The 110,443-nt window shown below is 68.9% G+C and carries 121 protein-coding genes, 3 tRNA genes, 2 pseudogenes and 1 riboswitch (2 of these 127 only partly in view); of the genes and pseudogenes, 59 read left to right on the top strand and 67 right to left on the bottom strand.

Annotated elements, in window-relative coordinates:
* The 6 genes from EV651_RS05700 to EV651_RS05680 form a co-directional block, all read right to left on the bottom strand.
* Positions 1–316, bottom strand: partial view of a ThiF family adenylyltransferase gene (locus tag EV651_RS05700; RefSeq protein WP_166658508.1) — the 5' portion only. 1,079 nt of this gene lie to the left of the window's left edge; only the first 316 of its 1,395 coding nucleotides appear in the window; the start codon lies at positions 314–316; its stop codon lies beyond the left edge, outside the window.
* Positions 317–411: 95 nt separating this feature from the next.
* The gene (locus tag EV651_RS05695) at positions 412–867 is read right to left on the bottom strand and encodes an E2/UBC family protein (RefSeq protein ID WP_133782735.1); all 456 of its coding nucleotides are present in this window, start codon (positions 865–867) and stop codon (positions 412–414) included.
* Between the two features lies 1 nt (position 868).
* The gene (locus EV651_RS05690) at positions 869–1,096 is read right to left on the bottom strand and encodes a hypothetical protein (protein ID WP_133782733.1); all 228 of its coding nucleotides are present in this window, start codon (positions 1,094–1,096) and stop codon (positions 869–871) included.
* 120 nt (positions 1,097–1,216) lie between these two features.
* Positions 1,217–1,378 carry a hypothetical protein gene (locus EV651_RS41195; RefSeq protein ID WP_166658507.1) on the bottom strand — a complete coding sequence of 54 codons (162 nt, stop codon included), beginning with the start codon at positions 1,376–1,378 and terminating at the stop codon, positions 1,217–1,219.
* An 81-nt stretch (positions 1,379–1,459) separates the two neighbouring features.
* Positions 1,460–2,317: a hypothetical protein gene (locus EV651_RS05685; protein WP_133782731.1), complete on the bottom strand. Its 858-nt coding sequence runs from the start codon at positions 2,315–2,317 to the stop codon at positions 1,460–1,462.
* A gap of 232 nt (positions 2,318–2,549) precedes the next feature.
* Positions 2,550–3,431, bottom strand: coding sequence for an SDR family oxidoreductase (locus EV651_RS05680; protein ID WP_133782729.1), 882 nt, complete (start codon positions 3,429–3,431; stop codon positions 2,550–2,552).
* Positions 3,432–3,516: 85 nt separating this feature from the next.
* Here EV651_RS05680 and EV651_RS05675 point away from each other — a divergent pair, with 85 nt between their 5' ends.
* A complete protein-coding gene (locus EV651_RS05675) occupies positions 3,517–4,089 on the top strand; it encodes a TetR/AcrR family transcriptional regulator (protein ID WP_133782728.1) in 573 nt (190 codons plus the stop codon).
* Between the two features lie 50 nt (positions 4,090–4,139).
* Entirely contained in the window at positions 4,140–4,937 is a 798-nt protein-coding gene (locus EV651_RS05670) for an endonuclease/exonuclease/phosphatase family protein (protein ID WP_202870172.1), read from the top strand.
* A gap of 200 nt (positions 4,938–5,137) precedes the next feature.
* Here the strand turns inward: EV651_RS05670 and EV651_RS05665 are convergent.
* The 8 genes from EV651_RS05665 to EV651_RS05625 all read right to left on the bottom strand — a co-directional run bounded on the left by EV651_RS05665 (position 5,138) and on the right by EV651_RS05625 (position 11,128).
* Positions 5,138–5,210, bottom strand: a tRNA-Ala gene (locus tag EV651_RS05665).
* A 73-nt stretch (positions 5,211–5,283) separates the two neighbouring features.
* Entirely contained in the window at positions 5,284–6,084 is an 801-nt protein-coding gene (locus tag EV651_RS05660) for a hypothetical protein (protein WP_133782724.1), read from the bottom strand.
* A gap of 97 nt (positions 6,085–6,181) precedes the next feature.
* Positions 6,182–6,799, bottom strand: a complete 618-nt coding sequence (locus tag EV651_RS05655) for a GNAT family N-acetyltransferase (RefSeq protein WP_133782722.1) — start codon at positions 6,797–6,799, stop codon at positions 6,182–6,184.
* A complete protein-coding gene (locus EV651_RS05650; RefSeq protein WP_133782720.1) occupies positions 6,799–7,287 on the bottom strand; it encodes a molybdenum cofactor biosynthesis protein B in 489 nt (162 codons plus the stop codon). Before EV651_RS05650 ends, EV651_RS05655 begins: the two co-directional genes overlap by 1 nt.
* The gene (moaC, locus tag EV651_RS05645) at positions 7,284–7,802 is read right to left on the bottom strand and encodes a cyclic pyranopterin monophosphate synthase MoaC (RefSeq protein ID WP_133782718.1); all 519 of its coding nucleotides are present in this window, start codon (positions 7,800–7,802) and stop codon (positions 7,284–7,286) included. The genes EV651_RS05650 and moaC overlap by 4 nt, the downstream gene beginning before the upstream one ends.
* Before the next feature lie 166 nt (positions 7,803–7,968).
* Positions 7,969–9,189, bottom strand: coding sequence for a gephyrin-like molybdotransferase Glp (gene glp, locus EV651_RS05635; RefSeq protein WP_133782716.1), 1,221 nt, complete (start codon positions 9,187–9,189; stop codon positions 7,969–7,971).
* A 77-nt stretch (positions 9,190–9,266) separates the two neighbouring features.
* Positions 9,267–9,740 (bottom strand): GNAT family N-acetyltransferase, encoded by a 474-nt coding sequence (locus EV651_RS05630; protein WP_133782714.1) that lies wholly within the window; start codon positions 9,738–9,740, stop codon positions 9,267–9,269.
* 2 nt (positions 9,741–9,742) lie between these two features.
* Positions 9,743–11,128 (bottom strand): UTP--glucose-1-phosphate uridylyltransferase, encoded by a 1,386-nt coding sequence (locus EV651_RS05625; RefSeq protein WP_166658506.1) that lies wholly within the window; start codon positions 11,126–11,128, stop codon positions 9,743–9,745.
* A gap of 135 nt (positions 11,129–11,263) precedes the next feature.
* On the opposite strand from EV651_RS05625, the gene EV651_RS05620 reads away from it, so the two are divergent.
* The gene (locus tag EV651_RS05620; protein ID WP_133782712.1) at positions 11,264–11,824 is read left to right on the top strand and encodes a 5-formyltetrahydrofolate cyclo-ligase; all 561 of its coding nucleotides are present in this window, start codon (positions 11,264–11,266) and stop codon (positions 11,822–11,824) included.
* The gene (locus EV651_RS05615) at positions 11,817–12,722 is read left to right on the top strand and encodes a phosphotransferase (RefSeq protein WP_133782710.1); all 906 of its coding nucleotides are present in this window, start codon (positions 11,817–11,819) and stop codon (positions 12,720–12,722) included. Before EV651_RS05620 ends, EV651_RS05615 begins: the two co-directional genes overlap by 8 nt.
* Here EV651_RS05615 and EV651_RS05610 read toward each other — a convergent pair.
* The gene (locus tag EV651_RS05610) at positions 12,719–15,286 is read right to left on the bottom strand and encodes a penicillin acylase family protein (protein WP_133782708.1); all 2,568 of its coding nucleotides are present in this window, start codon (positions 15,284–15,286) and stop codon (positions 12,719–12,721) included. The two genes, EV651_RS05615 and EV651_RS05610, sit on opposite strands and share 4 nt — an antisense overlap.
* 187 nt (positions 15,287–15,473) lie before the next feature.
* Here EV651_RS05610 and EV651_RS43200 point away from each other — a divergent pair, with 187 nt between their 5' ends.
* The 3 genes from EV651_RS43200 to mscL all read left to right on the top strand — a co-directional run bounded on the left by EV651_RS43200 (position 15,474) and on the right by mscL (position 17,018).
* Entirely contained in the window at positions 15,474–15,833 is a 360-nt protein-coding gene (locus EV651_RS43200) for an FmdB family zinc ribbon protein (protein ID WP_133782706.1), read from the top strand.
* A 59-nt stretch (positions 15,834–15,892) separates the two neighbouring features.
* The gene (locus EV651_RS05600) at positions 15,893–16,510 is read left to right on the top strand and encodes an SAF domain-containing protein (RefSeq protein WP_238156682.1); all 618 of its coding nucleotides are present in this window, start codon (positions 15,893–15,895) and stop codon (positions 16,508–16,510) included.
* 118 nt (positions 16,511–16,628) lie between these two features.
* Positions 16,629–17,018, top strand: a complete 390-nt coding sequence (mscL, locus tag EV651_RS05595; RefSeq protein WP_133782704.1) for a large conductance mechanosensitive channel protein MscL — start codon at positions 16,629–16,631, stop codon at positions 17,016–17,018.
* Between the two features lie 102 nt (positions 17,019–17,120).
* On the opposite strand, the gene EV651_RS05590 is transcribed toward mscL, so the two are convergent.
* Both EV651_RS05590 and EV651_RS41190 read right to left on the bottom strand, forming a co-directional pair.
* Positions 17,121–17,771 (bottom strand): hypothetical protein, encoded by a 651-nt coding sequence (locus EV651_RS05590; RefSeq protein ID WP_202870171.1) that lies wholly within the window; start codon positions 17,769–17,771, stop codon positions 17,121–17,123.
* Positions 17,768–17,908 carry a hypothetical protein gene (locus EV651_RS41190; RefSeq protein ID WP_166658505.1) on the bottom strand — a complete coding sequence of 47 codons (141 nt, stop codon included), beginning with the start codon at positions 17,906–17,908 and terminating at the stop codon, positions 17,768–17,770. The genes EV651_RS05590 and EV651_RS41190 overlap by 4 nt, the downstream gene beginning before the upstream one ends.
* A gap of 212 nt (positions 17,909–18,120) precedes the next feature.
* Here EV651_RS41190 and EV651_RS05585 point away from each other — a divergent pair, with 212 nt between their 5' ends.
* The 4 genes from EV651_RS05585 to EV651_RS05570 all read left to right on the top strand — a co-directional run bounded on the left by EV651_RS05585 (position 18,121) and on the right by EV651_RS05570 (position 21,452).
* Positions 18,121–18,723: a hypothetical protein gene (locus EV651_RS05585; protein WP_238156681.1), complete on the top strand. Its 603-nt coding sequence runs from the start codon at positions 18,121–18,123 to the stop codon at positions 18,721–18,723.
* A 231-nt stretch (positions 18,724–18,954) separates the two neighbouring features.
* Positions 18,955–19,467, top strand: a complete 513-nt coding sequence (locus EV651_RS05580) for a SigE family RNA polymerase sigma factor (RefSeq protein ID WP_133782702.1) — start codon at positions 18,955–18,957, stop codon at positions 19,465–19,467.
* Positions 19,464–20,069, top strand: a complete 606-nt coding sequence (locus EV651_RS05575; RefSeq protein ID WP_133782700.1) for an META domain-containing protein — start codon at positions 19,464–19,466, stop codon at positions 20,067–20,069. Before EV651_RS05580 ends, EV651_RS05575 begins: the two co-directional genes overlap by 4 nt.
* A 93-nt stretch (positions 20,070–20,162) precedes the next feature.
* Positions 20,163–21,452 (top strand): S1 family peptidase, encoded by a 1,290-nt coding sequence (locus EV651_RS05570; protein ID WP_238156680.1) that lies wholly within the window; start codon positions 20,163–20,165, stop codon positions 21,450–21,452.
* Between the two features lie 5 nt (positions 21,453–21,457).
* On the opposite strand, the gene EV651_RS05565 is transcribed toward EV651_RS05570, so the two are convergent.
* Positions 21,458–22,303, bottom strand: a complete 846-nt coding sequence (locus tag EV651_RS05565) for an SDR family oxidoreductase (protein ID WP_133782698.1) — start codon at positions 22,301–22,303, stop codon at positions 21,458–21,460.
* Positions 22,300–22,725 (bottom strand): nuclear transport factor 2 family protein, encoded by a 426-nt coding sequence (locus EV651_RS05560; RefSeq protein WP_133782696.1) that lies wholly within the window; start codon positions 22,723–22,725, stop codon positions 22,300–22,302. Before EV651_RS05560 ends, EV651_RS05565 begins: the two co-directional genes overlap by 4 nt.
* A gap of 55 nt (positions 22,726–22,780) precedes the next feature.
* Between EV651_RS05560 and EV651_RS05555 the strand changes: the two genes are divergently transcribed.
* The 8 genes from EV651_RS05555 to EV651_RS05520 all read left to right on the top strand — a co-directional run bounded on the left by EV651_RS05555 (position 22,781) and on the right by EV651_RS05520 (position 31,911).
* Positions 22,781–23,434, top strand: a complete 654-nt coding sequence (locus tag EV651_RS05555; RefSeq protein ID WP_133782694.1) for a TetR/AcrR family transcriptional regulator — start codon at positions 22,781–22,783, stop codon at positions 23,432–23,434.
* A gap of 14 nt (positions 23,435–23,448) precedes the next feature.
* Positions 23,449–23,524, top strand: a tRNA-Arg gene (locus tag EV651_RS05550).
* 502 nt (positions 23,525–24,026) lie between these two features.
* Positions 24,027–25,208, top strand: a complete 1,182-nt coding sequence (locus EV651_RS05545; RefSeq protein WP_202870170.1) for an epoxide hydrolase family protein — start codon at positions 24,027–24,029, stop codon at positions 25,206–25,208.
* Positions 25,209–25,422: 214 nt separating this feature from the next.
* A complete protein-coding gene (locus EV651_RS05540) occupies positions 25,423–26,718 on the top strand; it encodes an epoxide hydrolase family protein (protein WP_133782690.1) in 1,296 nt (431 codons plus the stop codon).
* A 95-nt stretch (positions 26,719–26,813) separates the two neighbouring features.
* Positions 26,814–27,581, top strand: a complete 768-nt coding sequence (locus EV651_RS05535) for an SDR family oxidoreductase (protein WP_133782688.1) — start codon at positions 26,814–26,816, stop codon at positions 27,579–27,581.
* A gap of 235 nt (positions 27,582–27,816) precedes the next feature.
* Complete coding sequence (locus EV651_RS05530; protein ID WP_133782686.1) at positions 27,817–28,659, top strand: enoyl-CoA hydratase/isomerase family protein; 843 nt, start codon at positions 27,817–27,819, stop codon at positions 28,657–28,659.
* 377 nt (positions 28,660–29,036) lie between these two features.
* Positions 29,037–31,766, top strand: a complete 2,730-nt coding sequence (locus tag EV651_RS05525; RefSeq protein ID WP_133782684.1) for an AAA family ATPase — start codon at positions 29,037–29,039, stop codon at positions 31,764–31,766.
* Between the two features lie 72 nt (positions 31,767–31,838).
* Positions 31,839–31,911: transfer RNA gene (locus EV651_RS05520), tRNA-Arg, on the top strand.
* A 378-nt stretch (positions 31,912–32,289) separates the two neighbouring features.
* Here the strand turns inward: EV651_RS05520 and EV651_RS05515 are convergent.
* From EV651_RS05515 to EV651_RS05505, 3 genes are read right to left on the bottom strand one after another with little or no spacing between them, the layout of a single operon-like run.
* Complete coding sequence (locus EV651_RS05515) at positions 32,290–32,691, bottom strand: hypothetical protein (RefSeq protein ID WP_133782682.1); 402 nt, start codon at positions 32,689–32,691, stop codon at positions 32,290–32,292.
* 57 nt (positions 32,692–32,748) lie between these two features.
* Positions 32,749–33,189, bottom strand: a complete 441-nt coding sequence (locus EV651_RS05510; protein ID WP_133782679.1) for a hypothetical protein — start codon at positions 33,187–33,189, stop codon at positions 32,749–32,751.
* Positions 33,186–33,782 carry an RNA polymerase sigma factor gene (locus EV651_RS05505; RefSeq protein WP_202870169.1) on the bottom strand — a complete coding sequence of 199 codons (597 nt, stop codon included), beginning with the start codon at positions 33,780–33,782 and terminating at the stop codon, positions 33,186–33,188. Before EV651_RS05505 ends, EV651_RS05510 begins: the two co-directional genes overlap by 4 nt.
* A 125-nt stretch (positions 33,783–33,907) precedes the next feature.
* On the opposite strand from EV651_RS05505, the gene EV651_RS05500 reads away from it, so the two are divergent.
* The 9 genes from EV651_RS05500 to smpB all read left to right on the top strand — a co-directional run bounded on the left by EV651_RS05500 (position 33,908) and on the right by smpB (position 38,125).
* Positions 33,908–34,396: an Asp23/Gls24 family envelope stress response protein gene (locus tag EV651_RS05500; RefSeq protein WP_133782677.1), complete on the top strand. Its 489-nt coding sequence runs from the start codon at positions 33,908–33,910 to the stop codon at positions 34,394–34,396.
* Complete coding sequence (locus EV651_RS05495) at positions 34,393–34,773, top strand: Asp23/Gls24 family envelope stress response protein (RefSeq protein WP_202870168.1); 381 nt, start codon at positions 34,393–34,395, stop codon at positions 34,771–34,773. Before EV651_RS05500 ends, EV651_RS05495 begins: the two co-directional genes overlap by 4 nt.
* On the top strand, positions 34,770–34,952 hold the full coding sequence (locus EV651_RS05490; protein ID WP_133782675.1) for a hypothetical protein: 183 nt from the start codon (positions 34,770–34,772) through the stop codon (positions 34,950–34,952). The genes EV651_RS05495 and EV651_RS05490 overlap by 4 nt, the downstream gene beginning before the upstream one ends.
* A gap of 13 nt (positions 34,953–34,965) precedes the next feature.
* Positions 34,966–35,406: an Asp23/Gls24 family envelope stress response protein gene (locus EV651_RS05485; RefSeq protein ID WP_133782673.1), complete on the top strand. Its 441-nt coding sequence runs from the start codon at positions 34,966–34,968 to the stop codon at positions 35,404–35,406.
* Entirely contained in the window at positions 35,403–35,930 is a 528-nt protein-coding gene (locus EV651_RS05480; protein ID WP_133782671.1) for a DUF6286 domain-containing protein, read from the top strand. The genes EV651_RS05485 and EV651_RS05480 overlap by 4 nt, the downstream gene beginning before the upstream one ends.
* Before the next feature lies 1 nt (position 35,931).
* A complete protein-coding gene (locus EV651_RS05475; RefSeq protein ID WP_133782669.1) occupies positions 35,932–36,501 on the top strand; it encodes a hypothetical protein in 570 nt (189 codons plus the stop codon).
* A gap of 178 nt (positions 36,502–36,679) precedes the next feature.
* A complete protein-coding gene (locus EV651_RS05470) occupies positions 36,680–37,111 on the top strand; it encodes a hypothetical protein (RefSeq protein ID WP_133782667.1) in 432 nt (143 codons plus the stop codon).
* Positions 37,104–37,622 (top strand): hypothetical protein, encoded by a 519-nt coding sequence (locus EV651_RS05465; protein ID WP_133782665.1) that lies wholly within the window; start codon positions 37,104–37,106, stop codon positions 37,620–37,622. Before EV651_RS05470 ends, EV651_RS05465 begins: the two co-directional genes overlap by 8 nt.
* Positions 37,623–37,645: 23 nt before the next feature.
* A complete protein-coding gene (smpB, locus tag EV651_RS05460) occupies positions 37,646–38,125 on the top strand; it encodes an SsrA-binding protein SmpB (RefSeq protein ID WP_133782662.1) in 480 nt (159 codons plus the stop codon).
* Positions 38,126–38,286: 161 nt separating this feature from the next.
* Here the strand turns inward: smpB and EV651_RS05455 are convergent, their stop codons facing one another.
* Complete coding sequence (locus EV651_RS05455) at positions 38,287–38,850, bottom strand: ATP-binding protein (protein WP_133782660.1); 564 nt, start codon at positions 38,848–38,850, stop codon at positions 38,287–38,289.
* Positions 38,851–38,990: 140 nt separating this feature from the next.
* On the opposite strand from EV651_RS05455, the gene EV651_RS05450 reads away from it, so the two are divergent.
* The 5 genes from EV651_RS05450 (at position 38,991) to EV651_RS05430 (ending at position 42,223) form a co-directional block, all read left to right on the top strand.
* Positions 38,991–39,215: a hypothetical protein gene (locus tag EV651_RS05450; RefSeq protein WP_133782658.1), complete on the top strand. Its 225-nt coding sequence runs from the start codon at positions 38,991–38,993 to the stop codon at positions 39,213–39,215.
* 53 nt (positions 39,216–39,268) lie between these two features.
* The gene (locus tag EV651_RS05445) at positions 39,269–40,177 is read left to right on the top strand and encodes an NAD-dependent epimerase/dehydratase family protein (RefSeq protein WP_133782656.1); all 909 of its coding nucleotides are present in this window, start codon (positions 39,269–39,271) and stop codon (positions 40,175–40,177) included.
* Positions 40,167–40,886: a DUF2993 domain-containing protein gene (locus EV651_RS05440; protein WP_133782654.1), complete on the top strand. Its 720-nt coding sequence runs from the start codon at positions 40,167–40,169 to the stop codon at positions 40,884–40,886. Before EV651_RS05445 ends, EV651_RS05440 begins: the two co-directional genes overlap by 11 nt.
* 75 nt (positions 40,887–40,961) lie before the next feature.
* Positions 40,962–41,657 (top strand): PadR family transcriptional regulator, encoded by a 696-nt coding sequence (locus tag EV651_RS05435; RefSeq protein WP_133782652.1) that lies wholly within the window; start codon positions 40,962–40,964, stop codon positions 41,655–41,657.
* The gene (locus EV651_RS05430) at positions 41,654–42,223 is read left to right on the top strand and encodes a DUF1707 domain-containing protein (RefSeq protein ID WP_133782650.1); all 570 of its coding nucleotides are present in this window, start codon (positions 41,654–41,656) and stop codon (positions 42,221–42,223) included. Before EV651_RS05435 ends, EV651_RS05430 begins: the two co-directional genes overlap by 4 nt.
* Position 42,224: 1 nt before the next feature.
* On the opposite strand, the gene EV651_RS05425 is transcribed toward EV651_RS05430, so the two are convergent.
* Entirely contained in the window at positions 42,225–42,608 is a 384-nt protein-coding gene (locus EV651_RS05425; protein ID WP_133782648.1) for a VOC family protein, read from the bottom strand.
* A gap of 38 nt (positions 42,609–42,646) precedes the next feature.
* On the opposite strand from EV651_RS05425, the gene EV651_RS05420 reads away from it, so the two are divergent.
* Together EV651_RS05420 and EV651_RS05415 are read left to right on the top strand one after the other, a co-directional pair.
* Positions 42,647–43,006, top strand: a complete 360-nt coding sequence (locus tag EV651_RS05420; RefSeq protein WP_133782646.1) for a hypothetical protein — start codon at positions 42,647–42,649, stop codon at positions 43,004–43,006.
* A 12-nt stretch (positions 43,007–43,018) separates the two neighbouring features.
* Positions 43,019–43,846 carry a PhzF family phenazine biosynthesis protein gene (locus tag EV651_RS05415; protein ID WP_133782644.1) on the top strand — a complete coding sequence of 276 codons (828 nt, stop codon included), beginning with the start codon at positions 43,019–43,021 and terminating at the stop codon, positions 43,844–43,846.
* On the opposite strand, the gene EV651_RS05410 is transcribed toward EV651_RS05415, so the two are convergent.
* Positions 43,830–44,888: a biotin/lipoate A/B protein ligase family protein gene (locus tag EV651_RS05410; RefSeq protein WP_370352106.1), complete on the bottom strand. Its 1,059-nt coding sequence runs from the start codon at positions 44,886–44,888 to the stop codon at positions 43,830–43,832. The genes EV651_RS05415 and EV651_RS05410 overlap by 17 nt on opposite strands.
* A 46-nt stretch (positions 44,889–44,934) precedes the next feature.
* On the opposite strand from EV651_RS05410, the gene EV651_RS05405 reads away from it, so the two are divergent.
* The gene (locus tag EV651_RS05405; RefSeq protein ID WP_133782642.1) at positions 44,935–45,567 is read left to right on the top strand and encodes a hemerythrin domain-containing protein; all 633 of its coding nucleotides are present in this window, start codon (positions 44,935–44,937) and stop codon (positions 45,565–45,567) included.
* On the opposite strand, the gene EV651_RS05400 is transcribed toward EV651_RS05405, so the two are convergent.
* Together EV651_RS05400 and EV651_RS05395 are read right to left on the bottom strand one after the other, a co-directional pair.
* On the bottom strand, positions 45,568–46,149 hold the full coding sequence (locus EV651_RS05400) for an adenylate kinase (RefSeq protein WP_255512148.1): 582 nt from the start codon (positions 46,147–46,149) through the stop codon (positions 45,568–45,570).
* Positions 46,150–46,271: 122 nt separating this feature from the next.
* Positions 46,272–46,649, bottom strand: coding sequence for a YciI family protein (locus EV651_RS05395; protein WP_133782640.1), 378 nt, complete (start codon positions 46,647–46,649; stop codon positions 46,272–46,274).
* Between the two features lie 177 nt (positions 46,650–46,826).
* Here EV651_RS05395 and EV651_RS05390 point away from each other — a divergent pair, with 177 nt between their 5' ends.
* The gene (locus EV651_RS05390) at positions 46,827–47,582 is read left to right on the top strand and encodes an SDR family oxidoreductase (RefSeq protein WP_133782638.1); all 756 of its coding nucleotides are present in this window, start codon (positions 46,827–46,829) and stop codon (positions 47,580–47,582) included.
* Here the strand turns inward: EV651_RS05390 and EV651_RS05385 are convergent.
* Positions 47,546–48,427 (bottom strand): DUF3800 domain-containing protein, encoded by an 882-nt coding sequence (locus EV651_RS05385; protein WP_133782636.1) that lies wholly within the window; start codon positions 48,425–48,427, stop codon positions 47,546–47,548. The genes EV651_RS05390 and EV651_RS05385 overlap by 37 nt on opposite strands.
* Positions 48,428–48,687: 260 nt before the next feature.
* On the opposite strand from EV651_RS05385, the gene EV651_RS05380 reads away from it, so the two are divergent.
* The gene (locus EV651_RS05380; protein ID WP_133782634.1) at positions 48,688–49,230 is read left to right on the top strand and encodes a dihydrofolate reductase family protein; all 543 of its coding nucleotides are present in this window, start codon (positions 48,688–48,690) and stop codon (positions 49,228–49,230) included.
* A gap of 213 nt (positions 49,231–49,443) precedes the next feature.
* Here EV651_RS05380 and EV651_RS05375 read toward each other — a convergent pair whose 3' ends face one another.
* The 3 genes from EV651_RS05375 to EV651_RS05365 form a co-directional block, all read right to left on the bottom strand.
* A complete protein-coding gene (locus EV651_RS05375) occupies positions 49,444–49,737 on the bottom strand; it encodes a YciI family protein (RefSeq protein WP_133782632.1) in 294 nt (97 codons plus the stop codon).
* Positions 49,738–49,820: 83 nt separating this feature from the next.
* On the bottom strand, positions 49,821–50,582 hold the full coding sequence (locus EV651_RS42205) for a class I SAM-dependent methyltransferase (protein WP_133782630.1): 762 nt from the start codon (positions 50,580–50,582) through the stop codon (positions 49,821–49,823).
* On the bottom strand, positions 50,579–51,511 hold the full coding sequence (locus EV651_RS05365) for an SDR family oxidoreductase (RefSeq protein WP_133782629.1): 933 nt from the start codon (positions 51,509–51,511) through the stop codon (positions 50,579–50,581). The genes EV651_RS42205 and EV651_RS05365 overlap by 4 nt, the downstream gene beginning before the upstream one ends.
* A 98-nt stretch (positions 51,512–51,609) precedes the next feature.
* On the opposite strand from EV651_RS05365, the gene EV651_RS05360 reads away from it, so the two are divergent.
* On the top strand, positions 51,610–52,281 hold the full coding sequence (locus EV651_RS05360) for a TetR/AcrR family transcriptional regulator (RefSeq protein ID WP_133782627.1): 672 nt from the start codon (positions 51,610–51,612) through the stop codon (positions 52,279–52,281).
* Here the strand turns inward: EV651_RS05360 and EV651_RS05355 are convergent.
* Together EV651_RS05355 and EV651_RS05350 are read right to left on the bottom strand one after the other, a co-directional pair.
* Entirely contained in the window at positions 52,269–53,120 is an 852-nt protein-coding gene (locus tag EV651_RS05355) for an HAD family acid phosphatase (protein WP_133782625.1), read from the bottom strand. The two genes, EV651_RS05360 and EV651_RS05355, sit on opposite strands and share 13 nt — an antisense overlap.
* A 104-nt stretch (positions 53,121–53,224) precedes the next feature.
* A complete protein-coding gene (locus EV651_RS05350) occupies positions 53,225–53,695 on the bottom strand; it encodes a GNAT family N-acetyltransferase (RefSeq protein ID WP_133782623.1) in 471 nt (156 codons plus the stop codon).
* 74 nt (positions 53,696–53,769) lie between these two features.
* Here EV651_RS05350 and EV651_RS05345 point away from each other — a divergent pair, with 74 nt between their 5' ends.
* Positions 53,770–54,699 carry a hypothetical protein gene (locus EV651_RS05345; protein ID WP_133782621.1) on the top strand — a complete coding sequence of 310 codons (930 nt, stop codon included), beginning with the start codon at positions 53,770–53,772 and terminating at the stop codon, positions 54,697–54,699.
* Here EV651_RS05345 and metH read toward each other — a convergent pair.
* From metH to EV651_RS05330, 3 genes are all read right to left on the bottom strand, one after another.
* A complete protein-coding gene (gene metH, locus EV651_RS05340) occupies positions 54,584–58,186 on the bottom strand; it encodes a methionine synthase (RefSeq protein ID WP_133782619.1) in 3,603 nt (1,200 codons plus the stop codon). The two genes, EV651_RS05345 and metH, sit on opposite strands and share 116 nt — an antisense overlap.
* A gap of 22 nt (positions 58,187–58,208) precedes the next feature.
* Positions 58,209–58,285, bottom strand: a riboswitch (S-adenosyl-L-homocysteine riboswitch).
* Positions 58,286–58,354: 69 nt separating this feature from the next.
* Positions 58,355–58,888 (bottom strand): TetR family transcriptional regulator, encoded by a 534-nt coding sequence (locus EV651_RS05335; RefSeq protein ID WP_133782617.1) that lies wholly within the window; start codon positions 58,886–58,888, stop codon positions 58,355–58,357.
* Positions 58,885–60,294 (bottom strand): MFS transporter, encoded by a 1,410-nt coding sequence (locus EV651_RS05330; RefSeq protein WP_133782615.1) that lies wholly within the window; start codon positions 60,292–60,294, stop codon positions 58,885–58,887. The genes EV651_RS05335 and EV651_RS05330 overlap by 4 nt, the downstream gene beginning before the upstream one ends.
* 135 nt (positions 60,295–60,429) lie before the next feature.
* Here EV651_RS05330 and EV651_RS42905 point away from each other — a divergent pair.
* From EV651_RS42905 to EV651_RS05315, 3 genes and pseudogenes are all read left to right on the top strand, one after another.
* A pseudogene (locus tag EV651_RS42905) lies at positions 60,430–60,531 on the top strand (NAD(P)H-binding protein); the annotation flags it as partial.
* Positions 60,532–60,855: 324 nt separating this feature from the next.
* Positions 60,856–61,755: an NAD(P)-dependent oxidoreductase gene (locus EV651_RS05320; RefSeq protein WP_238156715.1), complete on the top strand. Its 900-nt coding sequence runs from the start codon at positions 60,856–60,858 to the stop codon at positions 61,753–61,755.
* A 148-nt stretch (positions 61,756–61,903) separates the two neighbouring features.
* Positions 61,904–62,110, top strand: a complete 207-nt coding sequence (locus tag EV651_RS05315) for a hypothetical protein (RefSeq protein ID WP_133782613.1) — start codon at positions 61,904–61,906, stop codon at positions 62,108–62,110.
* A 375-nt stretch (positions 62,111–62,485) separates the two neighbouring features.
* Here the strand turns inward: EV651_RS05315 and EV651_RS05310 are convergent, their stop codons facing one another.
* Entirely contained in the window at positions 62,486–64,327 is a 1,842-nt protein-coding gene (locus tag EV651_RS05310; protein WP_133782611.1) for a trypsin-like peptidase domain-containing protein, read from the bottom strand.
* Between the two features lie 83 nt (positions 64,328–64,410).
* The gene (locus EV651_RS05305) at positions 64,411–64,968 is read right to left on the bottom strand and encodes a TetR family transcriptional regulator (RefSeq protein WP_133782610.1); all 558 of its coding nucleotides are present in this window, start codon (positions 64,966–64,968) and stop codon (positions 64,411–64,413) included.
* A gap of 96 nt (positions 64,969–65,064) precedes the next feature.
* Here EV651_RS05305 and EV651_RS05300 point away from each other — a divergent pair, with 96 nt between their 5' ends.
* Positions 65,065–65,895 (top strand): oxidoreductase, encoded by an 831-nt coding sequence (locus EV651_RS05300; RefSeq protein ID WP_133782609.1) that lies wholly within the window; start codon positions 65,065–65,067, stop codon positions 65,893–65,895.
* A 529-nt stretch (positions 65,896–66,424) separates the two neighbouring features.
* On the opposite strand, the gene EV651_RS05295 is transcribed toward EV651_RS05300, so the two are convergent.
* Complete coding sequence (locus tag EV651_RS05295; RefSeq protein ID WP_370352099.1) at positions 66,425–67,588, bottom strand: epoxide hydrolase family protein; 1,164 nt, start codon at positions 67,586–67,588, stop codon at positions 66,425–66,427.
* Positions 67,589–67,630: 42 nt separating this feature from the next.
* Here EV651_RS05295 and EV651_RS05290 point away from each other — a divergent pair, with 42 nt between their 5' ends.
* Positions 67,631–68,575 carry a YafY family protein gene (locus tag EV651_RS05290; protein ID WP_133782608.1) on the top strand — a complete coding sequence of 315 codons (945 nt, stop codon included), beginning with the start codon at positions 67,631–67,633 and terminating at the stop codon, positions 68,573–68,575.
* A gap of 16 nt (positions 68,576–68,591) precedes the next feature.
* Complete coding sequence (locus tag EV651_RS05285; RefSeq protein WP_133782607.1) at positions 68,592–69,401, top strand: alpha/beta fold hydrolase; 810 nt, start codon at positions 68,592–68,594, stop codon at positions 69,399–69,401.
* Positions 69,402–69,502: 101 nt separating this feature from the next.
* On the opposite strand, the gene EV651_RS05280 is transcribed toward EV651_RS05285, so the two are convergent.
* Genes EV651_RS05280 through EV651_RS05270 form a run of 3 tightly spaced genes read right to left on the bottom strand, consistent with a single transcriptional unit; the run spans position 69,503 to position 74,359 of the window.
* A complete protein-coding gene (locus EV651_RS05280; protein ID WP_202870166.1) occupies positions 69,503–70,411 on the bottom strand; it encodes a ribonuclease Z in 909 nt (302 codons plus the stop codon).
* On the bottom strand, positions 70,404–71,372 hold the full coding sequence (locus EV651_RS05275) for a threonine/serine dehydratase (RefSeq protein ID WP_133782605.1): 969 nt from the start codon (positions 71,370–71,372) through the stop codon (positions 70,404–70,406). The genes EV651_RS05280 and EV651_RS05275 overlap by 8 nt, the downstream gene beginning before the upstream one ends.
* Positions 71,372–74,359, bottom strand: a complete 2,988-nt coding sequence (locus tag EV651_RS05270; RefSeq protein WP_166658522.1) for a glycine--tRNA ligase — start codon at positions 74,357–74,359, stop codon at positions 71,372–71,374. The genes EV651_RS05275 and EV651_RS05270 overlap by 1 nt, the downstream gene beginning before the upstream one ends.
* A gap of 271 nt (positions 74,360–74,630) precedes the next feature.
* Here EV651_RS05270 and EV651_RS05265 point away from each other — a divergent pair, with 271 nt between their 5' ends.
* A complete protein-coding gene (locus tag EV651_RS05265) occupies positions 74,631–75,632 on the top strand; it encodes a methyltransferase (protein ID WP_133782601.1) in 1,002 nt (333 codons plus the stop codon).
* Positions 75,587–76,903 (top strand): RNA polymerase sigma factor, encoded by a 1,317-nt coding sequence (locus EV651_RS05260; protein WP_133782599.1) that lies wholly within the window; start codon positions 75,587–75,589, stop codon positions 76,901–76,903. Before EV651_RS05265 ends, EV651_RS05260 begins: the two co-directional genes overlap by 46 nt.
* A 1-nt stretch (position 76,904) precedes the next feature.
* Here EV651_RS05260 and EV651_RS42195 read toward each other — a convergent pair whose 3' ends face one another.
* Positions 76,905–77,129: a helix-turn-helix transcriptional regulator gene (locus EV651_RS42195; RefSeq protein WP_133782597.1), complete on the bottom strand. Its 225-nt coding sequence runs from the start codon at positions 77,127–77,129 to the stop codon at positions 76,905–76,907.
* Between EV651_RS42195 and EV651_RS05250 the strand changes: the two are divergent.
* Positions 77,061–77,959, top strand: a pseudogene (locus EV651_RS05250) (carboxylesterase family protein). The gene EV651_RS42195 and the pseudogene EV651_RS05250 overlap by 69 nt on opposite strands.
* 4 nt (positions 77,960–77,963) lie before the next feature.
* On the opposite strand, the gene EV651_RS05245 reads toward EV651_RS05250, so the two are convergent.
* Positions 77,964–78,302, bottom strand: a complete 339-nt coding sequence (locus EV651_RS05245; protein ID WP_133782593.1) for a DUF3618 domain-containing protein — start codon at positions 78,300–78,302, stop codon at positions 77,964–77,966.
* Positions 78,299–78,754 carry a phage holin family protein gene (locus EV651_RS05240; RefSeq protein WP_133782591.1) on the bottom strand — a complete coding sequence of 152 codons (456 nt, stop codon included), beginning with the start codon at positions 78,752–78,754 and terminating at the stop codon, positions 78,299–78,301. Before EV651_RS05240 ends, EV651_RS05245 begins: the two co-directional genes overlap by 4 nt.
* Before the next feature lie 152 nt (positions 78,755–78,906).
* Here EV651_RS05240 and EV651_RS05235 point away from each other — a divergent pair, with 152 nt between their 5' ends.
* The gene (locus EV651_RS05235) at positions 78,907–79,689 is read left to right on the top strand and encodes an alpha/beta fold hydrolase (protein WP_133782589.1); all 783 of its coding nucleotides are present in this window, start codon (positions 78,907–78,909) and stop codon (positions 79,687–79,689) included.
* Between the two features lie 96 nt (positions 79,690–79,785).
* Here the strand turns inward: EV651_RS05235 and EV651_RS05230 are convergent, their stop codons facing one another.
* The 6 genes from EV651_RS05230 to EV651_RS05205 form a co-directional block, all read right to left on the bottom strand.
* Positions 79,786–80,412, bottom strand: coding sequence for a superoxide dismutase (locus EV651_RS05230; RefSeq protein WP_133782587.1), 627 nt, complete (start codon positions 80,410–80,412; stop codon positions 79,786–79,788).
* A 215-nt stretch (positions 80,413–80,627) separates the two neighbouring features.
* Positions 80,628–81,437, bottom strand: a complete 810-nt coding sequence (locus EV651_RS05225) for an alpha/beta fold hydrolase (RefSeq protein WP_133782585.1) — start codon at positions 81,435–81,437, stop codon at positions 80,628–80,630.
* 53 nt (positions 81,438–81,490) lie between these two features.
* Positions 81,491–82,096: a dihydrofolate reductase family protein gene (locus tag EV651_RS05220; protein WP_133782583.1), complete on the bottom strand. Its 606-nt coding sequence runs from the start codon at positions 82,094–82,096 to the stop codon at positions 81,491–81,493.
* 7 nt (positions 82,097–82,103) lie between these two features.
* Positions 82,104–82,481, bottom strand: a complete 378-nt coding sequence (locus tag EV651_RS05215) for a YciI family protein (RefSeq protein WP_133782581.1) — start codon at positions 82,479–82,481, stop codon at positions 82,104–82,106.
* Positions 82,482–82,611: 130 nt separating this feature from the next.
* Positions 82,612–84,081, bottom strand: coding sequence for an LCP family protein (locus tag EV651_RS05210; RefSeq protein ID WP_238156678.1), 1,470 nt, complete (start codon positions 84,079–84,081; stop codon positions 82,612–82,614).
* Positions 84,082–84,216: 135 nt separating this feature from the next.
* The gene (locus EV651_RS05205; RefSeq protein WP_133782579.1) at positions 84,217–84,891 is read right to left on the bottom strand and encodes an SDR family NAD(P)-dependent oxidoreductase; all 675 of its coding nucleotides are present in this window, start codon (positions 84,889–84,891) and stop codon (positions 84,217–84,219) included.
* 123 nt (positions 84,892–85,014) lie between these two features.
* Between EV651_RS05205 and EV651_RS05200 the strand changes: the two genes are divergently transcribed.
* The gene (locus EV651_RS05200) at positions 85,015–85,974 is read left to right on the top strand and encodes an NAD-dependent epimerase/dehydratase family protein (RefSeq protein WP_133782577.1); all 960 of its coding nucleotides are present in this window, start codon (positions 85,015–85,017) and stop codon (positions 85,972–85,974) included.
* Positions 85,975–86,052: 78 nt separating this feature from the next.
* On the opposite strand, the gene EV651_RS05195 is transcribed toward EV651_RS05200, so the two are convergent.
* On the bottom strand, positions 86,053–86,928 hold the full coding sequence (locus EV651_RS05195) for a hypothetical protein (RefSeq protein WP_238156677.1): 876 nt from the start codon (positions 86,926–86,928) through the stop codon (positions 86,053–86,055).
* Positions 86,929–87,114: 186 nt separating this feature from the next.
* Positions 87,115–88,020 carry a GntR family transcriptional regulator gene (locus EV651_RS05190; RefSeq protein WP_133782575.1) on the bottom strand — a complete coding sequence of 302 codons (906 nt, stop codon included), beginning with the start codon at positions 88,018–88,020 and terminating at the stop codon, positions 87,115–87,117.
* Positions 88,021–88,113: 93 nt separating this feature from the next.
* On the opposite strand from EV651_RS05190, the gene EV651_RS05185 reads away from it, so the two are divergent.
* Both EV651_RS05185 and EV651_RS05180 read left to right on the top strand, forming a co-directional pair.
* On the top strand, positions 88,114–88,704 hold the full coding sequence (locus EV651_RS05185; RefSeq protein ID WP_133782573.1) for an HhH-GPD-type base excision DNA repair protein: 591 nt from the start codon (positions 88,114–88,116) through the stop codon (positions 88,702–88,704).
* Between the two features lie 135 nt (positions 88,705–88,839).
* Positions 88,840–89,430 carry a TIGR03086 family metal-binding protein gene (locus EV651_RS05180; protein WP_133782571.1) on the top strand — a complete coding sequence of 197 codons (591 nt, stop codon included), beginning with the start codon at positions 88,840–88,842 and terminating at the stop codon, positions 89,428–89,430.
* On the opposite strand, the gene EV651_RS05175 is transcribed toward EV651_RS05180, so the two are convergent.
* From EV651_RS05175 to EV651_RS05165, 3 genes are all read right to left on the bottom strand, one after another.
* A complete protein-coding gene (locus EV651_RS05175; RefSeq protein ID WP_133782569.1) occupies positions 89,380–90,612 on the bottom strand; it encodes an FAD-dependent monooxygenase in 1,233 nt (410 codons plus the stop codon). The two genes, EV651_RS05180 and EV651_RS05175, sit on opposite strands and share 51 nt — an antisense overlap.
* A 203-nt stretch (positions 90,613–90,815) precedes the next feature.
* Complete coding sequence (locus EV651_RS05170) at positions 90,816–92,828, bottom strand: NADPH-dependent 2,4-dienoyl-CoA reductase (RefSeq protein WP_133782567.1); 2,013 nt, start codon at positions 92,826–92,828, stop codon at positions 90,816–90,818.
* Positions 92,825–93,367, bottom strand: a complete 543-nt coding sequence (locus EV651_RS05165; RefSeq protein ID WP_133782565.1) for a PadR family transcriptional regulator — start codon at positions 93,365–93,367, stop codon at positions 92,825–92,827. Before EV651_RS05165 ends, EV651_RS05170 begins: the two co-directional genes overlap by 4 nt.
* Positions 93,368–93,492: 125 nt before the next feature.
* On the opposite strand from EV651_RS05165, the gene EV651_RS05160 reads away from it, so the two are divergent.
* Entirely contained in the window at positions 93,493–93,972 is a 480-nt protein-coding gene (locus EV651_RS05160; protein ID WP_238156676.1) for a cation:proton antiporter regulatory subunit, read from the top strand.
* A 1-nt stretch (position 93,973) separates the two neighbouring features.
* Positions 93,974–95,200 (top strand): cation:proton antiporter, encoded by a 1,227-nt coding sequence (locus tag EV651_RS05155; protein WP_133782563.1) that lies wholly within the window; start codon positions 93,974–93,976, stop codon positions 95,198–95,200.
* Between the two features lie 69 nt (positions 95,201–95,269).
* Here the strand turns inward: EV651_RS05155 and EV651_RS05150 are convergent, their stop codons facing one another.
* Genes EV651_RS05150 through EV651_RS05135 form a run of 4 tightly spaced genes read right to left on the bottom strand, consistent with a single transcriptional unit; the run spans position 95,270 to position 98,372 of the window.
* Positions 95,270–95,857, bottom strand: coding sequence for a YdeI family protein (locus tag EV651_RS05150; RefSeq protein ID WP_202870165.1), 588 nt, complete (start codon positions 95,855–95,857; stop codon positions 95,270–95,272).
* Positions 95,854–96,345, bottom strand: a complete 492-nt coding sequence (locus EV651_RS05145) for a methylated-DNA--[protein]-cysteine S-methyltransferase (RefSeq protein ID WP_133782562.1) — start codon at positions 96,343–96,345, stop codon at positions 95,854–95,856. The genes EV651_RS05150 and EV651_RS05145 overlap by 4 nt, the downstream gene beginning before the upstream one ends.
* Entirely contained in the window at positions 96,342–96,896 is a 555-nt protein-coding gene (locus EV651_RS05140) for a GNAT family N-acetyltransferase (protein ID WP_133782560.1), read from the bottom strand. The genes EV651_RS05145 and EV651_RS05140 overlap by 4 nt, the downstream gene beginning before the upstream one ends.
* A 3-nt stretch (positions 96,897–96,899) precedes the next feature.
* On the bottom strand, positions 96,900–98,372 hold the full coding sequence (locus tag EV651_RS05135; protein ID WP_133782558.1) for an AlkA N-terminal domain-containing protein: 1,473 nt from the start codon (positions 98,370–98,372) through the stop codon (positions 96,900–96,902).
* A 279-nt stretch (positions 98,373–98,651) separates the two neighbouring features.
* On the opposite strand from EV651_RS05135, the gene EV651_RS05130 reads away from it, so the two are divergent.
* The 4 genes from EV651_RS05130 to EV651_RS05110 all read left to right on the top strand — a co-directional run bounded on the left by EV651_RS05130 (position 98,652) and on the right by EV651_RS05110 (position 104,753).
* Positions 98,652–99,392, top strand: coding sequence for an SDR family NAD(P)-dependent oxidoreductase (locus EV651_RS05130; protein ID WP_133782556.1), 741 nt, complete (start codon positions 98,652–98,654; stop codon positions 99,390–99,392).
* 768 nt (positions 99,393–100,160) lie between these two features.
* Entirely contained in the window at positions 100,161–100,943 is a 783-nt protein-coding gene (locus tag EV651_RS05120) for an LLM class flavin-dependent oxidoreductase (RefSeq protein ID WP_133782554.1), read from the top strand.
* Positions 100,944–101,019: 76 nt separating this feature from the next.
* The gene (locus EV651_RS05115; RefSeq protein ID WP_133782552.1) at positions 101,020–102,024 is read left to right on the top strand and encodes a LacI family DNA-binding transcriptional regulator; all 1,005 of its coding nucleotides are present in this window, start codon (positions 101,020–101,022) and stop codon (positions 102,022–102,024) included.
* 44 nt (positions 102,025–102,068) lie between these two features.
* Positions 102,069–104,753, top strand: coding sequence for a glycogen debranching protein (locus EV651_RS05110; protein ID WP_238156675.1), 2,685 nt, complete (start codon positions 102,069–102,071; stop codon positions 104,751–104,753).
* A gap of 410 nt (positions 104,754–105,163) precedes the next feature.
* Here the strand turns inward: EV651_RS05110 and EV651_RS05105 are convergent, their stop codons facing one another.
* The 7 genes from EV651_RS05105 to EV651_RS05075 all read right to left on the bottom strand — a co-directional run.
* The gene (locus EV651_RS05105) at positions 105,164–105,931 is read right to left on the bottom strand and encodes a hypothetical protein (RefSeq protein ID WP_133782550.1); all 768 of its coding nucleotides are present in this window, start codon (positions 105,929–105,931) and stop codon (positions 105,164–105,166) included.
* Between the two features lie 76 nt (positions 105,932–106,007).
* Positions 106,008–106,904, bottom strand: a complete 897-nt coding sequence (locus tag EV651_RS05100) for an ATP-binding cassette domain-containing protein (RefSeq protein WP_133782548.1) — start codon at positions 106,902–106,904, stop codon at positions 106,008–106,010.
* Complete coding sequence (locus EV651_RS05095; protein ID WP_133782546.1) at positions 106,904–107,263, bottom strand: GntR family transcriptional regulator; 360 nt, start codon at positions 107,261–107,263, stop codon at positions 106,904–106,906. The genes EV651_RS05100 and EV651_RS05095 overlap by 1 nt, the downstream gene beginning before the upstream one ends.
* A gap of 225 nt (positions 107,264–107,488) precedes the next feature.
* On the bottom strand, positions 107,489–108,376 hold the full coding sequence (locus EV651_RS05090) for a GPP34 family phosphoprotein (RefSeq protein ID WP_133782544.1): 888 nt from the start codon (positions 108,374–108,376) through the stop codon (positions 107,489–107,491).
* Entirely contained in the window at positions 108,369–108,578 is a 210-nt protein-coding gene (locus EV651_RS05085; RefSeq protein WP_133782542.1) for a hypothetical protein, read from the bottom strand. The genes EV651_RS05090 and EV651_RS05085 overlap by 8 nt, the downstream gene beginning before the upstream one ends.
* 7 nt (positions 108,579–108,585) lie before the next feature.
* Positions 108,586–109,485, bottom strand: coding sequence for an SPFH domain-containing protein (locus EV651_RS05080; protein ID WP_133782540.1), 900 nt, complete (start codon positions 109,483–109,485; stop codon positions 108,586–108,588).
* Positions 109,486–109,760: 275 nt separating this feature from the next.
* Positions 109,761–110,443: the 3' portion of an aminotransferase class IV gene (locus EV651_RS05075; protein ID WP_133782538.1), read on the bottom strand. The gene runs 16 nt beyond the window's last position; only the last 683 of its 699 coding nucleotides appear in the window; its start codon lies off the right edge, out of view; it ends in the stop codon at positions 109,761–109,763.

Here is a 110,443-nt window from a genome sequence, read left to right as displayed (position 1 = left end):
CGACAACCATCGTCGCGTGGTGGAAGGGCGCGGGCAGCATCGCGGCCAACTGCGGCATCTTCACCCGGTCGTTGCCCCAGTCGATACCACTGAACGTGGTCCGATTGCTCCGGTCGAACGGATGCGAGTGAACCTCGATCAGGCTCCAGCCCTCCTGGCGGCATCGGGTCAGCATGGCCGCCACGAAACCGCCGGTCGGGCCGATCCCGCCGGCGGACTGATAGCTCAGATCGTCGGGGCCGGCGACCACCAGCTCGCGGCCGACGAGCTTGACCATCGGTCCCGTGATGCTGTGCGAGGCGAGGATAAAAGCCATCTGTTCGTCCTCCCGGATGGAGGAGGCCGTCAGATTCGCGAATAGGTGCTGCAGGAGGCCATCCCACACGCGCGCACTCAACACCAGCTCCATGGTCACTGCCTCAACCGCTTGTGGTCATGGAAGGCGGCGAGAATCAGGTTCGCGTAGCTCAGCAGCGTATGCCCACGGCCCAGCGAGAACGCATCGGCGGGCCGCCACCCATCGATGTGAATGCAGAAATGCCCCCAGCCCTTGTCCGCGTACTCGCCGTTGCCCTGTGGACCTGCCTCGAAGAAGTGACCGATGGGACGGCCGTCGTCGGTACGCAGGTCGTGGTCGACCCAAAACCATTGCGGCGCGACCGACGGATAGCCCGGCGTGGCGGACGGAACGTCGATCAAGATGTCGACCGTACTCTTATTCCAGCCCCGCGGCAGCGTGAACTTCTCGATGTAGAGCCAGGTGCCGTCCTGGCGATCGAAGCGGGTCGGACCGAACCGCTGGGCGATCAGGGTTGCTTCGGCCTGCAGCCGCGAGACCCGGGCGGCCGTGTCGTGATCCCTCGCCACCTCAGCGCTCCAGGCCGGAGACGCCGTAGTGGAAGCTCGGCGTCACCGAGAAGCTCTCCGCGTCCTTCGGCAGCAGCTCATGATCGGCCACCTGGACGACCTCGCCGCTCGCCTTGTTGGCCATCACCCAGTCGCCGGCATCGGCGTTCACGTACTGCTTCAGGTGGGTTGCCGTCGGCTTGTCCTCGTTCATCTGCACCATTTGCCCGTTGACCATGTACTGGCCCATCGCCCGCCTCCTACCGCAAAGAGCATGCTCGACAGACCGCCTTCCCGGGATCGGGAAGGCGGCAATACCAGAGATCGCCGCTGCCGACGTCGGCAGCGGCGAGCGTTCGGCTACGATCCGCTAGCGCCGGTCAGCGTATTTCTCGAAGACCTTCTCGCGGTTGTTGCACTTGTCTGCGCGGTTCTGGCACACGTAGTAGACCCACCGTCCTTGCGGCTGGTCGTCCTCACGCTCGGCGTACATGTAGTAGCCGCAGACCCGGCACTTCATACCCTGAGCCACTGCGTCCCCCTCAAGGCTTTGACCTTTCCTGCACGGCACGTTTCCCCCCGAGCCACACCAAGCATCGAGCGGCGGTAACGCTCAGTCAACGGCCTTAGGGAGCGACCTGAGTCTCTCTACGCCTGGTGCCGGGCCGACGCCGGCGTTCAGGGCTTCTCGCGACGTCAGTCCGCTGCTTTCGCTGGTATCGATGACGCCGAGCGTGAATGCGACCACGGCGTCTGCGAACAGACTGGCATCGTCCGAGCTGCATGCTTCCATCTGTTCGTCCTGTACACGGGAGCGCAGCAGGAACCCGTCCAGCATCGACTGGATCGTCAGCCCATACCGCTCGATGGTCCAGCCGGGACGCATCCGGACACCGAAGGCTGCGAACAGTTTCGCGTAGCCCTCGTACCACGGCGCCAACGCCCTCAGCATGTCCTCGACGATCGCGGCCTTGAGTTTCGGATGCTGCTCCAATAGGGGCCCGATATGCAGCAGAAGGAACGACCGCGGGTACGACAGCAGACTCGCAAGCATCGCGTCGCAGAACTGCGCGATTGCTTGAGCGACATTCTCGGCCTCCGTCAGACTCGCCATGTCGGCGAGCTGCAACGCCGGATTGGCGTTCGGCGCGTCCCGGTACAGCATCGTGTGAATCACCGCGTCATTGACGAAGTCCTCCTTGGACTCCCACCGATTGTCGAACGACTTCCGGCTCACTCCCGGCTGCCCACCGTCCCGCGCGAGGCGAACGACATCTTCCTTCCGCAGCCACTCCAAGGTCGCCGGGAAGTCAATCGAACTCAACCGCCGCGGTCGCTCATCGGGCGATGTCACAAACATCGCATCGATCAGCTGAGCCGCAGCATCAAGGAACTGCTTGGCACTGGCATCATCAGTTACGGCTTTAGGTCGTGGCACTACGAATCCCCCTCCGCAGACTTCACGATCCACTACACCGCCCTCACCCCGCACTGTCCATCATCCGAAGGATGACTCCCACCCTCACGACGCCGCGTGCTGCGAAGACCCAACTTGGCGCCGCCCTGCACGAGACCGCGGATACCACCGAACTCCCAGCCCGCCTGGCTGCCGCTCAGTACCGACCAGGCCTTCGATCTCCGGAGCGGCGGCCTGGGCGATCTGTGGCACAGCACCCCGTTGCCGCAAGCAACGAGGTGGCTCATCACGCCTCGATGTTCTCCAGGTCCTCGAGGAGGCTTGGGTGTTGGGGGTGCCAGTTGAGGGTCTGGCGGGTGTGGGCGCTGGAGGAGGGCTGGTCGGTGACGAAGATCGGGCCGAGCGGGCCGTACGTCGCCTCGGGGACAGACTCGACCGGTAGGCCGAGGCGCCGGCCGATGACCGTTGCGATGTCGCGTACGGCGTCACCCTCGTCGTCGACCGCATGCCAGGCGGTCCCGGCCGGCGCGTTCTCGAGGACCAACCGGAAGAGAACGGCGGCGTCGAGTGCGTGTACGGCGGGCCAGCGCTGCGTGCCGTCACCGGGATACCCGGAGACACCGGTCTGGCGCGCGATCTGTGTGAGCAAGCCGGCGAATCCGCCGTCGCCCTGATTGTGGACAGTGCGCGGCATGCGGACAGCCGCACTCCGGACACCGCGCGACGCCAGCGCCAGCGTCGCCATGACGGAGCGGCCGCGACCACCGACCGGTCCGTCGAGGGGCAGCGGGTCAGCTTCCGTAGACGGTCTGCCGGGCACCCACGGCGTACCCGACACCGTGACGAGCGGACGGTCGCTGCCGACCAGCTCATCCCCCAAGGTCTGCAGTGCGGCGCTCTCCTCGGCGACCCCCGCCGCCAATGCCTTCGGGCTGCTGAAGTCGTTGCTGAAGGCAAGATGAATCACACCGTCGGACTTGGCCGCGGCGGTACGCAGCACGTCCAGGTCGGCAAGCCCGCCACGAACCGTTTCCGCGCCGGCAGCTTTCAGCGTCGCTTCGGAAGAGTCGGAACGCGCGAGGCCGAGGACCGTGTGGCCGTTGTCGAGCAACTCGCGGACGACGGCCGATCCGATCAGCCCGGTACCGCCGGTGATGAAAACCTGCATGAGACGCTCCTCGATGTCATGGGACCTTTGTCTCGTCACCGTAGCACTCGACGGGACAAAGGTCCCATCACCTAGAATGGGTCTCATGGCTCGATGGCAACCCGGTGCGCGTGATCGGTTGGTCCTGGCCGCGGTCGATCTGTTCGCCGACCAGGGGTACGACGCCACGACCGTCGCCCAGATCGCCGAACGCGCCGGTGTCACCAAGAGCACGTTCTTCCGCCACTTCCCCGACAAGCGAGAACTCCTGGTAGCCGGCCAGGAAACCCTCGGCCGCCTCCTGGTCGAAGGCATCACCACAGCCCCCGATTCCGCCACCCCACTGGAAGCAGTAGCAGCCGGCCTGGAACGCGCTTCGAACGAGATGGGCCCCCTGAACCGGGAGCTGGCCCCCCGCCTCAAAGCAGCCATAGCCGTCAGCACAGAACTCCAGGAACGCGACGCCCTGAAAACCGTGGGCCTGGCCAAGGCCATGACAGACGCCCTGAAATCAAGAGGCGTCCCAGACCCCCTGGCCCACCTAGCAGCCGAGCTAGGAGTCCTAGCCTTCAAACAGGGCTACGCCACCTGGACAGCCCTAGAACAAGACGAAGCAGGCCTGGCCCCCCACGTCCTCAAAGCCCTAGAAGCCCTCCGCACAGCAACAACCTCCCTCTGACCAACCCAACCGGAGCGCAGCCAGCCCAGCTGGGTACGATGTGGCGCACCATGACCAGGCGTCTGACCGTCGCGACCCTGAACGTGCGTGGGCTTCCGCTGAAAGGCTCCAGCATCGCCGAGCGGTTCGCCGCGATCGCGGCTGAGCTCGACATCGGCGACATCGATCTTGTCTGCCTGCAAGAGGTGTTCGGCTACCACCACCTCGCACACCTCCGGAAACGGATGCCGTCCTTCCCGCACATCGCCTATCGGCCATCGCTGATCGGCCCGGCGGGCGGTCTGGTCACGTTGTCACGGCTGCGACTGGCCGGCGCGACCTATGCCCGCCTTCCGTGGTCGTCGCGTCACTCAGGAATGCCCGTTCGCTCGCGGCTCAATGCCCGCCACAGCGGGATGCTCTCCGTTCGACTTGCCGACCGCGGGGTCCGCGTGCTCAACATCCACCCGACGGCCAACACCGACGGCGACTGGTCTGAGCAGAATCGGTTCCATGAAATGCAGCGCGATCAGTTCAGTGCTCTAGCGCAGGCGGTCACGGCCGAGAACTCGCCGGCGGTCGTGTGCGGAGATTTCAACGTCAGCCAGGCGAGCACGCTGCACCGCGAACTCCAGCAGCGGTCCGGCCTGCGCGACGCGTTCGACGGCCGGTGCCCACCGACCTTCCACCCCGAGTACCTTGCACCAGGCAACAAACCACACTGCATCGACTTCATCCTCGTCGCTGAGACGATCGGCGTGGACGAAACCGACCTTCTGTTCACCGACAGGCGCGTCCTCCCCAGCGGTCCGACCTACCTCTCAGACCACATCGGCCTACTGGCCCGCCTCCAGCTCCCCGACCGCTGACGAGTCGCGGGCGCCGAGTGAAGTGGAGGCCACCCTCGCCTGACCGCCCAACCTGACCACAGGAGCCGAGCGGAGCGAAGGCGCAGGGGGTGCGGGTGGCGGAGCTCCCGCCGGCGGCGAGCGGAGCGCAGCCGCGCAACACGACGAAGGCGAGGCGGTCAGCGCAGGTTCTGCGCGACACACCTCGCCTATCGGCTTCGTGGAGCTGAGGGGATTCGAACCCCTGGCCTCTTCGTTGCGAACGAAGCGCGCTACCAACTGCGCCACAGCCCCAAAGCTGGTCGCCGGGTTTCCCTGGCGACCGCGAAACTCTAACACGTAGAGGCCCGCAGACTAAAACCGGATATCAGTCGCCGACGGCCCGCTTCACCTCGACCTCTTCGGCCGGCTGGGGGGCCGGCGCTTCGGCTGCCGCGGGCTTCTCGGACGGGTCCGTCGTACGGGCGCTGGAGAAGACTTCGTCGTCGGTGAGGGAGATGGTCCGGACCGTCCGGTCGGGTGCCTTCTCCTTCATGACGTACGTCGGAAGCGTGACCGGCACCGGGTCCCACAGGCCCTCGGCGGCCGGCTTCTCCTCCCTCGTCGAAGCAGCGGCGGGCGTCGGTGCGGGCTCGGCGGGGAGCTTGACCTCGATGGTCATCTCCTCGTCGGGCGACGGCGCGGGCTTGCCGGCCGGGCCTCGGTCGTGGCGAGCTTGCGCGCGGGCACGACGTTCGGCGGCGGCCTGCATCCGCGCGCGGGCCTGCCGGCGCAGCTGCACCCGGGTGAGTACGACGAAGCCGGCGATCAGCGTGCCGGGGATCGCCACCGTCCACCACGGCAGCATCCCGAGACCGGCGAGCGCCACGACGGACAGCAGTGAAAGGGTCAGGATCGACAGCACCCGCCGACGGCGCATGGCGGCCACCCGGCGGGCTCGGTTGGGAACGTAGCGCTTCGGTGGCGACGAGTCGTCAGTGGCAGTGGTTGCGGCCGGACGTACGACGTACCGGGTCCGCGACGGGTCGCGGGACAGCACGCGCGCCTCGTCGGACGACGGCACGACCGGACGGCGCCGCGCCTCTTCGCCCCGCTTCAGCCACATCGGGACGAGGTAGGCGGCCCACGCGGCGACGATCGCCACATAGATCAGCCCTGTCGTCCCCATGCGACGACGCTAAGGTGCGGATAGGGCCAGATGGGGAACGTGGCACGGTGTGTCGCAAGAAGACTCGTGTGACTGATGTGAATAGCACGCAGCGTAGTCAGGGCAATCGCGCTACGAGACCGGGTCCGACCTCTTCGACGTTGAGCGCGAAGATGCGGTGATCGCGCCAGTCGCCGTCGATGTGCAGGAACCGCGGCCGCTCGCCTTCGAACCGGAAGCCGAGCTTCTCGACGACGCGCAGACTCGCCTTGTTCTCCGGGCGGATCGCCACTTCGATCCTGTGCAGGCCAAGGGTGAACCAGCAGTGGTCGGCAGCCATCGCGACGGCGGTGGGGACGATGCCGCGACCGGCGTACTGCTCGTCGACCCAGTAGCCGAGGTTCGCCCAGCGCGCTGATCCGTAGGTGATTCCGGACACGGTGAGCTGTCCGACCAGCGGCCATTTCGATCGTGCGCCGGCACCCGCCGCACCGCCGTACGTGATGACGAACGGCAGCATCCGTCCGTACCGCGCTTGCCGGTTCCAGTCGCGCGCCATCGCGCGGAACGTTCGCGCGCCGTCGTCCGCGCCCGGGGGCTGGGTCGCGTCCCAGGGCCGCAGCCAACTGACGTTCCGCTGGCGCGCAGCGGCCCACTCGCTTCCGTCGCCGGCCCGCAGTGGCCGCAAGCCGACCTGCCCGTGCTTGAGCTCCACAGGCCACTGCACGACTGCCATCAGTCGACGTCCGTCCGCACGTGGTCCCCACCGTGCACTTGCTCGACCGCATGGCGCAGCAGCGGCTCCAGTACGGCGAGACCGTCCTTCACACCGCCCCGCGAACCAGGCAGGTTGACGATGACCGTCGTACCCGCGACGCCTGCGAGCCCACGTGACAGCGCAGCCGTCGGTACGCCGTTCGCCACGCCATACGCCCGGATGGCTTCAGCGATTCCCGGTATGACCTTCGACAGCACGGCAGCCGTCTGCTCGGGTGTCTCGTCGGTCGGCGAGATCCCGGTGCCACCTGTCGTCAGCACTACGTCGTACGACGCCTCGACCGCCGCCCGCAGCGCCTCACCCACCGGGGCACCGTCCGGGACCACTTGAGGTCCTGAGACGTCAAAGCCCCAGTCGGCAAGCCGCGATGCGATCAGCGGACCTGTGGTGTCCGTGTAGACCCCAGCGGCCGCCCGGTTGGAGACGCTGACGACGAGAGCCTTCACGGCCGCTCCCAGTGCCCGGTCTTGCCGCCTTCTTTCAGCTCCACCCGTACGTCGGTCAGCACCGCAGCCGGATCCAGCGCTTTCACCATGTCGATCACGGCGAGGCCGGCGACGGCGACGGCGGTCAACGCCTCCATCTCGACGCCGGTCCGGTCGGTGGTCTTCACCTGAGCCCGGATCAGTACGGCGTCGTCCGCGACCTCCAGGTCGACCTTGGCCCCGGTGATCGCGATGGGATGGCACAGCGGGACCAGGTCCGGCGTCCGCTTCGCGCCCATGATCCCGGCGATCCGGGCGACGCCGAGCGCGTCCCCCTTCGGCACGCCGTCACCACGCAGCGCCGCAACGACCTCGGCCGAGACAAGAACCTTGCCGCTGGCAACAGCTCGCCGGACCGTGGTGTCCTTCGCGGACACGTCCACCATCCGCGCGGCCCCGGTCTCGTCGACGTGCGTCAGCCCGCCCGGTCCCGGCGTACCGGAGCCGGTGGTCGTCGCGCCCGGGTCCTGCGTCATCCGGTCTCCTTGTCAGGGGGTGTCTGATGGTTCCACGCCGTCGCGAGGAGGTGCTCGGTGCGGTGCATCGGCGTGCGGGGGCGAAGGTCTCGATGCGGAGCATCGTGGCCTTTGCTCCCGTGCGGCGAGGTGCCGTGCCGAGTGCCCCGCAGTAGGCGTGGAACCATCAGACATCCCCTAACAGCATCAGCTCGACGTGATCGCCGGCGCGGACCGAGGTGACGTCCTCGGGCACCACGATCAGTGCGTTCGCGCGGCTCAACCCGCCGAGCAGGTGCGAGCCGTGCCCGCCGACTGTACTGGCCATCCAGCCCTCGTCGCCGGAGGTGGCCGCAGCGCGGACGAACTGCCGCTTCCCCGCGGGCGAGCTGAACCCGTCCAGCGTCACGCCGGGAACCAGCGCCCGCCGGTACGGCATCTGCCCCATCATCTTGCGCAGCGCCGGCCGGACGAACACCTCGAACGAGATGTACGCCGAGACCGGGTTGCCGGGCAGCGTGAAGATCGGCACCTCGTCCTCACCGATCACGCCGAACCCCTGCGGCTTTCCCGGCTGCATCGCGACCTGCGGGAAGTCCACCGTGCCGAGCTTGGAGAGCTCCTCCTTCACGATGTCGTACGCGCCCATGCTGACGCCGCCGGTGGTGATGACCAGGTCGGCCCGCACCAACTGGTCGGACAGCGTGTCCATGATCCGCTTCGGGTCGTCGTCGACGATGCCGACGCGGTACACCACCGCCCCGGCGTCCCGCGCGCACGCCGCCAGGGTGTAGCTGTTCGAGTCGTAGATCTGCCCGTCGCCGAGCCGACTCCCCGGCTCCCGCAGCTCGGCCCCGGTCGAGACCACCACGACCCGTGGTCGCGGACGCGCCTTCACCCGGGCCCGCCCGACAGCGGCGAGTACGGCGATCTGTCGTGGACCGAGGACGGTGTCACGGTCGAGCACCTGCGCCCCGGCCGTCACGTCCTCGCCCGCGCGCCGTACCGAGGCACCGAGCGACGGCTGCTGCGTGATCCGCACGTTGACGGTCCCGCCGTCGGTCCACTCGACCGGCACGACACTGTCCGCCCCACGCGGCATCGGCGCACCGGTCATGATCCGCACACAGGTCCCAGGGGTCACCACGATCGGCTCGCTGCGGCCGGCCCGGAACTCCCCGACCACCGGCAGCCTGATCGGGTTCTCGTCCGAGGCCCCGGCCAGGTCACCCGCCTGAACGGCGTACCCGTCCATGGCGGAGTTGTCGAACCCGGGCAGGCTCACCCCCGAGACGATGTCCTCGCAGAGCACCAACCCGACCGCGTCCATCAAGGGCTGGTCGAACGCCGGCAGGGCCGCCACCCGTCCGAGTACGACCTCTAGATGCTCATCCACACTCCGTCTCACGAGCTCGACCCTAATCCACGGCTCGCACGTTTCGACGCCAAGTTCCGGACGGGTGCGCGAAGAAGTCCGGTTGGGGTCTAGGTGGGGTCCGATTCCGGGTGGTTGCCCCAGACCATGCGGACGTCCGGGGCGTGTTCCTCGTTCGCCGAGCCGTCGGTACGGCGTACCGCGCGGAAGTCGTGCCGCAGGTAGAAGGCCTGCGCGCGGGTGTTGGTCTGGAACGTCCACAACGCCAGACCGCCGGGGCGAAGATCCTTGGCGAGGTCGACGAGGGCGGAGCCGATGCCCTGGCCGGCCGCCTCCGGGGCGACGTACAACTGGTCGAGGTCGTCGCCGTCGAGGGTGAGGACCGCGACGATCCGGCCGTCGTCGAGGGCGACCCAGGTCTGCGCGTCAGGGAGCAGCACGTCGGCGAACCACGTGGCGACCTGCTCCGCGGTATGGATCGCCGGCGGCAGCTGGGAGTCCTCGGTGTGCCGTGAGCGCCACCAGACCGCAGCGGCCTCGTCGGTGTCGTAGGGCTCCAGCGGCCGGACGAGCAGGTCGCCCACGCTCAACGCAGTTCGGTCCCGTCCGGGATCACCCGGCGCTCACCGTCCGGCGCGGTCACCTCGACGTCGCCGATCACCACCACATCCTTGCCGAAGGCAACATCGCCGCGCACCGCCAGCCTGTCGGCCCGGACCAGGGACGGCGCCCCGGCCGGGAACCGGGCGTCGAAGTCGGCGAGGATCTTGAAGTACTCCGGGTCCAGATCGACGTACGGCTCGTCGCCCTCGTGGGTCGTGGTCAGGTCGCCGGTCTCGTCGAGGTCGTACACGTCCGAGCGCAGCACCAGCAGGTCGTTCGTCGTCTTCACCGGCTTGAACCGGCTGCGGTCCACGATCACCGCCTGCGACCCGTCGAAGGTCTCGATCGCGGTCCCCATCCCGGTCTCCAACTGGATCACCTTCGGCGAGGACGGGTCGGCCGGGTCGACGGTCTTGCGGTTCACGAGGATCGGCAGCCCGAGGATCCCGTCGTGCCCGTCCATCAGCTCGGCGAGCCGGTCCAGGTCGATCCACAGGTTGTTCGTGTTGAAGGTCCGGTGCCGGGTGACGTCCTGGAAGTACTGCGTGTCCTCGTCGGCCACCTGCGCACTGTCCCGCAGGATCAGCCGGCCGTCGGACTTCCGCACCGCGACGTGCCCGCCCTTGCGGTCGGACCGCGTCCGCCGGCAGACCTCCATCCCGAACGGTACGTCGTGCTCGGCCATCCAGGCCGCGATCCGCGGGTCCGCGGTGGCGCCGAGGTTGTCCGCGTTCGAGATGAACGCGTGCCGGAAACCGTGCTCCCGCAGCGCGTCGAGGGTGCCCGAGGCAACCAACGCGGTGAACAGGTCGCCGTGCCCGGGCGGGCACCAGGCGAGCTCCGGGTCCGGCTCCCACTCCGCCGGCGTCAGGTCGTCGGCGAGCAGCTTCGGCTCCATGTTCTGCAGGAAGTCGAGCGGCAGGCCGTCCACCGCGAGCCCGTCGTACTCGCTGAGGATCTGCAGCGACTCGGACTTGGTGCGGAACGAGTTCATCAGCACCAGCGGCAGCGGTACGTCGTACGCGCGCCGGGTGCTCAGGATCTGGCGGGCGATGATGTCCAGGAAGCTCAGCCCGTCCTTCACCGGCAGCGCGGACTTCGGGCCGGTGACGCCCATCGACGTACCGAGGCCGCCGTTGAGCTTGATGACCACGGTCTCGGCCAGCGCGGCGCGGAGCGCGTCCGGGTCGGTGTCCAGGTGGTCCAGGTGTGGCAGGTCGCCCACCGGCTCGATGTCGTCCTCGCGGATCTTTCCTTGCTGTCCGGACTCGAGCAGCCGGTAGTAGTGCGTGAAGACACGTATCGCGACGTCGGCAGCACCGGCGGCGCGCATCTTCTCCTGCGCTTGTCTGAGACCCACCTCACTCATGCACCAACCCTAGGGGACGGCAGCCAATCCCTGTGTTGCGCGCGTCACGCTCCCGGTCTCCCTCCGTGGTTCCTGGTGGGAGCGAGCGCCGCGCAGCCCCGCCAGGAGCCGCGGAGGGAGACCTAGGATCAGAACGTGTTTCAGACCAAGGCGGCGGCGCGGCAGTATTTCCTGGAGGCGCGCCGGCTGCGGACGCACGCGGCGGGGCTGCTGGCGAGCGCCCAACAGGCGCTGCCCGAGGTGCACCGCGTCGCTCTCTACGTGTCCATGGGACCTGAGCCGCAGACCGGTGCGCTGATCGACTGGCTGCTCGCTACACACCGTGAGGTGCTGTTGCCGATCCTGTACGCCGACAACGACCTGGGCTGGGGTGTCGCACCCGGCGCAGCCGACCTGGTGCCCGGCCGGCTCGGCCTGTCCGAGCCGCCGACCGACCTGGGCTCCGACGCGATCGCTACCGCCGATCTGGTCATCTGCCCGGCCGTAGCGGTTACCCATGACGGCGTGCGCCTCGGCCGCGGCGGCGGCTCGTACGACCGCGCTCTCGCCCGCGTGCGCCCTGGTACGCCGGTCTGGGCCGCCGTCTACGACACAGAGATCGTCGATGCCCTGCCGAACGACCCCCACGACCAGCCGGTCGACGCAGCGCTGACGCCAAACCGCTTGATCCCACTGCGAGGATCAGGGGATGACTGAGACCGCGGTCCAAGCCGCAGCCACAGCCGCACGCACCCTCGGCCTCACGGTCACCGACCCGACTGTCCTCTACGAGGCGTTCTCGACGGTCGTGCACCTGCTGCCGTCCCCGGTGGTCGCACGGGTACCGATGAACCTCCCAGCCGGCCTACAGGAACCAGAGCCCGCCGTACGACGCCAGCAGCGCGAACTGGACGTGGTGGCCTGGCTGGCGGAACAGGGACTCCCCGTGGTGCCGCCAAGCCCACTGGTACCACTGGAGCCGAAGGAGCAGGACGGACTGTCCATGACGTTCTGGACGTACGTCGAGGTGGACAAGGCAGCTGAACCGGACTACGTCGGGGCAACCGCCCGCGTAGCCGAGCTTCACGCCCTACTCGCGAAGTACCCAGGAGAGCTCCCCTGGATGACTCCTCTGCGCCTGATCGGCCCGGGCCTGGCAGCGGCCGAGGCAGTGCCGGGTTTACTCGAGCAGGAGGACGTGGACCGGGCAAGAGCTGAGTGGAAGGTGCTGGAGCCGATCCTGACCAGCAGGGCCGGGTTCGAGGCGGTCTTCCCGTCCGCGACCGTGCAGCCGCTGCACGGCGACGCACCGTCGTGGAACCTGATCACTACTGTCGACGGCCCGCTGTGGGCCGACTTCGAGGACGTGACAATCGGCCCGCTCGAGTGGGACCTCGCGGGCTTCGGCCCCGACCTGTGTCAGGCGTACGACGAGGGCGCACGCTCCCGCGGTCTCCCGACGCTGGACCCGCAGGTCCAGCAGGTGATGGACCTCGCACGAGCACTGCAGGTCCTGGTCTGCACTCCCCTGGTCCCGGCCTTCCCAGCCCTGGCCGACGGCATCCGCATGTTCGCCACCCAGTGGCGAGCCATGCCGTTCGCAGGTGGCCTTTAGCTGTCCGGCTTGGTGAAGGTCAGGGAGTGTTTGCGGGTCGCCTCCACGGCGCCCTTGGTGTAGGCCCACTGGAGGGTTTCACCCTTGACCCACAGGTCGGTCTGGTCGGTGTAGTTCGACGAGAACGCGTGGCCGGACACACCGGTCAGGTTGACCCAGCGGGACTTGTCGAAGTCCGACAGGTCCACGACCATCCGCATCGACGGGGTCGCGGTCACGTCGTACCCCTCGGCGGCGTCCCAGCCGGTGGCGTCGACGATCGACGTACCGCCGCCCAGCTCGTACGGGCCGCGGTTGAAGATCTTCTCGACCGCTCCGATCCCGGACTTGCCCAGCGTCTGGTTGGTCAGCGTCAGCTTGTGCAGCCGGCCCCACTGCCAGTTGGACGGCTCCCGCGCCATCTTCTGGGTGATCTCGGTCCGGGCGTTGATCAGGGCCTCGCGGAGGATGTCGTCACGGCTCTCCCGCTGCGGCGTCCCGATGTTGTCCCACCAGCCGCTGTTCTGCTGCCCGATGAGCGTGTGGATCACCTCGAACCAGCGCGAGCCGCCGTCAGGCCAGGTGTCTTCGGGGAGCTGGTCGTGGAAGGTCAGTGCGAGCAGGTTGCGCCAGACCACGTTGAAGTACGCCGCGGCCGCCGAGTCCGGCGGTTGGGTGAAGTCCCAGTTCCGCAGGACGTCCTGACCCTGCTTGTCGAACGCGTCGTCGATGCTGATCCGGAGCAGGTACGGCACCAGCATCTCCGCGGCCTTGCTCTTGGTGTCCAGCTGGATCGACGCCATCGCGTTCGCGTCCAGCTTCCCGGCCGCCTTGATCCGGTCGAGGATCTGCTGCGAGCGGTAGCCGTAGTCCCAGGAGTTGGTCAGGTAGTACGTGTACGTGTTCGGTACGACGGCCTGGTTCGCGGTGACGATGATGCCGTCCGCCGGGTCGAACTCGCTCGGCAACGCGTCGAAGGGGACGTACCCCTTCCAGGCGTACTTCGGATCCCAGCCCGGGACCGGCCAGTCGCCGCGGCCGGTGGTGCGGATCGGGATCAGTCCGGGCGCCTGGTAGCCGATGTGGCCGTCGGTGTCGGCGTACACGAGGTTCTGTGAGGGCACCTGGAACTGCTGCGCGGCGGCGCGGAACTGGGCCCAGTTCTGCGCGGTGTTGATCGCGAACAGCGCGTCCGCGGTCCGGCCCGGGTTCAGCGCAGTCCACTGCAGCGCGACGCCGTACGCCGTCGGGTACTTCGCCTGCGCCGCAGCCGACTCGCCTACCTTGCGTTCGTTCTCGCGGACGTCCGAGATGAGCGGACCGTGCCGGGTCTCGCGGACGGTGATCTTCACCGGCTCGTCCTGGCCGGCCACCTTGAACGTCTCCTCGCGGGTGGCCATGGCTCGCCACTTGTTGTTGTAGAGGACGTTGTTACCCTCGATCCGCTCCAGGTAGAGGTCCTGGACGTCCGGGTCGAGGTTGGTGAAGCCCCAGGAGATCGCGTTGTTGTGGCCGATCACCACACCGGGCAGGCCGGAGAAGCTGAAGCCGGAGACGTCGAACGGGCACGTCTTGCCGACGTTGTTGCAGTGCAGGCCGACCTGCGTCCAGACCCCCGGCATGGTCGCGCCGAGATGCGGGTCGTTGGCCAGCAGCGGCTTACCGGTGGTGGTGTGGTCACCGGAGACCACCCAGGAGTTCGACCCGACGCCGTCCCCCTGGCCGAGCAGCTCGGGCAGTCCCTTGGCGACCTTCTGCACCGAGTCGAGCGACTTGAGCAGGTCCTGGGTGAGCATGCTCCGCCGTACCTCGTTGCTGACCGGAGCCGTGGTGAACTTGCCGTCCCTGCCGATCGACCCGCCGGACAGGATCGGCTGGTTCCGGTCGTACGGGTACTGCGGGTAGAGGCTCTCGACGTTGCGCGCCGGCATCGCGGCCAGCAGCTTCGTCCGGGTGACTTCCTCGTCCAGGTTGCCGCCCAGGTCCCACGCCATCGCCTTCAGCCAGGACAACGAGTCGGCCGCGGTCCACGGCTCCGGCGTGTAGTTCTTGGGCCCGCCCGGCTGGAGGGACAGGACGGCGTACTCCAGGCTGAGGGCGGAGCCGCTGCGCTTCGACGTTTCGTCGGAGCCGTTGTGCTTGATCAGATACGCGTTGACGCCGCGGGCGTAGTCGTCGAGGTACTGCCGGGTGGTCGGGCTGAGCAGCGGCAGCTCCTTCTCCGCCACCCGCCGCCAGCCGAGTGTCCGGACGAACTTGTCGGTCTCGAGCGCGGTCTTGCCGAACAGCTCGCTCAACCGGCCGGACGTGACGTGCCTGCGGAAGTCCATTTCGAAGAACCGGTCCTGCGCGTGCACGTACCCCTGCGCCGCGAACAGGTCGGCCGGGGTGTCGGCGTAGATCTGCGGGATTCCGTTGGCGTCCCGGACCACGCTGACCTCGGCGTCCAGGCCGTCCAGGTCGATGGTTCCGTCGTACGTCGGGAACGAGTGGCGGACGACGAAGACGACGGTACCGGCGATCACCAGGAGGACCGTGGCGAGGGCGATTCCGCTGATGACGACGACTCGAAGCAGGCGTGGCACGGACCAACCGTAGAGAATCCCCCCGCCCACCCCAAATGGGGTCCCTCACAACTTTGCGTGGCTCTGCGTCGGCTGGACAGGGACCCGGAGTTGAGGTACGTGAGACCGGGTTTGGAATACTTCGGTCCGCTGGCGCATTATTAGCAGTCGGGTAGTAGGAGTGCCAGCGGCTTGAAGGGAACCGACAGTGCCGACGTACCAGTACCAGTGCACCGACTGCGGTGAAGCGCTCGAGGTGCGCCAGAGCTTCACGGACGATGCTTTGACCGTGTGCCCGAACTGCCAGGGCAGCCTGCGCAAGGTCTTCAACGCCGTGGGCGTCGTGTTCAAGGGTTCCGGCTTCTACCGGACCGACAGCCGGTCGTCCGGCAAGAGCACGGTGCCGGCGAAGGCCGAGTCGTCCGGATCGTCCTCGTCGGGGTCCGCCTCCTCGGGGTCGTCGTCCAACGGTTCCTCCGGTTCGTCGTCCTCGGGTTCGTCGTCCTCGGGTTCGTCGGGTTCGTCTTCGGGCTCGAGCAGCTCGACCTCGGGCACCAGCGCGGCCTGACCGCGCGCCCTGTGGATAACTGAAGGGCGGCTGCCGGCGAAACTCGTATCTTCTCCGGCATGAAAATCCCTTCCCTGCTTCGTGACCTGCTGCGTGCCGCCCGGTGGCACCGTCGGCTCCTCGCCGGCGTCGCCGCCGCGGCCGCCGTGTACTTCGGACTTCTCGCTCTCTCCCCCGCACCGCCACCGACGGTCGCGGTGCTGGCCGCTGCGCGCGACCTCACCGGGGGCGTGGCCCCGACGCGTGACGATCTGCGGACCGTCGACCTGCCACCCGGCTCCGTGCCGGCCGGTGCACTCAGACCCGGCAGTGAACTGACGACCCGCGTGTTGAGCGGACCCGTCAGAGCCGGCGAACCGCTCACCGACGCCAGATTCCTCGCCCCACCCGCCGTGACGCCCGGCTCAGTCGCCTACCCGTTCCGCGTCGACGACGCGGACATCACCTCGCTCCTCCGAGTCGGCGACCGCATCAATCTGTACGCCGCCGACAGCACGACCGCCGGCTCCGCGAGCCAGCTCGCCCGCGCCGTGCCTGTGGTCGCCCTGCCGACGCCGCGATCGGCCACCTCCGGCGCGCTGATCGTGGTGGCGACCACACCGGAGGTCGCCACCCGACTGGCCCAGGCCAGTTCGAACTCACGGATCACCGTGGCACTGACGCCGGACACGAGCTGATCACTCTTCGGGATTGTGCCGGCACGATGTGTCCGTGTTCCGGCGCGCTCGCTCGCCCTGACAGGGGTGCAGCCCTAGGTTGTCCGGGTACAACCACCCGCTTCGTGGAGGGCACCACATGCTCAAGGGCTTCAAGGAATTCGTGATGCGCGGCAACGTCGTCGACCTCGCGGTCGCCGTCGTCATCGGCGCCGCGTTCACCAAGATCGTCGGCGCGCTCGTCGACGGTCTGATCAACCCGCTGATCGCCGCGATCTTCGGCAAGACGGACCTCACCGGTGTCTGGAACTTCGACATCAACGGCGCTCAGTTCTCGATCGGCCTGATCCTGGACGCGGCACTCGGCTTCCTGTTCGTCGCCGCGGCCGTCTACTTCTTCATCGTGCTGCCGCTGAACAAGCTGGCCGAGCGCCGCAAGCGCGGGCAGGAGCCGGAGCCGGACCCGCTGACCACCGAACAGGAACTGCTGACCGAGATCCGCGACCTGCTGCGCAGCCGCCAGTCGTGAGCCTCAGCAGGTGGGCGTACAACCTCAGCCCTGAGCTCGCCAACGCCCGCCTGCTCACCGGCAGAACGCATCCAGCAGTGTGGAACCGGGCGTCCCATCCCCTCAGTTGACGAACGCCACGATCATTCGCAGCAGCTGATCCAGGTACGGCGGGTCGTTGCTCATGCGGAAGGCGGGTGTCGGCGGTTCGGGACACCCGGCCAGCTCACGACTCCCCCGGATCGACCGCAGCAAGGCGGCAACCGTCTTCCGCTGATGCCAAAGGTTCTCCGGTACCGAGGGCAGCACCGCCACCCGAATTCGCGACAGCGAGGGCACCTGTTCGTCCGTCACACCGCGCAGGATGCCGCCTGCGAGCAGTTCGTCCGCGACCTCCGGCGGGCACCCGCGATTCACCATCCCGGCATGAGCGCGCTCGTTCGCGGCGGCGTCGTCGCCGGTCGCGGGCCACGCCAGAAGGAGGCGGTCGACCAGCTCCGGAAACCTCAACGCCAGCAGGACCGCAACCGCACATCCATTGGAGGCTCCAACGATTCTTACCGGTCCGGAACGTTTCGCCAGCTGTTCACCCAGCGCCGCGACCTCGACGTCCCACGCTTTGGCTCGCTGTGGCCGGTCGGGCGCCAGCACTGCCATTCCCTGCGGCGCGAGTGCCGCGGACAGGCCGTCGGTGATTCCCGTCGTACCCCAGAACGCTTCGGCGTCCATGGCGTCCCAGAGACCGCCGTGGACGAGGAACAGCGAGGCGGTCATCCGTGGTGCGGGGGGACCTCGTTCAGGATCCGCTCGTCGTCGTCGCTGCTGAAGTCGTTGTCGCCCCAGGTCCGCGGGTCGTCGTCCCGCGTCTGCTCCGGCAGCAGCGGCTCGTCGTCTTCGTACGGGCTCGTCATACCTTCAGGTTACCGAGTCACTGCGGCCCTCCGGGAATGCTGCGCGGTGACCTGGGGTAGGTGACCAGTGCGTGCACGTTACAGCTGCGCCACGGTTGGGGCTCGATCCCACGGCGTGACCGGAAAGACGCGCCGCCGTGATGTTGCGGCACGCGCGGCGTGACCCCGTTCCACCATGATGGTGGACCTTGCCAACCCGGAAGGACCGAGTCGTGAGTGCACAACGGACACGGGGCCTGATCGGTGCGACGCTTGTCGTGGCTGTGCTCGGAGTTGCCGCCGCCTGCGGCACCGAGGACGCCTCGTCCCCGCCCGCCGCCCAGCCCACCCAAACGGTGACCATGCCGTCGCCCACCCCGTCAGCCAGTCCCAGCGGTACGCCGAGCACGGACTGCCCCGAGACGATCACGGCCGTCCGTGCCGCGACCGACAAAGCGGTGTGGGGCCAGGGCGCGGCCACCTCGAAGTTCAACCCGGTCAGTGTGACGATCTGCCAGTACGACGCACAGGCGACCGGACAGGACTACGCAACGATCACCACCAAGCGCATGGGCAAGCAGGCGACCGACCTGTTCGCCCTGGTCAACGCGGCGAAGCCTGTCGCGAAGAAGCCGAGCATGTGCACCAAGGAGCTCGGCCCCACGTACGTGCTGCGGTTCACCGACAACGACCGCGGTGTCCTGTCGTTCACCGCTGAAGCCTTCGGCTGCCGCCGCCTGGTGGCGACCTCGCTGGAAGGCCAGGGCAAGCCCGGCGCGCTGCCGGCGCCGCGCCAGGTGACCGCCGAGCTGACGAAGTCGCTCGGCCTGCGCTGACCCCGCGCCGGACGCGCACCCCGAAGCCGTCCGAAGTGGGGTCTACCCGCGCCTGCCTTGCGGGTCCCTTTCGAGGTCGACCCGCGTGGCAGGTTGCGGCAACCGCCGCGTCCGCTGCTCAGCGATGGCGGTGGAGCAGAGATCGAACTGTGTGGGAACGGTTGCAGCACGTGGGCGGCTCGATGCGTCTAATAGGTGTGAGGAGTTGTACGCCCAGCCAGGGAGTGGCGAGTGGAGTTCGAGGAGTACGTGTCCGCCCGCGGACAGGAACTGGTGCGGCTCGGGTTCACGGTCTCCGGCGACTACCAGCGGGCGGAGGACCTGGCGCAGATCGCGCTGATGCAGGCGTTCCGCTCCTGGCGGAAGGTACGCAACGCGGACGATCCGCATCACTACGTCCGGCGGATCCTCGTGAACGAGTACTTGTCGATGACGCGCCGGCGCTCGTTCACCGAGGCGCCGACGGCCGACCTCGACCCGCAGCGCACCGTGCCGGACCACGCGACGCATGTCGCCAACTCCGACGACTTGTGGCGCGCGCTGGCGACGCTGTCCGCCCGGGAACGGGTCGTTCTGGTCCTGCGCTACTACCAGGACCTCGACGACCAGACGATCGCCGACATGCTCGGCATCAAACCGTCCTCCGTGCGCGCAACCGCGAGCCGAGCGCTGGCGTCGCTCCGACGGCGGCCGGCCTATTCAGGGGCCAGCGAGTCCAATCGTCTTGATGAGAGGTTGTCGTGAGCAACACCGATCTCGAGGATGATCTGCGAGGTACCTTCGAACGGGCCGCGGCCTCGGTGCCGCAGGCCGTGGACCTGACCGAGCGCGCCACCACGGGCGCCCGTCGCGCACAGCGACGTACCTGGGTCGTTTCCGGCGCTGCCGCCGTCGCGGTGGCTGCGATCGCGGTCGCCGGATTCGGGCTGGCCGGGTCCCGGAACCAGCCGACGCAACCGCCGGTCGCTACCGGGCAGGCGCCGGCCTCGGCGAGTGCGACACCACAGGTGGTCTCGGCCCAGACCGTGGCCGGCACCTGGCGACCCGTGCAGATGGTCGGCGCCAAGACGCTCCAGGCCGCCCGCCCGGACGACCCGGTGCTGGTGTTCAAGGCGGATGGGACATGGACGGGCTCGGACGGCTGCAACGGACTGCACGGAACGTACAGCATCGGTCAGCGTGGCGCGTTCAGCGCGACGTCCGGTCCGCAGCACCTGGTCGGCTGCGAGAACGTGCCGCACACCGGCGTACTGCATGCCGCCAAGCGGATCGCGATCAACGCCGACACCCTGCAGTTCTTCGGCGCCGACGGGCGTCAACTTGCCAGTTACGCTCGCGCACGGTAGTCGAATTTGTTCGCGGACCGTGATCGGGTCTTGACGGAACGGAGTCCTTGACCGGACCATCTAGTGGTTTGGTCCACCGATCTGGGGAGCTTCGTGCGACTCTCTGTCACCGTCCCGCTGGTCACACTCGGCTCCACCTCACTCTTCGCAGTCGCCGTCACCGCACCCTCCTCGGGCGCGGTGACGGGTGCCGCGGCATGCTCCCACGCGCAACCGAGTGTGAGCTCGGCCGAGGCGACGCGACTGGCGCAACCCACGTCCGCGTCCGATGCGCGACCGCTCGGTGAGTCGCTCGGAGAAGGCATCTCCGCCGCAGTCCGGTCCCTCGAGCCGCTGGACGCGACCGGCCGCCCGACCTCCGGTCTGCCGTACGGGCTGAGCCAGGGCGTCATCGGCGTGGTCGGCTCGGCCATGACCGGCTACAAGGTGGTCGTGGACTCGGCGAAGCTGGATGCGAAGAAGTACGAGTCCGCGATGGCGCGCAACCTGCCCGCGGCGGGGAAGCCGTTGGTGAAGGTGGAGCCCAGCTGTCGTTCGGCCCAGTCGATCGCCGACGCCTGGAACGCAGTCGGCGACCGTTCGTGGTCCTCCGACGCGTCGCGTACGACGTACGCCGCTGACCTCGACCCGGTGACTGAGAACGTCGTCGTCGAGTACGACCAGGCAACGACCTCCACCGCTTCGCTGGCGGGCCTCCGCGACCTGCCCGGCGTACAGCTCGTCGCCGGCTCGCTTGCACGCACGTCCCGGCTGAGCGACACCCCGAAGGGCGGCCACTGGGGCGGTGCGCGGATCATGTCCGCGCTCAAGAACTGCTCCGCCGGCTTCTCCGTCGTACGGCGCTCCAACGGCCAGCGCGGCTCCGTCACCGCAGGGCATTGCGGCGGCCCGGGCACGGTCTGGAAGTCAGGCACCAACTACTACGGCACCACCACAGTGCGCACGAACTACCCGGACTACGACCAGTCCCTGGTCACCGGCAGCGCGTACGGCGCCAAGATCTGGACCGACGGTCCCGGCGACACCGTCAACACGCGCACCGTCACCGACGGCGGCGACCCCGGCGTCGGCACCGTGATCTGCCAGTCCGGCAGCTTCAGTACGTCGCTCTGCAGTCTCACGGTCCGTTCGACGTCGGCGAAGTACTGCGACGCGGACGGCTGCACGACGTACGTCATCCGTGCCACCCGCGGCGGCCTGGTCGCGATCGTCGGCGGCGACTCCGGCGGTCCTGTCTACTCCCGCCGCGGCACCAACTCCGCCACCATCCGCGGCATCGCCTTCGCCGGCGCCGGCTGCGCCGCCTCACGCTGCACCACCCTGTACGCCGAGCGGTACAACTCCATCGCCGGCCACCTCGGCGTCACCGCCCTGACCGGCTGATTCCCTCAGTGCGTGGCCTGATCGGCGAGCACCTCGTGCACGGTCCGCGTGGGTAGGCACTCACTGGGGCCCGCGGTCGCCGTGAGGTCGTACGTGTCCAGCATCACGCCCAACGTCGCCTGCCGCGCGAAGGCGGGAGCCACAGGTACGGCGAGGTAGCGCATCAGCCGCAGTACGCCGAGCGGAATCCGTTTGATCGCGGTCGCGCCCTGCGCGCGAGCCAACTCGTCGAGGGTGACGTTCTCCGGGCCTGCCACGTCGAGCATCCGGCCGATCGCCGACGGTTCGACCAGGCAGTAGTCGATGACGGCCGCGACGTCGGCCACCGACACGACGTTGATCGGGTTCTCTCCGCTGCCGAGCACGACGGCCGGTCCGCCTTTGTCGACCTTGCCGCGCACGACCTCGAGCCACAACTCGAGGAAGGACGTGGGCCGCAGGATCGTCCAGTCCAGGTCCGTGGCGCGCAGGTGCTGCTCTGCTGCGTACTTCGCCCGGAACAACGAGGACAGGTGTCCGGGTGCCGCGTCTTTGATCGACACCAGCACATAGCGCCGGATGCCCGCCTGCCGTGCAGCGTCAATCGTCGCGATGCACGCCTCCCGATCGACCGCCTCCGGCCCGGCACCCCGTCTGCCCAGCAGGCCGTGGACGCACCACACGACCGTGTCGCATCCTTCGAGTGCCGCAGCGACAGCCTGACGTGAGCGTACGTCGCCAACGATTTCCTCGTGATCGACCGGCGTGGAACTCGGGCTGCGCGTCAGTACCCGGACCTGCTGACCACGACCGACGAGCCGGCGCACCAGGACCGAGCCGAGCCGACCGGTGCCTCCGGCAACGAGAATCATGACGACTCACTGTGCGAATGCAGCGCCGAGGCAATTGCGGCATTGACGTCGGCGCCACTGGTATCAAGCGGCTCGAGGTAGAACCTGGCCGCTGTCGCGCGGCCGCTCTCGACCGTGAACACAACGACACCGCGCATGTGGTGCTCCGCGCCGTCGCGACGGGTGCCGTCCATCTTCCACTCGGTCCACACCGTGTCGCCCGCCACGGCGAGTGCCATGACCTCGGTAGCGATGTCCGGGACGCCCGCGAAGAGCGACGCCCAGTTGCGGCGTACCTGATCGTTGCCCGTGAAGCCGCGCGCGGGATGCGCCGGCGTCTCGTTGACGTAGTCCGGTGCGAACAGCTCCGTCAGCTTTTCCAAGTCGTGGCCGTTGACCGCCTCGACGAGTTCGGCAACAAACCTCTCTGCGATGGTTTCCATCGCCCGCCCCCTTTGATTACACTACTTAGTATTCAATACAGGACTATGGAACCGAATGCGACGACACGTCAAGACCTCGCGTAGCTACGATTCGTCGGCCCGTCGCCGGCAGGCCGAGGCCAACCGCCAGGCGGTCCTGAAGGCCGCCCACCAACTGTTCATCGAGCACGGGTACGCCGACACCACAGTGCCCGCGATCGCCCGAGCGGCCGGTGTCTCCACCGAGACTGTGTACAAGGCCTTCGGGCCCAAGCCCGCGCTCGTACGCGCCCTCTGGGAACGCGGCCTCGCCGGCCGCGGCCCGGCGCCGGCGCCCGACCGCAGCGACCGGCTCAGTGCGACCGCACCGGATCCCAGGACCCTGCTCGACGGCTGGGCGAACTTCCTGATGGAACTCACCCCAGAGGGGTCGCCGATCGTGCTGCTGATCAGGGACGCGGCCGCTCACGACCCGGACATGCGGGCGCTACTGACCGAGGTGGAACAGCAACGCCGCGACCGGATGCACCACAACGCGGAACGTCTGGCGACCCGAGGCTGGCTGAAGGCCGGCCTGGACGTCGACCGAGCCGCCGACATCCTCTGGACCTATTCGTCGGCCGAGCTCTACGAGCTCCTCGTCCTCAAGTCCGGCTGGCCGCTATTGGCGTACGGCGAGTTCATCTCCACCGCCCTCGCTGCCGCCTTGCTCGACCACGACCTCCGCTAAGCTGTCCCGCGTGCGCCCCCGTAGCTCAGGGGATAGAGCGTCGGTTTCCTAAACCGTGCGTCGCAGGTTCGAATCCTGCCGGGGGCACCACTCTGAGGCGACTGCCCACATAAGAGGCGAGCGGCGTGCGCATCGGGCCACCCTGGCGTCATGCGATTGCGGCAGCATCGGCGCTTGTGTAGGCCTTCGCTGGTCACTCTGCACGGCCCTCGACCGACGACAACAGGCTCCTGGAACGTCCCTGTGCGGCTCGCGCCCGTGAGAAACCCTGGCCCAGGGGCAGCCACTCGCGTGTACAAGATCGGCGTACAACAACGCTTGCCAAGGTCACAACCGGGCGCTTCTCCAGCTCGGCCACCGCATGGGGACAGCGATGACACCCGGGGGTCCGGGGGATGAACCCCCAGCGTATCGACCAGGGTCTTTCACGGGCGCGAGTCCGCACGAGACGTTGCCATGCTGGTGTGCGTCCAGGGAGCTGGGTTCGGTGGTAGGTCGTTGGTAGGGATCTCGCTGTCGCCCGGACCTGGATGTCTCTGTACCGGATTCCGATTGAGAGGCGGCGCGTGACATGACCACGCTCCAACAGCCAGTGAGCCATGCGATCCGACCGTTCACCGTCCGTTTCCGCGACGCGGCGCTCGACGACCTGCGCCGCCGCTTGACGGCGACGCGCTGGCCGACCCGCGAGCTCGTCGGCGATCGCTCGCAGGGGGTGCAACTGGCCGCGATGCGGGCGCTGGGCCAGTACTGGGAGAAGGACTACGACCTACGGCGAGTCCAGTCCCGGCTGAACGCGCTGCCCCAGTTCACCACCGAGATCGACGGCGTGAACATCCACTTCGTCCACGTCAAGTCCAAGCATCCGGACGCGCTGCCGCTGATCATGACGCACGGCTGGCCAGGATCGGTCATCGAGATGCTCGACACCGTCGGCCCTCTGACCGACCCGACCGCGCACGGCGGCACCCCCGCGGACGCATTCCATCTCGTGCTGCCGTCACTGCCCGGGTACGGCTTCTCGGCCGAGCCGGCCGAGGTCGGATGGGACCTCGTGCGCACCGCCCGGGCCTGGGCGGAGCTGATGCGCGGGCTCGGCTACGACCGCTACGTGGCGCAGGGAGGTGACGTCGGCGCCGGGGTCACCGACGCGATCGGACGGCTGGGACCGCAGGGGCTGGCCGGTATCCACACCAACCTGCTGGTGCCGGCGCTCAACGACCCCGCCTCGCTGCCGGACGACACCGAGGAGGAACGCGCCGCGCTCGCCGCGATCAAGGTCTTTCAGACCAGCGGGAACGGTTACTTCGTGGAGATGGCCACCCGCCCGGAGACGATCGGGTACGCGCTGCTGGACTCGCCGGCCGCTCTCGCCGCCTGGATGATCGACCACGACACCGACGCCTACGACAAGATCGCCGGCGCGTTCGTCGACGGCAAGCCCTCGGGCAACCTCACCCGGGACCACATCCTCGACAACGTCACCGCCTACTGGCTGACCGGCACCGGAGCATCCACGGCCCGGTCGTACTGGGAGGCGTACGGGCCGGACGCGCCTGCCGCCGGCCGCCCACCACTTCCGGATCCACGGGTGCCGGTCGGATTCAGCACGTTCCCCGGCGAGATCTGGCGGACACCGCGCAGCTGGGCCGAGAAGTCCTACCCCACGCTCAACTACTTCGGGGTAGCGGAACGGGGCGGCCACTTCGCCGCCTGGGAAGAGCCGGAACTGTTCGCGGCGCAGGTGCGGGCCGCGTTCCGTCCACTGCGATAGCCGCCGGCCACGAGTCTCGGACGCCACCGACACCCCGTGGGTATCGCGCAGTCAAATGCAGTGGCGTGATGTGCACCGTTCGTACGTCCTCGCCGACCGCGACATCGTCGCGCCCCTGTGGAAGCCCCTGCGCCTGCTCATGCTCGTGCGAGCCGGGGCCGTGTCGCGGATCGCAGGCGGACATCGAAGTATTCGAACCTGGAGGTGGAGAACTATGACTTCGTCCGCGTCTCAACCCACTCGACGCCAAGTACTCCAGGGCGGCCTCGCGGCCGGCCTCACCGTCGCCGCGTACGCCGCGCTCGGCCAGGCGCCGGCGATCGCGGCACCGTCCACCGGCCCGACCGGGATTCGCCCGTTCCGGGTCGCGATTCGGCGTGGACAGGTGGCCGAAATGCGCCGTCGCATCGCCGCGACCCGCTGGCCGTCTCGCGAGCTCGTCGCCGACCGTTCGCAAGGCGTGCAGCTGGCGACTGCTCAAGCCCTCGCCCGGTTCTGGGCGACCGGCTACGACTGGCAGCGGTTCGAGGCGAAACTCAACGCGCTGCCACAGTTCAAGACGGAGATCGACGGCGTCGACGTGCACTTCGTCCACGTACGCTCGCGGCATCGCAACGCACTGCCCCTCATCATGACCCACGGCTGGCCCGGCTCGATCGTCGAACTGCTCGAGACTGTCGGCCCACTCACGAATCCGACCGCGTACGGCGGCACCGCGGCGGACGCCTTTCACCTCGTGCTGCCGTCGATCCCCGGCTACGGCTTCTCCGGCAAACCGACCGAACTCGGCTGGGACGCCATCCGGACGGCGCACGCCTGGACGGAACTCATGCGCCGCCTTGGCTACACCCGCTACGTCGCCCAGGGCGGCGACGTCGGCGCCGCCGTCACCGACAACATCGGACGCCTGGCACCCGCGGGACTGCTCGGCATCCACCTGAACTTGCTGGTCCCGGCGTTGGCTGGCACCGACAACCTGCCGACGAACACCGACGAGGAGAAGGCCGCGCTCGCCGCACTCCAAGTCTTTTCGACGAGCGGCAAGGGCTACCTGGTCGAGCAGTCCACGCGTCCGCAGACGATTGGCTACGCGCTGCTGGATTCCCCTGTCGCCCTGGCGGCGTGGATGCTCGACCACGACACCGACAGCTACCTCAAGATCTCCCGTGCCTTCCTCGGCGGCCCGCCGTCGGGCAACCTCACGCGACAGCACGTCCTGGACAACGTGTCGCTCTACTGGCTGACTGGCACCGGCGAGTCGGCCGCCCGCGTGTACTGGGAAAGAGCGCAGACCGCCGCCGCGGGCCAGACCCCTGCTCCGATGACCGTCCCGGTCGCGTTCAGCGCCTTCCCGGGCGAAATCTTCCAGGCGCCGCGTACCTGGGCCGAGACCAGCTATCCGACCCTCAGCTACTACAACAAACCCGTGCGGGGCGGACACTTCGCCGCCTGGGAGGAGCCCGAATTGTTCACTCAGGAAATTCGTGCGGCCTTCCGATCATTTCACTGACCCGAGAACTGGCACGCGGACTACCTGCTGCGGGAGCAGGCCGGCACCCAACGGCCGTCGTGAACCGTCGTCCTCGACCCGAAAAGGATGAGCCCATGCCTGACAAATCGTTGTGCGGGGCCGTCGCGCTCGTCACCGGCGCCAGCAGCGGGATCGGCGCCGCGACCGCGCGCAGACTCGCTGCGGAAGGCGCCGTGGTGGCCATGGTCGCCGGGCCACGGGACCGGCTGGATCGGGTCGCGGACGACATCTCGGGAATGGGCGGTCACGGGGTTGCGGTGGCGGCAGATGTCACCGACCCGGGCGACGCGGAACGGGCGGTCCAGGACACGCTCGATCGGTTCGGGCGGCTGGACGTCCTTGTCAACAACGCGGGAATCATGCTGCTTGGCACGGCGCTGCACACCACGATCGAGGAGTGGGACCGGATGGTCTCCCTCAATGTGTCGGCCCTGTTGCATGTCACGCACGCCGCCATCCCGTACCTGATCGACGCGGCGTCGACCGCACCGCGGCAGGTCGCGGACATCGTGAACGTGAGTTCGACGGCCGGGCGGTTCGCCCGACCCGGCTGCAGCGTTTACAACTTCACCAAGTTCGGCCTGCAGGGGTTCACTGAGTCGCTACGCCAGGAACTGCTGACGGAAGGGGTACGCGTTGGCGTGGTGGAGCCCGGCACCATGGATACACAGCTGGTGAACCATCTCGGCGACACCACCCACCAGGCCGCCCGACGACAGGACAGCGGCATCGAATCGCTGTATGCCGAGGACGTCGCCGAGGCGATCCGATACATCGTCACCCGAGAACGCCGGGTGGCCGTCAACGAGATGCTGGTCCGGGCAGGCGACCAGACCTGGTAGCGCGACCGATGAAAGAGCGCACGCGATTACGGAACCGGAGACGAAAGGTGAGCGCGCAGCACCTGCATCGCTGTCGCGCCGCCCACGGCGTAGGCGAGCAGCGCGGACTTGCCGACGCCGGGCGCACACAGACCACCAGGCCACGGTTCTCCCGGGTCCGGGCGTGTCATGAACGCCGATACCGAACGACCACCCCGGCCGGACGCCCGGCCCAAGAGTCAGGAGAAGCAGGGACATGAGTGCGACAGAACAATTCCACATCAGCGAGGTCTCCCCGGCTTACTGGCGGGTGACCTTCGACAACGGCCTGGTCAACCTGTTGGATCCCGACACGCTCGACCAGCTCGGCGCGCTCATCGGACGCATCGAGAACGACCCGGACCTCACGGTTGTCGTCTTCTGCAGTGACAAACCGGGGTACTTCATGGCCCACTGGGATTTCCTGGCCGACAACACCCGCGTGGCGGGAATGCGGCCCGGCCCGACGGGCCTGCACCCCTACCTGGACAACTTCGTGCGGCTGAGCAAGCTGCCGGTGGCTACGATCTCGGAGATCAGGGGCCGCACCCGTGGCGCCGGCAGCGAGTTCGTTCTCGCCACCGACATCCGCTTCGCGTCGGAGAAGGCGGTCCTGGGACAGTTCGAGGTCGGCGTCGGCGCCGTCCCCGGCGGAGGTCCCATGGCACGGCTGGGGCGCCTGGTCGGTCGCGGCCGTGCCCTGGAGATCCTGCTCGGCGGGGAGGACATCCCCGCCGACCTGGCCGCTCGGTACGGCTACGTGAACAGGCTCGTCCCGGACACCGACATCGAGGGCTTCACCGATGCGTTGGCCCGCCGAATCGCATCCTTCGACAAGGTCGCGGTCAGGGGCATCAAGAAGCTGGTCGACGTGGCCACCCTGCCCACGGACGACGAATTCGCGCCCGGGCTTGACGCCTACTTCGCCACCGCCGGCCGGCCGCAGCACCGCCCCTTCGTCCAGCTACTGCTCGACAACGGCCTCCAGCAGCCCGACGGCATCGAGGCCAACCTCGGTACCGCGATCGGGGAGCTGCGACAGACCTCATTGGCCGGATGAGCCGACGTGGTCCCGATCCAACGCATCGATCGAGGACCGCGCGCAAGCCGACCCCGGCCGCCTTCAGATCCCTGCCGTAGGGCCGCCGACCTGGTCGACACTGGAGTCGAGCGCTCATCGGGCTCGGCGACCCGCCCGTGACGAGCCATTCGCCGCCTGCTGCGCGAGCTCGCATCTTTCGCGCTGCGGCAGTTGGTGCTGCAAGCCACTCCCCGGTCATCGCCGCGCCCGGCTTTCAATGCCGGCGGGATCTGGAGTCGCTACGCGCCCGGTCGATCGGAGAGGAGAACATTTCCTTGATTCTGCACCCTGGTCTGACAGAACGAGGGGCTCGCCAGCGATGATTTAGATCTGACGGCACGGCGAAGGGTAGGTATATGCAACATCAGCCGCTGGTTGATCGGCGTACCGAGCGCGCCGCTCTCGACCGCATGGTCGCGGCGGTGCGGGACGGCGAGAGCCGGGTCCTCGTCGTCCAGGGCGCTCCGGGCGTCGGCAAGTCCGCGCTGATTGGGTACGCCGAGCAGGCCGCTACCGGGCTCCAGGTCCTGCACGCGGGAGGAATCGAGTCCGAGATGGAGCTGGCGTTCGCCGCTCTGCACCAGCTCTGCCTGCCGCTGCTCGACCGGCTGGCAGTCGTTCTCGGGCCGCGGCGCGAGGCCCTCGAGACGGTATTCCGCCTGCGTGCGGGCACCCCACCCGACCCCTTCCTCGTGGGGCTGGGTGTGCTCGACCTCCTCTCGGACGCCTCCGAGCGGCAGCCGCTGCTCTGCGTGATCGACGACGCACAGTGGCTCGACCGGGCTTCAGCCCAGGTCCTGGGGTTCGTCGCGCGCCGGCTGCTCGCCGAGTCGATCGGTATGCTGTTCGGCATCCGGGAGCACAGTCCAGAACTGCGCGGGCTGGCGACGCTGGAGGTCACCGGCCTGCGCGAAGCTGACGCGCACGCGCTGCTGAACTCGCTCACCCACGCCCGGCTGGACCAACGCATCCGCGACCAGATCGTGGCTGAGACCAACGGCAACCCCCTCGCGCTCATCGAGTTGCCACGCGGGCTGACCCCCACCCAGATGGCCGGTGGCCTCGGTCTGCTCAACGCCGACATGGTGCCGGGCCGGATCGAGCAGAGCTTCGTCAGCCGGATGCGGGACCTGCCCGAACCCGCCCGTCTGCTGTTGCTGGTCGCCGCAGCCGAACCGGCCGGCGACACGGATGCCGTGCTCCGCGCGGCTGAACTGCTCGGCATCGACCTCGCAGCGGCGGCCGGCACCGACGGGCTGATGACGATCGGGGAGCGGGTGACGTTCCGGCACCCGCTGGTGCGGTCCGCCGTCTACCGGGCAGCCGGGGCTGCCCAGCGCCGTACGGTCCATCGGACGCTGGCGGAGGTCACCGACCCGCGGGTGGCATCGGACCAGCGCGCCTGGCATCTCGCGGCCGCGGCCGCCGGTCCGGACGAGACGGTCGCCGTTGAGCTCGAGCGCTCCGCCGGTCGCGCGCAGGCGCGCGGCGGGGTGGCGGCTGCCGCCGCGTTCCTGCAGCGGGCAGTATCGCTGACCAGCGACCCGGCGCGGCGCGTCGATCGGATGCTGGCGGCCGCCGAGGCGAGCCTGGACGCCGGTGCGGTCGAGGACGTCCGCCGGCTGCTGGGCGCCCTGCCCGGATCCCTGGACGCGCACCAAAGTGGCCGGGCCGCCGTGCTGGAAGGTCAACTCGCGTTCGCCTCCGGGGCTGGTACCGCGGCGATCCCGCTGCTGCTGAACGCGGCCGCCCGATTCGCCGCCACGCACCAGCAGCTGGCTCGGGAGACGTTGCTCAACGCGTGGGGCATGGCGACCGTCATCTCCAATCGGGAGAGCTTCGTGGCCGTCGCCCGAGCTGTGCACAGCGTGCCCGCGAGCGGCGAGCGGGGCGCGCTCGATCTCGTCCTCGACGGCGTGGCGCTGCTGGTCACCGAGGGCTGGGCGGCCGCAGCCGAGACCTTGCGCGACGCCGCGAAGCTGATCGGCGACCTGCCGGTCTCCGCGGTGGTGCGCTGGGGATGGCAGTCGACTGTCGTGTTCGGCGGCATCTGGGACCTTGAAGCGCTGCAGGCCGTCTGCACCCAGCAGGTTGGCCTCGTCAGAGAGGCCGGCGCCCTGCAGGTGCTACCGAACAACCTCGCCGGCCTTGCCTACGCCCTCACCTGGGCCGGCGAGTTCGAGCAGGCGGCTGCCGCGATCGCGGAGGGCGAACTCGTCGCGGCGGCAACCGGCAACCCGATCCCGCCGTTCAACAGCCTGCACCTGCTTTCGCTGCAGGGCCGGGAACGGGAGACCACCGAGCTGATCGCGGCCGCGCTGGAGGCTGCCGCAGTCACCGGCTTCGGCGCGGCCCTGACGACCGCGCACTGGGCCGGCTCGGTGCTCTACAACGGGCTGGGCCGTTACCCGGAGGCGATGAGCTCGGCGCTTGCCGCCGAGCAGACCTGGGAACCGGTCGGCACGGCCTGGGTGCTCCCGGAGCTCATCGAGGCGGCCTGCCGCTCCGGTGCGGAACAGGTCGCTCGTGACGCCCTGGAACGGCTGATCGAGGCCACGCGGCCCTTCGACGCCGACTTCCCGGCCGGGCTGGAAGCGCGGAACCGCGCCCTGCTCGCCCGCGACGACGATGCCGAGGCTCTCTACCGGGAGGCGATCGAGCGGCTGAGCCGGACCCGGATGCGTCCCGACCAGGCACGAACCCATCTGTTGTACGGCGAATGGCTGCGCCGCCGAGGACAGCGGGTCGAAGCCCGCCGGCAACTGCGGACCGCGTACGACATGTTCGTGGCGATCGGCATGGAGGCGTTCGCCGAACGGGCCCGCCGGGAGCTGCTTGCGAGCGGCGAAACCGTCCGCAAACGTGCCGCCGAGGCCACCTCCGGCAACGTGCTGACTGCACAGGAACGGCAGATCGCTCTGCTGGTCCGCGACGGTCTGTCGAATCCCGAGGTCGGCGCACGGCTCTTCATCAGCCCTCGCACCGTCGAATGGCACCTGCGCAAGATCTTCGCCAAGCTCTCCATCGGCTCGCGCCGTCAGCTTCGTGACGTGCTACCCATCGCTGGCGACAACATCATCCGGTAACGGTCCCGGCGCGCCTCAGCCCCGTGGCCGTTGTGGCCGGCCCATTTGAAAGGCTCACCCTAAGGTTCGTCCCGGGCAGTGGGTCCCGGAGTCCCTCGGTTTCCTGAACCGTGCGTCGCAGGTTCGAATCCTGCCGGGGGCACCATACAAATGCGCTGGTCCGAGGCCAAATGCTGAGGGTCAGGCTCCGGCGCCGACGTCCGCATGGGGCCATTCATGGTGCGAACTGCTGGTGACGGCAACAATCAAAGTTGTCTCCGACGTCACTCCTATCCTCGGAGCAGATGGTCTGCCGACCGACGCTGGACCGTGGCTCTGCACCGCCCCGCTAGCAGATCATGGGAAATGCGGTCCGGCACGCGTCAAGGGCAAGTCGCTTCGCGAGCGAGCACGCTCGCCCCTTGACGCAGCTGACCCGAATCTGACGGGCCGCGGCTATCGGGGCGGTCCGGAGGGACTGCCCGCGCCTTGACACGTGACCGTCGGTGTGGCTGTGGCTGGTCGCGCTCGATCCGGGGCCTGATCATCGTGTGGCGGCTCGAATGCCTGCGACGAGCGCGGCAATCAGCAGCCCGAGCAAGAGCACGAGCAGTACAACAGGACTCAGCAACATCGTCAGTATCAGGATCAAGACCACAGCCAGTTTCAGCTGTGGGCTTGCCCCCGACCAAGCACCCTTGATCGCAGCCCAGACAGGGTTCTTTCCCCGCAGCATGGCTCCCAGCCCTGCGAAGACGGCTTGCGTCGTGGGCCCTCCGCTTGCCACAAAATCGTTCAGGCCGTCGGCCCAGTCCTCCACCTTCCGCGACACCTTCGCAGTGGCGTACAGCAGGGCCGCTTCTTGCAGGTCACTCAGCGCAGGTGCGAGGCTCGTCGCCGCGGGGGCGCTCTTGGTCGCGCCGATGGCGGTGTTCGAAACTGTCATGTCGTGGCCTCCTGAGCGAGACTACGTCCATGGTGGCACGGCGCTGAGCCGGCACCTTCAGTGGTGGTCCGAGTCGGTGGTGAGGTCGGTGATGACGATGTCGATTCCGTCGGCGCCGAAGGGTGGATCGATCGGGCCGAGGAGGTCGGTGAAGACTCCGTAGGCGGTGCCTCGGACGTGGCGGGCGACATCGTGCAGGTCCTGGCCGTACGGAGTAACGAGATCGAGTACGGCGCCGGTACAGGTGTCGCCGTCGCAAATCAACTGGACGCGGTCCAGCTCGCAGCGCAGTTCCCCGATCGCCCGACGGAGGGCGCTGATCAACACGTGGTCGGTGACGAAGAGCGTGATGCCGTTGTCAGCAGCAGCGCGGATCGGCCGCGACCGCCGCGTGATGGTCCGGAGTCGCTGCTTGATGGTGGCCGAAATGTCGACCCAGCCTGGTTCGACGTGAGTGCGGGCCGCGTGGCCGGCGCGGCTCAGGACGTTGTCGGTCATCGCCAGGCCTCCAACCGGTGTTTCAGCGTGGCCCGGGCGCGGGCGAGCTGACCGCGGACAACGGTGGGGCTGGTACTGAGCACGATGGCGATCTCGATGTAGCTCATCTGTTCGACTTCGCGGAGCAACCAGATGGCTCGCTGGAGCCAGGGCAGGTCCGCCAAGGCAGCTCCGAGTGCGTCGAGCAGACCGGCCTCGACTGCCTGCCCTGCAGGGTCTGTGCCCGGCGCAGCCAGGTCGGTAAGGGTGGTCTCCTCGACCGGGACGGCGCGTTTCTTCCGGAACAGGTCGACGGCCTTGCGGCCGGTGATGGTGAACAGCCAGGTCCGCAGCGGGGCGTCGCCCCGAAAGTCTGGAAGGGCTTTCCAGGCCGCGACAAAGGCATCCTGGACCACCTCCTCAGCGTCACCCTGGTCGTTGAGCATACGGCGGGCGTAGCGGAACATCGACGGTCCGTGCCTGTCGATGATCACGGCGAAGGCTTCGACATCGCCCAGCGCCGCAGCGCGCCGTAGTGTGGCGTCGCTCGAGGTGGCCCAGGCTTCTGCTTCGGCATCTCCAGCACGTAGGGAAAAGGGTGTAACCCCGTTCACACAACGATTCAACCCGATGAGTACGGGACGCGGAAGTTTTCGGGAGTCATTGCGTGAGGTTTCGGCCGGCCGCCTCGTCCAACCTGAAGAGGCGACATCGGGAAAGACAGGAAGAAGGCCAGCTGATGACCGAGACCAAGGCCGGCGCCGAGGCCGTGAAGGCGTCCGGTGGCAGGGCAGTCGGTGCCAGCGGCAGCGGAGCACTGAGCAGCGAGCAGGGCATGACGACGATCGCGGACACCGTGGTGTCGAAGATCGCCGGGATCGCGACCCGCGAGGTGACCGGGGTACACAATCTCGGCGGCGGTACGGCGCGCGCGGTGGGGATGCTGCGGGAACGGATCCCGGGATCGCGGACCAACATGTCCCAGGGCGTCGGGGTCGAGGTCGGAGAGACCCAGGCTGCAATCGATCTCGCGATCGTGGTGGAGTACGGCGTCAGCATCGCCGACCTCGCCCAAGGTATCCGGCGTAACGTGATCGAAGCGGTCGAGCGGATGACAGGGCTGGAGGTCACCGAGGTGAACATCGCCGTCAACGACATCCACCTCGACGAGGACGACGAGGACGACACCGGCGAGGCCGACGTCGTGGTGGAGCGCCGGGTCCAGTGACCCCTGCCGAGGCATCCGAGCTGTCCGGGCGGATCGCCACCGCGGCCCGGTCGGTGCCGGGTGTGGCAGACCTGCATGGTGGGATGTTCGGCGAGATCGGGACCTACCTCCCCGGCGGCCGGGTTACCGGTGTCCGGGTGTCAGATCGGCGGGTCGAGGTCCACGTCACGCTCTATCTGGACTATCCCGTGCGTGCCACCGGCGACGCCGTCCGATCCGCGGTCGAACCGTTGGTCGACCTACCGGTCTATGTGACGGTCGAAGACCTCGTGCAGCGGCACGGAGATGACTCCCGGCCTGGCGGTGACCCGTCGGTTGCCGGGCCGCCAGTGATGCGCCGGGCAGGCGCTGGGCACCTCCGGAAGGAGAATTCATGAGCATCCCTGTGATTGGCCTGTTCGCCGGGCTGCTGGTCGCGGTCGCGGCCGCAGCCGGCGGGTTCATCGGTTTCCTGCTCGCACTGGTTCTGGGTGCGGCCGGTTTCGCCGTCGGCCTGTTCGCCGACGGCGGTTCGAAGTCGTTCGACGACCTGATGTCGCGCCGCAGGCGTGGCTGACACATCCACTGACATGAGTACGTCGGCATCGGCGGCTCCGCCGGCAGCAACGGACGCACCACCAGGCGATCGTGTTCCGAACCGGACTGCCGACAGCGGCCGGCGGGGCCATTTGGAGATCGGCTCCCGAGTAGTGGAACGTATCGCCCAGGTTGCCGCTCGACGGGTGGACGAGGTGGTGCGGCAGCCGGCCACCTTCGGCAGCGGCCTGCCGAACGCGACTGCGAAGGTGGCAGGTCAACATGTCCGGCTGGATGTGGAGGTCGCCGTGCGCTGGGGGCGGCCGCTGCCCCAGACCGCTGCTGCTGTCCGCTCGCAGGTCGCCGAACAAGTCTCCGAGCTGACCGGGCTGGTCGTCGATTCGGTAGCGGTTGGCATCGCGGCCGTCGCGGCCGTCGCGGCCGACGCGCCGGCACCAGCGGCGATCGGTGCCGGAGACGAGGACGTGACATGAGCAACGAAACCGCCAAACGGCCGACCGGCACGGCCGCCGTCGCGCCGGTCGGGATCCTGGCCGCGGTTGCCACCGTCGCACTCGGCGTCGTCGGCGTCCATGACGCTCTGCAGGCCGCCGGCGCGGTGCGCGGACCATCGTGGACCGAATGGCTGGCCGGCAGACTCGAGACGATCCAACCAGGTGGCTGGATGATCCCGGCCGGCATCATCGCCGTGGTCGTTGGCCTGTTGTTCTTGGTCGCGGCACTGAAACCGCGCCGCGTCACCCACTCTGCCGTCGGGCGGGACGGCGTCTGGATCCGGCGCCGCGACATCGCCCGCCTGGCCGCCGAATCCGCGGAGTCGGTGGACTCCGTCGTCTCGGCCACGGCCAAGTCCCGGCGGAGGACGGTGCGGCTCACCGTCCGGGCCACTGGCGACACCGACCGGGTCGCCACCGATGTGGACACCACCGTGCGTGAACGGCTCGCCGTCTTGTCACCACCGCCACGGATCCGCAGGCGCGTCGTCGAGGAGCACTGAGATGGGACGTGGAGTGATCGCGGTGGATCGGGTGGTCGCAATCGTGCTCGGCGTCGGGCTCGTCGCGGCTGGTGCCGGCGGCCTCGGATGGCGGTTCGACCTCATCCCCGACGCACCTGAGCGCTTGCGGTTCAGCTGGCTACCCGACGCCACCCGGACCGCGTGGTGGCCCTGGGCAACAGGGGTTGCCGGAGTGCTCCTGGTGCTGATCGGCCTGATCTGGCTGATCAGGCACTTCCGCAGCCGCGGTGTCCGCCGACTGCGGTTGGCGGGCAGTGACCACACCGGGCTGCTCACCGCCGATGCGAAGGCCGCCGCCACGGCGGCTGGAGACAGACTGACTCAGACCGCCGGCGTGCGCAGCTCCAGTGGACGCATGGTCTCCGATCGGGGGCAGCTCGTCGCCGAACTGAACCTCACGATCGAACCGACCGCCGACCTCGGCACGGTCCAAGCCGCAGCCGAACAGACCAGCCACGACCTGCACCGCATCGTCGGACGCGACGACCTGCACCACCGCGTCCAGCTCCACGTCGCCCGACATGAGAAAACTCCAGCCCGCGTGCGCTAGACCGCCCTGCCGGGGACACCCATGTGGACATCGGAACCTCGGGCAGCAGGCGGCAGCGCTGCGCCGAAACCTGTGCGGCCGTACGCTGGAATGCATGTCTGTGTCGCCGTACTCTGATTTGCCCTCGGTGCCGACGTTGCTGCTGACATCGCCGGCCTGATGGAGCGATTCACACGCGGTGAGACATGCTTTCGCATTCGGCGACGATGGGGTTCCCGAGGCTGTTGTCGCGAGCTACGACCAGTACGACGATCTTGGCGGTGAGGACACCCTCGGGAAGTACCGGACCGTGGTCGCTCCCGAGGTGCTCGGTCGGCAACTGCCGGAGATGGTCGAGGCGATCCGCCGTGGGACCTTCGGCCCTCCGGTACTCGTGGGCAGCGGGACCGACCCTTTGCTGGTGGTGATGTCGACGCAGCAGTACCGCACCATGCGCGGTGACGACGAGCCGCCGCCAGGCGTGATCGACGACCCGACCGCCCGCACCTACGATTCGTCGCCGCCACCGGGCAGCACCCCGTTCAGCGTGGACGAGTGGGCCAAGGACGACCCGTTCACCCAGCAGATGCTCGAAGAGATTCGGCAGGAACGCGCCAGGGGCGATGGCTGAGAAGCAGCCAGAACGGCGGTTCCAGGTCCTGCTCAGCGAGGGCGCCGTTCAGGACCTCAACCGGATGCGCGACGCGGCTGCCGCGGAAGCCGAGCAATATCCCGACGACAAGTCGCCTGCGCACAACGCGAACCGCACGCTCTTCAAGGGCGTCCTCCGGAACGCCGGCGGGACGAATGCGCGCGATGTCATCGCGATCGGTCCTCGTCACGCCAGCGAGAACAACGCCTACCAGCAGACGGCGATGCGCCTCGGGCGTTCGGCCAACCAGAGCCTCCCGCAACTCGACCGGTTCGGTGCGGCCCAGGTCGGCAGCGGCGGCAAGGCACATCAGCGCAATCCGGTTCTGGACGCGAACCGGGCCATCGCGCACGCCTTCGACGGCCAGACACCACTGTCCGGTTCGCGGCCGCTCAGCGAGACCGCGTTCGGAAGCCGAGGATCGTCGGGCGGGGCGAAACAAGCCGGCAAGCAGGCCAGCCGTCCGGCCAACCCGCAGCGCGGCGACTAGGGCATTCGGGGCAGAATCGTCGTGTGAAGAAGTCTGAGGCTGAGCCGGTCGTTGCGCGGAATCGGAAGGCTGCGCATGACTATCACCTGGGTGAGGGGTGGGAAGCGGGGATTGTGTTGCAGGGGCCCGAGGTGAAGGCGCTGCGGGCTGGGCGGGCTTCGCTGGTTGGCGGGTTCGCCATGGTCGAGGAGCGGGAGATCTGGTTGCACGCGGTGCACATCCCGCAGTACTCGCAGTCTCGCTGGTTCAACGGCGGGTCGCGGCGCAAGCGGAAGTTGCTGCTGCATCGGGCTCAGATCGACAAGATCGAGCGCAAGGTCAACGAGGGCGGGCTGACGATCGTCCCGGTGAGCCTCTATTTCAAGGACGGTCGCGCGAAGGTGGAGATCGTCCTGGCGCGGGGCAAGAAGACCTGGGACAAGCGGCATACGCTCGCCGAACGCGAGGCGACCCGTGAGGTCGAGCGTGCGGTGAGCCGACGGCTGAAAGGCCGTTCGGACTAGGGTGCGTCTCCCAATCCCACGCCGTCGCGAGCCGGTGCTCGGTGCGGTGGCTCGGCGTGCGGGAGCGAAGGTCTCGATGCGGAGCATCGTGGCCTTTGCTCCCGTGCGGCGAGGTGCCGTGCCGAGTGCCGCGCAGTAGGCGTGGGATTGGGAGACGTGCCCTAGGCCTTCAGGTAGCGGTCGACCTCGGGCAGTACGTCGGACAGCGGGCGGTGCATGTCCAACAGGAGGTAGTTGTCCGCGGGGCGTTGGACGCGTTCCAACCACGTGCGAAACAGCGTCGCCCCGTCATCCGGCTGGTCGCCGAGGTCGACCGGTGGAGTGGACACGCCGCGCCGCTGGCTTCGCAGCTGCGGCCGCTGCCTGAGGCGCTCTTCAACCACCTTCAGATCCTGTACCTGGCACTCGATGTATCTGTACGTCGCACCGTACGCTCGCGCGATGTCCATACCTTCGGTGAGGATCCGCGGCCAGAAGCAGGGACTGTCGACGACCACAGAGCGCCCTTGCGCCAGCACGCTGCGCGTGACGGCGTACAGGACCTCGTACGCCGCCTTGGAACAACCGGCGACGTCGACGCCTCCGTCGAGAACAGCGGTCAGAATGACGTCGTAGTCGATGGCAACCGCACCGAACGTGTCGACGACATGAGCGGCGAGGGTCGACTTCCCAGACCCTGGCACGCCCGACATCTGCAGCAGGAACATCCCTTTCCCAGCCTCCACCCATTGCCAGTGCGGATAGACTGGCAGTATTCCGGAGCGATGACATACCAGGCGGCGTGTCGGGAACCCGCGGGCCTTATGAGGCGATGCCGATGTTCAGGCCAACTCCCGTTCTTGCCGATGTCGGCCGTCGTTCGGTCGTGAATGACGATCTCCTGCACCTGTTCGCCGAGGTCGTGTCCGCCCGCGCCGCCGAGCGCGTAGCTCGTGGTGGCCCGCGACGTCAGGGCGAGAACGGCCGCAGCGACACCGGCCGGCTGGCACTGTCGCTGCGTGCCTACGCGAGGGCCCTGGAGAAGTACCGGCTGCCCGTGCCGCCCGTGATCCGCGACGAGCTTCGCCTGCGCAGCGGGCTGCGGTCGTGAGCGACCCGACGGCCCCGGGATACTAAGGGCTCGTCGAGTCAAAGGGGTAAGGCGTGCAGGTTGTCGTCGGAGCTGGGGCCGTAGGGAGTGTGGTCGCCCGGCTGTTGGTGGCACGGGGTGAGCAGGTCCGAGTGATCACGAGGTCCGGGAGCGGGCCGGACGGGGTGGAGCGGATTGCCGCGGACGCCACGAACGGGCTGACGGACCACGTCGCGGGCGCGACGGCGATCTACTCGTGCGCAGGCCCGGCGTACAACAAGTGGACTACCGAATGGCCGCGGCTCGGTGCGGCGCTGGTCGCGGCCGCCGAGGCATCCGGGGCGGTGCTGGTGAGCACCGGCAATCTGTACGGGTACGGCGCAGTGGACGGGCCGATGAGCGAAGACCTTCCATTGCTGCCGAACACTGTGAAGGGGCAGGTGCGGGCGAAGGTCTGGGCCGCCGCCCTGGCCGCGCATCAGGCGGGGCGGATCCGGACCGCGGAGGTGCGCGGGTCCGACTACCTGGGTGCCGGCGCGGTGTCACCCTTCAGCGTGACGGTGTTGCCCAAGGTGATCGCCGGCAAGCGCGGCATGATGCCGGGCGATCTCGACGTACCGCACAGCTGGACGTACGTCGGTGATGTCGCGCGGCTGCTGATCGCGGTGGCCGACGACGAGAGCGCGTGGGGACGGGCCTGGCACGTTCCGACGCCGGAGCCGCTGTCGGTGCGCGAACTCGCGACCCGTGCCGCCGAACTTGCGGGTGCGCCGCCGGCGAAGGTTGCGTCGATGCCTACCGTGGTACTGCGGCTTGCGGGACTCGTCGATCCGGCCGCGCGGGAGATGGTGGAGATGCTGTACCAGTGGCAGCGGCCGTTCGTCATCGACTCGACCGCGGCAACTGTTGCCTTCGGCATCAAACCCACGCCGGCCGCCGACGCGCTCCGGGAAATGATCGGAAAGGGCAGGGATGAGCTCTAGGAGACCGCGCCGGTGGTTGCGCCGCCTCGTCGTCACGCTGGTGGTGCTGGCGGTCCTGGCGATCGTCGTCGACCGCGCCGCCGCGTACGTGGCGGAGAACCAGCTCGCGTCGATGGCCGACAAGGAGGCCAGGCAGTACGACGTACGCTCGGCCGGCACCTCGGTGAAGATCGGGGGCTTCGGGTTCCTGCCGCAGTTGGTCAAAGAGAATTTCTCCACGGTCACGCTGACGATGGAGAAGCCGACGTTCTCCGGCGTACCAAGTGAGGATCTGAAGGTCGAGCTGCAGAACGTGCACGTGCCGCGGTCGCTGCTGACGCAGCAGTCCGGTGCCGTGACGGTCGACGCGACCGATCTGCGGCTGCAGTTGTCGCCGCGTGAACTGGCTCGGCTCGCGGTCCGTAGTACCGGACTCGAGGGATTGTCGATGTCGGTCGTCAACGGTCAACTGCAGACGAAGGCGACGGTGCGCGGTATCAGCATCGACGCACCGATCACGCCGCAGGTGAAGGACGGGCGGGTCGCGCTGACACTCGGGCAGTTGCCCGACTCGGTCCCGTCGTACGTGCAGAGCGCGATCCGCAGCCAGCTCGCGAGCGGCATCACGATCCCTGAGCTGCCGTTCGGCGCCCAGCTCACCGGCATCAGTGTCGTGGACAACTCCGTCGTCCTGACCGCCGTGGCGAAGGACCTGAAGTTCACCGCGTGAGTCCCTTGGGTTGCGATGGTTCGCGATATATCGTCGAACTATCGCAATCACTTTCGTGAGGGACGGGTGGTCCAGATGACCGGATCGGCGTACGCCGCGGGCTGGCCTTGGGCGCAGTTCGCGCGGCACTGTTCAACCTTCGACGACATCAAGGACGAGTTGCGCGCGGCGATGAGCGGCCACCGCGGGCACCAGGGGCGCAGTCAGCAGCAGCACTTCGGGCCGCCGTGGAGCATGTTCGGCGGCGGGCAGATGTTCGGTCCGCCGTGGGGACCGCCGCCACGCTGGCGGGGACCGAAGGCGCGCCGCGGCGACGTACGGGCGGCGATTCTCGCCGTCCTCGCCGAGCAGCCGATGAACGGCTACGGCATCATCCAGGAGATCGCCGAGCGCAGCGGCGGCGTGTGGAAGCCGAGCCCGGGCTCGATCTACCCGACGCTGCAGCAGCTCGAGGACGAGGGCCTGGTGACGGCGGACGCGGCCGTCGGGCGGCGGACGTTCCAGCTGACCGACGAGGGCCGCGCGTACGTCGCTGAGCACCAGGACGAGGTGTCCGCGCCGTGGGAGGCGATGAGCGCGCCGTCGGGTGACGACGAGAACGGATTCAAGCCACTCCTCGGGCAGGTCGCGACGGCGATGTGGCAGATTCTCGCGAGCGGTACGCCGGAGCAGCAGGCGAGAGCGCGCGACGCGGTCGCCGACCTGCGCCGCAAGCTGTACGGCATCCTCGCCGAGGAAGACGACGGCGCGGACCAGCAGGACCGTTCATGAGCTCCGCCGACCGGGACCGCCGACGCCAAGGCGGTTCCGGCAGGCGGCACGGTTGGAGCGGCCCGGGCTGGAGTGGTCCGGGCTGGAGTGGTCCGGGCTGGTACGACGAGTCCGCCGGGGACTGGCGCGGTCGCACGTGGAGCCAGGCCGGCTGGGTCCAGCCCCAGCAGGCTGCGCGAGTCGACGTACCTCGGAAACGGGTGCGGATCGGCGACGCCGAACGCGACCAGGCCGTTTCGTTGCTGAGCGACCACTTCGTGGCCGGGCGGTTGACGCAGGCCGAGTTCGAGGAGCGGAGCGAGGTGGTGACGCGGGCGCGGTACTCGGACGATCTCGAGCCGTTGTTCGACGATCTGCCGAACTCGACGCAGCTGCAGGTCGTGCCGGGACCGGCCGGCCTCCGACGCCGGACGGGTCCGCCGCCGCCGTTCCTGATGCTCGCGCCGTTCCTGATGATCGGTCTCGTGATCACCTCCGTGGCACTTACTGCTCCGTGGCTGCTCTGGGGCATGTTCTGGATCGTCATGATCAGCGGCATGTCCCGCCGCCGCTGGCACCACCGTTGAACTAGCGCCGCCCACGAGCCCGCGGGATCTCCTCCGCGAACTCGACGACGAACCCGTCCGGGTCGGCGACGTGGACCGTCCGGTGTCCCCACGGACGGTCCGCCGGCCCGCTCAGCACCGGTACGCCGGCCGCACGCAGCCGCTCGGCGTACGCATCCACGTCCGCCACCATCACCACCACTTCACCACCGGCGCCCGGCGTCACCGCCCGCCCGGTCAACCACTCCGCCCGCCGCCGTTCGTACAACGCGAACCGCACCCCACCGGCGTCGAACTCCGCATACCCCGCATCCGTGAACTTGTACGCAAGCCCCACCACATCCCGGTAGAACCCCACCGACGCCGCCAGATCCCCGACGTACAAGATGACGTACCCGATCTCCATACCCGCAATTGTCGGTGCCTGCGCATACGGTCGGTGGCGTGTACGACGGTGTGTTGATTCTGGAGAGTCTGAAGGTTGGGACCGAGCTGGATGGTGTGCCGCTGACGGTGACGAAGGTCAGTCGGCAGGCTGTCAGTGGGACGTCGGTCGGACAGCCGGCGGTGTGGTCCTTGCTGGAGTTCGAGGTCGAGCGTGGGGAGGAGTTGGCCGAGCTGCTGGCGGGCGTGCTCGACAGTCCGGGGTGGTACGCCGACTTTCATGACGAGCACGAGATCTTCGTGATCTTCCCGGGGCGCGTGTTCCGGTACCGGCGGGGTGACGACGCGGCGCGCGAGGAGGCGAAGGAATTCGGGCGCGGCCTGGCGATCCCGGAGGCGCAGCTGGACTGGACGCGATGATTGGATGAGCAGATGGTGACCGTTCTCCGCTACGCGGCCTTCACATCCGATCCGGCCGGGGGCAATCCGGCCGGTGTGGTGCTCGACTCCCGCGGGCTCGACGACGCCACGATGCAGGCGATCGCGGGCGAGGTCGGGTACTCCGAGACCGCGTTCACCGACGAGCCGGATGCGAGCGGCGTGCGCCCGGTGCGGTACTTCTCCCCCAAGGCCGAGGTCCCGTTCTGCGGACACGCCACCGTCGCGACCGCCGTCGCCCTGGCGGAGCGCAACGGCCCTGGCGAGATCGTCTTCAGTACGCCTGCCGGCATCGTCCCGGTCACGGTCGACGGCGACCTGCGCGCAACGCTCACCAGCGTCGAGCCGTCCACAGAAGAGGCCGGTGACCTGACCGACGTACTCGATATCCTCAGCTGGTCACCCGACGACCTCGACCCCGCGTTGCCGCCGCGGATCGCGTACGCCGGGGCGCGGCATCTCGTCCTGGGTACGGCGACCCGGCAACGACTCGCCGCGCTCGACTACGACTTCGACCGCCTGCTCGCGTACATGCTCGAGCGCGACCTCACCACGCTGCAACTCGTCTGGCAGGAATCGCCGACCGTCTTCCACGTGCGCGTCCCGTTCCCCGTCGGTGGTGTCGTCGAGGACCCGGCAACGGGTGCCGCAGCGGCCGCGTTCGGCGCCTATCTGCGGGAAATCGGCGCGGCCCAACCCACGATCACCCTGCACCAAGGCGACGATCTCGGACGGCCCAGCCTCATCACGGTCGAGCTCCGCCCGGACGACAACCGCGTGCGGGTGAGCGGCAACGCCGTACCGATCACGGCACCCGCGTGAGCCACTCCTCGGTGCCGAACTTCGCCGCGACCCGCTCCTCGGCCAGCGCGACGGTGTCCGGAGAGATCGTGCCGGTCGACAGACCGTAGCGGTTCCGGAACGTGCCGACCATCCGCTCGATCACGTCCGCGCGGTCGAGACCGGTCTGGCTGCGCAACGGGTCGACGCGCTTGTTCGCGCTCTTCGTGCCCTTGTCGGACAGCTTCTCCCGGCCGATCCGCAGTACCTCGACCATCTTGCCGGCGTCCATGTCGTAGGCCATCGTCACGTGATGGAGGACGGCGCCGCCGGCGAACCGCTTCTGCGCGGCGCCCGCGATCTTTCCGGCCGGCGAGGTGATGTCGTTGATCGGCTGGTACGTCGCCGCGATGCCGAGATCGTTGAGCGAACCAACGACCCAGTCGTCGAGGAACGCGTACGACTCGACGAACGACAGGCCCGACACCAATGATTCCGGGACGTACAGCGAGTACGTGATGGTGTTGCCCGGCTCGACGAACATCGCGCCGCCGCCGCTGATCCGCCGTACGACGGTGACGTCGTGACGGGCCGCGCCGTCCAGGTCGACCTCGTTCCGCAGCGACTGGAAGCTGCCGATGATGACCGCGTTGGACGCCCACTCCCAGACCCGCAGCGTCGGCGGGCGCTCCCCCGACCCGACCTGCTCGGTCAGCACCTCGTCGAGCGCCATCTGCAGCGCCGGGTCCCGCCGTACGTCGTGCACGAACTGCCACTCGTGGTCACGCCAACCGGTCGCACCGGTCAACGCACGCCGTACGGCGACAGCTACCGCCTCGGGCGAGAACCCGAGCATCTCGACGCCGTCACCGAGCGCACCTCGCACCCGCGCGGCGATCTGAGCCGCGGAAGTCGCCACCTGCAGACCCGCCAAGGCCCCGTTGATCCGCTCCAGCGCGTCGTCCGGCTCGAGGAAGAAGTCGCCGGAGATCTGCGCGTTGCGGACGTGCTCGTCGACCACGTCGAGGTCGGCCACGACGAGCTTTCCGCCCGGGACCTTGTACTCACCATGCATATTCGTCATCAACTTGCTCTGGTCAACGGTTGTTCCCGGACGCATACTCCCGGCCATGGGGGAAATGAGTATGAACAAGGCGATCCATGCCGCCGTTCGACGGGACCTGGATCGATTCCTGCATGCACTGGAGCGGTTCCGGGACGGGGACCGCACGCGCGCGGCGCAGCTGGCCGCGGCCTGGCAGAACTTCGACAGCCAGCTGACCCGGCACCACGAGGGTGAGCACGAGATCGCGTGGCCGGCGTTGCAGAAACTCGGCGTGAGCCCGGAGCTGTTGGCGCAACTGGATGCCGAGCACGACACGATGGCAGGCGCGCTCGCCGCATCGCGGACCGCGATGGGTGCCCTGCGGAACTCCGCGAGCGCGGACGACGCGGCCACAGCACGCGCTGCGATTCAGGAGCTGCAACGGGTCACCGTCGAGCACCTCGAACACGAGGAGGCGGAGATCGAGCCCGTCTACCGGGCCAACGTCGGTTCGCCCGAGCTGAAGGCGATGGGCCGCGAGTTCGCCAAGGTCGGCCCGGTCCAGGGCGGTACGTTCTTCGCGTGGGCCCTCGACGGCGCCACCCCCGCGGAGTCCGCCGCCGTCACCGACAACATCCCGAAACCCGTCATCACGGTCATCCTCGGCCTCTTCGGCCGCCGCTACCGCAGTTCGATAGCCCCCACCTGGCGCAGCTGATCACGCAGCCGGCTTGAGTTGTACGGCGACCTGCCAGACGCGGGTGCGGACCGTGTCGATGTCGTCCGACGCGTCGACCTCATGGTGGATGCCGCGGCCGGAGTAGAAGTGGATCAGCGGCGCGGTCTGCTCGTGGTAGACCTCGAAGCGGCGGCGGATGACTTCCTCGGTGTCGTCCGAGCGGTGCTCGATCTCGGCGCGCCGGAGCAGCCGGTGGACGAGGGTTTCGGCCTCGACCTGCAGGACCAGGGCCGCGTCCAGCGAACGGCCCTGCGCACCGAGGATCTCGTCCAGGACGCGGGCCTGGTCGAGCGTGCGCGGGTACCCGTCCAGGACGAATCCCGGACGGGCCTCGGCGTCCGCGAGGCGGTCGCGGACCATCGCGTTGGTGACCTCGTCGGGCACGTACTCGCCCGCGTCGAGGTAACCCTGCGCCGTCTTGCCGAGCTCGGTGCCGTCCGCGATGTTGCGTCGGAACAGGTCACCGGTGGAGATGACGGGCACACCGAGGTGAGCGGCCAGGTGGCCCGCATGCGTACCCTTACCGGCCCCAGGAGGGCCCATCAGCAAGACAGTGGTCACGGCACACTCCTGACTCTCGGTAAGTCCCAAAGAATATGGGAGCCTCCGCTCCGGCGGTACGGCGTACGTCACTCCGGATCGCCAGTTGCGTCACACTCGTTCGTTACTGTCCGGAATCGCCCTCAGAACTCCATTTCCGGGCGGAGCTCGATGATGTCGCCGGGGCCGGCGAACTTGGCGGCGAGCTCCTCGGCCCGGGCTCGGGTGGCGCAGTCGAGGACGAAGAACCCGGCGAGTTGCTCCTTGGACTCGGCGTACGGCCCGTCGGTGCTGACCGGGCGCTTGCCTTCCCAGCGGTAGGTCCGGGCGGTTGATGGTGCGTCCAACGCCAGGCCGCTGACCAGTTCGCCGGACGCGGACAGCTCGGCGAGCATCTCGTCGAACTCCTTGCCCATCGCGGTCCGCTCGTCCGCCGGGATCGCGCGGCCGACCTCGGTGAAGTCGATTGTCGGGTGACCCCACGGCTGCATGTTGGAGTGGATCAGAACCACGTACTTCATGAGAGAACCTCCTGTGTCGTGCCGGTACGCCGTACTGCGCCCTGGCACCCCGGACGTCGGAGGCGCGGGCAGACCCTCGACATTTTGCCTGGATGTATTCCAGCTCACATCTGGTCACACTCGCTCACCGGGCGCCGTCAGCGCTGCAGAACACACAGACGAGAACGGAGCAAGCTCATGAGCACGATCCTGGTGACAGGCGGTACGGGAACGATCGGCCGTCAGGTGGTTCCGCTGCTCCAGGCGGCCGGCAGCAAGGTGCGCGTCCTGAGCCGGCACGCGGGTGATCGCGGCGACGGCGTCGAGTACCTGGCCGTCGATCTCCTGAACGGCGAGGGCCTGGCCCGGGCCGTGGACGGCGTCGACGTGATCCTGCACCTGGCCGGCGGCCCGAAGGGTGACGACCTCGGCACCCGCAACCTGGTCAAGGCGGCCGAGCGGGCGAAGGTCGGTCATCTGGTGCACATCTCGGTGACAGCGGTCGACCAGCTGCCGCTGACGTACTTCAAGTCGAAGCTCGGCGCCGAGCAGGCCGTCCGCGAATCCTCGGTGCCGTCGACCGTACTGCGCGTCGCCCAGCTGCACGACTTCGCCTGGAACACCGCGCGGACGATGGCGAAACTGCCTGTCATGCCGATGCCCGGCGGCATCCGCTTCCAGCCGGTCGACGGCCGGGACGTGGCCGCACGGCTCGCCGAGCTCGCGCTCGGTGAACCGCAGGGCCTCGTCCCCGACCTGGTCGGACCTAAGGTTTACAGCCTGTCTGAGCTGGCTCGCGACTACCTACGGGCCACCGGCAAGCACCGGTTGTCGCTGCCGATCCGTGTTCCCGGCAAGGCGGGCAAGGTGTACCGCGCGGGCGGCAACCTCACCCTCACCGGCGCCGACATCGGCACTCACACCTGGGACGAGTTCGTCGCCGCACAGGTGTAGGGCTCCAGCAGCTCCACCAGGTCCGGCGTACGACGGCGCGCGATGCCGGCCAGGAAGTCGGCCACCTGCACTCGCGGATCGTGCTTGGAGTCGACCTGCACGAACGACCGCAACGGCGCCGGTTCCACGCGGGAAGCGAGGAACTCGCCCATCCGTGCCACCCGGCCCGGCGTCAAAGCGCTCTGCTCGTCGTGCACCACGACGACCGAACGACCGCCGGCGCTCCAGTACAGCAACGTCTCGGCGAGCGCCGGCACCAGCGGCTCCAGCGGCGGCGGGAGCTCCGGATCCTCGTCGATCAGCCGCTGCATCACCTCTTCGACCCGAGCCCGGGTCACCGCACGCAGCGCGGGTACGTCGGCCGGCATCGTCGCGAAGAACCGGTCCACCGCCGCGTGATCCATCAGTCGCACGCGCTTAGTCCGGGTCAGGTCCACGAACGCCGCCAGGAAGCCGGTCCGGTGCCGTAGCGCCGCGGCCATCTCCGCGTGGTCCGTGCCGAGGCTGGTGCCGGCGCCGTACGACGGTTCCTCGGTGAACAGCTCGAACACCCGCGCGGCGACGTACGCGGTCTTGTCGATGGTGAGGACGTGCGCATGCCCACGCAGCGTGGTGAGCAACCACTCGAGCGCGGGCCGCTGCTCGGGTCGCAGCAACTGGTTGGACTTGTACTCCGTCCGGCGGCGCAGACGGTCTCGCAGTACGTCGATCACGTCGGCGGCCGCTGGTACGGCGAGATCGACGCTGGCATGGGTGATGACGGGTGAGGCGGGGTCGAGCAGGTTGGTTCCGGAGAACCCCGACTCGTCACACGCGACCTCGACCCACGATGACTGAGAAGTCATGGGAAGGCTGGCTCCAAGGCTGAAGGACTGCACGCTGCGGGGCCCGTCCTCGGGACGGGCTTGATCGGACGCGCCAGGAGTCATCGGGGCGCGGTGACGATCAGTAAGCAGCAGCCTTGGCAGACATGCGACCCATGATGGTCCGGACGGCCGCCGGACACCAGTGAATTCCTCGGAGGGCGCGCCGGGTCTGTCGCGCCGATGAGTTTTCTTCGGCTCAGTCGTCTCAACAAGCACCTACGAACAAGCAGGAGGCCCTCATGGCGAAGGTGCTGTACTCGGTGACGCTGTCGGTGGACGGCTTCATCACCGGCCCGGACGGCGATATGCAGTGGATGCGCCCGTATCTCGGCCCCAACCCGGAGGTCGACGACCTACTCCCCCGGATCGGGTCGCTGCTGATCGGGCGCCGGTCGCACGACGGCGACGACCCGCACAAGGGCGAGCCCGGGGAGGGTGAGGCGTTCGGCGGTGGCTGGAGCGGACCGGCGTACGTCGTCACGCACCGGCCGCCATCCGACCCGGAGGCAGGGGTCACGTACGTCGACGACTTCGCGAAAGCTCTCGCCCAGGCCAAGGAGGCGGCCGGCGACAAGTACGTGAACGTGATCGGCGCGAACATCGCCAAACAGTGCATCGAGGCCGGCGAACTGGACGAGGTGCTGCTCTTCTACGCCCCGGTCATGCTCGGCGACGGCACCCGCCTGTTCACCCGCCCCGGCGGCGACACCGTCCGTCTCGAACGGTTGAGCGTCACGGAAACGCCACTAGCGACCAGCCTGTGGTTCAGGGTCGTGCCCTAGCCCCGAACTGGTTCGGGGAGTCCTGTCCCCCCGAATCGGGACGTAGGACTCCCCGGTCCGTGCGTCGACGCTCCCCAAACTGGTTTGGGGAGGATGAGGTCCGGTCGGACTCCGTCCTGCTCGCTCACCTCGGACAGTGATTTCACCCGAGTTCGCCGGTGTACCGCCGTGCCTCGTCCTCGGTGAGGCTGTCGCGTACCACCATCACCCGCGCTACAAATCAACCGCGGCGGGGTGCATGACCGCGCGGATCTCGACTGAGCGGCCGGCGGCTTGCGCGTCTGGTAGCAGGCGCGCAAGCTCGACGGCGCGGTCGCGGTTCTCCACGTCGATCACGTAGTACCCGTCGATCCTCGTCGGCTCGCGGTCGGGCAGCCGGACGGACAGTTGGGGGTCCGCGAGCAGCTCGCCGCCGACCAGTTCGCCGGCGTCGTGGGCGACTCGTTCGAACTCGTCGCGCTGCAGGCGTGGCTCACCATCACCCTGCAGGATCAGTAGAAACTTCATCGGCGCTCTCCTCTCACAGGTACGACGGAGTCGAACGCGCAGTCTTGACATGATCCCCAGATGTTCGCGCCGAGACGACGACCTCAGCCGGCCGCCGCCCACGCCCGCGCCGTGAGGCTGATCGACCCGTCAACAGAGATCGGCAGCCGCGCCCGTACGGCGTCCCGCAGCGCCTCCTGGTCCGCCGGATCGAGGCTGCGCAGGTACGCCGGCGCCACGCCCTGCCCGCCCAGGAACGGCCCCCAGTAGTCGTCGAACGTCGCGAACTCCGTCGGTACGACGATCTCGCGCGTCCGCACCGCACCGAACCCGGCCTCGCGGAACAGCCCCTCGAGGCCTTCCGGCGTACAGAAGGGGAACCGGCGGCCTTCGTCGTGGTCCCGGTCCTGCGGGCGTACGTCGGCCATTGCGTCGAAGAAGTACCGCATCAGCTGCATGCCGCCGGCGTAGTCCCAGACGTAGACCGCGACCGTCGTACCGATCTCGCGCATCCGGCGGAGCGCCCCGACCCGCTCGGGGATGAAGTTGAGCACCAGCCCGGCGACGACCACGTCGTACGGGCCGTCCGGGAGCTCGGCCGCGGACCGGACCTCGAACGCCGCCCGCGGATCGTTGACGACCTCCCGTGCATAGCCGATGAAGCCCTCCGACGGGTCGACACCGAGCACGGACGCCGGATCCGCCGTCCGAAGGATCGTGCTGGTCAGCGCGCCGGTACCGCAGCCGACGTCGAGCCAGCGCAGTCCGGCCGGCTGCTCCAGCCAGCCGACGAACTCCGGCGCGACGAGACGGCTCCAGCGGCCTACGTACGACTCGTAGATTCCACCACTCGACCACTCACTCACTTGCGCAGGATAGACGGCAGCGAGACCCCCGTCAGTCCTTCGGAGACCGTCCACAGCCGGGCGCTGGTCTCGACATCGAGCGCCGCCTTGGGCTGCTTGGCCAACGCGGTGGGGCCGACGAGGCCGAAACGTCCGGACGGGCCGTAGTACGCACCGTGCTCGGCGGCGGGGTCCGCTGCGGCGAACAACAGCGGTTCGGTGCCGGTCTCGACGCCCTGTGAAGGGAACGGGACGAAGCGGAACAGCAACCGCGAAGCCAGCGGCATCCGGTCGCGACCGAGGCTCGGTCCGGTGGTCTGCAGGTTGGTGTTCGTGAATCCGGGATGGGCCGCGACGCTGCGCAGGCTCCAGCCGTGCTCGGTCGACAGCCGGGCGAGCTGGTTGCTCAGCATCAGGTCGGCGAGCTTCGACTGCGAGTACGCCGCCGTCGACCGGTAGCGTCGCTCCCACTGCAGGTCGTCGAAGTGGATCCGGCCGAAGTTCGCCGCACCGCTGGCCATCGTCGCGACCCGCGGCGACGGGGCGGCCAGGATCAGCGGCAGCAGGCGGACCGTGAGCGCGAACGGACCGAGGTAGTTCGAGCCGAACTGCAGCTCGAAGCCGTCCTTGGTGACCATCCGGTCGGGCGGGTTCATCACACCCGCGTTGTTCACGAGCAGGTCCAGATGCGGCTCGTCGGCGGTCAGCTGCTCGGCGAACTCCTGGACCGAGACCAGGTCGGCCAGGTCGATCCGCCGTACCTCGAGCTGGGCGCCCGGATGCGCGGCGAGGATCTCGGCCTTCGCCGCCTCGCCCTTGGCGGGCGTCCGGACCGCCATCACGACCCGCGCACCCGCGGCCGCGAGCCGCTTGGCGGCCTCCTTGCCGGTCCCACTGTTGGCGCCGGTGACGACGGCGAGCTTGCCGGTCTGGTCGGGGACTTCGTACATACTCCACGCTCCATAAAAGACTGCTGGTCTGTTATGGCTTCGACGTTATCAGACCAGCGGTCCGATAACAACAGACCGCTGGTCTGTAGACTGTGGGCATGACTTTCCAGCGCGCGCGCAGACCGGAGCAGCGGGCCGAGCGGCGGCGGGCGATCCTCGCGACCGCGGCCGCGATGCTGGCCGAGATGCCGGTCGCGGACCTCAGCCTGAACGAGCTGAGTCGTCGCGTCGGCCTGGCGAAGTCGAACGTGCTGAACTACTTCGACTCCCGCGAGGCCGTCCTGCTCGAACTGTCGAGCAGCGAGCTGTCGGCCTGGGTGCAGGACCTGGCGACCGTTCTGTCGGACCAGGCCCCCGCGTCGACCGACGAGCGGGCCGACCGGCTTGTCACGACCATCGTCGGCACGCTGGCGAAGCGGCCGGTGCTCTGCGATCTGATCAGTACGCAGGCGGCCGTGCTGGAGCGGAACATCACGACCGAAACGGCACTCACGTTCAAACGCGCGGCCATGGTCGCGTACGAACAGATGATCGGGGTGGTCGTCGGCGTACTGCCGGAGCTCGGCCCGGAGGGAGCGGGCCGCTTCATCGCGGCCGCGAGCCTGCTCGCGGGCGCGATCTGGACCCACTCCCATCCGGTGCCGGCGATCCTGGCCGCCTACGAGACCGACCCGGCGCTGAGCGCGATCCGGATGGAGTTCGAGCCGGCCCTGACCGACGCCCTGCGAGCCTTGCTGTACGGCGCTTTACCCAGAGATCAGGGCAGGTAGTAGTTCGGGTTCGGGAGCTTGAAGGTGCGGTCGGCGAAACCGCCCTTGAGGTCGGAGAACTGGTCGCCGAAGTTCGCGACGATGTCGTAGCCGAGGGACTCGATGTGCGCGCGGGTGGCCGACTTGTAGTGGATCGTCGTACAGGATCCGTTCGGGTCGCCTGCGCACGCCTGCTTGAGGTAGTCCGGGTAGTTGGCGACGGCCGGCTTCGTGAACAGGCCGTCCTCGCCGTTGCTCAGCGTCGTCGGCTTCGGGTACCCGGCGTCGACGCCGACACCGTCAGCGGTGAGGTTGCCCAACGTCGCCTGCTCCTGCGCGGCGCCGCGGCCGGTCAGGAAGAAGATCGCGTACCCCTCACGCTCGGCCGTCTTGACCAGGTCGACCATGCCGGGAACGGCCGGGAACCGCTGGTTCAGCACGTAATCCGCGTTCGTGGCCGGGTTGTACGCCCAGTTGCTGGCGATCTCGTAGTTCCAGGTGGCCAGCGACGTGTCGTCGACGTCGAGCAGGATCGCCTTGGTCCTGGCGGTGTGGTGCGTCGCCGAGATCCAGTGCGTTCCCGCGGCGGCGACCTTCGTCGCCTCCTTCGCGTAGTTGCTGTCCGCCGCGAAGTTGCCGGAGCCGAGCGGGTCGCCGTAGTAGTTGCGCAGCTGCTGACGCAGTACGTCGATGTTGGTGACCTGCCTCTCGCTGTGCGGTGTCGACGTCTGGATCGCCGGCTGCTGCGTCGCGGCGCCGGCCGAGTACGCGACTCCGCCGACGACCGATGTCATCGCGACCGCGGCGACGCTGGTCAGAACCATGCGGCGGGACGGCCGGCGCCAGGAACGGAATGCCATGGTGACCTCTTCAGGGAAACGGGAATGCTTGCGCAAGCAAACTAACCCCCGTCCGGGCCCGTCGGCGGCCTGACGGTCCGAGGTTCAGGGGAATCCTGCGTTCGCTAGACCTGCTTGAGGTACCGGTGGCACGGGATCGGCAACGTTCCGCGTTCGACTGGCGCCGGATAGTCGAACGGTCCGCCGTCGGTCCAGCCGCAGCGTTCGTAGAACCGGCGCGCCCGCGCGTTGCCGGTCACCACGGCCAGCCAGGCTTCCTGATGACCTGCTGCCTTCACCTGCCGCTCGGCTTCGGCGAGCAACGTCGTGGCGACGCCCGATCCCCTGTGTTCACGTGCGACGTATACCTGCTCGACCTCGTCGCCCACCACCATGACGAAGCCGGCGATCTCGTCATCGACGACGGCGACCGTGGTGTCCTCGACCCGTTGCGCGGCCCGGGTCCAGAACGACTCCTTGGTCCGGTGCGCGACCAGTTCGTCGGGCACATGTCCCAGGTGGCCGTCCTGCCAACCGACGTACCAGATCGCGGCCACCGCATCGGCATCTTCAGCAACAGCGGGTCGCACAGTCATGCCGCCAGGGTAAATGAACCCGCTACGCCCCTACGCTTGCGTCGTTCGGCTTCTCTCACGAAGGAGAACGCGCTGTGGCCATTGGCCTGGTCAAGACAGACGATCCGTGCGTCTCCTGGGGAGAGTCGATCGTCGAAGCCGTCAGCGAGACCACCGATCGCGTCGTCCGCTGGCGCGGCATCGACTTCGTCGTCCGGCCGAACGATCGCGAGCCGACGGACGCGGTCCATTCACTTCGGTCGAACGACAGCCCGCTGTTCCTGCCGGAGGAGCTGGCCGACACGGTCCGCCGGTACGGCGCTGGGGAGCCCAAGCGGGGCGATGCGGAACGGCTCGTCCGCGCCACCGGGCACACGATGTCGCAGTCGGCCGGGCTGAGCAGCCCACTGTTCGACAACATCGGCGGGCTCCACGAGCAGGAGGCCGACCTGGACGACGGGCTGGCCGACGTATGGACCCAGGAACGTCTGCCCGAGCTCTGGCCGAAGACCGAATCCGGAAAGTTCGTCCCCGTCGCCGAGGTGCAGGACTTCGCCTTCGCCGGCCGGAACCCGGCGGCGGCAGCGGCAGCACGGGAACTGATGACGGAGATCGTCCGGCAGCAGGGCCCGGGCGCTCCGGTCGGACCTGAGGACTACGCCGCCCTCTCCGAGGCGTTGATCGCGACAAAACCCGAGGAACGGTACGGCGAGATCCTCAAGCTGCTTCCGGGCACCGACGAGCTGTCGCCGTCCGACACGTTCTCTGCCGAGGCCGCGCTCCGCAGGGGCTTCGCCGAGGCCGTCGCGAAGCGCGACCCGTCGCTCGCGGCCACGGCCGTCCGGAGGGCGTCGGAGCGGATCGACCCACAGCTGCGACGGCTGGTGGAGGATCCGGCCCTGGCCCCGGTCACTCCGGGTCGTAGGCCAGGTTCGGCCGGAGCCAGCGTTCGACCTCAGCGACCGGGAGATTCCGCCGTACGGCGTAGTCCTCGATCTGATCGCGCCCGAGGCGGCCGACACTGAAGTAACGCGACGCCGGGTGCGCGAAGATCAGACCGCTCACCGCCGCGGCTGGCGTCATCGCGAACGACTCGGTCAGCCCGAGGCCGATCTTTTCCGCCGCGAGCAGCTCGAACAGGTCCCGCTTCTCGCTGTGGTCCGGGCTCGCCGGGTACCCGAGGGCCGGCCGGATGCCGCGGAACCGCTCCGCGTGCAGGTCCTCCAGCACCGGCTGTGCGTCGGGCTCGAACCACGCCCGCCGCGCCTCCAGGTGGATCCACTCCGCGAACGCCTCCGCGAGCCGGTCGGCCAGTGCCTTGACCATGATCGCCCGGTAGTCGTCGTTGCGTTCCTCGTACGACTTCGCCAGCGCCTCCGCGCCGTGGATCGCGACCCCGAACCCGCCGAGATGATCACCGGACGGCGCGATGTAGTCGGCGAGGCAGCGGTTGTCCCGCCCGGCCGGTTTCGCGGTCTGCTGCCGCAGCATCGGGAACGACCGGTCCAGTCCGTCCAGGACGATGTCGTCACCCTCGCTGTGCGCCGGCCAGAACCCGTACACGCCCTCCGCGGTGAAGGATCCGTTCGCGATGATCTCGTCCAGCAACGTGTTCGCGTCGTCGAACAGCTCCCGCGCGACCGGCTGGTCCAGGATCGCCGGGTACTTCCCCTTCATCTCCCAAGCCAGGAAGAGGAACTGCCAGTCGATCATCTCGCGCAGCGTCTCGATCGACGGCGACACGTACCGCAGGCCGGTGAACTCCGGCACCGGAAGCTCGCCGTACTCGACGGTTTCCTTGTTCGCCCGCGCCTCGGCCAGTGTCAGCATCGGTGCGCGCTGCTTGTTCGCGTGCTGCTCGCGCAACCGCTCCTGCTCGACACTGTTGCTCTTGGCAAGCTCTGCGGCGCGGTCGGAGTCGAGCAGGTCGGACACCACGCCGACGACCCGCGAGGCGTCCAACACGTGCACAGTGGTGTTCTCGTACGCCGGTGCGATCCGGACGGCGGTGTGCTGCTTGGAGGTCGTCGCGCCACCGATCAGCAACGGCAGCTTCAGCCCGCGCCGCTGCATCTCCGCGGCCACCGACACCATCTCGTCCAGCGACGGCGTGATCAGGCCGGACAGGCCGACCGCGTCCGCGCCCTCGGCCACTGCGGTGTCGAGGATCCTTGCCGCCGGCACCATTACGCCGAGGTCGATCACCTCGTAGTTGTTGCAGCCGAGCACCACGCCGACGATGTTCTTGCCGATGTCGTGGACGTCGCCCTTCACGGTCGCGAGCACCACCTTGCCCTGCCCGCGGACGGACTCGGCGCGGCCCTCGAGCCGGGCCTGCTCCTTCTCCGCCTCCATGAACGGCTCCAGGTAGGCGACCGAGCGCTTCATGACGCGGGCGCTCTTCACCACCTGCGGCAGGAACATCTTGCCGGCGCCGAACAGGTCGCCGACGACCTTCATGCCGTCCATCAACGGGCCTTCGATCACCTCTAGCGGCCGCGGCAGCTTCTGCCGGGCCTCCTCGGTGTCTTCCTCGATGAAGTCGACGATGCCGTGCACGAGCGCGTGCGACAGCCGCTCCTCCACCGTGCCCTCACGCCAGGTCAGGTCGACCTCGCGCTGCTTGCCCTTGCCCTTCACGTTCTCGGCGAACGCGACCAGGCGGTCCGTGGCGTCGTCGCGGCGGTCGAAGATGACGTCCTCGACCAGCTCCAGCAGGTCCTTCGGGATGTCCTCGTAGACCGCGAGCTGGCCCGCGTTCACGATTCCCATGTCCAGACCGGCCTTGCCGGCGTGGTACAGGAACGCGGAGTGCATCGCCTCGCGGACGATGTCGTTGCCGCGGAACGAGAAGGACAGGTTCGAGATACCGCCGCTGATGTGGACGCCGGGACAGCGTTGTTTGATGAGCGGCAGCGCGTCGATGAAGTTCTTCGCGTAGCCGTTGTGCTCGGACATGCCGGTCGCGACCGCGAGCACGTTCGGGTCGAAGATGATGTCCTCGGCCGGGAAACCGATACCGGTCAACAGGTCGTAGGCCCGGCCGCAGATCGCCACCTTGCGCTCGACCGTGTCGGCCTGGCCCTGCTCGTCGAATGCCATCACGACCGCGCCGGCGCCGTACGACATGATGCGGCGGGCGCGGTCGAGGAACTCCTCCTCGCCCTCCTTCAGGCTGATCGAGTTGACGACGCCCTTGCCCTGCACGCATTTCAGGCCGGCCTCGAGCACCGACCACTTCGAGCTGTCGATCATGATCGGGATCCGGGCCACCTCGGGCTCGGTCGCGATCAGGTTCAGGAACGTGGTCATCGCCTGCTCGCTGTCGAGCAGGTCGGCGTCCATGTTCACGTCCAGCAGGTTCGCGCCGCCGCGCACCTGCTCCAGCGCCACGTCGACCGCGGCCTGGTGGTTGTCGCCCTCGATCAGCCGGCGGAACTTCGCCGACCCGGTGACATTGGTCCGCTCGCCGATCATCACGAACCCGGTGTCGGCGCTGATCTTGAACGGCTCGAGGCCGGAGAACCGGGTGGTGTGATCGGACGGTACGACGGTGCGCGGCGGCAGCTGCTCCACAGCGGCCGCGATCTGCTTGATGTGGGCAGGCGTCGTACCGCAACAGCCGCCGACGATGTTGACGAGACCGGACTCGGCGAACTCCCGCAGCAGCGCCGACGTCTCCTCGGGCGTCTCGTCGTACCCGCCGAACGCGTTCGGGAGGCCGGCGTTCGGGTGCGAGGCGACGTACGTGCCGGCGAACCGGGCCAGGTCGGCCACGTGCGGGCGCAGCTGGGCGGCGCCGAGGGAGCAGTTGACGCCGACGACGAGCGGGGCGGCGTGCTCGACCGAGCTCCAGAACGCCTCGACGGTCTGCCCCGACAGCGTCCGGCCGCTCAGGTCGACGATCGTCACCGAGATCCACAGCGGCAGCTGCGGCGCGACCTCGCGGGCCGCGGCGACGGCGGCCTTGGCGTTCAGGGTGTCGAAGATCGTCTCGATCAGCAGCAGGTCGACGCCGCCCTCGGCGAGCGCCGCGATCTGCTCGGCGTACGCGTCCTTCACCTGCTGGAAGGACACAGCGCGGTACGACGGGTCCTCGACGCGCGGGCTCAGCGACAGGGTCACGTTCAGCGGGCCGATCGAACCGGCGACGAACCTGCCGCCGAACTCGTCGGCCGCCTGGCGGGCCAGCCGCGCGCCGGCGACGTTCAGCTCGCGGACGTGGGCCTGCAGGCCGTAGTCGGCCTGGCCGATGCTCGTCGCGGTGAAGGTGTTCGTGGTGGTGATGTCCGCGCCGGCCGCCAGGTACTGCCGGTGGACGTCGAGGATCAGGTCCGGCCGGGTCAGGTTCAGCACGTCCGGGTCGCCGGTCACGTCATGCGTGTGGTTCCCGAAGCGATCGCCCTGGAAGTCGGCCGTCTGCAGCTTGGCGCCCTGGAGCATCGTGCCCCAGGCACCGTCGAGAACTGCGATGCGCTGATCCAGCAGGTCCCGCAGCGCGGCTTCACTCATCTGCCAACCCCTCCAGAAGAATTCTCCGGAGGCGCCCTTGCATCAGTGCTCCAGGTCGAGCGTGGCGGACCCGGGTCCGTTGCAGCGCCTCTCGGCCTGGATGCCCCATGTTAGTGGCGTCACACTCAGCGCCAAGCGCTTTGTCCACATTCTAGGACGGGCGTTCAATCAGTGGATAAGTTGCTGGATCGCCGGGGCGTAGAGCTCCGCGACGGTCGCCACGTCCGCGGTGGCGATCGGGCCCGTCTTGTCGATCGCGATCGCGGCACCGAGTCCTAGTAGGTGCGCGGTGATCAGGGCCGCCCGGAGCTCGGCATCCGGTCCGGTCAGCCGCGCGGCGAAGGCGCGGGTGACCTGGTCGCGGAAGTGCTCGCGGATCTGCGCCCGCTCGTCGGCCTTGCCGGCCGCGAACACGACCCGGACGAGCAGGTCCTGATCGTTGTCCCGGCGGTACTCGACGAGTGTGCGGACCGCGTGCTCGCCGAGCCGCTCGTTCGGTGCGGCGAGCAGCAGCTGGGCGGCCTCGGTGAAGTCGGCGACCCGCTCGAAGAGCGCCTCTTTGCCGCCGAAGTGCTTGACGATCAGGGCGGCACTCACACCGGCGTCCGCAGCGACCCCGCGCAACGTGACCGCGTCGTACGGCTCCCGTGCGAACGCCTTGCGCGCCGCACGGAGGATCGTGGTCCGCCCCGGGTCCGTCACATCCTCACCTGGACCGCCACCGGCTCGGGCCGCCGCGCTGGGATGAACATGACCAGACCCGCGGCAACCAGCGCCGAGATGCCGGCAATGACGAACACGATCAGGTACGCCGACAGCGCGGGCGCGACCCGGCCGCCCGAGGAGATCGTGACGCCGGCAAGCACGCTGGCCACGATCGTGCTGCAGATCGCCTGCCCGATCGTGCGCATCAACGTGTTGAGGCCGTTCGCCGCGGCTGTTTCGGTCACCGGCACAGCATGCATGATCAAGGCCGGAAGCGCCGAGTACGCAACGGCGGTTCCGGCGCTGACGACCGTTGCGCCGATCACGATCCCGGCGACGTTGCTGCTGGTGAAGAGGCGGACGACGTACCCGGCGGCCATCAGCACCGACGCGATCGCGAGCGTGAACCGCGGGCCGCGCGCGCTCGAGATCCGGGCCGACACCGGTGAGAGCAGCACCATCGCGACACCGCCGGGGAGCAGGCACAGACCGCTGACCACGATGGATTCGCCGAGACCGTAGCCGGTCCAGGTCGGCTCCTGGACGAGTTGGGCGGTCGAGAGCGAGTTGGCGTAGAAGGCGAATCCGATCAAGAGGGCGCCGAGGTTCGTGAAGAGAACGGCCGGCCGCGCGGAAACGCGAAGGTCGACGAGCGGGCTCTTCGTGCGCAACTCGTACCAGCCCCAGAGCGGGACCATCAGGATCGCGGCGGCGGACAGGCCGACGATCGTCGTCGTACTCCAGGCACTGCTCTTGGAGACCGCGAGCAGCAGGCAGACCAGGAACGCACTGAGTCCGACGGCCCCGAAGATGTCGAACCGGCCGCGGGTGCGGATCGCGGACTCCGGCACGATCAGCAGCACCAGGACGATGTCGAGCACTCCGAGGCCGAGGTTGATCCAGAACATCGTGTGCCAGTTCGCGTACTCGACGACGAGCGTCGCTGCCGGGATGCCGAACGCCGCGCCGATGCCCAGCGTCGAGCTCATGATGGCGATCGACGGGATCACCCGGCGCGGCGGCAGTTCGTCGCGCAGGATGCTGATGCCGAGCGGGACGACCGCGACCGCGGCGCCCTGGAACGCACGGCCGACGATCAGCACGCTCAAATTCGAACTGCTCGCGCAGAGCAGGGAGCCCACGACCATCGACGAGAGGGCGATCAGGAGGACGCGGCGCTTGCCGTACATGTCGCCTGCTCGGCCGAGGAGCGGCGTGAACACCGCGCCGGTGAGCAGCGTGACCGTGATCAGCCAACTGACGTCGGACGGCGGGCTGTGCGTGATCGCGGGGAGTTCGGGGAGCAGTGGCACCACGATGGTCTGGCTGATCGAGACCAGCACGCCGCAGAACGCTAGCGCTGCTAGGACCAGACGTGGACGGGCAGCAGGACGGACGGTCAAGCGAAGTCCTCACAGAGGTGAACAGTTGTTTACCCAGCATCGTAAACGCTTGTTCACCCCAGTTGGAAGTGGACCGGGAAACCGCTCACCAATTGGCCCAGCCCGACCGGCACCCAGTTGCCTACGGTGGCTCCCATGAGGATCTTCATCGCCGGCGCCACCGGCGCAATAGGCCGCCGCCTCGTCCCCCTCCTAGCAGCCCAGGGCCACCACGTAACAGCCCTAACCCGCCGCCCCAACCCGGATACGTCGAGCGGGAAGTTGGGTAGCGCGGGCTCATCCGACGGCGGGATCGGTGGGTCGAGCGGGAGGTTGGGCGGTGGGGGCTCATCCGTCAGCCGGAGCGGTGGGTCGAGCGAGAGGTTGGATGATGGGGGCTCGCCCGTCGGCGGGAGCGATAGGTCGAGCGGGACGTTGGATGGCGGGGGCTCGCCCGTCGGCGGATCGGGTGGGACGACGGGTAGTGGGATGACGGCCGTCGGCGGGAGCGGTGGATCGGGCGGGAGGTTGGGTCGTGGGGGCTCATCCGGCGGCGGATCGGGTGGGACGACGAGCGGTGGGGTGACGACTGTTGTCGGGGATGTGTATGACGCTGAGCGGCTGCGGGAGGTGGTTGCGGAGGCTCGGCCGGATGTGGTGATGCATCAGCTGACTGATCTAGCGACGCGGGACTTCGCGGCGAACAGCCGCATCCGCCGCGAGGGCACGCGCAACCTGGTCGACGCAGCCCTGGCCGCCGGCGTACGGCGGATTGTCTCGCAGAGCATCGCGTGGGCGTACGAGCCCGGCTCGACACCCGCAACCGAATCCACCCCACTCGACCTGCACGCCCCGGACGCCACCCGCCGCGCCACGGTCGAGGCGGTCGCCACCCTGGAGGCGATCACCGCCGAAGCACCCGAGTGGGTCGTACTCCGCTACGGCATGCTCTACGGCCCCGACACCTGGTACACCAAGGGCGCCCTGATGGCCGACCTAGCCACCACCGCCAACCTCCCCACCGGCCCCGACATCACCAGCTTCCTCCACATCGACGACGCCGCCACAGCCGCAGCAGCCGCCCTCACCTGGCCCACCGGCCCCGTGAACATCGTCGACAACGACCCCGCCCCCGCCTCAACCTGGACCCCCACCTTCGCCCAGTCCGTCGGCGCCCCTCCCCCAAAACCCACCCCCTCATCCAACGCAACCGCCCCCCACCCCACCACCCCCGCGGACAGCGGAGCCGCGGACAGCGGAGCCGCGGACAGCGGAGCCGCGGACGGCGGAGCTGCGGCCGGTCAGACTGCGGGCGGTGGAACGGCGGACAATGCAGCCGCGGGCGGTCCAACTGCGGGCGCCGTACCGGGTGAGGCGGATGCCGCGCGAACCCCATGGGCTCGTGGAGCCTCCAACGCCTACGCACACTCGCTCGGCTGGTCCCCCACCCACCCCACCTGGCGAACCGGCTTCACCTCCTGACTCGCCGAGTCGTGGCGATCGGCTGGCGCCCCAGAACGCGAGTCGTGGATCGTGACTGGCTTTTGACTGCCGACTTCCACGACTCGACGGCGGCAAAGAGGCCGGGCCCAGCGCTCCGAGGGGCGGTGGAGCGGGAGCGGTGTGGGCGGTGGAGCCGCGGACGGTGCAACTGTGGGCGACGTACCGGGACAGGCGGGCGCCGCGGACGGTGGAACTGCGGACGGTGCAACCGTGGGCGACGTACCAGGTGAAGCAGGCGCCCCGGACGGTGGAACTACGGGCCGTCCAACCGTGGGCGACCTACCAGGTGAAGCAGGCGCCCCGGACGGTGGAACTACGGGCCGTCCAACCGTAGGCGACGTACCGGGAGAGGCTGGTGCTGCGGGCGGTGGAGCTGGGGGTGGTCCGACGGCGGCCGACGTACCGGGAGAGGCGGGTGTCGCCCGGACTGGATGGGCTCGTGGGGCATCCGACGCCTACGTACATTCGCTTGGCTGGTCCCCCGGTCACCTGACCTGGCGCACCGGCTTCGACTCCTGACTCGTCGGGTCGTGGCGATTGGCTGGCGTCACGGAGCGCGAGTCGTGGATTGTGGCTGGGTTTTGACTCGTTTCGCTGCCGATTTCCACGACTCGGTGCGGCAAAGGGATCGGGCCCGGCGCTCTGAGGGGGAGGGGAGCGTCGGGCCCGATCTGGGCGGTCCGCCGGCAGCGAGGGGGTGACGCTGGGGTCAGCGGACCGGGCCTGTGATGAGTTCGATGGTTGCCTTGTGGGTCTGACCGGACTGGTCGGTCCAGCCGACCTCGACCTTGTCGCCCGGGTGCTGCTTGTTGAGCAGTTCGGACAGGGTGGCGGGCGAGGTGACGGCGTGCCCGGCGAACGAGGTGATCACGGCACCGGCCTCGATGCCGGCCTCGTCGGCGTGACTGTCCGCGACCACGTCGCCGACGACCGCTCCGCTGGTACCCGCGCTCGTCACGACCGAGACTCCGAGCATCGCCGAGTCGCCGATGTGTACGTCGGCCGACGCCTTCCCGTCCTCGATCTGCTCGGCGATGTCGAGCGCCTGGTTGATCGGGATCGCATACCCCTCGGTCGTCGTCCCCGACCCGTTGCCCTGCCCCGACCCGTCACCAGAACCGTTCCCGGACCCACCGCCCGAGCCGTCCCCGTACCCGTTGCCAGAACCATCACCCGACCCGTTCCCGTTCCCGAACGGGAAACCGCCGGTGCCGTCGCCGTTTCCGTTACCGGATCCGTCGCCCGATCCGTTCCCGAACGGGAAGCCGCCAGTCCCGTCGCCGGTTCCGTTGCCCGACCCGTCCCCGTAGCCATTGCCCGTGCCGGAGCCGTTGCCGAACGGGGAGCCGCCGGTCGCGTTCGGGTCGCCGTAGCCGCTGGCGTTGGCCGTGCTGGTGTTGCCGTTGCCCCAGGCGGCGAGGGTCGCGGTAGCTGCCTGTGCGATGGACGCCGAGGTCTGGCCCGGACGGCCCTGGCCGCCGTTGTTGCCGCCGTTGCCGGCCACGTCGACGCCGACCACTTCGCCGTTCGCGTTCACGAGCGGGCCGCCGGAGTCGCCGGCCTGGATGTTCGCGTCGGTCTGGATCAGGTCCTCGAGGTTCTCCGGGTCCTGCCCGTTCTCGTCGGTCGCGGTGATCGACTGGTTCAGCCCCGTCACCCTCCCGGCCGCGTAACTCGGCGTACCGCCGACTCCGCCCGCGTTCCCGACCCCGACCACCTTGTCGCCGAGCTTCACCTGGTCGGAGTTCCCGGTCTTCGCGGTCTCGAGCCCGGACGCGTCCTTCAACTTCAGTACGGCGATGTCATGCGCCTCGTCGTACCCGACGACACTCGCGCTGTACGTCTTCCCGTTCCCGACGTCCGTCACGGTGATCGACGTCGCGCCCTCGATCACGTGGTGGTTGGTGAGGACTTCGCCGTCGGAGGTGAGCACGATCCCGGTGCCGGCCGCTCGCGCGTTCGCGTATCCGAGGACGGTGTTCACGTCGACCAGACCCGGCGACACCTTCGCTGCCACGGCCGCCGGGTCGAACGCCTGCTGCGACAGCTGCGAGCTGTTCGCGCCGGACCGCTGGTCGATGCCCCAGGCAACCGATCCGGCGACGAGCACGGCGGCCAGTCCGAGCGCACCGGCGCCCAGGAGTCGGCGCCCGCGCTTCTTGGGGGGCTGCGGCGGAGAACCGAACGGGTACGGCGAACCGAACTGCGGCCCGTACTGAGGCGGCCCGTACTGAGGCACTCCGTACTGAGGCATCTGCTGGTACTGCGGATATGTCTGCTGCTGCCCATACGGCCGGCCGGGCTGCTGCCCGCCGTGCGGCGCCTGCCCACCTTGCGGAGCCTGCCCACTTTGCGGAGCCTGCCCACTTTGCGCCTGCGCGCCGTACGGCGCCTGCCCGCCGTACTGCTGTCCGCCTTGCGGTGCCTGCCCGCCGTGCGGCGCCTGCCCACCTTGCGTCGGCCCGGCGTGCGGCGGCTGCCCGCCTCGGGCGTGCCCGCCTTGGGGCTGCTGTCCGCCGTTGTACGGTCCCGGTCCAGCGGTCTCGTTCATCTGGTGTCGCCCTCCTCGGCAAGTTCCCTCTGCCTTCGAGTAGAGCTCGCGAGACTGAGAACTCCATCGGGCCCGCCAATGAATCAGCTGAGAATCCGCTCGACCGCCATCACGACGGCCGTCCGCCGCTGCGACCGGTCCGGCAGCTCCATCCCGTACTCCGGATTCATCGACGACCAGCTCGTCGCAATCGCCTGGATCAGCGACAGCAGACTGACCGGGGTGAACCTGCGCGACACCACCCGGCGGCGGATCCCCCGCTGAATCTCTTCCAGCCGGCGCTGATTGACCGCGACGATCGCCTCCAACGGCCGGCCGTCCGGCCGCTCGAGCCGGTACCAGACCGACAGCCGGAGCCGGTCCGGATGCTCCTCGAAGTAGTCGAACACCCGACCCGCATACGACGGGAGATCTTCGACGTCGAACCCGACCTCGTCCAGGTACTTCTCCAACGACGCACTGAACACCGCGTCGAACAGGTTGTCCTTGTTCCCGAAGTACGCGTACAGCATCGCCTTGTTGCACTCGGCCACCTCGGCGATCCGGCTGACCCGCGCACCGCCGATCCCGCGTGCCGCGAACTCCTCGGTGGCGGCCTCCAGGATCCGGGCCCGGGTCCGGTCTGCGTTCCGTTGCTGCATACGGCGAGCTTACCAACCAACCGGTTGGTTGATTTCCAACCAACCGGTTGGTTAGATAGGAGCTGTATCCAACCAAACGGTTAGTTAGGAATGGCGATGAGCAAGATCTGGCTGGTCACCGGCAGCTCGCGCGGCCTGGGGCGCGCACTGACCGAGGCGGTGCTGGCGGCCGGCGACCGCGTCGTCGGCACGGCCCGCAAACCCGAGCAACTCGACGACCTGGTGACGAAGTACGGCGACCAACTACGGGCAGTCGCGCTGGATGTCACGGACGCGGACGCCGCGCGCGCTGCCGTACGGACCGCAGTGGAGGAGTTCGGCGGGCTGGACGTGGTGGCGAACAACGCCGGTTACGCGAACAGCGCGTCGATCGAGGAGATGGCTGACGACGACTTCCGAGCGCAGGTCGAGACCAACCTGTTCGGTGTGGTCAACGTGACTAAGGCTGCGCTGCCGGTGTTCCGCGAGCAGCGCAGCGGGCACTTCCTGCAGTTCTCGTCGATCGGTGGACGGGCCGGCGGGACGCCTGGCATGGGTGCGTATCAGACCGCGAAGTTCGCCGTCGAGGGCTTCTCCGAGGTGCTGAACAACGAGGTGCACCCGTTCGGTGTGAAGGTGACCATCGTCGAGCCGGGCGGTTTCCGGACCGACTGGGGCGGCTCGTCGATGCAGCTCGCCGAGGTGCACCCGGACTACGAGTCCACCGTCGGCGAAATGCACCGGCGCCGCCTGGAGATGGATGGCAAGCAGCCGGGCGACCCGGCCAGGGCCCCCCAGGCGATCCTCCAGATCGTCGGCCTCGACAACCCGCCGCTCCGGCTGCTGCTCGGCTCCGACGCCCTCAAACTCGCCGAAAGCGCGTCGGCCTCCCGTGCCGCCGAAGCCACCGCCTGGGCCCACCTCACCACCTCAACCGACTTCGACTGACGCGAAGACGACCGGCGATGGACACCCGCGGCCGGTGGGTGGGGCATCCGCAGTCAGCGATGGACACCCGCAGCCGGTGGCTGGGCGTCCGCAGCCCGCCGGTGGGTAGGCGTCCGCAGCCAGCCGGTGGGTAGGCGTCCGCAGCCAGCCGGTAGGCGGGCATCCGCAGCCCGCCCGTAGGCGGGGCACCCGCAGCCCGCCGGTGGCTGGGCGTCCGCAGCCAGCCGGTGGATGGGCGTCCGCAGTGGGTAGGCGTCCGCGGCCAGCCGGTGGATGGGCACCCGCAGCCGACCCGTGGGTGGACGTCCGCGGCCGACGGGTGGATGGGCATCCGTCGGCCGACCGGTGGGTGGGTGGGCGTCCGCAGGCGGCTGGTGGGTGGGCGTCTGGGAAGTTGGGTTTGCGTCCGAGATCCGGGGCGCAAACCCTGCATCTCGGACGTCAACCCAGCAAATGCACAGCAGGCACGACGACCAGCCCCTGTCCGGCGGCCGCATCGGCTTCCGGCAGGTGGCGGCCACGAGTGGGGTTATCCGCGTAGGTTGCGGAAGAACTCGCGGACGTCGGTTAGCAGCAGGTCGGGTTCTTCCAGGGCTGCGAAGTGGCCGCCGTGGTCGACCTCGGTCCAGCGGGTGATCGTGTTCGAGGTCTCGCAGTACCGTCGGATCGCGACGTCGTGCGCCAGCGCGAGGACGGCCGTCGGGACGCCTGAGTTAGGCCGTGGCGTCCAGTCGCGCGGCTGGGCGTACCCGATGTAGGCCGCCGATCCGCCGGTCCCGGTCAGCCAGTACATCATCACGTTCGTCAGCAGCCGGTCCTTGCTGATGATTGCCTCCGGCAAGGTCTCGGCCGGGTACGTCCAGGCCTTGAACTTGTCCATGATCCAGGCCAGTTGCGCGACCGGCGAGTCGACCAGGCCGTAGCCCAGTGTCTGCGGCCGGGTCGACTGGATCGAGATGTAGCCGAACTCGTCCTTCATGAACTGCCCGATCCGCCGCATCTTGTCCTGCTCGAGCGGCGTCAGCGTCTGCAGTTCCTCCTCGGACAGCTGCAACGGCGGCAAGTTCGTCCCGCCGTTCGTGTGCACGCCAACGACGCGCGAAGGGGCGGCCCGTCCGACCTCGGGTGACACCGATCCACCCAGATCCCCGCCCTGTACGCCGTACCGCTCGTAACCGAGCTCGTTCATCAGCGCTGCCCACACCCGTCCGATCCGCGGGAACGTCCAGTTGTCGTCCGCCGTCGGCCCGGAGAATCCGAACCCGGGCAGCGCCGGGATGACCACATGGAACGCGTCCGAAGCCTGCCCACCGAAAGCGACCGGATCGGTCAGCGGCCCGATCAGGTCGAGGAACTCGACGATCGACCCCGGCCAGCCGTGTGTGAGCATCAGCGGCAGCGCATCCGGCTCCGCGGACCTGACATGGATGAAGTGGATCCGCTGTCCCTCGATCTCGGCGGTGAACTGCGGGTACGAGTTCAGCTCCTTCTCGGCGGCGCGCCAGTCGTACGACGTGCGCCAGTAGTCGACCAGCGACGAAAGCCAGGAGACCGGTACGCCGGTGTTCCAGTCGTCGCCGGGAAGTGGTGCGGGGAGCCGCGTGCTCGCCAGCTTGGCGGCGAGTTCGTCGAGCGTGCTCTGCGGGATGTCGATGCTGAACGGCTTGATCATGTCCATAACTCTGTCACCCACCTAGGACACCTTCAGTCCTAAGAAGCTGCCAGAATTCAAGACATGATCGAGACCTCGGCACGACTGCTGAAGCTCCTCTCCCTGCTGCAGCAACCCAAGGAGTGGAGCGGCGCCGCCCTGGCCGGCGAGCTCGGCGTCGGGGTCCGGACGGTACGGCGGGACGTCGACAAGCTCCGCAACCTCGGCTACCCCGTCGACGCGATCCCGGGTGTCGCCGGCTACCGCCTCGGCGCCGGCGCCGCACTCCCCCCGCTGCTGCTCGACGACGAGGAAGCGATCGCGGTCGCCATCGGACTGCGTGCCGCGGCGAACGGGACCGTCGCGGGCACCGAGGAGTCGTCGATCCGCGCGCTGACGAAGCTCGAACAGGTCCTCCCGTCGCGACTGCGCCATCGGATCGAGCTCCTCCAGCAGATCGCCGTGACGCCCTCGGGCGGTCCGTCCGTGCAACCCGACGTACTGCTCGCGGTCGCGGCCGCGTGCCGGGACCACCAGCGGCTGCGCTTCGACTACCGCAACCACGACGGTACGGCGACCACGCGGACGACCGAGCCGCACCGACTCGTGCACACCGGGCGGCGGTGGTACCTGGTCGCGTGGGATCTCGACCGTGACGACTGGCGGACGTTCCGCGTCGACCGGGTGGAGCCACGCATCCCGACCGGCCCGCGGTTCAGCCCGCGCGAGGTGCCTGATCTCGCGACCACGAACCGCGGCGTCGCGTACGGCGGCTACCGCTACCAGGCCCGCCTGCTCGTCCGAGCCCCGGTCGAGCAGGTCGCGGACAAGTTCGGGCCGGCCGTCGCCACGGTGACGTCTGTCGACGCGACGACGACGTTGGTCGAGACCGGGGCCAACTCGCTCGACCAACTCGCGCTGCACGTCGGCCTGCTCGGCTACCCGCTCGAGGTCCAGTCACCGCCTGCGCTCATCGACCACATCCGCGAACTCACGACGCGCCTGGCAGCGGCGATTCCGGCGTCCTGACCGGTACCGTTCAGGCATGCAGGATCGGTACGTCGGGACTGTGCTGGGCCGGATCCGCTTGCGTGTCGACGGGTCGGGGCCCGCGATGCTGTTCTGGCCGAGCCTCTTGATGGACGGCACGCTGTGGTCCGCCCAGGCCGCGCATTTCGCGGATCGCTTCCAGGTGATCCTGGTCGATCCGCCCGGGCACGGAGGCAGCGATCCGCTGACCGGGCCGTTCACGTTCGAGCAGTGCGCCGAGGTGATCCTGGCGATCATCGACGACCTGCAGGTGGAGAAGGTGCACCTGGTCGGCAACAGCTGGGGCGGGATGATCGGCGGCACCTTCGCGGCGCTGCATCCGGACCGGATCGGCATCGCCGTACTGATGAACGCCACCGCGTCACCGGCCGGACGACGCCAGAAGGTCGAGTACGGCGTCCTGATCCGCGCGGCGCAGCTCCTCGGCGGGATGCGCGGACCGCTCACCGGGCCGGTCCGCGACGCCTTCCTCGGCCCGACCGCGAAACGCGAGAAGCCGGAGGTCGTTGCCACGGTCAACGAACTCGCGCGCAAGGTGGACATCACGTCGGGACGGCACGCCGTCATCAGCGTGGTCCCGCGCCGTCCCGATCAGCGCGCCCTGCTCGGGAAGATCCGGACGCCGGTGCTGGTGGTGGCCGGCGCGGAGGACGCCACGTTCCCGGTCGCCGAGACAGAGGAGATGGCGGACTCCATCCCGGGCGCGAGGTTCGTCGTACTCGAGCAATCCGCACACCTGGCGGCACTCGAGTCCCCGCAAGAGGTCAACGCCCTGATCGACGACTTCCTCGCCGACAACGGCTGACGCCACCTGCGGACCTGTGCCACTCACCAACCCGCCCCGATGACCGCGCCGGGACTCCCTGAGCGTCGCAAACGAGCGGTTGGTGAGTGCCTGAGGTCCGCCTACCGCCGCGACGGGACCGGCGTGCGGCTGAGATCGGAGGCGACCACGATCTCGCCGGAGAACTCCGCCGCGGCCTCCTCGTGGAAGCGTTCCGGTTCCAGGTAGCGCTGGGAGAAATGCGTGAGGACGAGCTTGCGGACGCCGCACTCCTCCGCGACCCGAGCGGCCTGTCGCGCGGTCAAATGACCGAACCGGCGCGCCAACTCTGTCTCCGACGACAGGTACGTCGACTCGATCACCAGCAGGTCGGCGCCGTCGGCCAACCGCAGGACGTTCTCACACAGGCGGGTGTCCATGATGAACGCGAACCGCTGCCCCGGTCGCACCTCGCTGACGTCCTCCACACGCACGGTGCGATCGCCGAGGTCGAGCGATCCGGCTCGTTGCAGCCGGCCGACGTCGGGCCCGGTCACGCCGTACGCCGCGAGCTTGTCCGGGAGCATCCGGCGTCCGTCGGGCTCGATCAACTGGTACCCGAACGACTCGATCGGGTGCTCCAGGCGCCGCGCCCACAACTGTCCGAACGATCCGACGGACAGCAGCCCGTCCTCCTCCACCGGCTCCTCGAGCAGTTCGGCCCGCTCGAAGAACGAGGCGGCGTACCGCAGCCGCGTGAAGTACGTCTGCCCCGACGCCGGATAGTGCGCCCGCACCGGATGGGGTACGTCGTCCAGCGACAACCGCTGCACCACGCCCGGCACCCCGAGACAGTGATCGCCGTGGAAGTGCGTCACGCACAACCGGGTGATCGCCCCGACCGCGAGCCCGGCGTAGATCATCTGCCGCTGCGTGCCCTCGCCGGGATCGAACAGGAACCCCTCGTCGTCCCAGCGCAGGAAGTACCCGTTCTGCGTACGTTCCCGGGACGGCACCTGACTGCCGGTCCCGAGTACGACGAGCTCACGCAAGCGCAGCCACCAGCATGGAAGACGAGATGTTGCCGCCGCAGGACACGACTGCGACGCGCTTCCCGGCCAGTTCGGTACGTCGTTTGCGCGCAGCCGCGAACGCCAGCGCGGCCGAGCCTTCGATCAACTGGTGCTCGGTGTCGATGACCGTCCGCAGCGCGTCCCGGATCGCATCCTCCTCGACGAGGACCCACTCGTCGACCAGTTCACGGCACAGGTCGAAGGTGATGCTCCCTGGCTCGACGCTGCCTGCCGTACCGTCCGACAACGTCTGCCCGGCGTCGACCTGCACGATCTGACCGGCCCGTACCGAGGCTGCCATCGCGTCGTCGACAGCCGGCTGCGCGCCGTAAACACGGATCCCGGGCAGGTGCTTCTTGAGCACCGCGGCGACTCCGCTGATCAGCCCGCCACCACCGACCGCGACCACGACCGCATCGAGCGACGCGCCGGCCAGTTGCTCGGCGATCTCGACGCCGACCGTCCCCTGCCCGGCAATGATGTCCGGGTCGTTGTACGGCGGAACGTACGCCAACCCGTGCTCCGCGGCGTACGCCCGCGCCTTGATCTCGAGGACGCCGGTGTCGTTGCCCTCGGCCCGTAGTTCCAGACCGAGCCGGCGCAGTGCCGCGACCTTGCCAGGCGCGGCGTTTTCGGGCAGGTAGACGATGCCATGACCGCCGAGCGTCGCGAGTGCGTTACCGACCCCGAGTCCGTGATTCCCGGTGGACGCCGTGATCACGCCCGCGGCCCGCTCCGCCTCGGTCAGCGTGAGGATCTTCGCCAGCGCACCGCGGGCCTTGAACGATCCCGTCCGCTGCTGGTGCTCGCACTTCACGAGCACCTCGGCGCCGAGTTCCTCGCTGAACGCGTCGTACCGGACCAACGGTGTCGGCGGCAGGTGCTCCCGCAGGGCCGGCGCGACGCGCTCGGCCCGTGCGGCAGCTTCCGCGGGGGTCATCACTCTGCAGCGTTGAGGCTCGTGCCGAGGGCCTGCCAGTCGAGGACCGGTGCGGCGAGCTGGCTGATCGTTGCCAGTAGCCCCAACCGTGCGGCGCGAATCTCCGGCTCCTTCGCCATCACGAGGATCTCGTCGAAGAACGCGTTCACGGGATCTACCAGGACCGAGGCGGTCGAGACGAAGTCGCCGAGCCCGGTTGGTGCCTGTCCGATCTTCTGGACCGCCTCGTGCAGCACGACCTCCGCGGGCTCCGTGAGCTTGCCGGCGTCGTACTCCGCCTCGGTGCCTTCCGGAACGATCCGGCGGACGCGCTGCAGTACCGCGACCAGGTCGGCGAAGTCGCTGTTGCCGACGAGGCCCTGCAGAGTCTTCAGCGTCTCGTCCGCGACCACCGGAGCAGTTGCCAACGGCAACACCGCGGCAACCTGGAGGTGATCGTCACCGCGGTCGAGCAGCTGCTGCTCGTACCGCCGTACGGTGAAGTCGGCGACCTCGTCGAGCGAGTCGGCCGGTACGTCGATGCCTTGCGCACCGATCTCGTCCGCGGCCGCCTTCAGACCGACCGGCAACGTGATCGCCCGCAGCTCCGGGTGTTCGCGGAGGATCGCGACGACACCGGCCGCGGCACGACGCAGCGCGAACGGGTCGGAGCTGCCGGTCGGCTTCGCGCCGATCGCGAACAGCCCGGCCAGCAGGTCCAACCGGTCGGCGAGCGCTAGCAGCGCACCCGGGGTCGTGGACGGGACCGGGTCACCGGCCGACCGCGGCAGTTCCATGTCGTACAGGGCCTGTGCGACGGCCTCGGTCTCTCCGGCGCGCTTGGCGTACTCGCGCGCCATCGTGCCGGCCAGGCTGGTCAGCTCGACCACCATCTGCGAACCCAGGTCGAACTTCGCCAGCTCAGCGGCGCGCTTCAGGGTGGTCAGGTCGTCGCCGCCGAGGTCGACCTTGGAAGCCAGTGTGAGGGCGATCCGGCCGATCCGGCCGGCGCGGTCGGCCATCGAGCCGAGCCGCTCCTCGAAGGCCAGCTTCTCCAGCTCGCTCTTCATCGACTCCAGCGGCTTCTCCAGGTCGGCCCGCCAGAAGAACGCGGCGTCCTCGTAGCGTGCCCGCAGTACGCCCTCGTTGCCGGCCCGGACCAGGTCCTCGTCGACCGAACCATTGGCAACGGCAACGAAGTGCGGGAGCAGCTTGCCGTCAGCGTCGCGGACCGGCAGGTAGCGCTGATGCTTGCGCATCACGGTCGTGAGGATCTCGCTCGGCAGGTCCAGGTAGTCGGCCGCGAACCCGCCCAGGATCGGCGTCGGCTCCTCGACCAGGTTGACGATCTGGTCGAGCAGCGCGGACTCGCCCTCGGCGTCGACCGTGCCACCGACACCCTTCGACAGCTCCGCCGCGGCCTCGACGATCTGCGCCCGCCGCCGAGCCGGATCGGCCTCGATGCCGTGGATCCGGAGCAGGTCCAGGTAGCCCTCGGCCGACGCGATCTCGACCTTCGGCTGGGCGGCGGTCCGGTGCACCCGCGTGGTCCGTCCGGCAGCGAGGCTAGACACCGAGACCGGGACGATCTCGTCGCCGAGCAGCGCGACCAGCCAGCGGATCGGGCGGGTGAACGACAGCTTGGCGTCGTTCCACCGCATGTTCTTGTCCGAACGCAGGCCCGCGACGATCTCACTCAGTACGCCGCTCAGCACCTCGGCCGCCCCGCGACCCGGGTCCGGCTTGGTCACCGCGACGTACTCGACACCGTCGACATCGAGGTCGTGCAGCTCGGACGGCTCGACCTTCTGACCGCGGGCGAACCCGGCGGCGGCCTTGGTCAGGTTGCCGTCGGCGTCGTACGCAGCCGCCTTCTTCGGACCGCGGACCACCCGCTCGGCATCCGGCTCACCCGCCTGGACGGACGCGACAAAGGCGACCACGCGGCGCGGGGTCGCGTACGTCGTGATTGCGCCGTGCCCGAGCCGCGTCGCGGCCAGCTTCTCCTCCAGCGCAGCCTGCACCGCCGCGGCGGTCTTCGTGACCTCGGACGGCGGCATCTCCTCGGTGCCGATCTCGAAGGTCAGCTGGCGGGTGCCGGTGATCTTGGGGAACTCGGTCGGCTCCTTCGCGGCCGGCGGCAGCTCGGCGAGACCCAACGGGTGCTTCAGCTCCTCGCGGCGCTCGGCCCACAGCCGCGAGACCTCGCGGGCCAGGGTCCGCATCCGGCCGAACGCCTTGGCGCGTTCCGTCGTACTGACGGCACCGCGGGCGTCGAGGACGTTGAACGTGTGCGAGCACCGCAGCACCTGGATGTGCGCCGGCACCGGGAGGCGGTCGTCGATCATCCGGCGGGCCTCGTTCGCGTACTCCTCGAACAAGCGCTTCTGTGACTCGACGTCCGCGTCGTCCAGGTAGTACCGGCTCATCTCGTACTCCGCCTGGCCGAACGCCTCGCCGTACGAGATGCCCGGCGCGTAGGCGATGTCCTTGAAGTGCGAGACGCCCTGCAGCGCCATCATGATCCGCTCGATCCCGTAGGTGATCTCCACCGACACCGGGTCCAGCGTCATCCCGCCGGCCTGCTGGAAGTACGTGAACTGGGTGATCTCCAGACCGTCCAGCCAGACCTCCCAGCCCAGGCCCCAGGACCCGGTCGCCGGGTTCGCCCAGTTGTCCTCGACGAACCGCACGTCGTGCGCGTCGATGTCGATCCCGAGCGCGGACAGGCTGTCCAGGAACAGCTCCTGCGGGTTGCCCGGGTCCGGCTTGAGCACCACCTGGAACTGAGTGTGCGTCTGCAGCCGGTTCGGGTTCTCGCCGTAGCGGCTGTCGTCCGGCCGCACACTCGGCTCGACGTACGCCACCCGCCACGGCTCCGGTCCGAGCACCCGCAGGATGGTCGCGGGGTTCAGCGTTCCGGCACCGACCTCGGTGTTGAACGGCTGCACGACCATGCAGCCCCGGTCGGTCCAGTACTTCGTGAGCGCGAGCAGCGCGTCCTGCATGGTGAGCACAGCAAACCTCAAGCCATCTTTCGGGGGGTTTCCGCTGCGAAGTCTATTAGTACGACGCCCCGACCATCACCCGAGCGTACCGGGAGCCGCACTCGGCGGAGGAGCAGGACCGGACGACCGCCTTCCTGTCTACAGTGGTGCGGTGACCTCGCCCAGACATGCGGCGGTAGTTCGCTAGTTCCGTCGTCCGCTCCCCGGCGCCGATCCGGCGTTCGGGTGAGCCGTGCTGCCCATCTTCGCTTCGCACCGGCAGGGACGACTCATGGACCACGTCACCACGATCGACGACTCCATCTCCGCGGATCGGGCGCTGCGCCTGATCCGACGTGGATCGACACTTCACTGGGAGGGTGATTTCCAGAACGCCAAACAGCTCCTCGCTGCCCTCGGCCGCCGGCTTCCGGCGCCGCGCGGCGGCACTTTCCACGACCGGCGCCGGCACCAGGCAGAACGGGTCCGTGTCCTGAACTCGTTGCTGGTTCCGCTGATCGACCACCGGATCACCCTGCGCCGCGCACCCGACGTACGAACGGCCTGTCGGGAGACCTACGGTGCACCTGACGGCGAGCGGTGGGTACCGCTGCGGGAGTTACTGGGTGTGATCGGCGCGCACCAACTCCGGCTCCGCGGCGTCTACGTGCCGGCCCTCGGTGAGCGCATCCACCCGCACTACAGCGTGTTCGCCCCGACCAGATCGGAGTACGCCGACCTGGTCGCGGAATGCCCGTTGCCGGCCGGAAAAACGGCGTTCGATGTCGGCACCGGGACCGGACTGCTCGCCGCAATCCTGTCCAGGCGGGGCATCCGACAGGTAGTTGCTACGGACAACAATCCGCGAGCTGTCGCGTGCGCCCGCGAGAACCTCGAACGGCTACGGGTGAACGCCACGATCGTCGAGACCGACCTGTTCCCGCCGGGGCGGGCGGATCTGATCGTCTGCAATCCGCCGTGGATCCCCGCGGCGCCGGCGACCGTCCTCGACCAGGCTGTGTACGACGAGGACGGACGAATGCTCCGCGCATTCCTGGGGACCGTCCGCGAGCACCTCGCACCGGGTGGGGAGGTGTGGTTGATCCTGTCCGATCTGGCCGAGCGGCTAGGGCTTCGGGAGCGGGGTGAGCTGTCGCGCATGATCCGTTCCGATGGACTCCGGGTCGCCGGGCGCGCCGACGCCGTACCTCGGCACCGTCGGGCCCGGGACGGCGAGACAACCTCGTTATGGCGACTGCGGTCCAGCGCATTCGTGTCTACTATCGGCGGGTGACGGTTACGGATGCGCATGGGGCGGTCGACGCGGTCTGGAGGATCGAGTCGGCGCGGATCATCGCGGGCGTCGCGCGGATCGTGCGGGACGTCGGGCTCGCGGAGGAGCTGGCGCAGGACGCGCTGGTGGCCGCGTTGGAGCAGTGGCCCGAGTCCGGCGTACCGAACAATCCCGGCGCCTGGCTGATGGCGATCGCCAAACGGCGGGCGATCGACCTGATCCGGCGCAAGGACACCTACCAGCGCAAGCTCGCCGAGCTGGGCCACGAGCTCGAGATCGACGGCGGACAATACAGCGTCGAGGACAGCGTAGAAGACAGGGTGGAGGCGATCCTCGAGGACCACATCGAGGACGACCTGCTCCGGCTGGTGTTCACCGCATGTCACCCGGTGCTCACGATGGACGCCCGGGTGACGCTGACGCTCAAGCTGGTCGGCGGCCTGAAGACCGACGAGATCGCCCGCGCGTTCCTCGCCCCGGAGGCGACGATCGCGCAGCGCATCGTCCGCGCCAAGCGCAACCTGGCCAAGGCCGGCGTCGAGTTCGAGGTGCCGTCCGGGCCGGAGCTCCTGGAACGGACGTCGTCGGTGCTCGAGGTCGTCTACCTGATCTACAACGAGGGGTATTCCGCGACCGCCGGCGACGACTGGATGCGGCCGGCCCTGTGCAACGAGGCGATGCGCCTGGGCCGGCTGCTCGTCGAGCTGATGCCGACAGAGCCCGAAGTACTCGGCCTGCTGGCGTTGATGGAGCTGCAGTCGTCCCGCGCGAACGCCCGCGTCGGGAGCGACGGCGAGCCGGTGCTGCTCCTCGACCAGGACCGCCGCCGCTGGGACCGGCTCCTGATCCGCCGCGGTCTCGGAGGCATCGAGCGCGCCTGGGCCTTGGAGAAACCGCCCGGCCCGTACCTCCTGCAGGCCGCGATCGCTGCGTGTCACGCCCGCGCAACCGACCCCGAGGACACCGACTGGGCCCGGATCGCCGGCCTGTACGCCGTACTCGCGCAAGTGACCCCGTCGCCGGTCATCGAGCTGAACCAGGCCGTCGCGATCTCGATGGCCTTCGGGCCGGAACGGGGACTGGCAGCGGTCGACCTGCTGGCGGACGACCCGTCGCTGAAGGACTACCACCTGCTGCCGAGCGTGCGCGGCGACCTGCTGTTCAAGCTCGGCCGCCTGGACGAGGCCCGCGCCGAGTTCGAGAAGGCCGCCGCCCTGACCCGCAACGAACGCGAACGCAAACTCCTCCTCGAACGCGCCGCCGCCTGCTGATTCACTCCGCGGCGTGCAGGAGTACGGCGACCTGGGTCCGGTTCGCGACGTCGAGCTTCACCATCAGCCGGGTGAGGTGCGCCTTGACCGTCGCCGTACTGAGATAGAGCTCGGCGGCGACCTCCCGGTTGGTCAGGCCGCGCGCGACGGCTTCGGGTTGCAGGACCAGCAGGCCGCTCTGCGCTGGGTCCGGCAGAACATCGGCGCCTTTGGCGGGGACGCGCACAACGTGACGCTGTTCGGCGAGTCCGGCGGCGGCGTCGGAACCTGCGGCCTGCTCACCTCACCTGGGGGGCCCGCCTGGGCTGCAGCGGTTCGAGTACGGCGATCCTGCGATGCCTGCGCGGACTGGACACCGCGAAGGTGTTCACCGAGTCGAGTGCCTTCGGATCCGTGGCCTACGGCAACCGTACGCTGCCCGTCGAGCCCGGCAAGGCACTTGAGCTCGGTCTGTTCCCGCCCATCCCGGTGCTGTCCGGTCACACCAAGGACGAGGCGCGCGCGATCGCGTCGGTCGCGGAACTGCTCGGCGATCCGGTGACGAGCGACAACTACGGCACGCGGTTGACGGAGGCGTTCGGGTCCCGGGCGGCCGCGGTGCAGGCGGCGTACCCGGTGTCGGCGCACCAGGGAGAGCGGGCCGCCGCACTGGCGTGGTCTGCGATGGACACCGACCGCGTTTGGGCCTGCACCCAGCAGGCGACGACCGCGGCCTTCGCCCGGCACACCACGACGTACTCCTACGAGTTCGCCGACCCCGCGGCCCCTGGTTATCTCCCGTTCCCGGACGGCTTCCCGACCGGATCGTCACACGGCTCCGAGCTGAACTACCTCTTCGACGCGGCCAGCGGGGTGCCGTACCAGTACCAGCTGACACCGGCGCAGCAGCGGTTGGCCAAGCAGCTACGCCACTACTGGACGAACTTCGCCCGCAGCGGTGACCCCAACGGTCCCGGCGTACCGGGCTGGCCGCTGTGGCCGAGGACCCAGATCCTCGCACCGGGCGCGAGCGGCCCGGTCGATGACCGAGACAATCATCACTGCGACTTGTGGTGACCGGCTACTTGTGACGCCGACTCATCCAGACCGCGGCTCCGGCTCCGACGGCGATCGCCCCTCCGATGGCGGCGGTCGCCTTCGGGTGGCGCTTGCTTGTCGCCGGCAGTTCCTTCATCGCGCCGGGGACCTGCTTCATCTTCTGACCCGTCTGTCCGGCGACGCCCGACATTCGATGGCCGGCGCTCGACGCGGTCTCCTTCATCCGGTGCGGAACGTTCAGCCGGCGGGTGAGCTCCTGAACGGTGTCGGCGAGGTGCTGCCTGGTGTACTCGAGATCCTCGCGCACCGTCTCGCTGTCCGTCATCGGCTCGCGATGCGAGGCGTTCTTCGTGGTGGTCATGCGATGCCCTTTCCTTCCGGCTGATGTCCCTTGAGCGCTTCCAGGTCCTCGTGCATGCCGCCGACGGCACGTTGCGGAACGGGCGGAGTGGCACGACTGACGTGCCGCTTGCCGAGCAGAGCGGCGACGGCTGCGATCGCGAACAGGACCGCGGCGACGATCAGCGCCGACAGCCAGGCCGGCAACGCGGTCGCGAGCCCGAGGATCGCCGCGGCGATCAGGACGCCCAGGCCGTACATCGCGAGGGTGCCGGCCCCGCCGAACAACCCGGCGCCGACGCCGGCCTCCTTGCCCTTCTCCTTCAACTCGGCCTTGGCGAGCTGAATCTCGTCACGGACCAACTGGCTCAGGTCGCTCGTCACGTCGCTCACGAGGTGACCGATGTTCGCGTTCTGACCGTTCCGACCGTTCAGTCCAGCCTCACGCCGGACCATTTCCGGACGTGTCGTCATGACCGCCTCCCGTACTCGGTTGCCTCGTCCGGTACCCAGACAGACCGATCGTCACGCAGCGAATCGCCGACGAAGTGATCTGCGTCACACGGTGTCGAGTAGTCACCGCCTGTTCGACGCAGGGGTGAGACCGTCACCCACCAGGAGGAATCATGAACACCGTCGTATCGAAGGACGGCACCACCATCGCCTACGACCGGCGCGGGAACGGGCCGGCGCTCGTTCTCGTCGACGGCGCGCTCTGCTCCCGTGCCCAGGGTCCGATGCCCGACCTCGCCGAGGCCCTCGCGGACCGCTTCACCGTCTACAACTACGACCGCCGCGGGCGCGGCGACTCCGGCGACGCGGGCGGGTACGCGGTCGAGCGGGAGATCGAGGACCTGGCCGCGGTGATCGAGGCGGCCGGCGGATCGGCGTACGTCTACGGCTCGTCGTCCGGCGCTGCACTGGCGCTGCGGGCGACGGCGGCCGGGTTGCCGGTCGAGAAGCTGGTTGCGTTCGAGCCGCCGTACGTCGTCGACGACAGCCGCACGCAGATCCCGCGGAGCTGGGTCGCCGACCTGCAGGCGCTCGAGGCGGCCGACGCGATCAAGTACTTCTTCACGAAGGGGATCGGGCTGCCGGGGATCTTCGTCACGATGATGAAGCTGATGCCGGCCTGGAAGCCGATGAAGGCGATCGCGCACACTCTGCCGTACGACGCGCAGGTGCTCGGGAACAACTGCTTCGGCGACCCGATGGACACCGAGCAGTGGGCGCCGATCGAGCAGCCGGTACTGGTGGTGAACGGCGGGAAGAGCCCGGGGTGGATGAAGACCTCGACGCGGGCGCTCGCAGCGGCGGTGCCGGGCGCCAGGCACACCGAAGTACCGGGTCAGAGCCACATCATCAAGGCCGCGGCGATCGCCCCGGTGATCGCGGACTTCTGTAGGTGACGGATCCCCAGGCCATCACCATCGCGCCCGCCGGCCCCGCGTGAGCGGGAAGCCGGCGGGCGCGATGAATTGTGATGGCGTGGGCGTCCGCGGTGGTCAGGCGCCGGTGATCAGGGCGCCGGCGCCGGAGCGGGCGGCGTCGAAGCGCGCCTGGGCGTCGGCCCAGTTGACGACGTTCCACCACGCCTTGACGTAGTCGGGCTTGACGTTCTTGTACTGCAGGTAGAACGCGTGCTCCCACATGTCCAGCATCACGATCGGGATCTGCCCGGCCGGCAGGTTGCCCTGCTGGTCGTACAGCTGGTGGACGAGCAGCCGCCCGCCGAGCGCGTCCCAGGCGAGGATCGCCCAGCCGGAGCCCTGGATCGTGGTGGCGCTGGCCGTGAAGTTGGCCCGGAACCCGTCGAACGAGCCGAAGAAGTTGTCGATCGCGGCGCCCAGCTCGCCGTCCGGCTTGTCGCCGCCGTCCGGCGACAGGTTCTTCCAGAAGATCGAGTGGTTGACGTGCCCGCCGAGGTTGAAGGCGAGCGACTTCTCCAGCCCGACGATCGCGCCGAAGTCGTCCTTCTCGCGGGCCGCGGCCAGCTTCTCCAGGGTGTCGTTCAGACCCTTCACGTAGGTCGCATGGTGCTTGTCGTGGTGCAGCTCCATGATCTCGCCGGCGATGCTCGGCGCCAGTGCGCCGTAGTCGTAGGGGAGGTCGGGAAGCGTGTACGTGGTCAACTCTGCTCCTTCGTCAGGGCCCCGCGAGGGCCGATATCTCGGATGTCCTGTATCAGCGACACCAGCTTGAAACTTCAACCACGGTTGAGGTCAAGACGCCACGCCGACGAGCGTGGTACGCCGGACCGGTGCCCGATGAGATCGCGTTGACACCCGCGCACCCATCGAACACCTCCCAGCTTCACATACTCCACCCGACGACCCACGGGCGAGTCTCACCTCCGCGGGTGAACAGTTCCCAACAGCGCGCACAGAGCCTCGGCAAAGACGTCAGGGCGCTCGACGAACCCGGTGTGATCGCCTGGGAAACGGGTCGGCTCGATGCCCAGGCGATCGGCCAGGGCGGTGGAGGTCCGGTCGCAGAGTTGACCGGTCGACTCCTCGCCGATTCCGACGACGATGTCGACGGCGCGCAGCTTGTCGACATCCGGGAGCCAGGTGATGGACTCGCGCATCTCGTGGCCGAACCAGAACCGCTCCGTCGCCTCCTGCTCGGGGTCCCGCTCGCCGCCGAACATCATCTCCACGACCTCGTCGGGCAGCCGGATGTCGGCGAGCGCGAAGAACTGCTTCCAGGCGCCGGTCACGTCACCGGCGAGGTAATCGGCCATGAGCTTCTCCGACTTCGCGAGTACCTCGTCCGCGTCCGGGATCAGCCGGTCGAGCGGCGGTTCGTGCGCGATCACGGTCCGGACGACCTCCGGGTGGTGCTGCGCCAGCGCCAGCGCGCTCACCGCTCCCCCGCTGGAGCCGAGTACGACGGCCGGCCCGGCGTCGACGTGCCGGATCAGCGCGGCCAGGTCGTCGGCCCGCTGCTCGGGTCGCGACGTACCGCCCGGGTCGAGCTTGCTCCGCTTCACCCCGCGCGGATCCAGAGTCAGGACCGTGTAGTCGGTCGCCAGCAGGTCGGCCAGCGGCGCGAACGCGTCCGCATCCATCGGGGCGCCGACCAGGACCAGCAGCGGCCCTGATCCGCGCACCTCGTAGTACAGCTCAGCGTCGGAAACCTTCAGCGTGTTGTTCATGCCATCTCCACGAGCGAAGGTGGCACGAATGGACATCACTGTCCGGCATGGGATCAGGCAGATGCGTACTGCGGGCGCCCGGACGGTCGGTAGACCTGGAGCGTCATGCCCGTCGGGAAGGATCGCGACTCCACCAGGTCGAGCGCCAGGTCCGGGCCGCTGTCGGGGAACAGTCGTGTGCCCTGACCGACGGCCACCGGGACGACGAGCAGAACGATCTCGTCGACGAGGTCGTTCTCCAACAGCCACCGAACCAGTACGCCGCTGCCGTGGACCTGCAACTCGCCTCCCGGCCTGGCCTTCAGCTCGCCGACGGCCTCCGCGAGGTCACCGGACAAGACGGTCGTGTCCGACCACGTCGCCTCGGTGAGCGTGTTCGACGCGACGTACTTCGGCTTCGTATTGAAGGAGTCCGCGATCGGACCGCTGCCCGGAGCGAGCGCACCCCAGTAGCGGGCGAAGATCTCGTATGTCCGCCGGCCGAACAGGAACCCGCCGGCGCGCTCGCAGAGCTGGTTGACGAACGCCGTAGCCTCGTCGTCGAACGCGGCCATCGCCCAGCCGTCACGCTCGAAGCCCTGCTTGCGGTCAGCCTCCGACGGGCCGTTTCCCTGCATCACTCCGTCAACGGAGACCTGCGTGATCGTCGTCAGTTTCATGATCGCGTCAGCTCTCGAACGCGTCGGAGTCCGGTCCGAAGTCGGCTTCCTCGACAACCCGGCGTACCTCGACCTCGGAGCCGAGGGCCTCGGCCAGCCGGGCGGCCCACTCGATCGCCTCGTCGCGGGAGCGGACCTCGACGACGATCACGCCGCCGATGAGTTCCTTGGTCTCGGCGAACGGGCCGTCGGTGACGGTGCGCTTGCCGGCGTCGACCTTCACCCGCGCGCCGAGCGAACTGCGGTGCACGCCTTCCGCGAACAGCAGTACGCCGGCCTTCGACAGGTCCTCGACGACCCGTCCGACACCTTCGGCCACCTCCTGCGGCGGCAACTTCCCGGCCTCACTGTCCGCGTCGGCCTTGTTGATGATCATGTAGCGCATCGCTGATGCTCCCTCGTCGTGTCGGTCGAGCTCTTACTCTCACGTCGAGCGGGCCACCACCGGATCGACACCCTGACTTCAGATCATTTCCCGGGTCAGCTCGTACAGGCGGCGCGGCGGTGCGCGAGGGCTAGTTCGGTTGGTCGCCGTTGGGGTTGTAGGCGCAGGCGTCGGTGAGGTTCTGGGTGGGGCCGGGCGGTGCGGTGGTGGTGGCGGGCTTGCGCGTCGTGGCGGGCTTGGTCGGCGTCGCGGTTGGCGTGGTGGTCGGTGTCGGGGCGGGGGCGGACTCGAGGGCGTTCTCAACGGTGTCGCGGAGGGCCTGGTAGTCGGGGTGCAGGTACTTCAGGCGCAGCTTGTCGGAGTCGAGCGTGACGTTCGAGACCGTTCCCGACTTCACCTTCAGCGCCAGCTGCACCATCGCGGGCAGCAGCTCCTGCGGGATGTCGGTCCGCAGCAGGTGCCGGCCGGCGCGGGCGATCGCCCTGTACTTCGTCAGCAGCGTCTGCGGATCCGCCGCGTCGACCATGCTCTTGATCACGCACCGCTGCCGGACCTGCCGCTGGTCGTCGTCGGCGCCGTACCGCCCGCGGGCGAACCACAGCGCGTGCCGCCCGTCGAGGTGCTTGTTCGGTCCCGGCTCGATCCACTCCTTCGGCGGGATGTGCGCGCTGCTGTTGCCGCCCATCGCGACCCGCTCGTTCACGTTCACCCGGATCCCGCCGAGCGCGTCGACGATCTCCGGGAAGCTCTGCAGGTTGACCTGCACGTAGTAGTCCAGCTTCAGCCCGATCGCCTCGCCGACGGACTGCTTCACCACGTCCGCACCCTCGTTGTCGGACGGCCCGAGGATGCCGGGATGCGCGTCCGGGATGTTCTGGTACATCGCGGTCAGCATCCATTCCAGCCGCCCGTCGAGGCTGAGCCCCTCCTTGCCGAAGCCGTTCGGGTAGTACTTGTGCAGCGGCGAGTCCGCCGGGAACGGCATGAACGTCAGGTTCCGCGGCAGCGAGACCAGCGCCGTGTTGCCGGTCTTGGTGTCGATGCTCGCGACGATCACGGTGTCGGTCCGCACGCCCTCGCGGCTCGGCGCGTCATCCCCGCCGAGCAGCAGCAGGTTGAGCCGCGGCTTGCCCTCCCACGGGTCCTTGACGTTGACCGTCGTCGGCCGGGTCGCACTCCGACTCTCCCCCTGCGCCTGGAACACGTCCTGCACCAGCGACCGCTGCGCCAGCACACTCTGTACGCCGATCGCCGCCGGCGCCGCGACCGCGAAGCACAGCAGCCCGACGAACGCCGCGCCGAAGGCCCGCCCGCCCGCTCCACCCGTTGCCGGGCGCAACGACCGGTGCGAGGCCACGATCACCACGATCCAGCAGAACGCGAGCGCGCCGATCACCACCGAGGTCATCAACAGCCGGCTCGGTACGACGGCGGCCGCCAGCACCTCGTCCCGCCGGGTGAGACCGACGTACACCACGAGCCCGACCAGGCCGAGGAAGAGCGTGAGCACGAACGCGCCGATCCGCCGGCGCCCGCCGACGATCAGCCCGAGTCCGGGGATCACAGCGCCCAACAGGGTGAACCCCAGCAACTTCGGCATCGACCGCGGCCGTCTCGCCGTCGCGCGCGCACTCCCCATTGGCACCCCTGTCGCCCCGTCCCAGCCCTTCACTCAAGTGTGCGTCAAGTACCCGCGCCCTTACCTCTTCAGACGTGTTACAGGGTCAATCGGTTGTCAAACGGTCAGATGAGCGCCGTTGAAACCTTCCTGCTCGACGAGCGTGCGGACCACGGCGGCGATCCGGTCGGGCGGGCTCCACTTGCTGGTGTCGGCCTTCGGCATCGCGCTGCGGTTCGCGGGGGTGTCGATGGTGCCGGGCAGGATGGTGTTCACCCGGATGCCGTCGCGTGCGTACTCCGCGTGCAGTGCGTCGGCGAACGCGATCACCCCGGCCTTCGCGGTGATGTACCCGGCCGCCCCGGAGAACGGGCGCAGCGCGGCGCCGCTCGACGTACAAACGATCGCTCCACCACCGCCCGCGAGCAGATGCGGCAGGACCCCCTGGGTGATCAGGTACGTCGGACGCAGGTTGAGCCGGAGCTGCGTCTCGAAGTCCTCGATCGGCGTCTCGTGCACCCGGGACCCGGAGGCGAAACCGCCGACGAGGTTGACCACGGCGGTGAGCGGAGCGTTCTCGTCCGAGGTGGCGAGCGCGACGACGTCCGCCGTACCGGCCGGATCGAAGGGGTCGGCGATCACCGGGTTGAGCGCCGGGTCGGCGCCGAGGCGGGCGAGGGATTCCTCGGACCGCCCGGGTACGACGACCCGCCAACCCGCCCGCAGGAACTCGGCCGTCACCGCGACCCCGAGCGCGCCGGTGCCCCCGGCAACAACCACCGTGAAGCTCATCGACGTCCTCGCTTCGCTCCGGGCGCCGATGAGGCGCGAATTCGACTGTGCTCGATGATGAACTCGCTTCGCTCGCTCATATCCGCGAGCCTAATCGGATCGCGGGGACTAAGTTGGTCGGTTGTGCGGATTCTGATGCTGGGTGGGAACGGGTTTGTCGGGCGCGCGGTCGTGGACGACGCGCTGGCGCAGGGCTACGAGGTCACGTCGTTCAGTCGCGGGAAGAGTGGTACGCCGCTCCCCGCGGGCGTGACGCAGCTGATCGGGGATCGCGAGACGGGCGACTACTCGGCGCTGCGGACCGGCGAGTGGGACGCGGTCGTCGACACGAGCGGCTTCCGGACGCGGGACGTCGATCAGGCGATGGACGTGCTCGGGGACCGCGTCGGGCGGTACGTGTTCATCTCGAGCCACGCCGTCTACGTACGGGATCTGCCGGCCGGGACCGACGAGACCGCACCACGCCGCGAGCCGCTGCGCGACGCCGACGTACTCACGAACGACACGTACGGCCCCTGCAAGGTCGCGTGCGAGGACGACGTCGTCGAGCGGTACGGCGATCGCGCGACGCTCGTCCGCCCCGGTCGGGTCACGGGCCCCGGCGACTCGTCGGGTACGGCGCTCTACTGGATCCGGCGCGGTGCCCGTGGTGGACGTGTCGCGCTCCCGACCAAGCCCGAGGCGCCGCTCCAACTGGTGGACAGCCGCGACGTCGCCGGACTGATCACGCGCCTCGTGGCGGACAACCGCGGCGGCGCCTACAACGCAACCGGCCCCGACTCCACCATCGCCGAACTGATCCACACCGCGGCCGAACTGTCCGGCAGCACCGTCGAGATCGTCCCGGTCCCGTTCGACGCCGTACCGCGCCGTTTTCCGCTCATGGACCCCGAGTCCGAATGGGGTGAGCGCCGCCGCAACCCGGCCAAGGCCCGCGCGGCAGGCATGCCCGTCACCCCGCTTCGCACGACGGTCGAAGATGTTCTCCGCTGGGACAAGGACCGTGGCGAGCCCGAGCTGAACATCGGACTCACCCCCGACGCCGAAGCCACCCTCCTCACCCAACACAATTTGCCTGGCTGACCCACCAAATCGAGGGTTCTACACCGTGGTTCCGGGTGTAGAACCCCTCATTTGGCTGGCTGACCGACCAAGTTGGGGTTACTCCGGGAGGGCCAACGTCCGGCCGGCGTCTCGGGCGGCGTTGATGGAGCGGGTGAGGGTTTCCTTCAGGGCGCCGGCCTCGTCGGTGAAGCCCTGTACGACGGACGTGTCGCCGACGGGTTCGGTGCGGGCGAGCAGCTCGATGTAGCGGTCGCCGTCGTCCAGCGCAGCCTCGGCGCGCAACGCGGCGTCGGCGGAGCGGACGCGGTCGGCGTACCTGTCCAGGAGATCCACCTTGCGCTTGATCGCGTCCACCGAGAGCGCGAGGGCACGACGCTGCGGTCCGAGTACGGCGTCGAGCTCGGCGGTCGCCATTCCGCGCGCGACGTCCTGCTGCCTGGCCCGCAGTACTGTCTGCTCGCGGAGCACCTGCGCGATGTCCCACAACTGCTCCGGCAGCACGAGCTCGTTCTGTACGTCGTCCAGCAGGCCACGCCGGGTAACTGTTGCCTCAAGCACCGTTTTCACGGCCCGCTGCGCCCGCCCGAGCAGCCGCGCGGCCGGCTCGTCGAAGTCCTCCGGTAGCAGGTACTTCCCGTGCTGGAGGCGGACCGCCTTGTGCCCGCGGTCCTCGACCGCCGACTTCACCAGGATCCCGCCGGTCGCGAGCACCGCGACCCCGGCGAGCGCGACCGAGCCCCACGCCGCCACCGCGGTCGGCAGCGTCGCCGCCATGATGATCAGCGCCAGGATCCACCCGCCGACACACACCGCGATCCACACCAGCAACGTCCCGAACGTGTTGCCCGGCGCGACCGACCACGACGTCTGCCGCTTCGGCCGCGGCGCGTCGGCCGCCACGAACAACTCCGGCCGGTGCTCGTACAACCGCCGCACGCCAACAGGCACACCCGGCGCGAACACAGGCTCCATCGCCACCTCCGGAGAAGTCGTCAGCACTCAGCGTAAGGGGTGTCTGGTGTTCCCGCGCCGTCGCGAGGAGGTGCTCGGTGCGGTGCATCGGCGTGCGGGGGCGAAGGTCTCGATGCGGAGCATCGTGGCCTTTGCACCCGTGCGGCGAGGTGCCGTGCCGAGTGCCCCGCAGTAGGCGCGGGGACATCAGACACCCCTTCCCCGGGAAGCGAGACCATCCAGGAAGACCGAGAGGCCGAACTCGAACAGCTGGTCCAGGTCGTACTCGTAGTCGAAACCGTCGGCCAGCAACTCCTGGAAGGCCGTCAGGTTCCCGGCCGCGATCATCGCCGCCAACTGGTCGCCCTGCCGGGTGGCCCATTCGTCCGCGGTGACGCCGGTGTCCTGCTCGGCCTGCGCCTCGGACTCCATCACCAGCGCGATCCCGCGCACGTACGCGAACAGGCTGATCACCGTCGACAACGCCGCGCCCTTCTCCAACCCGCGCAACGCCCGCAGCACCGCGTCCGTGTGCGGCAGCAACCGCGGCACCAGTTGCGGCCGGCTGAGACTGATCGCGCTCGCCAGCCAGAGATGCCGCCGGTACGCCGCCCAGTGCACCCGCGCCACCGCCGTCACCGCGTCCCGCCAGTACGCCGGAATCTCGCCGAGCGGAAACTCTCCGATCGCCGCATCCACCATCTGCACGACCAGGGCGTCCTTGCCACCGACGTACCGGTAGAGCGCCATCGTCGACACCCCGAGCTCGGCCGCGATCCGCCGCATCGACAACGCCGCCAGCCCTTCGGCGTCCGCGATCGCGATCCCCATCCGCACGACCTCGTCGCGATTGAGGTCCGGAATTCCGTCGGGTGCGATCGCCGTACGCCGGGAACGCGGCGGCGGACCGACCACGGTGCCGACCCCCGGCGCGGGATGCACCAGCTGGTCGGCCTGCAGCACCTGCAACGCCTTCGTCGCGGTCGCCATCGCCACCCCGAAGTCGCGGACCAACGCCCGCGTCGACGGCACCCGATCCCCCGGCAACAGCTCCCCGGCCTCGATCCGCCGCCGCAACTCGGCCGCGATCACCTGGTACGGCGCTCCGCTCATACATCTCCTTCAACTAGTGCGCGTACATCGTAAGCGCACTACCTCGCCGCCAGCCGCCCTCAGACACCCCCCAACCGTGTCAAGATTGGCCGCATGCTGCGCGAACTGCACCTCACCGGCAACCCGGATGCCGACAAGTTGCTCAACGACGACCCGTTCGCCTTGCTGGTCGGCATGCTCCTCGACCAGCAGTACCCGATGGAGCACGCCTTCTCGGGTCCGCTGAAGATCGCGAACCGGATGGACGGGTTCGACCTGCACAAGATCGCCGCGACCGACCTGGAGACCTTCGTCGAACTCTGCGTCACCCCGCCGGCGATCCACCGGTACGGCGGCTCCATGGCCCGCCGGGTGCACGCCCTCGCGCAGGAGATCATCGAGAAGTACGACGGTGAGACCGCCAACATCTGGCTCTCCGGCCGCCCGAAACCCGACGGCGCCGAGGTGCTGAGGCGTTTGAAGGCGCTGCCCGGGTTCGGTGAGCAGAAGGCGAAGATCTTCCTGGCCCTGCTCGGCAAGCAGCGCGGCGTGGCCCCGAAGGGCTGGCGTGAGGCCGCGGGCGGTTACGGCGACCGCGGCTCCCGCCGCTCCATCGCCGACGTCACCGACGCCGCGTCCCTCGCCGAGGTCCGCTCCTTCAAGAAGGCCGCGAAGGCAGCCGCCAAGGAAACCGCCGGCTCCTGACCGCTCGCGCATTTGCCGCGACACTCGGGCCCGACCTGTTGCAACCCGCCGCGGGATTTTCCTTGTATTCCACGCGATTCCCTGCGAAGTCCGCCGTACCGGCCTATGCTCCTTAAGGCGACGGGAGGAGCGCGGATGGATATCCGGGATCTGGATCGCAGGGCCGGCGCGGTGCTCGGGGAAGTCGTGATGCAGGTACGGCCCGAGCACCTGTGGTTTCCCACCCCGTGCCCCGACTGGACGGTGCGAGGGCTGATGCGCCATCTGGTCAGCCAGAACGAGGGCCTCGCCGCGGCCGCGTTGAACGGCTCGGCCTCCGTGCACGTCTGGACCGGCGGTCGCCTCGGCGACAACCCGGCCGGCGCCTACCGCCGCTCGAACGTGCGGGTCGCGGACGCCTTCGCCGACGGCGGCGCGCTGGACCGGCTGGTGGAGGTTCGCGAGTTCGGTTCGTTCCCGCGCCGGATCGCACTGACCTTCCACCAGCTCGACTGCGTCGTGCACGCCTGGGACCTGGCCCGTGCGATCGACGTCCCGTACAACCCGCCGCCCGACATGGTCGAGATGGCGCTCACCCTGGCCCGCCGGATCCCCGACACCGAGGCGAACCGCGGCGCCGGCTACGCGTTCGAACGTAGCGTCAAGGTCTCCGGCACGGCCCCCGACCTCGACCAGCTACTCGGCCTCCTCGGCCGCAACCCGGAGTGGGTCAGCCCGCTGGACTGAGTAGTCGGGCAGGTCGATCGCGTCCGGTTTCGCGACGGCCGACTTCGCGAGTACGCCGACCAGCAGCCGCGACGTCATCACCCGCAGCATCAGATCGCGGTAGCCGATCCCGAACCGGCTCATCGGCATCGCCATCTTGATCCCGCCCGGCGGCAGCTCCATCCGCTGCTCGACGTACGCCTGCATCCGGGCCTGGTACGCCGGGAACGCGCGGACGTGATCGCCCTGCGCAGTGGCCAGCTCGCCCGCCAGCACGTACGCGCCGACGAGTGAGAGCGCCGTACCGTGGCCGGCCATCGGTGAACCGCAGTACCCGGCGTCACCGACCAGCGCGACCCGGCCGCGGGACCATTCCGGCACCTCGACCCGGCTGATGGTGTCGAAGTAGAAATCGTCGGCCGCGTCCAACCCGTTGAGGATCTGCGGGGTGTGCCAGCCGAGCCCCTCGTAGCGCGACCGCACGAGCAGCTTCTGCGCCTCCACGTCACGCCGGTCGTACGTGAGCACTGGCGACCGGAAGCTCAACAGGGCCTTCGCGAACCGCGGATCGCGGTCCGGCCGCAGACCGACCCAGCGCCCGCCCGGAGCGGTGTAGAGCTTCATCCAATGGCCCAGGTCCTCGGGCGCCTCGACTGTGAAGTACGAGGTGTAGCCGCCGAGGTGGCGCACGAACTGCTCCTCCGGCCCGAACGCGAGCCGCCGTACCCGGGAGTGCACTCCGTCCGCGCCGATGACGAGATCGAACCGCCGCCGCGTCCCGCTCGCGAACGTCACGTCGACGCCGCTCGCATCCTGCGTCAGCTCGGCGACCGAGTCGCCGTACAGGTACTCCACCTCGCTCGTCGCGTCGGCCAGGATCCCGGCGAGGTCGCCGCGGAGGATCTCGATCTCCGCGACCGGCCCGGCGCCGTCGAGGAGTTCCGCGGGCATCGCCGCGGCCTGCCGCCCGTCGGCCTTCACGTACGCGAGCCCGCGCTCGTGCAGCTGCCGCTGGGCGACGGCCGGCATCAGCCCCATCCGCTCGGCCACCACGCGCGACACCCCGCGCAGGTCCACGGTCTGCCCACCCGACCGCGGCGCCGACGCGATCTCGACCACCGTCGGCGCGAACCCGAACCGCCGCAACCAGAACGCCAGCGCCGGACCCGCAATCCCACCACCGGAAATCAGCACAGTCTTCATATCCAGCTCCCATTTACTAGTGCGCGTACGCTGTACAGTGCACTAGGTGGGCAGGACGGCGCCAACGAGCACTAGTGCACCGGGCGGGGTGCACTAGGCGTACCGAAGGACGGGTAGAGGTAGCCGGAAGCCCCGCCGACCGCGCTTGGTCGCGCTTGCGGGGCGCCCACGCGCGCGACTACTACCCGTTCTTCGGTACAGCGTCAGAGCGTGAGGGCCAGCCGGGTCGCTTGCTCGATGGCTCGCTTGGCGTCGAGTTCGGCGGCTACGTCCGCTCCTCCGATGAGGTGGACGGGACGACCGCTGGCGCGGAGCACCTCGGCGAGGTCGCGGACCGGTTCCTGGCCGGCGCAGACGACGACGGTGTCGACGGCGAGCACGCGCGCCTTCTCGCGTTTCGGGCCGAACGTGACGTGCAGGCCTTCGTCGTCGATGCGTTCGTAGTTCACCCCACGCAACTGCTCGACCTGCTTGTTCTTCAACGCCGCCCGATGCACCCACCCGGTCGTCTTCCCGAGCCCGGCGCCGATCTTCCCGGCCTTGCGCTGCAGGAGATACACCTTGCGCAGCGACGGTTCCGGCCGAGGTACGGCGAGCGCACCGGGGAGCAATGTGGGATCACCGACGCCCCACTCCGCCTTCCATGCGGCGAGATCCGGCGTCGTGGTGGTCAAGAACTCGCTGACATCGACCCCGATCCCGCCGGCCCCGATCACCGCGACCGTGTCCCCGACCGGTTGACGTTCGCGGACAACCTCGACGTACGAAAGGACCTTGGGGTGATCGATGCCGGGGATCGCGGGCACTCGCGGTACGACGCCGGTCGCGAGCACGATCTCGTCGAACCCGGCCAGGTCGTCGACCCCGGCGCGGCGGCCGAGGTGCAGTTTGACGCCGGTCAGTTCGAGCCGCCGACGGTAGTACCTGATCGTCTCGGCGAACTCTTCCTTGCCCGGGATCTGCTGGGCGATCCCGAACTGCCCGCCGATCTCCGCATCCGCCTCGAACAGCTCCACGTGATGCCCGCGCTCGGCCGCCGTCACAGCCGCCGCGAGACCAGCCGGACCGGCTCCGACGACAGCGATGCTCTTGGTACGCCGGGTCGGCAGCAACTGCAACTCGGTCTCGCGAGCCGCCCGCGGATTGACCATGCAGCTCGCCTTCTTCTTCGCGAACACATGATCCAGGCACGCCTGGTTGCAGGCGATGCAGACGTTGATCTCGTCGGCCCGGTCAGTTGTTGCCTTCAGCACCCACTCCGGATCGGCCAGGAACGGGCGGGCCATGCTGACCAGATCTGCATCGCCGCGGGCGAGGACCTCCTCGGCGACCTGAGGCAGGTTGATCCGGTTCGACGTGACGACCGGGATCTTCACGTGCGGCTTGAACGCCGCGGTCACGCTGGTGAACGCCGCCCGGGGCACGGACGTGACGATGGTCGGGACGCGCGCCTCGTGCCAGCCGATGCCCGTGTTGATGATCGACGCCCCGGCCGCCTCAATCTCCTTGCCCAGAGCAACCACGTCGTCCCAGGTCTGCCCGCCCCCGACCAGATCGGCCATCGACAGCCGGTAGATGATCAGGAAGCGGTCTCCGACCCGTTCCCGGGTCCGCCGGACGATCTCCACCGCGAGCCGGCGCCGGTTCTCCGGGCTGCCGCCCCAGCGGTCGGTCCGCTTGTTCGTGCGCTCGGACAGGAACTGGTTGATGAAGTACCCCTCGGACCCCATGATCTCGACGCCGTCGTACCCGGCCTCGCGGGCGAGCGCCGCACAGTCGACGTACGCTTCGATCTGCTTGCGGACACCGCGATCGGACAGAGCGCGGGGCTTGAACGGGTTGATCGGGGCCTTCAGCGCGGAGGCGGAGACGCTGAACGGGTGGTACGAATACCGGCCGGCGTGCAGGATCTGGAGGGCGATCCGGCCGCCCTCGGCGTGCACGGCATCGGTGAGCAGGCGATGCTTCCGGGCCTGTCGCCGGTTGACGAGAGTCGACCCGAAGGGCGTCAGCCAGCCGGTGCGGTTCGGCGCGTAGCCACCGGTCACCATCAGGCCGACGCCACCGCGAGCACGCTCGGCGAAGTACGCCGCCAGCTTGGGCAGGTCGCTCAACCGATCCTCGAGCCCGGTGTGCATCGACCCCATGATCACCCGGTTCGGCAGGACCACATGGCCGAGATCGAGCGGCTCGAGCAGATGCGGATAGGAACTCATCGGTTGTCCTTCCGGAGGGCGTCGATCACTTCGTCGCACCAGGCGACGAAGGACTCCTCGGCGCGGACCCCGCCGCGCAGTACGAGGTACTGGTGCAACTCTCGGCCGCGCAGGCCGGACGGCTTCGGGAAGTCCCGCTTCTGGATCCCGCGGTACACCTCGAGCCGCGTCGCGTGCTCGGCCCGGTGCCGCTCGATCTCCTTCAGCACGAGTTCGACTGATCCGAGCGAGGCGCCGCGCAACTTCACCCCGAGGCCGTCTCGCAGTACGGCGGGATCCTCCGGCTCGGCCAGCCAGCGTGCCAACTCCGCACGCCCGGCCGCCGCGACCCGGTACACCTTCTTGTCCGGGCGCCCGTCCTGGGCGATCTCGGTGTGCTTGACCCAGCCCGCCTCGTCCATCCGGCGCAGCACCCGGTAGATCTGCTGATGCGTGGCCGGCCAGAAGTACCCGATCGACCGGTCGAACCGCCGGGCCAACTCGTACCCGGACCCGGCCCGCTCGGTCAGCGAAACCAGAATCGCGTGCTCCAGCGCCATGACCCCGAGGCTACCTATGCAACCAGTTGCACTGCACCTGATTGCATCCCAGGTCACACCACTTGTCCGAACAAGCCTTGCCCGGTTTGAGAGAATGGTTGCAGACGCCACCTATTGATCGGAGCATGATGAATCACCCGACCAAGACGACGTTGCCCGGAATCGGCGTGCGGTACGACCTGGTCACCGACGCCGGTCAGCATGTCTCGGTGGTGGTGCACAACGACGGCCGGCGGTTCCTCGGCTTCCACAATCCCGAGGACGACGACGAGTGCCAGGCCAGCGTCCCGTTGGGTCCGGGCGAGGCGGCCGCGCTCGCGCAGTGGCTGATCCCGGAGCAGCTCGACCCGGTCCGCGGCGAGATCGAGATCGACCTGGTCACGGAGCACATCCCGATCACCGCCAAGTCGCCGTACTCCGGCCGGACGCTCGGCGACACCCAGGCCCGCAGCCGCACCGGCGCGTCGATCGTCGCGGTACTGCGGCGTACCGGGGCGACCCCGTCGCCGACGCCGGACTTCCGGTTCGCGACCGCCGACACCCTGGTCGTGGTCGGTACCCGTGAGGGCGTCGACGCCGTGGCCGATCTGATCGCCGGGGGCTGAGGTGCACGAGAACATCACCGCCCTGCTGATCGAGTTGGGCGCGGTCATCCTTGCCCTCGGCATCCTCGGCCGGATCGCCGGCCGCCTCGGCTTCTCGCCGATTCCCCTTTATCTGCTGGCCGGTCTGGCGTTCGGGCACGGCGGGTTGTTGCCCTTGGCGGCGAGCGAGGAGTTCGTCGCCACCGGCGCCGAGATCGGCGTGATCCTGCTGCTGTTGCTGCTCGGGCTCGAGTACACGGCGTCCGATCTCGTCAGCACGCTGAAGACGCAGTACATCTCCGGAGCGGTCGACTTCCTGCTCAACGCGTTGCCTGGCGCGGGGGTCGCGTTGCTGCTCGGCTGGGGTCCGGTCGCGGCGGTCGCACTGGCCGGTGTCACCTGGATCTCGTCGTCCGGCGTGATCGCGAAGGTCATCGGAGATCTCGGCCGGCTCGGTAACCGGGAAACACCGGTGATCCTGGGGATCCTGGTGCTCGAGGACCTGTCGATGGCGGTCTACCTGCCGATCCTCACCGCGCTGCTGGCCGGCGTCGGGCTGGCCGGCGGGAGCATCACGCTGCTGATCTCGCTCGGGACGGTCAGCGTGGTGCTGTTCATCGCGCTCCGGTACGGGCGTGTCATCAGCCGGGCCGTTTCCTCGGACAACCCGGAGATGCTGCTGCTCGTCGTCCTCGGCCTCACGCTGCTCGTCGCGGGAATCGCCCAGCACTTGCAGGTGTCGGCGGCGGTCGGCGCGTTCCTGGTCGGCATCGCGTTGTCCGGTGAGGTCGCCCACGGCGCCCGGAACCTGCTCAGTCCGCTGCGCGACCTGTTCGCCGCGGTGTTCTTCGTGTTCTTCGGGTTGAGCACCGATCCGGCGAAGATCCCGCCGGTGCTGGCGATCGCGTTCGGGCTGGCGATCCTGACCGCGTTCACGAAGATCATCACCGGCTGGTACGCCGCTCGGCGTGCGGGCATCTCGACCGCGGGTCGCTGGCGCGCGGGCGGGACGCTGGTCGCGCGCGGTGAGTTCTCGATCGTGATCGCCGGTCTCGCGGTCGGCGTCGAACCGAAGCTCGGTCCGCTGGCCACGGCGTACGTGCTGATCCTGGTCATCCTCGGCCCGGTCGCCGCGCGCTACACCGAGCCGCTCGCGCGCCGCCTCACTCGCAAACCCACCAAACCGACCGAACCTCACGAGGTCCCGGCCGCCGAGCGCTTGGACGACACCGCCCACACAGCCGGCTGACCGTGCCGTACTTGGCCGGTCGAAGCACCCAGTTGCGTCGGCCGTCAGCGGACCCGGTTGCGTCGGTTCTCAGCGGACCCGGTTGCCGTTGGCGGCTTGCGCGACGGTCTCGGCGATCCGACGCTTCCGAGTCTCCGCGCGCTTGGCGAGGGTGATCCACTCGAGGATCGTCCGGCGGGCCGACGGCGGGAAGGCCCGGAAGTTCTCGTCCGCCCGCCGGTCGGCCGCCAGCGCGGCCCGCAGGTCGGGCGGGACGATCAGGTTCTGCGCATCGGCGAGCAGATCCCACGTCCCGGTGCTCCGGGCGTGCGCCACAAGCTCCTCACCCGGCGGCATCATCAACCCCGCCGCGGTCAGTCGCTCGACCCGCTCACGATTCACCTTGCTCCAGGTGCTCCGCGGGTTCCGCGGCGTGAAGCACTGGTACGTCGTCCGCTCGTCGCGCCGGACCGTCTTGCTGTCGATCCACCCGAAGCACAGCGCATGCTCCACCGCAGCCTTCAGATTGAGACCGCCCGCCTCGCGATGCACGACGAGCCAGACCGACCGTTCACTCCGCCCGTTGGCAGCCAGCCAGCCACGCCACTCGTCGACATCCGCACAGTTCAGGGCCTCGTTCTCGTTCATGAAACCGGCATGCGCCGGATAAGTGCTCATCCAGTGAGCAGTTTTTCTCCCCGTTCGTGATCGAGCAGCGCCTGCTTGCGTTCGATGCCGCCGCCGTACCCGGTGAGGTGGCCGGTCGAGCCGACCAGCCGGTGGCACGGCACGATGATGCTGATCGGGTTCTTCCCGTTCGCCAGCCCGACCGCCCGAGCCGACCCCGGCTTCAGACCGAGCGTTTCAGCAAAACCGGCGTACGTCGTGGTCGTGCCGTACGGGACGTCCTGGAGTGCGACCCAGACGTCACGCTGGAACGGCGTACCGACGAGGTGCAGCGGTACGTCGAAGGTCGTGCGGCCGTGGTGGAAGTACTCGTCCAGCTGCTCCGCCACCGCGGGGAGGACCGCGTCGTCGCGATCACCGAAGCCCGCCTGCTCCGGGCGGTAGCGCTGCTGGTCCATGTACAGCCCCGTCAACTCGCCCGCATCGGTCCCCACGAGCGTGAGCGGACCGAGCGGGCTGTCGACGACGGCGTACGTCACCGGGTGGACTCCCACTGCGCGCGGTCGATCCGGTAGAGCACGTGCCGCTGCAGCCGGTGGCCCTCCTCGATGCGCGGGTGGTCGAAGTCGCCGGGCTCGTCGTGCACCATGCCGATCCGCTGCATGACCCGCTGCGACGGCAGATTCGTGGTCGTGGTGAACGAGACGACCGCGTCCAGCCCGGCCGGCCCGAAGCCGTGCGCCAGCGCCGCGCGGGCCGCCTCGGTCGCATAGCCGTTGCCCCAGGCACCCTTCGCGAGCCGCCAGCCGATCTCCACAGCCGGCATGAAATGTGCCTCGAAGCTCGGCACCGACAACCCGGTGAACCCGATGAACTCACCGGTGTCCCGCACCTCCACCGCCCACAGCCCCCATCCACGCTCCTCGATGGCAGGGATCTGCCGGTCGATCAGCGCGTCGCTCTGCTCCAGCGTCTGCGTGGCCGGGAAGTGCTCCATCACGGCCGGGTCCGCGTTCAGCGCGGCGAACGGCTCCCGATCGGAGTCGCGCCAATTGCGCAGCAGCAGCCGGTCGGTGGTCAGTTCGGTCATTCGTCACTCCGTGGGGATCTTGTTGATCGCATGGTCGCCAGTGGCCCACAGGTACTGCACGGCGTACGCACGCCAAGGCCGCCACGCGCGGGCGTGGTCGGTCAGGAGTTTGGGGGCCTCGGACAAGCCTAGGTCACGAGCGGCGTACCGGATGCCCAGATCGCTGGCCACGAAGGCATCGGGGTCACCGAGAGCGCGCATCGCGATCGACTCCACCGTCCACGGCCCGATCCCCGGCAGCGCGGCCAGTTGCTCGCGCGCACGATCCCAGTCGGCGCCGGCGCCCAGGTCGATCTCACCGCGCGCGAGCGTCGCGATCAGCGTGGTGAGCGTCGTACGGCGAGACTTCGGGAACGCCAGCGTCTCCGGGTCGAGCTCCGCGAGCGCCTGCATCGTCGGGAACAGATGCGTGAGCCCTCCTGCCGCGTCCTCGATCGGCTCGCCGTGCTGCAGGACGAGGCGGTGCGCGTGCGTCCGTGCCGCGGCCGTCGACACCTGCTGGCCGAGCACCGCCCGTACGGCGAACTCCTCGCCGTCGACCGTGTGCGGGACCCGGCGGCCGGGCGCCTTCGCGATCAGCGGAGCGAGTACGGGATCGGTGCCGAGCAGGTCGTCGACGGCAACCGGGTCCGCGTCCAGGTCGAGCATCCGGCGGCAACGGCTGATCGCGATCGCGAGATCGCGCTGATCGGTGAGCGAGAGCTGGCAGGCGATGTGGTCCGGCATCGGCCGCAGGGCGACGACACCGTGCCCGTGCGGGAGTCGCAGCGTGCGGCGGTAGTGGCCGTCGCGCCACTCCTCGACACCCGGTACTCCGGTCGCGATCAGGTGACCGAACAGGTTGTCGGGCGTCAACGGTGCGCGGAACGGGAGCCGGAGCGAGATCGTTCCGGGCGTGGCAGACGTCGTACCCCGGCGGGCTCGGCGGCGCAGCTCGGTCGGCGCGAGCGCGAAGACCTCCTGCACCGTTTCGTTGAAGGTCCTCACGCTGGAGAACCCGGCGGCGAACGCCACGTCCGCCATCTGCAGCTCACTCGTCTCGATCAGCAACCGGGCGGTCTGTGCACGTTGCGCCCGGGCAAGCGCGAGCGGACCGGCGCCGAGCTCGGCCTGGAGCTGACGTTGCACCTGGCGAACGCTGTACCCGAGCTGACCGGCCAGCCCCGGTACGCCGTCGCGGTCGACGACGCCGTCCGCGATCAGGCGCATCGCCCGGGCGACCAGGTCGGCGCGGTCGTTCCACTCGGGTGAGCCCGGACTCGCATCGGGACGGCACCGCTTGCAGGCGCGGAAGCCTGCCTGCTGGGCGGCCGCGGCGCTCGGATAGAAGCGCATGTTCTCGACCTTCGGCGGCACCACCGGACAGCTCGGTCGGCAGTAGATCTTGGTGGTCAGGACCGCCGTGAAGAACCACCCGTCGAACCGCGCGTCCTTGGACTGCACCGCCCGGATGCATCGCTCCCTACACTCGTACACGCCCTCCAGCATCCCTGCCGCCACCGACAGTTCCTAGCGGTTTTGCGACATGGAGGTGGAGTGGGCGACGGGATGATGGCCGGTGCACCCCAACCGGTGGCATCGCACAGGAAATCCCCGGTGCAACGCCACCGGAACCTGTTCAAGCCACCCGCAGCCGGCGCGTCTTCTGGCTGAGCCGCCGGCGTGGAGGAGGGCAGGTTCGCGGTTTTGCGACGCGAGGATCCGGTGGCCGATTCTCGCCAGCTTCGCCGTCGTCGTGCCGCTGAACTTGAAGGCATGAACGAACTACTTGGCAAGAAGGCCCTGGTCACCGGCGGCAGCCGCGGGATCGGCGCGGCGACCGCAGTCGCACTGGCGGAGCGTGGCGCGGATGTTGCGATCACCTACAACTCGTCCGCCGACGCCGCGGCTTCGGTGGTGAAAGAGATCGAGGCGCTCGGGCGGCGCGGATTCGCCTATGCGGTCGACTCGGGTGACGCGGTGGCGGTCGGTGACGGCGTACGGCGGGCTGCGGAAGCCCTTGGTGGATTGGACATCCTGGTCAACAACGCCGGCGTCGGTGCGATCGCGCCGATCACCGACCTCTCGCTGGAGGACGTCGACCGAGTGATCGCGGTCAACGTCCGCGGGGCCTATGTGGCCGCGCAGGCCGCCGTACCGCACCTGTCCGACGGTGCCCGGATGATCCACCTCGGGAGCTGCGTGACGGGGCGGGTGCCCGGGCCGGGGATGACGCTGTACGCAATGAGCAAGTCCGCGATGACCGGCCTGAGCAAGAGCCTCGCCCGCGAACTCGGACCGCGCGGCATCACGTCCAACGTCGTCCACCCCGGCCCGACCGACACCGACATGAACCCGTCCGACGGCCCCTTCGCCGCCGCCCAACTCACCAACCTGTCCCTCCCCCGCTTCGGCACCCCCGCCGAGGTAGCAGCCGCCATCACCTACCTGGCCGGCCCGAACGCGTCGTACATCACCGGCACCGCCCTAACCATCGACGGCGGCCACACCGCCTGACGCACACAACAACGGGTAGTCCCCCGCGCCACGGGCCTGCTGCACCCCACTCCCGAGCGCCAGCCCGCTCACCCAAAGCCCGCCCCACCCCCGCACTACCCGTTCTTCCGCACGCCCCAACCCCACCCACCCGCCTCCACGGCCACGTCACCCCAAGCGCCACCTCCGCGGCCACATCACCCCACCACGCCAACACGACGGGATATCCCCCCGCGTCGTGGGTTCTCTACTCGTATACGAAGGGAGAACCCCGCACGCGAGGGGATAACCCGTCGTCTGCCCGACGGGCGGGATGGCCAACCGGCGCGGCGACAGCCGGCGCTGACAGGCGCGGCGACGGCGGGCGGCGGCCGGGGTGGCGGCGGGGGTGGCGGGGGTGGCGGGGGTGGCGGGGGTGGCGGGGGTGGCGGGGGTGGCGGGGGTGGCGGGGGTGGCGGGGGTGGCGGGGACCGAGGTCAGACGGTGGGGGTTGGGGACAGGTGGTGGGGACTGGGGACAGGCGGCGGGGACTGGGGACATGCAATAGCAGGTGTCGACCCACCATTGCCTGTTGCATGAGCGCGGATCGGGCTGATCACCGCCCACATAGCGGGCGCTAGAGCAGGCAGCGGAGGCGAGATCGGGCAGGGCGAGGTCACGCCGGACGTGATGCGGATGCGCAAGGTCGAGAGGCGGTTATCCCGGGCGGAGCGGGCGGCGGTGGGTGTCGGTGGGCGGGGGGGTGTCGGTGGGCGGGGGGTGTCGGGGGGTGGGGTTAGCGTCGGGGGTATGAGGTTTTCGGTGACGGTGGGGGCGGTGGGGGTGGGGCGGGATCCGCGGGGGCTTGCGGAGTTGGCGAAGGTTGTGGAGGGGGCGGGGTGGGACGGGTTGTTTCTGGAGGACTATCTGGTCTACCAGGGGGATGCGTCGCAGCCGACGTACGATCCGTGGGTTTGTCTGGCGGCGATGGCGATAACCACCGAGCGGATCCGGATCGGGACCACCGTCACGCCGTTGCCCCGGCGGCGGCCGTGGAAGGTGGCGGCGGAGGCGGTGGCGTTGGATCACCTGTCCGGCGGCCGGATGATTCTCGGAGGCGGGATCGGCGACCCGGGTGACCCGTTCATGGAGAGCAACGATCCGCGGGGGCTCGCGGAGATGCTCGACGAAGGGCTCGCGATCATCGACGAGCTGTGGACGGGACAGCCGGTGAACTTCAACGGGAAGCACTACACGCTGAAGGACGCGCAACTGACGGCCCGGCCGGTGCAGGAGCCGAGGATCCCGATCTGGGTAGGAGGCAACTTTCTCGTCCCGTCGGTACGGCGGCGGATCCTCCGCTGGGACGGCTCCTGCGCGTACAAAGGCACCACGGACGCACCCCAGCAAATCACCCCGGACGACGTCCGCGCGCTACGCGCCGACAGCGGCCGGGACCTCGACGTGAAGGTGAGCGGCGGGGACCCGGCCGCGTTCGCCGAGGCCGGAGCGACATGGTGGGGCCGATGGATCCCGCCACTGCCCGTCACCGAGACGCGAGCCGTCATCGAGCAAGGTCCTCCGGTGCTCTGAACCGTTGACAGCACGGCAACCTCAGGGAGAGACTGCGGATTGTTTTTAACGTTCAAAACGTCCGTGGGAGGTCGCTGTGGCTACTTTGAAGCAGGTCGCCGCCCACGCCGAGGTCTCCGTGCAGACGGTGTCGAACGCGCTGAACGCCCCGCACCGCCTGCGCGCGGACACGCTCGAACGCGTCAACCGCTCCATCGAGCTGCTCAACTACCGGCCCAATCGTAACGCCCGCAGCCTCCGCACCAGCGCCGTCGAGCTGATCGGGTACTGCGTGCCGAGCTGGCCGAACCAGACGCACCTGGTGATGGACCAGTTCCTGCACGCCCTCTGCGCGGCCGCCGAACGCACCGGCCGGCACATCCTGCTCTTCACCGCACCGGGCGGCGTCGACGGTATGCCGACGTACGACGATCTGCACGCGCGCCGGATGGTCGACGGCTTCGTCCTGTCGCAGACCGAGACGCACGACCCGCGGCACGGCTGGCTGAAGGAACAGGACATCCCGTTCGTCAGCTTCGGCCGGGTGTGGAAGGAAACCACGCAACCCGGCCCGTGGGTGGACGTCGACGGCGCGGCCGGCTCCGCGATGGCGGTCCGGCACCTGTACGAGAGCGGCCGTCGCCGGATCGCCTTCCTGGGCTGGCCGAAATCGTCCGGGCTTGGCGAGGACCGGGTCGGCGGCTGGCGCGACGCCTGCAAGGACCTCGGTCTGCCGACGACCGGGCTGACCGTCCGGTGCCGCGAGGACAGCATCGAGGAGGGCGCCCGCGCCACCGCGCGGCTGCTCGACGCCGGCCGGACCGTCGACGGGATCGTTGCCCTGAGCGACATTCTCGCGCTCGGCGCGCTCCGCGAGCTCACCCGCCGCGGCCTCACCCCCGGCCACGACGTCGGCGTCACCGGCTTCGACGACTCGCCGCTCGCCGAGGTCGTCTCCCCCGGCCTGACCAGCCTCCGGCAACCGATGGACCAGATCGCCGAGGAACTGATCTCGATCCTGACCGGCTCCAGCAACGGGACCCCGGTCGAACGCCTGCTGCGACCAGAACTCGTGATCAGGGGCAGCTCGACCCCTGGCTGATTTTCGGCGCTTCTCCCCGGGCGCCGCGAGAAGGAGGAACCGCCATGACTCCCTATCCGATCAACCGAAGTAGCCGACGTGGTGCAGCCCCACCCCGCAGACCGGTACGCCGGGCCGCCGGTATCGCTCTGCTCGCCACCGCGACCATCCTGGCCGGCACCGCCTCGGCCCTCGCCGGTCCGTCCAGCACCACCGGATCGGCCGTCGCCGGTTCGGCCGGGCGCCTCGCGACCGCCACCTCACCGGCCGCTGCGTCCGAGCTCTCCGAGACCACTCGCCTCACCGACCGGCGTTCGCTCATCGTCGGCGACCGGGCCTACGCGATGGGCGACGAGTCAGGTCTCTACCCCGCCGCCGGGTGGCACATCCGCGGTGAGATGGGCGGCTTCTGGTCGCAGCCGATCAAGCTCCTGGACGGCATCTGGTTCGGGCTCGACGGCAACTGGCTCGGCAAGCAGGTGCCCGCGACGAAGTACACCAGCGGCCACGGGTACAGCCGGATCGACTACTCCGGATCCGTGAATGTACGCCGTACCGACTTCGTCCCCGACGGCATCCGCGCGACGCTCGTCGGACTCACCCTCAGCTCGAGTACGGCGAAGACGGTCAAGCTCGACGTCGACGCGCACTCCGAGCTGATGCAGCCGTACCCGTGGGGCTGGACCACTCCGAGCGCCGCGGACGCGAACCTGCCCGACACCGGCGACTTCAGCGACGGCGCGCTCCGCTTCCGCGAGCAGGGCACCCCGTCGTACCCGAACGCGACCGCGCACGACTACGCCGCCTTCGTCGGATCGTCCCTGCGTCCGACAAGCCACCAGCTCGGCGCGGACCACCGCGGACCGCAGAGTCCGGCGGTGACGTGTCCGGCCGACGGTACGACGCCTGCGCGCTGCGACGACTCGCTCGTCGGGAAGGGCACCGGCGGCCGGCTCACGTACGACGTACCGCTGGCGGCAGGTCAGCAAAAGACGATCTGGTTCGCCGTGGCCGGATCGGATCAGGGCAGCCGGGCCGCGGAACGCGAGTACGGCAAGGCGCTGAGCGCCCCGGACAAGTTGCTGCGGGCAAAGACCTCCGCGCGGCAACAGATCGATGCGCAGTCTGCAGTGGACCTTCCTGGTGACCGTCTCCTGCAGCAGAGCGTCGAGTGGAGCAAGCAGAACCTCGCGGATTCCGTCCAGGAGGCGCGCAACCTGCGGATCCGGGACGTGAACGAAGGCAAGGACTACCCGGCGCCAGTCGGGACGGTGCCGACCGCCCGCTGGTTCGGCGCCGGCTTCCCGGACTATCCGTGGCTGTTCGCGACCGATGGCGAGTACACGGCCTTCGCCGCAGTCGCGGCCGGACAGTTCGACACCGTGAAGGAGCACCTGCGGGCGCTCCGCGCTGTCAGCGACCTCCTGAACAACCGCAGCGGCAAGGTCGCGCACGAGGTGACACCGACCGGCGACGTGTACTTCGGCTCGAACCAGAGCGCGGGCAACACCGACGAGACGGTGAAGTTCCCGAGTACGGTCGCACTGCTGTGGCGCTGGACCGGTGACAACAAGTTCCGCGACGAGATGTACGACTTCAGCGTCCGGAACCTGCAGTACATCTACAAGTCCCTCGACAAGGACAATGACGGCTGGCCCGAGGGCCTGGCGAACGTCGAGCGCGCGGGCATGGGCGTCGAGAAGCTCGACAGCACGGTGTACCTCGCCCGCGGTCTGCGGGACCTGGCCGACCTGGCCGCGTCCAAGCACGACACGAAGGTGCAGCAGTGGGCGACCGGCCGCGCCACCGATCTCGAGTCCAAGTTCGAGGCGCAATGGTGGGTGCCGGCGGCGAAGGGGTACGCCGACTCGATCGACGACCCGGCCAACCCGGCGAACGACAACACCCCGATCTTCCAGCGGCACTGGATCGGCGTCACGCCGATGGAAGCGGTACTGACTCGTCCCGATCAGACGTCGCCGCTGGCGTCGGCCGAGCACGCGAAGATCGCGCTCGATCAACGCGAAACCTCTTGCTACACGGGAGAATTCGGTCTCTTCCACACCGGCACCGGCCCGACCTCGGCCGAGGGCGGCAACCGCGGTGACACGTGTGACCCGATCGTCTCGACGGTCCAGAGCGAGCGCACCATATTCGGTCTGAACACGTCGATCATGGCGGTTGCGGAGGGCAACTTCGGTCGTCTCGGCACGAAGCAGCAGCAGCGGTACACCACCGGCAACGCCCGGATCCAGCTCGATCCGTCGGTCTGGGAGACGCCCGGTGCGATGCCCGAGATCGCTCCGTCGCCGGACTCGCCGGCGAACATCGGCCGGCCGTTCTACGACCGCTCGATGACGCTGCAAGCCTGGGGCGCGTACGGCATCCTCTGGCCGGTGATCCACCAGCAGCTCGGCGTCGATCCCGATCTGGGACACGCGCGGATCGCCGTCGTACCGCAACTTCCCGAAGGCCAGCAGAAGGTGGCCGGTAGCAACATCCGGGTCGGCCGCGGGGCGATCGATGTGTCGGCACGCCTTACAGATAAGGCGTTGTCGACCGAGGTGACCGCGAAGAACATGGACGCAGCGATCACGGTCGGCGCCGTACTGCCGACCGGCGCACAGGTGCGGAACGTCGCGGTCGACGGTCACACGGCGCAGTACCAACTGGTCACGACCAGCCGCGGGACGGAGGTGCAGGTACCGGCGAGCGGCGCGCGCACGCTCCTGACGATCACGCTGAAGTAGACCTCTCGAGGGCCGGCCGGTGCGCAAACGTTTAGCACACTGGCCGGCCTTCTCACGCCCGGGAATCCGGTACTGCGGAGTCTTGATGCGCAACGAAAGGCGGGCCCCTCCGAGTATGAGTCGGAGGGGCCCGCACAGCTGAAGGAAAGTGACGTCTCCAGCTTCCCGATACGGGTCCGTAGAGGCCGGCAGACCCCGTCACCGGTCTACCTCGGTGGGGATCCCCACCGCGAGGGCCCTCGGTTTCCGTTCGACCCGCCGCTCCGATCGAAGCAACGTGTCGACCTTTCTACCGCTGTCGGTAGTCCCGGCACAACCCTTTACAGGCAACAGTTTCGGTCATCCACAGTAGGACCGCAATCATCCACAGAAACCGTCCGGGTTATGCACAGCCCCTGTGCATAACCCCCTTAGCCCTTAGGCGGTTTGACTGCCATCGGTTGCAGGAGCCGGTACCCGGCGTACGCGCCGAGCACGCTGACCACCAGGACGGAGGGTACGGCGACCGCGAGGGGTGGACGGTGGTACCCGATGTTGTTCAGCACGTCCGCGAGCCACTGCGCGACGAGCAGGAACTCGGCCGCCGCCGCGGGCACCAGGGCAAGCGGCAGCAGCAGGACGCCGCGCCAGAATCCGAACCGGACGAACGTGATGCCGAGCAGCCAGCCGGTCACCTCGTGGGCGACGATCATCAGGAAGAACTCGGCGAACACCAGACCGATCTGCGACGTACTCGTGAACAGGTGCGGGTTGGTCAGTTTGCCGGGCCAGTCCTGCCACGCGTACAGCACGTGTTCCACCTGGTAGACCAGCACCCACAGCAGCGCGGTGGCGGCTGCGGCACCGGCGAGATAGATGCCTGCGGCAACCGAAAACATCCGGCGGGTGATGCCCTGAGAGATCAGCAAGGCGAAGTACGCCGGGGTGACGGTGATGCCGACCGCCATCGAGAAGTACTTCGGCGACTGAGTTCCGTAGTCCCACGCGCTGCTGGTGACGCCGCCGGACAGCAGCTGGATGACGATCCCGATCAGGAACAACGCGAAGACCATCACCGCCCAGTAGCCGAGCAGCATCGGTCGCAGACCGATCGCCAGCGCGCGCAGCACGTGCTTGAGCCGATGCCAGTCGGTGACCCCACGCGGCAGCACCGCTTCGGCCTTGACCGCCGAGCTCATCCACGTCCTCGCTTCGCTCCGGGCGCGGATGAGACACGAGATACGCAGTGCTGTCTGATGAACTCGCTTCGCTCGCTCATGACTTGACCCCCGTGAGGTGGACGAAGAGGTCCTGGAGACCGACTGGGCCGATCTCCAGGCCGGCGGCGGTCGCCTGTGCGAGCAGCGCCGGGTCGAGGTCGCCGAGGACCGTGGTCGACTTGGTGCCGCCCAGCCGTTCCTCCGCGAGCACCGTGAAGCTCGCGGTGAACTCGTCGACGACCGCGGCCGGACCGACGATCGAGGCGCCACGCCCGCGGAGCGCGTCGACCGGCGACTGGGTGACGAGGCGGCCCTGGTCGAGGATCACGACCTCCTCGAGCATCGCGCTCACCTCACTCACCAGATGGGTGGAGAGCACGATCGTCCGCGGCACCTCGGCGTAGTCGGCGAGCAGCATGTCGTAGAACAGGTTCCGCGACGGGACGTCCATGCCCAGGTAGCTCTCGTCGAAGATCGTCAGCGGGGCGCGGCTGGCGAGACCGAGGACGACGCCGAGCGCGGACTTCTTACCGCGGGAGAGCTTCTGGATCTTCTTGTTCAGCGGGACCTCGAAGCGGTCCAGGAGTTCGCCGGCGAGGTCGGCGTCCCAGTACGGCCGCAGCGCCGCGGCGAGGCCGACCGCATGCTTGACGGGTACGGCGTCCGGACGGTCACCGGACTCGCGGATCAGACACACCCGGCTCGTGACGACCGCGTTCTCGTACGGCTCCTGCGCCGCACCGAGGTCACCACCCTCGATCAGCACCCGCCCCTCGTCAGGCCGCCGGAAACCGGCCAGTGTCGCGGCGAGCGTGCTCTTGCCGGACCCGTTCCGGCCGAGCAACCCGTGGATCTTCCCCGGCGCGAGACGCAGATCGAGCCGGTCCAGCGCGGGCACACCGGCGAACCGGACCGAGAGATCCTCGGTCCTGACAGTCAGGGCGGCGGTCATCAGGCGTCTCCGTAGGTGCGGATGTGCTGGAGGATGTCTTTGAGGGGGATGCCGATCGCCTTGGCCTCGCGGATCATCGGGTCGACGACGTCGGCGAAGAACGAGTCGCGGCGGCCGGTGCGGAGCAGGTCGCGGGCGTTCGGCGCGACGAACATGCCGATCCCGCGCTTCTTGTAGAGGACACCGTCGTCGACCAGCTGGGCGAACCCCTTGGCCGCGGTGGCCGGGTTGATCCGGTAGAAGGCGGCGTACTGGTTGGTCGACATCACCTGCTCGTCCTCGGCCAGCGCGCCGGTCACGATGTCGTTCTTGATCTGCTCGGCGATCTGCAGGTAGATCGGACTCCGGTCGTCGAACACCACTCCACCCCCCTTCCTCGGTTCATTACTTGAGTAACGAACCATAGCGGCGCTGGAGGTCAGGGCGTGTGTCCCGGTCCCACGGCGTAGCGAGCAGGTGCTCGGTGCGGTGGCTCGGCGTGCTGGAGTGAAGGCCTCGATCTGGTTTCATCGTGGCCTTTGCTCCAGTGCGGCGAGATGCCGTGCCGAGTGCCGCGCAGTAGCCGTGGGGCCGGGACGCACGCCCTAGCCCCCGGCTGAGTACTGCGATTGTTGGAGGGACTTCTTCAGGGCCGGTACGACGGGGCCCACGCGGACCGCGAGCTGGGTGAGGCGATCCTTGTGCCGGGCTCGCTGCTCCTTCGTGACGACCGTGCGCAGATCCGCCGTGGACGCGAGTACGACGACGGCGGCGTCGCGGAGGTCGACCCGAGTAACGGGCCGGGACGGTCGCAGGGTGTCGCGGGCGCTTTGGAGGATGTGGCGGCGTACCAGAGGATGGCGCAGCGTGATGCGGGCCGCCGGGAAGATGCCGAGGACGCGGTGCGGCTCGACCTGGATCAGGTGTGTGCGGGCGAGCTCGTCGCGAACCTGACGGACGGTCGCGCCCGCCCGCCGATCGATCCAGTGCCGCCAGCGCCGCGGACCCATCGCCCGCAACTCCTCGAGCACCGCCGCAACCACCGGATCCACCGGCACCGGCGCGGAACCCGATCCAGGCGAGCGCGATCCAACCGAGCCCGATCCAGCCGAGTGCGATCCAGCCGAGCGCAATCCGCCCGAGCCGAACGAGCCGGAGCCGAGTGAACCCGATCCGAATGAGCGCGATCCGGTTGAGCGCGGTCCGGTTGAGCGCGGTTCTGGCGTCGTCACCCGGGCCCGGCCGCCGTCGTCTTCGATGTTCCCGTTGAGCTGCAGGTCGATCAGCACCGCTGCCCGTAGCACCTTCCCCAACTTCGACCGGGCCGTCAGCCGCCCGCGTTCCGGGTCGTAGGCCAGCAGGAAAACCCTGGCAGCCAAGGAGTCCGGGGCAGCCGCGTTGCCGAGCGCAACCGTCTTTCGGGGCCGGGCCGGTCGCCTGGCCGACGTCGAGCGCTCCGGCCGCCGCAGCGGCGTCACCACAGCTCTACTCATCGTTGTCCTCCTTGGACGGGCGGCCCGGGCGACGTTGTTTCGTCACGCCGGTCGGGAGGCGACCGGCGTCGGCCAGGGCACGGCGGAGCAGGAACTCGATCTGGGCGTTCGTGCTGCGCAGGTCGTCGGACGCCCAGCGGGCGAGCGCGTCGTGCACCGCGGGATCCAGCCGGAGCAGGATCTTCTTTCGTTCGACGGGCACCGCGGACTCACTGGTAGAGCGAGCCGGCGTTGACCACCGGTTGCGCGTCGCGGTCGCCGCAGAGCACCACCAGCAGGTTGCTGACCATCGTCGCCTTGCGCTCCTCGTCGAGCTCTACCACCTCATGCTCGGACAGCCGATCCAGCGCCAGCTCGACCATGCCGACCGCGCCTTCGACGATCCGCTGCCGGGCGGCGACGACCGCACCGGCCTGCTGGCGGCGCAGCATCGCCTGCGCGATCTCCGGCGCGTACGCGAGATGCGTGATCCGGGACTCGATCACCCGGACACCGGCCGCCTGGACGCGGGCACCGATCTCCGCCGACAGCGTCTCGGTGATCTCGTCGGTGCTGTCCCGCAACGACATCCCGCCGTCCTCGGTGTGGACGTCGTACGGGTAGCTGTTGGCGATGTGCCGTACAGCGGTCTCGGTCTGGATCGCCACGAACTCGACGAAGTCGTCCACCTCGAACATCGCCTGCGCGGTGTCCTCGACCTGCCACACTACGACCGCGGCGATCTCGATCGGGTTGCCGTCGGCATCGTTGACCTTGGCAACGGCTGTCTCGTGGTTGCGGATCCGGGTCGAGACCTCGCGCCGCGTGGAGATCGGGTTCACCCAGCGCAGACCGTCCGTCCGGATCGTCCCGGCGTACCGTCCGAGAACCTGCAGGACTCGCGCCCGCCCCGGCGAGACCGCGGTCAGCCCGCCCGCGACGATCAGCGCGGCCAGGAACACCATGATCCCCACCGCGATCAGTGCCCCGTTGCCGCCACTGAGCACGAACAACAGCACGCCGGCGATCGCCAGCACCAGCGCGAGCGCTGCCATCGGCCACCCGTTCAGCCCCCGCCCCACGCGCTCGGTCACCTTCGGCGCCGGCATCTCCACCGCGACATCCACCATCACAAACTCCTCTCGAATAGCTCAAAGGTAGCAAACTGATATCACATTTAGCAAGCGTGATCCCGTCTCCTCTCGTGGGCCCACCCATCAGATGCAGGGTTACGGTCCGGGATCGCGGACGCAAACCCTGCATCTCAGACGCCAACCCACGAGAGGCGGAAGGTGCGGGGCGGAGGGTGCGGGGCGGAAGGTGCGGGGCGGAAGGTGCGGGGCGGAAGGTGCGGGGCGGAAGGTGCGGGGCGGAAGGTGCGGGGCGGGAGGTGCGGGGCGGGAGGTCAGGGGAGGCGGGTGGCGAGGGACTCGAGGTGGGACTGCCAGAGGGCGGAGTGGGAGTTGGGGAGGGGGTCGATGGCGGAGGGGCCCCAGGCGTGGATGGGGCGGATGCCGTGCAGGGCGTTGACGAGCCAGGCCTCGGTGGTGTTCTGCAGCGCCTCGGGGGTGATGGAGTGCTCGGCGACCTCGACGCCCTGGTCGGCGGCGATCCGGCGCAGGAGCTGGGCGGTGACCGAAGGGAGCAGTGGGCGGTCCGCCTCCGGGAAGCAGAGGGTGTCGTCGTCCCACCACACGACGGCCGAGTACGCCGCCTCGAGGACCGTCCTGTCGGTATCCAGGAGCAGGATCTCGTCGGCGCGGTCGGCCGCGGACTCCTTCAACTTGCCGAGCAGTTCCAGGTCCGGCCCCTTCACCCGGGGCGCCGTCCGCGGATCCGGTCCCTCGTGTACGGCGACGCGCACCCGGCCACCGATCGGGGGCGCCGGCCGCAACTGCAGCGCCAACTCCTCCGGCGCCTTCAGCTCGAACCGCGGGAACCATCTCCCGAACCCCGGCAGCCGCCCGATCTGCTCGTCCCAGAACCGTTCCGCGGCCACCCCGGCCGCGGCACACGACCCTACGAACCGGTCCCGGTGCAGTTCCAGTCCCCGAACCTTGCCATTGGCAACCAGAAACGAGTCCGCCA

It is taken from the genome of Kribbella sp. VKM Ac-2571, from assembly GCF_004362255.1.
GTDB classification, from domain to species: Bacteria; Actinomycetota; Actinomycetes; order Propionibacteriales; family Kribbellaceae; genus Kribbella; species Kribbella pratensis.
The sequence above is the reverse complement of the archived record's forward strand: the minus strand, read 5'-3'. Positions and strand labels throughout refer to the sequence as shown.

Bases quoted from the DNA above. Each gene is read 5' to 3' on its own strand.
- EV651_RS05615 (WP_133782710.1), top strand. From the start codon at position 11,817: ATGACTGAGACCGCGGTCCAAGCCGCAGCCACAGCCGCACGCACCCTC.
- EV651_RS05225 (WP_133782585.1), bottom strand. From the start codon at position 81,437: ATGAACAACACGCTGAAGGTTTCCGACGCTGAGCTGTACTACGAGGTG.
- EV651_RS05165 (WP_133782565.1), bottom strand. From the start codon at position 93,367: ATGGCGCTGGAGCACGCGATTCTGGTTTCGCTGACCGAGCGGGCCGGG.
- EV651_RS05305 (WP_133782610.1), bottom strand. From the start codon at position 64,968: ATGCAGCAACGGAACGCAGACCGGACCCGGGCCCGGATCCTGGAGGCC.
- EV651_RS05110 (WP_238156675.1), top strand. From the start codon at position 102,069: ATGACTCCCTATCCGATCAACCGAAGTAGCCGACGTGGTGCAGCCCCA.
- EV651_RS05160 (WP_238156676.1), top strand. From the start codon at position 93,493: ATGATGAATCACCCGACCAAGACGACGTTGCCCGGAATCGGCGTGCGG.
- EV651_RS05530 (WP_133782686.1), top strand. From the start codon at position 27,817: ATGAGTGCGACAGAACAATTCCACATCAGCGAGGTCTCCCCGGCTTAC.
- EV651_RS05430 (WP_133782650.1), top strand. From the start codon at position 41,654: ATGAGCTCCGCCGACCGGGACCGCCGACGCCAAGGCGGTTCCGGCAGG.
- EV651_RS05590 (WP_202870171.1), bottom strand. From the start codon at position 17,771: ATGACCGCCTCGCTGTTCCTCGTCCACGGCGGTCTCTGGGACGCCATG.
- EV651_RS05365 (WP_133782629.1), bottom strand. From the start codon at position 51,511: ATGTACGAAGTCCCCGACCAGACCGGCAAGCTCGCCGTCGTCACCGGC.
- EV651_RS05475 (WP_133782669.1), top strand. From the start codon at position 35,932: ATGGGACGTGGAGTGATCGCGGTGGATCGGGTGGTCGCAATCGTGCTC.
- EV651_RS05625 (WP_166658506.1), bottom strand. From the start codon at position 11,128: ATGAGTGAGGTGGGTCTCAGACAAGCGCAGGAGAAGATGCGCGCCGCC.
- EV651_RS05195 (WP_238156677.1), bottom strand. From the start codon at position 86,928: ATGGAGCCTGTGTTCGCGCCGGGTGTGCCTGTTGGCGTGCGGCGGTTG.
- EV651_RS05515 (WP_133782682.1), bottom strand. From the start codon at position 32,691: ATGACAGTTTCGAACACCGCCATCGGCGCGACCAAGAGCGCCCCCGCG.
- EV651_RS05680 (WP_133782729.1), bottom strand. From the start codon at position 3,431: ATGCAGGTTTTCATCACCGGCGGTACCGGGCTGATCGGATCGGCCGTC.
- EV651_RS05260 (WP_133782599.1), top strand. From the start codon at position 75,587: ATGGCGACTGCGGTCCAGCGCATTCGTGTCTACTATCGGCGGGTGACG.
- EV651_RS05185 (WP_133782573.1), top strand. From the start codon at position 88,114: ATGCTGCGCGAACTGCACCTCACCGGCAACCCGGATGCCGACAAGTTG.
- EV651_RS05500 (WP_133782677.1), top strand. From the start codon at position 33,908: ATGACCGAGACCAAGGCCGGCGCCGAGGCCGTGAAGGCGTCCGGTGGC.
- EV651_RS05425 (WP_133782648.1), bottom strand. From the start codon at position 42,608: ATGGAGATCGGGTACGTCATCTTGTACGTCGGGGATCTGGCGGCGTCG.
- EV651_RS05300 (WP_133782609.1), top strand. From the start codon at position 65,065: ATGAGCAAGATCTGGCTGGTCACCGGCAGCTCGCGCGGCCTGGGGCGC.
- EV651_RS05465 (WP_133782665.1), top strand. From the start codon at position 37,104: ATGGCTGAGAAGCAGCCAGAACGGCGGTTCCAGGTCCTGCTCAGCGAG.
- EV651_RS05490 (WP_133782675.1), top strand. From the start codon at position 34,770: ATGAGCATCCCTGTGATTGGCCTGTTCGCCGGGCTGCTGGTCGCGGTC.
- EV651_RS05265 (WP_133782601.1), top strand. From the start codon at position 74,631: ATGGACCACGTCACCACGATCGACGACTCCATCTCCGCGGATCGGGCG.
- EV651_RS05655 (WP_133782722.1), bottom strand. From the start codon at position 6,799: ATGGCAGTCGTGCAGTGGCCTGTGGAGCTCAAGCACGGGCAGGTCGGC.
- EV651_RS05285 (WP_133782607.1), top strand. From the start codon at position 68,592: ATGCAGGATCGGTACGTCGGGACTGTGCTGGGCCGGATCCGCTTGCGT.
- moaC (WP_133782718.1), bottom strand. From the start codon at position 7,802: ATGACGCAGGACCCGGGCGCGACGACCACCGGCTCCGGTACGCCGGGA.
- EV651_RS05080 (WP_133782540.1), bottom strand. From the start codon at position 109,485: ATGGTGGATGTCGCGGTGGAGATGCCGGCGCCGAAGGTGACCGAGCGC.
- EV651_RS05090 (WP_133782544.1), bottom strand. From the start codon at position 108,376: ATGAGTAGAGCTGTGGTGACGCCGCTGCGGCGGCCGGAGCGCTCGACG.
- EV651_RS05380 (WP_133782634.1), top strand. From the start codon at position 48,688: ATGGCGAAGGTGCTGTACTCGGTGACGCTGTCGGTGGACGGCTTCATC.
- EV651_RS05275 (WP_133782605.1), bottom strand. From the start codon at position 71,372: ATGACCCCCGCGGAAGCTGCCGCACGGGCCGAGCGCGTCGCGCCGGCC.
- EV651_RS05540 (WP_133782690.1), top strand. From the start codon at position 25,423: ATGACTTCGTCCGCGTCTCAACCCACTCGACGCCAAGTACTCCAGGGC.
- EV651_RS05100 (WP_133782548.1), bottom strand. From the start codon at position 106,904: ATGACCGCCGCCCTGACTGTCAGGACCGAGGATCTCTCGGTCCGGTTC.
- EV651_RS05270 (WP_166658522.1), bottom strand. From the start codon at position 74,359: ATGCAGGACGCGCTGCTCGCGCTCACGAAGTACTGGACCGACCGGGGC.
- EV651_RS05175 (WP_133782569.1), bottom strand. From the start codon at position 90,612: ATGAAGACTGTGCTGATTTCCGGTGGTGGGATTGCGGGTCCGGCGCTG.
- EV651_RS05245 (WP_133782593.1), bottom strand. From the start codon at position 78,302: ATGACCACCACGAAGAACGCCTCGCATCGCGAGCCGATGACGGACAGC.
- EV651_RS05555 (WP_133782694.1), top strand. From the start codon at position 22,781: ATGCGACGACACGTCAAGACCTCGCGTAGCTACGATTCGTCGGCCCGT.
- EV651_RS05440 (WP_133782654.1), top strand. From the start codon at position 40,167: ATGAGCTCTAGGAGACCGCGCCGGTGGTTGCGCCGCCTCGTCGTCACG.
- EV651_RS05170 (WP_133782567.1), bottom strand. From the start codon at position 92,828: ATGAGTTCCTATCCGCATCTGCTCGAGCCGCTCGATCTCGGCCATGTG.
- EV651_RS05390 (WP_133782638.1), top strand. From the start codon at position 46,827: ATGAGCACGATCCTGGTGACAGGCGGTACGGGAACGATCGGCCGTCAG.
- EV651_RS05690 (WP_133782733.1), bottom strand. From the start codon at position 1,096: ATGGGCCAGTACATGGTCAACGGGCAAATGGTGCAGATGAACGAGGAC.
- EV651_RS05210 (WP_238156678.1), bottom strand. From the start codon at position 84,081: ATGCCGAAGTTGCTGGGGTTCACCCTGTTGGGCGCTGTGATCCCCGGA.
- EV651_RS41190 (WP_166658505.1), bottom strand. From the start codon at position 17,908: ATGACGAGCCCGTACGAAGACGACGAGCCGCTGCTGCCGGAGCAGACG.
- EV651_RS05310 (WP_133782611.1), bottom strand. From the start codon at position 64,327: ATGAACGAGACCGCTGGACCGGGACCGTACAACGGCGGACAGCAGCCC.
- EV651_RS05510 (WP_133782679.1), bottom strand. From the start codon at position 33,189: ATGACCGACAACGTCCTGAGCCGCGCCGGCCACGCGGCCCGCACTCAC.
- EV651_RS05485 (WP_133782673.1), top strand. From the start codon at position 34,966: ATGAGTACGTCGGCATCGGCGGCTCCGCCGGCAGCAACGGACGCACCA.
- EV651_RS05405 (WP_133782642.1), top strand. From the start codon at position 44,935: ATGGGGGAAATGAGTATGAACAAGGCGATCCATGCCGCCGTTCGACGG.
- EV651_RS05415 (WP_133782644.1), top strand. From the start codon at position 43,019: ATGGTGACCGTTCTCCGCTACGCGGCCTTCACATCCGATCCGGCCGGG.
- EV651_RS05240 (WP_133782591.1), bottom strand. From the start codon at position 78,754: ATGACGACACGTCCGGAAATGGTCCGGCGTGAGGCTGGACTGAACGGT.
- EV651_RS05140 (WP_133782560.1), bottom strand. From the start codon at position 96,896: ATGACCGAACTGACCACCGACCGGCTGCTGCTGCGCAATTGGCGCGAC.
- EV651_RS05190 (WP_133782575.1), bottom strand. From the start codon at position 88,020: ATGAGCGGAGCGCCGTACCAGGTGATCGCGGCCGAGTTGCGGCGGCGG.
- EV651_RS05235 (WP_133782589.1), top strand. From the start codon at position 78,907: ATGAACACCGTCGTATCGAAGGACGGCACCACCATCGCCTACGACCGG.
- EV651_RS05565 (WP_133782698.1), bottom strand. From the start codon at position 22,303: ATGATTCTCGTTGCCGGAGGCACCGGTCGGCTCGGCTCGGTCCTGGTG.
- EV651_RS05535 (WP_133782688.1), top strand. From the start codon at position 26,814: ATGCCTGACAAATCGTTGTGCGGGGCCGTCGCGCTCGTCACCGGCGCC.
- EV651_RS05560 (WP_133782696.1), bottom strand. From the start codon at position 22,725: ATGGAAACCATCGCAGAGAGGTTTGTTGCCGAACTCGTCGAGGCGGTC.
- EV651_RS05220 (WP_133782583.1), bottom strand. From the start codon at position 82,096: ATGAAACTGACGACGATCACGCAGGTCTCCGTTGACGGAGTGATGCAG.
- EV651_RS05130 (WP_133782556.1), top strand. From the start codon at position 98,652: ATGAACGAACTACTTGGCAAGAAGGCCCTGGTCACCGGCGGCAGCCGC.
- EV651_RS05360 (WP_133782627.1), top strand. From the start codon at position 51,610: ATGACTTTCCAGCGCGCGCGCAGACCGGAGCAGCGGGCCGAGCGGCGG.
- EV651_RS05350 (WP_133782623.1), bottom strand. From the start codon at position 53,695: ATGACTGTGCGACCCGCTGTTGCTGAAGATGCCGATGCGGTGGCCGCG.
- EV651_RS05120 (WP_133782554.1), top strand. From the start codon at position 100,161: ATGAGGTTTTCGGTGACGGTGGGGGCGGTGGGGGTGGGGCGGGATCCG.
- EV651_RS05180 (WP_133782571.1), top strand. From the start codon at position 88,840: ATGGATATCCGGGATCTGGATCGCAGGGCCGGCGCGGTGCTCGGGGAA.
- EV651_RS05290 (WP_133782608.1), top strand. From the start codon at position 67,631: ATGATCGAGACCTCGGCACGACTGCTGAAGCTCCTCTCCCTGCTGCAG.
- EV651_RS05375 (WP_133782632.1), bottom strand. From the start codon at position 49,737: ATGAAGTTTCTACTGATCCTGCAGGGTGATGGTGAGCCACGCCTGCAG.
- EV651_RS05105 (WP_133782550.1), bottom strand. From the start codon at position 105,931: ATGAGCTCGGCGGTCAAGGCCGAAGCGGTGCTGCCGCGTGGGGTCACC.
- EV651_RS05480 (WP_133782671.1), top strand. From the start codon at position 35,403: ATGAGCAACGAAACCGCCAAACGGCCGACCGGCACGGCCGCCGTCGCG.
- EV651_RS05355 (WP_133782625.1), bottom strand. From the start codon at position 53,120: ATGGCATTCCGTTCCTGGCGCCGGCCGTCCCGCCGCATGGTTCTGACC.
- EV651_RS05215 (WP_133782581.1), bottom strand. From the start codon at position 82,481: ATGCGCTACATGATCATCAACAAGGCCGACGCGGACAGTGAGGCCGGG.
- EV651_RS05675 (WP_133782728.1), top strand. From the start codon at position 3,517: ATGGCTCGATGGCAACCCGGTGCGCGTGATCGGTTGGTCCTGGCCGCG.
- EV651_RS05660 (WP_133782724.1), bottom strand. From the start codon at position 6,084: ATGGGGACGACAGGGCTGATCTATGTGGCGATCGTCGCCGCGTGGGCC.
- mscL (WP_133782704.1), top strand. From the start codon at position 16,629: ATGCTCAAGGGCTTCAAGGAATTCGTGATGCGCGGCAACGTCGTCGAC.
- EV651_RS05670 (WP_202870172.1), top strand. From the start codon at position 4,140: ATGACCAGGCGTCTGACCGTCGCGACCCTGAACGTGCGTGGGCTTCCG.
- EV651_RS05395 (WP_133782640.1), bottom strand. From the start codon at position 46,649: ATGAAGTACGTGGTTCTGATCCACTCCAACATGCAGCCGTGGGGTCAC.
- EV651_RS05525 (WP_133782684.1), top strand. From the start codon at position 29,037: ATGCAACATCAGCCGCTGGTTGATCGGCGTACCGAGCGCGCCGCTCTC.
- EV651_RS05150 (WP_202870165.1), bottom strand. From the start codon at position 95,857: ATGAGCACTTATCCGGCGCATGCCGGTTTCATGAACGAGAACGAGGCC.
- EV651_RS05205 (WP_133782579.1), bottom strand. From the start codon at position 84,891: ATGAGCTTCACGGTGGTTGTTGCCGGGGGCACCGGCGCGCTCGGGGTC.
- EV651_RS05410 (WP_370352106.1), bottom strand. From the start codon at position 44,888: ATGACGAATATGCATGGTGAGTACAAGGTCCCGGGCGGAAAGCTCGTC.
- EV651_RS05600 (WP_238156682.1), top strand. From the start codon at position 15,893: ATGAAAATCCCTTCCCTGCTTCGTGACCTGCTGCGTGCCGCCCGGTGG.
- metH (WP_133782619.1), bottom strand. From the start codon at position 58,186: ATGAGTGAAGCCGCGCTGCGGGACCTGCTGGATCAGCGCATCGCAGTT.
- EV651_RS05385 (WP_133782636.1), bottom strand. From the start codon at position 48,427: ATGACTTCTCAGTCATCGTGGGTCGAGGTCGCGTGTGACGAGTCGGGG.
- EV651_RS05435 (WP_133782652.1), top strand. From the start codon at position 40,962: ATGACCGGATCGGCGTACGCCGCGGGCTGGCCTTGGGCGCAGTTCGCG.